Annotated in this window: 105 protein-coding genes (1 of these 105 running past the window's edge); 72 read left to right on the top strand and 33 right to left on the bottom strand. The window is 49.9% G+C overall.

The genetic code is table 11. The annotated features are described in order from the left end of the window. Positions 1-401 carry the 3' portion of an SOS response-associated peptidase gene (locus LI015_RS10665; RefSeq protein ID WP_021892834.1) on the top strand. It extends 250 nt beyond the left edge of the window, so only the last 401 of its 651 coding nucleotides appear in the window; its start codon lies off the left edge, out of view; the stop codon is at positions 399-401. 177 nt (positions 402-578) lie between these two features. On the opposite strand, the gene LI015_RS10660 is transcribed toward LI015_RS10665, so the two are convergent. After that, positions 579-1,412 carry a polysaccharide deacetylase family protein gene (locus LI015_RS10660; RefSeq protein ID WP_227124942.1) on the bottom strand — a complete coding sequence of 278 codons (834 nt, stop codon included), beginning with the start codon at positions 1,410-1,412 and terminating at the stop codon, positions 579-581. Next, positions 1,409-2,308: a polysaccharide deacetylase family protein gene (locus LI015_RS10655; RefSeq protein WP_002569102.1), complete on the bottom strand. Its 900-nt coding sequence runs from the start codon at positions 2,306-2,308 to the stop codon at positions 1,409-1,411. The genes LI015_RS10660 and LI015_RS10655 overlap by 4 nt, the downstream gene beginning before the upstream one ends. Before the next feature lie 317 nt (positions 2,309-2,625). Here LI015_RS10655 and LI015_RS10650 point away from each other — a divergent pair, with 317 nt between their 5' ends. The 3 genes from LI015_RS10650 to LI015_RS10640 are packed head-to-tail and all read left to right on the top strand — an operon-like array spanning position 2,626 to position 4,943. Further along, a complete protein-coding gene (locus LI015_RS10650; RefSeq protein ID WP_002573032.1) occupies positions 2,626-3,543 on the top strand; it encodes a substrate-binding periplasmic protein in 918 nt (305 codons plus the stop codon). Positions 3,544-3,568: 25 nt separating this feature from the next. Next, positions 3,569-4,237: an amino acid ABC transporter permease gene (locus LI015_RS10645; protein WP_002573031.1), complete on the top strand. Its 669-nt coding sequence runs from the start codon at positions 3,569-3,571 to the stop codon at positions 4,235-4,237. Beyond that, positions 4,221-4,943, top strand: a complete 723-nt coding sequence (locus LI015_RS10640; RefSeq protein WP_002573030.1) for an amino acid ABC transporter ATP-binding protein — start codon at positions 4,221-4,223, stop codon at positions 4,941-4,943. Before LI015_RS10645 ends, LI015_RS10640 begins: the two co-directional genes overlap by 17 nt. Before the next feature lie 195 nt (positions 4,944-5,138). Here LI015_RS10640 and LI015_RS10635 read toward each other — a convergent pair whose 3' ends face one another. The 4 genes from LI015_RS10635 to LI015_RS10620 all read right to left on the bottom strand — a co-directional run bounded on the left by LI015_RS10635 (position 5,139) and on the right by LI015_RS10620 (position 10,549). Beyond that, entirely contained in the window at positions 5,139-6,440 is a 1,302-nt protein-coding gene (locus LI015_RS10635; RefSeq protein WP_002576891.1) for a TRAP transporter large permease, read from the bottom strand. Beyond that, a complete protein-coding gene (locus LI015_RS10630; protein WP_002569097.1) occupies positions 6,440-6,940 on the bottom strand; it encodes a TRAP transporter small permease in 501 nt (166 codons plus the stop codon). Before LI015_RS10630 ends, LI015_RS10635 begins: the two co-directional genes overlap by 1 nt. 14 nt (positions 6,941-6,954) lie before the next feature. After that, on the bottom strand, positions 6,955-7,980 hold the full coding sequence (locus tag LI015_RS10625; RefSeq protein ID WP_002569096.1) for a TRAP transporter substrate-binding protein: 1,026 nt from the start codon (positions 7,978-7,980) through the stop codon (positions 6,955-6,957). 67 nt (positions 7,981-8,047) lie between these two features. Beyond that, positions 8,048-10,549 (bottom strand): glycoside hydrolase family 31 protein, encoded by a 2,502-nt coding sequence (locus LI015_RS10620; RefSeq protein WP_118019000.1) that lies wholly within the window; start codon positions 10,547-10,549, stop codon positions 8,048-8,050. Positions 10,550-10,760: 211 nt separating this feature from the next. Between LI015_RS10620 and LI015_RS10615 the strand changes: the two genes are divergently transcribed. Then, positions 10,761-11,600, top strand: a complete 840-nt coding sequence (locus tag LI015_RS10615; protein WP_227124940.1) for a helix-turn-helix transcriptional regulator — start codon at positions 10,761-10,763, stop codon at positions 11,598-11,600. Continuing rightward, the gene (locus tag LI015_RS10610) at positions 11,581-12,768 is read left to right on the top strand and encodes an acyltransferase family protein (protein WP_227124938.1); all 1,188 of its coding nucleotides are present in this window, start codon (positions 11,581-11,583) and stop codon (positions 12,766-12,768) included. Before LI015_RS10615 ends, LI015_RS10610 begins: the two co-directional genes overlap by 20 nt. Here the strand turns inward: LI015_RS10610 and LI015_RS10605 are convergent. Then, the gene (locus tag LI015_RS10605) at positions 12,717-13,754 is read right to left on the bottom strand and encodes a GGDEF domain-containing protein (protein ID WP_002573024.1); all 1,038 of its coding nucleotides are present in this window, start codon (positions 13,752-13,754) and stop codon (positions 12,717-12,719) included. The two genes, LI015_RS10610 and LI015_RS10605, sit on opposite strands and share 52 nt — an antisense overlap. 18 nt (positions 13,755-13,772) lie before the next feature. After that, positions 13,773-14,138 carry a hypothetical protein gene (locus LI015_RS10600; protein WP_002569091.1) on the bottom strand — a complete coding sequence of 122 codons (366 nt, stop codon included), beginning with the start codon at positions 14,136-14,138 and terminating at the stop codon, positions 13,773-13,775. Positions 14,139-14,323: 185 nt separating this feature from the next. Here LI015_RS10600 and LI015_RS10595 point away from each other — a divergent pair, with 185 nt between their 5' ends. Both LI015_RS10595 and LI015_RS10590 read left to right on the top strand, forming a co-directional pair. Next, positions 14,324-15,049, top strand: coding sequence for a LytR/AlgR family response regulator transcription factor (locus tag LI015_RS10595; protein WP_227124923.1), 726 nt, complete (start codon positions 14,324-14,326; stop codon positions 15,047-15,049). Next, positions 15,046-16,392, top strand: a complete 1,347-nt coding sequence (locus tag LI015_RS10590; RefSeq protein WP_002569089.1) for a sensor histidine kinase — start codon at positions 15,046-15,048, stop codon at positions 16,390-16,392. The genes LI015_RS10595 and LI015_RS10590 overlap by 4 nt, the downstream gene beginning before the upstream one ends. Before the next feature lie 6 nt (positions 16,393-16,398). On the opposite strand, the gene LI015_RS10585 is transcribed toward LI015_RS10590, so the two are convergent. Genes LI015_RS10585 through LI015_RS10570 form a run of 4 tightly spaced genes read right to left on the bottom strand, consistent with a single transcriptional unit; the run spans position 16,399 to position 18,629 of the window. Beyond that, complete coding sequence (locus LI015_RS10585) at positions 16,399-16,584, bottom strand: PspC domain-containing protein (protein ID WP_002569088.1); 186 nt, start codon at positions 16,582-16,584, stop codon at positions 16,399-16,401. Positions 16,585-16,610: 26 nt separating this feature from the next. After that, the gene (locus LI015_RS10580; protein ID WP_195334300.1) at positions 16,611-17,477 is read right to left on the bottom strand and encodes a hypothetical protein; all 867 of its coding nucleotides are present in this window, start codon (positions 17,475-17,477) and stop codon (positions 16,611-16,613) included. 4 nt (positions 17,478-17,481) lie between these two features. Next, entirely contained in the window at positions 17,482-18,312 is an 831-nt protein-coding gene (locus tag LI015_RS10575) for a DUF1700 domain-containing protein (protein ID WP_227124921.1), read from the bottom strand. Continuing rightward, positions 18,309-18,629 (bottom strand): PadR family transcriptional regulator, encoded by a 321-nt coding sequence (locus LI015_RS10570; RefSeq protein ID WP_002569085.1) that lies wholly within the window; start codon positions 18,627-18,629, stop codon positions 18,309-18,311. The genes LI015_RS10575 and LI015_RS10570 overlap by 4 nt, the downstream gene beginning before the upstream one ends. A 366-nt stretch (positions 18,630-18,995) precedes the next feature. On the opposite strand from LI015_RS10570, the gene LI015_RS10565 reads away from it, so the two are divergent. Continuing rightward, entirely contained in the window at positions 18,996-19,949 is a 954-nt protein-coding gene (locus LI015_RS10565) for an AEC family transporter (RefSeq protein ID WP_002573020.1), read from the top strand. 10 nt (positions 19,950-19,959) lie between these two features. Here the strand turns inward: LI015_RS10565 and LI015_RS10560 are convergent, their stop codons facing one another. The 5 genes from LI015_RS10560 to LI015_RS10540 all read right to left on the bottom strand — a co-directional run bounded on the left by LI015_RS10560 (position 19,960) and on the right by LI015_RS10540 (position 26,255). Continuing rightward, complete coding sequence (locus LI015_RS10560) at positions 19,960-20,667, bottom strand: formate dehydrogenase accessory sulfurtransferase FdhD (RefSeq protein ID WP_002569083.1); 708 nt, start codon at positions 20,665-20,667, stop codon at positions 19,960-19,962. An 18-nt stretch (positions 20,668-20,685) separates the two neighbouring features. Continuing rightward, a complete protein-coding gene (fdhF, locus tag LI015_RS10555; protein ID WP_002569082.1) occupies positions 20,686-23,403 on the bottom strand; it encodes a formate dehydrogenase subunit alpha in 2,718 nt (905 codons plus the stop codon). Continuing rightward, entirely contained in the window at positions 23,388-24,713 is a 1,326-nt protein-coding gene (locus LI015_RS10550) for a complex I 51 kDa subunit family protein (RefSeq protein ID WP_002569081.1), read from the bottom strand. The genes fdhF and LI015_RS10550 overlap by 16 nt, the downstream gene beginning before the upstream one ends. 18 nt (positions 24,714-24,731) lie before the next feature. Next, positions 24,732-25,226 (bottom strand): NADH-quinone oxidoreductase subunit NuoE family protein, encoded by a 495-nt coding sequence (locus LI015_RS10545; RefSeq protein WP_002569080.1) that lies wholly within the window; start codon positions 25,224-25,226, stop codon positions 24,732-24,734. Between the two features lie 159 nt (positions 25,227-25,385). Continuing rightward, the gene (locus LI015_RS10540; protein WP_002569079.1) at positions 25,386-26,255 is read right to left on the bottom strand and encodes a LysR family transcriptional regulator; all 870 of its coding nucleotides are present in this window, start codon (positions 26,253-26,255) and stop codon (positions 25,386-25,388) included. A 230-nt stretch (positions 26,256-26,485) separates the two neighbouring features. Between LI015_RS10540 and LI015_RS10535 the strand changes: the two genes are divergently transcribed. The 7 genes from LI015_RS10535 to LI015_RS10505 all read left to right on the top strand — a co-directional run bounded on the left by LI015_RS10535 (position 26,486) and on the right by LI015_RS10505 (position 32,660). Beyond that, the gene (locus LI015_RS10535) at positions 26,486-27,136 is read left to right on the top strand and encodes a bifunctional 4-hydroxy-2-oxoglutarate aldolase/2-dehydro-3-deoxy-phosphogluconate aldolase (protein ID WP_002569078.1); all 651 of its coding nucleotides are present in this window, start codon (positions 26,486-26,488) and stop codon (positions 27,134-27,136) included. A gap of 26 nt (positions 27,137-27,162) precedes the next feature. After that, positions 27,163-28,278 (top strand): TRAP transporter substrate-binding protein DctP, encoded by a 1,116-nt coding sequence (dctP, locus tag LI015_RS10530; RefSeq protein ID WP_002573017.1) that lies wholly within the window; start codon positions 27,163-27,165, stop codon positions 28,276-28,278. A 26-nt stretch (positions 28,279-28,304) separates the two neighbouring features. After that, positions 28,305-28,808 (top strand): TRAP transporter small permease, encoded by a 504-nt coding sequence (locus LI015_RS10525; protein WP_002573016.1) that lies wholly within the window; start codon positions 28,305-28,307, stop codon positions 28,806-28,808. Between the two features lie 17 nt (positions 28,809-28,825). Further along, the gene (locus LI015_RS10520) at positions 28,826-30,115 is read left to right on the top strand and encodes a TRAP transporter large permease (protein ID WP_002569075.1); all 1,290 of its coding nucleotides are present in this window, start codon (positions 28,826-28,828) and stop codon (positions 30,113-30,115) included. A 45-nt stretch (positions 30,116-30,160) separates the two neighbouring features. After that, positions 30,161-30,976, top strand: a complete 816-nt coding sequence (locus tag LI015_RS10515) for an HpcH/HpaI aldolase family protein (protein ID WP_002569074.1) — start codon at positions 30,161-30,163, stop codon at positions 30,974-30,976. Between the two features lie 13 nt (positions 30,977-30,989). Then, positions 30,990-31,454 carry a YhcH/YjgK/YiaL family protein gene (locus tag LI015_RS10510; protein WP_002569073.1) on the top strand — a complete coding sequence of 155 codons (465 nt, stop codon included), beginning with the start codon at positions 30,990-30,992 and terminating at the stop codon, positions 31,452-31,454. Between the two features lie 315 nt (positions 31,455-31,769). Then, entirely contained in the window at positions 31,770-32,660 is an 891-nt protein-coding gene (locus LI015_RS10505; RefSeq protein ID WP_002569072.1) for a hypothetical protein, read from the top strand. A 17-nt stretch (positions 32,661-32,677) separates the two neighbouring features. Here LI015_RS10505 and LI015_RS10500 read toward each other — a convergent pair whose 3' ends face one another. Further along, positions 32,678-34,066 carry a sodium-dependent transporter gene (locus tag LI015_RS10500; protein ID WP_227124919.1) on the bottom strand — a complete coding sequence of 463 codons (1,389 nt, stop codon included), beginning with the start codon at positions 34,064-34,066 and terminating at the stop codon, positions 32,678-32,680. Positions 34,067-34,405: 339 nt separating this feature from the next. Here LI015_RS10500 and LI015_RS10495 point away from each other — a divergent pair, with 339 nt between their 5' ends. From LI015_RS10495 to LI015_RS10435, 13 genes are all read left to right on the top strand, one after another. Next, positions 34,406-35,563, top strand: a complete 1,158-nt coding sequence (locus LI015_RS10495) for an ABC transporter substrate-binding protein (RefSeq protein ID WP_054354342.1) — start codon at positions 34,406-34,408, stop codon at positions 35,561-35,563. Further along, a complete protein-coding gene (locus tag LI015_RS10490) occupies positions 35,556-37,289 on the top strand; it encodes an ABC transporter permease (RefSeq protein WP_227124917.1) in 1,734 nt (577 codons plus the stop codon). Before LI015_RS10495 ends, LI015_RS10490 begins: the two co-directional genes overlap by 8 nt. Beyond that, positions 37,279-38,037: an ABC transporter ATP-binding protein gene (locus tag LI015_RS10485; RefSeq protein WP_002569068.1), complete on the top strand. Its 759-nt coding sequence runs from the start codon at positions 37,279-37,281 to the stop codon at positions 38,035-38,037. The genes LI015_RS10490 and LI015_RS10485 overlap by 11 nt, the downstream gene beginning before the upstream one ends. Positions 38,038-38,048: 11 nt before the next feature. Continuing rightward, positions 38,049-38,675: a PHP-associated domain-containing protein gene (locus LI015_RS10480; RefSeq protein ID WP_227124915.1), complete on the top strand. Its 627-nt coding sequence runs from the start codon at positions 38,049-38,051 to the stop codon at positions 38,673-38,675. Positions 38,676-38,854: 179 nt separating this feature from the next. Continuing rightward, positions 38,855-40,207, top strand: a complete 1,353-nt coding sequence (locus tag LI015_RS10475) for a sodium-dependent transporter (RefSeq protein WP_002569066.1) — start codon at positions 38,855-38,857, stop codon at positions 40,205-40,207. Positions 40,208-40,285: 78 nt separating this feature from the next. Continuing rightward, positions 40,286-41,023: a FadR/GntR family transcriptional regulator gene (locus tag LI015_RS10470; protein ID WP_002569065.1), complete on the top strand. Its 738-nt coding sequence runs from the start codon at positions 40,286-40,288 to the stop codon at positions 41,021-41,023. A gap of 148 nt (positions 41,024-41,171) precedes the next feature. Continuing rightward, complete coding sequence (locus tag LI015_RS10465) at positions 41,172-42,233, top strand: TRAP transporter substrate-binding protein (RefSeq protein ID WP_227124913.1); 1,062 nt, start codon at positions 41,172-41,174, stop codon at positions 42,231-42,233. Positions 42,234-42,253: 20 nt separating this feature from the next. Then, positions 42,254-42,757 carry a TRAP transporter small permease gene (locus tag LI015_RS10460; RefSeq protein WP_227124911.1) on the top strand — a complete coding sequence of 168 codons (504 nt, stop codon included), beginning with the start codon at positions 42,254-42,256 and terminating at the stop codon, positions 42,755-42,757. Beyond that, positions 42,754-44,028 carry a TRAP transporter large permease gene (locus tag LI015_RS10455; RefSeq protein ID WP_002569062.1) on the top strand — a complete coding sequence of 425 codons (1,275 nt, stop codon included), beginning with the start codon at positions 42,754-42,756 and terminating at the stop codon, positions 44,026-44,028. Before LI015_RS10460 ends, LI015_RS10455 begins: the two co-directional genes overlap by 4 nt. Positions 44,029-44,040: 12 nt before the next feature. Then, entirely contained in the window at positions 44,041-44,844 is an 804-nt protein-coding gene (locus LI015_RS10450; protein ID WP_002569061.1) for a 5-deoxy-glucuronate isomerase, read from the top strand. Positions 44,845-44,865: 21 nt separating this feature from the next. Further along, a complete protein-coding gene (locus tag LI015_RS10445) occupies positions 44,866-45,945 on the top strand; it encodes an iron-containing alcohol dehydrogenase family protein (RefSeq protein ID WP_002573010.1) in 1,080 nt (359 codons plus the stop codon). A gap of 12 nt (positions 45,946-45,957) precedes the next feature. Further along, positions 45,958-47,205, top strand: a complete 1,248-nt coding sequence (locus LI015_RS10440) for an enolase C-terminal domain-like protein (RefSeq protein WP_002573009.1) — start codon at positions 45,958-45,960, stop codon at positions 47,203-47,205. 36 nt (positions 47,206-47,241) lie between these two features. Further along, the gene (locus LI015_RS10435; protein WP_002569058.1) at positions 47,242-48,018 is read left to right on the top strand and encodes an SDR family oxidoreductase; all 777 of its coding nucleotides are present in this window, start codon (positions 47,242-47,244) and stop codon (positions 48,016-48,018) included. Between the two features lie 160 nt (positions 48,019-48,178). On the opposite strand, the gene LI015_RS10430 is transcribed toward LI015_RS10435, so the two are convergent. Next, positions 48,179-51,118: a peptidase M16 gene (locus LI015_RS10430; protein ID WP_227124908.1), complete on the bottom strand. Its 2,940-nt coding sequence runs from the start codon at positions 51,116-51,118 to the stop codon at positions 48,179-48,181. Positions 51,119-51,173: 55 nt separating this feature from the next. Beyond that, positions 51,174-51,857, bottom strand: coding sequence for a YoaK family protein (locus LI015_RS10425; protein ID WP_002569056.1), 684 nt, complete (start codon positions 51,855-51,857; stop codon positions 51,174-51,176). 106 nt (positions 51,858-51,963) lie between these two features. Between LI015_RS10425 and LI015_RS10420 the strand changes: the two genes are divergently transcribed. Then, positions 51,964-52,854 (top strand): LysR family transcriptional regulator, encoded by an 891-nt coding sequence (locus LI015_RS10420; protein ID WP_002592420.1) that lies wholly within the window; start codon positions 51,964-51,966, stop codon positions 52,852-52,854. On the opposite strand, the gene LI015_RS10415 is transcribed toward LI015_RS10420, so the two are convergent. From LI015_RS10415 to abc-f, 5 genes are all read right to left on the bottom strand, one after another. Further along, positions 52,839-53,612, bottom strand: coding sequence for a Rossmann-like domain-containing protein (locus tag LI015_RS10415; RefSeq protein WP_117626922.1), 774 nt, complete (start codon positions 53,610-53,612; stop codon positions 52,839-52,841). The two genes, LI015_RS10420 and LI015_RS10415, sit on opposite strands and share 16 nt — an antisense overlap. After that, a complete protein-coding gene (locus LI015_RS10410; protein ID WP_117626923.1) occupies positions 53,609-54,367 on the bottom strand; it encodes an ATP-binding cassette domain-containing protein in 759 nt (252 codons plus the stop codon). The genes LI015_RS10415 and LI015_RS10410 overlap by 4 nt, the downstream gene beginning before the upstream one ends. After that, positions 54,364-55,203, bottom strand: a complete 840-nt coding sequence (locus LI015_RS10405) for an ABC transporter permease (RefSeq protein WP_002569052.1) — start codon at positions 55,201-55,203, stop codon at positions 54,364-54,366. Before LI015_RS10405 ends, LI015_RS10410 begins: the two co-directional genes overlap by 4 nt. Continuing rightward, positions 55,181-56,026: a molybdate ABC transporter substrate-binding protein gene (modA, locus tag LI015_RS10400; protein WP_227124906.1), complete on the bottom strand. Its 846-nt coding sequence runs from the start codon at positions 56,024-56,026 to the stop codon at positions 55,181-55,183. The genes LI015_RS10405 and modA overlap by 23 nt, the downstream gene beginning before the upstream one ends. A gap of 109 nt (positions 56,027-56,135) precedes the next feature. Continuing rightward, positions 56,136-57,569 carry a ribosomal protection-like ABC-F family protein gene (gene abc-f, locus LI015_RS10395; RefSeq protein ID WP_118019016.1) on the bottom strand — a complete coding sequence of 478 codons (1,434 nt, stop codon included), beginning with the start codon at positions 57,567-57,569 and terminating at the stop codon, positions 56,136-56,138. A gap of 661 nt (positions 57,570-58,230) precedes the next feature. Here abc-f and LI015_RS10390 point away from each other — a divergent pair. Beyond that, the gene (locus LI015_RS10390; protein ID WP_002569049.1) at positions 58,231-58,647 is read left to right on the top strand and encodes a hypothetical protein; all 417 of its coding nucleotides are present in this window, start codon (positions 58,231-58,233) and stop codon (positions 58,645-58,647) included. Between the two features lie 101 nt (positions 58,648-58,748). Here the strand turns inward: LI015_RS10390 and LI015_RS10385 are convergent, their stop codons facing one another. The 3 genes from LI015_RS10385 to LI015_RS10375 are packed head-to-tail and all read right to left on the bottom strand — an operon-like array spanning position 58,749 to position 61,158. Next, positions 58,749-59,372: a bifunctional 4-hydroxy-2-oxoglutarate aldolase/2-dehydro-3-deoxy-phosphogluconate aldolase gene (locus LI015_RS10385; protein ID WP_227124904.1), complete on the bottom strand. Its 624-nt coding sequence runs from the start codon at positions 59,370-59,372 to the stop codon at positions 58,749-58,751. A gap of 18 nt (positions 59,373-59,390) precedes the next feature. Beyond that, a complete protein-coding gene (locus LI015_RS10380; protein WP_002573002.1) occupies positions 59,391-60,341 on the bottom strand; it encodes a sugar kinase in 951 nt (316 codons plus the stop codon). 4 nt (positions 60,342-60,345) lie between these two features. Further along, positions 60,346-61,158 (bottom strand): IclR family transcriptional regulator, encoded by an 813-nt coding sequence (locus LI015_RS10375; RefSeq protein WP_002573001.1) that lies wholly within the window; start codon positions 61,156-61,158, stop codon positions 60,346-60,348. A 293-nt stretch (positions 61,159-61,451) separates the two neighbouring features. Between LI015_RS10375 and dgoD (LI015_RS10370) the strand changes: the two genes are divergently transcribed. The 9 genes from dgoD (LI015_RS10370) to LI015_RS10330 are packed head-to-tail and all read left to right on the top strand — an operon-like array spanning position 61,452 to position 70,897. Beyond that, positions 61,452-62,600 carry a galactonate dehydratase gene (gene dgoD / locus LI015_RS10370; protein ID WP_002573000.1) on the top strand — a complete coding sequence of 383 codons (1,149 nt, stop codon included), beginning with the start codon at positions 61,452-61,454 and terminating at the stop codon, positions 62,598-62,600. An 11-nt stretch (positions 62,601-62,611) separates the two neighbouring features. Beyond that, positions 62,612-63,757, top strand: coding sequence for a galactonate dehydratase (dgoD, locus tag LI015_RS10365; RefSeq protein WP_002572999.1), 1,146 nt, complete (start codon positions 62,612-62,614; stop codon positions 63,755-63,757). Between the two features lie 44 nt (positions 63,758-63,801). Then, positions 63,802-64,659, top strand: a complete 858-nt coding sequence (locus tag LI015_RS10360; RefSeq protein WP_227124903.1) for a carbohydrate ABC transporter permease — start codon at positions 63,802-63,804, stop codon at positions 64,657-64,659. Beyond that, complete coding sequence (locus LI015_RS10355; RefSeq protein ID WP_195636718.1) at positions 64,649-65,509, top strand: carbohydrate ABC transporter permease; 861 nt, start codon at positions 64,649-64,651, stop codon at positions 65,507-65,509. Before LI015_RS10360 ends, LI015_RS10355 begins: the two co-directional genes overlap by 11 nt. 16 nt (positions 65,510-65,525) lie before the next feature. After that, entirely contained in the window at positions 65,526-66,860 is a 1,335-nt protein-coding gene (locus LI015_RS10350) for an ABC transporter substrate-binding protein (RefSeq protein ID WP_227124902.1), read from the top strand. 54 nt (positions 66,861-66,914) lie between these two features. Next, positions 66,915-68,222, top strand: coding sequence for an FGGY-family carbohydrate kinase (locus LI015_RS10345; RefSeq protein ID WP_227124901.1), 1,308 nt, complete (start codon positions 66,915-66,917; stop codon positions 68,220-68,222). A 12-nt stretch (positions 68,223-68,234) separates the two neighbouring features. Continuing rightward, complete coding sequence (locus LI015_RS10340) at positions 68,235-69,134, top strand: dihydrodipicolinate synthase family protein (protein ID WP_002572994.1); 900 nt, start codon at positions 68,235-68,237, stop codon at positions 69,132-69,134. Further along, positions 69,125-69,946: a class II fructose-bisphosphate aldolase gene (locus tag LI015_RS10335; RefSeq protein ID WP_002572993.1), complete on the top strand. Its 822-nt coding sequence runs from the start codon at positions 69,125-69,127 to the stop codon at positions 69,944-69,946. The genes LI015_RS10340 and LI015_RS10335 overlap by 10 nt, the downstream gene beginning before the upstream one ends. A 6-nt stretch (positions 69,947-69,952) precedes the next feature. Next, entirely contained in the window at positions 69,953-70,897 is a 945-nt protein-coding gene (locus LI015_RS10330) for a PHP domain-containing protein (protein ID WP_002572992.1), read from the top strand. Positions 70,898-70,928: 31 nt separating this feature from the next. Here LI015_RS10330 and LI015_RS10325 read toward each other — a convergent pair whose 3' ends face one another. Beyond that, positions 70,929-71,828: an AraC family transcriptional regulator gene (locus LI015_RS10325; RefSeq protein ID WP_002569048.1), complete on the bottom strand. Its 900-nt coding sequence runs from the start codon at positions 71,826-71,828 to the stop codon at positions 70,929-70,931. Between the two features lie 236 nt (positions 71,829-72,064). Here LI015_RS10325 and gnpA point away from each other — a divergent pair, with 236 nt between their 5' ends. The 17 genes from gnpA to LI015_RS10240 all read left to right on the top strand — a co-directional run bounded on the left by gnpA (position 72,065) and on the right by LI015_RS10240 (position 91,358). Beyond that, complete coding sequence (gene gnpA / locus LI015_RS10320; RefSeq protein WP_227124900.1) at positions 72,065-74,380, top strand: 1,3-beta-galactosyl-N-acetylhexosamine phosphorylase; 2,316 nt, start codon at positions 72,065-72,067, stop codon at positions 74,378-74,380. A gap of 233 nt (positions 74,381-74,613) precedes the next feature. Next, on the top strand, positions 74,614-75,954 hold the full coding sequence (locus LI015_RS10315; RefSeq protein ID WP_002572990.1) for an ABC transporter substrate-binding protein: 1,341 nt from the start codon (positions 74,614-74,616) through the stop codon (positions 75,952-75,954). Between the two features lie 126 nt (positions 75,955-76,080). Continuing rightward, positions 76,081-76,986, top strand: a complete 906-nt coding sequence (locus tag LI015_RS10310) for a carbohydrate ABC transporter permease (protein WP_002569045.1) — start codon at positions 76,081-76,083, stop codon at positions 76,984-76,986. A gap of 16 nt (positions 76,987-77,002) precedes the next feature. Then, the gene (locus LI015_RS10305) at positions 77,003-77,893 is read left to right on the top strand and encodes a carbohydrate ABC transporter permease (protein ID WP_002569044.1); all 891 of its coding nucleotides are present in this window, start codon (positions 77,003-77,005) and stop codon (positions 77,891-77,893) included. A gap of 56 nt (positions 77,894-77,949) precedes the next feature. Next, positions 77,950-78,885 carry a nucleotidyltransferase family protein gene (locus LI015_RS10300; protein ID WP_118019022.1) on the top strand — a complete coding sequence of 312 codons (936 nt, stop codon included), beginning with the start codon at positions 77,950-77,952 and terminating at the stop codon, positions 78,883-78,885. After that, on the top strand, positions 78,882-79,988 hold the full coding sequence (locus tag LI015_RS10295; protein ID WP_227124899.1) for a phosphotransferase enzyme family protein: 1,107 nt from the start codon (positions 78,882-78,884) through the stop codon (positions 79,986-79,988). The genes LI015_RS10300 and LI015_RS10295 overlap by 4 nt, the downstream gene beginning before the upstream one ends. 231 nt (positions 79,989-80,219) lie before the next feature. Further along, entirely contained in the window at positions 80,220-81,176 is a 957-nt protein-coding gene (locus LI015_RS10290; RefSeq protein WP_002569041.1) for a phosphate ABC transporter substrate-binding protein, read from the top strand. Positions 81,177-81,203: 27 nt separating this feature from the next. Then, positions 81,204-82,142, top strand: a complete 939-nt coding sequence (pstC, locus tag LI015_RS10285) for a phosphate ABC transporter permease subunit PstC (protein ID WP_002569040.1) — start codon at positions 81,204-81,206, stop codon at positions 82,140-82,142. Then, positions 82,132-83,037 carry a phosphate ABC transporter permease PstA gene (gene pstA / locus LI015_RS10280; protein ID WP_002569039.1) on the top strand — a complete coding sequence of 302 codons (906 nt, stop codon included), beginning with the start codon at positions 82,132-82,134 and terminating at the stop codon, positions 83,035-83,037. Before pstC ends, pstA begins: the two co-directional genes overlap by 11 nt. A gap of 40 nt (positions 83,038-83,077) precedes the next feature. Next, complete coding sequence (gene pstB, locus LI015_RS10275) at positions 83,078-83,839, top strand: phosphate ABC transporter ATP-binding protein PstB (RefSeq protein ID WP_002572986.1); 762 nt, start codon at positions 83,078-83,080, stop codon at positions 83,837-83,839. 21 nt (positions 83,840-83,860) lie between these two features. Beyond that, positions 83,861-84,523 carry a phosphate signaling complex protein PhoU gene (phoU, locus tag LI015_RS10270; RefSeq protein WP_007036257.1) on the top strand — a complete coding sequence of 221 codons (663 nt, stop codon included), beginning with the start codon at positions 83,861-83,863 and terminating at the stop codon, positions 84,521-84,523. A 478-nt stretch (positions 84,524-85,001) separates the two neighbouring features. Further along, on the top strand, positions 85,002-85,922 hold the full coding sequence (locus LI015_RS10265) for a sugar phosphate isomerase/epimerase family protein (RefSeq protein WP_117626928.1): 921 nt from the start codon (positions 85,002-85,004) through the stop codon (positions 85,920-85,922). 35 nt (positions 85,923-85,957) lie between these two features. Then, entirely contained in the window at positions 85,958-87,049 is a 1,092-nt protein-coding gene (locus tag LI015_RS10260; RefSeq protein WP_002569035.1) for a sugar ABC transporter substrate-binding protein, read from the top strand. 75 nt (positions 87,050-87,124) lie between these two features. Continuing rightward, positions 87,125-88,612: a sugar ABC transporter ATP-binding protein gene (locus LI015_RS10255; protein ID WP_227124898.1), complete on the top strand. Its 1,488-nt coding sequence runs from the start codon at positions 87,125-87,127 to the stop codon at positions 88,610-88,612. Between the two features lie 2 nt (positions 88,613-88,614). Further along, positions 88,615-89,589: an ABC transporter permease gene (locus LI015_RS10250; RefSeq protein WP_002569033.1), complete on the top strand. Its 975-nt coding sequence runs from the start codon at positions 88,615-88,617 to the stop codon at positions 89,587-89,589. 21 nt (positions 89,590-89,610) lie between these two features. Then, positions 89,611-90,525: a ribokinase gene (locus LI015_RS10245; RefSeq protein WP_227124897.1), complete on the top strand. Its 915-nt coding sequence runs from the start codon at positions 89,611-89,613 to the stop codon at positions 90,523-90,525. Between the two features lie 128 nt (positions 90,526-90,653). Then, complete coding sequence (locus LI015_RS10240; RefSeq protein ID WP_002569031.1) at positions 90,654-91,358, top strand: DeoR/GlpR family DNA-binding transcription regulator; 705 nt, start codon at positions 90,654-90,656, stop codon at positions 91,356-91,358. Between the two features lie 252 nt (positions 91,359-91,610). Here LI015_RS10240 and fsa read toward each other — a convergent pair whose 3' ends face one another. From fsa to LI015_RS10220, 4 genes are all read right to left on the bottom strand, one after another. Beyond that, positions 91,611-92,264 carry a fructose-6-phosphate aldolase gene (gene fsa, locus LI015_RS10235; protein ID WP_002569030.1) on the bottom strand — a complete coding sequence of 218 codons (654 nt, stop codon included), beginning with the start codon at positions 92,262-92,264 and terminating at the stop codon, positions 91,611-91,613. Between the two features lie 226 nt (positions 92,265-92,490). Further along, positions 92,491-93,240: a DeoR/GlpR family DNA-binding transcription regulator gene (locus LI015_RS10230; RefSeq protein ID WP_227124896.1), complete on the bottom strand. Its 750-nt coding sequence runs from the start codon at positions 93,238-93,240 to the stop codon at positions 92,491-92,493. A gap of 1 nt (position 93,241) precedes the next feature. Further along, positions 93,242-94,090, bottom strand: a complete 849-nt coding sequence (locus LI015_RS10225) for an alpha/beta hydrolase (RefSeq protein WP_227124895.1) — start codon at positions 94,088-94,090, stop codon at positions 93,242-93,244. Between the two features lie 170 nt (positions 94,091-94,260). Then, complete coding sequence (locus LI015_RS10220) at positions 94,261-95,391, bottom strand: glycoside hydrolase family 88/105 protein (RefSeq protein ID WP_227124894.1); 1,131 nt, start codon at positions 95,389-95,391, stop codon at positions 94,261-94,263. A 441-nt stretch (positions 95,392-95,832) separates the two neighbouring features. On the opposite strand from LI015_RS10220, the gene LI015_RS10215 reads away from it, so the two are divergent. The 15 genes from LI015_RS10215 to aspS all read left to right on the top strand — a co-directional run bounded on the left by LI015_RS10215 (position 95,833) and on the right by aspS (position 115,236). Continuing rightward, positions 95,833-97,188 (top strand): ABC transporter substrate-binding protein, encoded by a 1,356-nt coding sequence (locus LI015_RS10215; RefSeq protein ID WP_227124893.1) that lies wholly within the window; start codon positions 95,833-95,835, stop codon positions 97,186-97,188. A 52-nt stretch (positions 97,189-97,240) separates the two neighbouring features. Next, entirely contained in the window at positions 97,241-97,537 is a 297-nt protein-coding gene (locus tag LI015_RS10210; RefSeq protein WP_002572981.1) for a hypothetical protein, read from the top strand. A gap of 19 nt (positions 97,538-97,556) precedes the next feature. Then, a complete protein-coding gene (locus tag LI015_RS10205; protein WP_002569024.1) occupies positions 97,557-98,450 on the top strand; it encodes a carbohydrate ABC transporter permease in 894 nt (297 codons plus the stop codon). Between the two features lie 6 nt (positions 98,451-98,456). Continuing rightward, complete coding sequence (locus tag LI015_RS10200; RefSeq protein WP_002569023.1) at positions 98,457-99,308, top strand: carbohydrate ABC transporter permease; 852 nt, start codon at positions 98,457-98,459, stop codon at positions 99,306-99,308. Between the two features lie 114 nt (positions 99,309-99,422). Further along, positions 99,423-100,991, top strand: a complete 1,569-nt coding sequence (locus tag LI015_RS10195) for a glycoside hydrolase family 28 protein (RefSeq protein WP_002569022.1) — start codon at positions 99,423-99,425, stop codon at positions 100,989-100,991. 89 nt (positions 100,992-101,080) lie between these two features. Continuing rightward, positions 101,081-102,091: a LacI family DNA-binding transcriptional regulator gene (locus LI015_RS10190; protein ID WP_024725967.1), complete on the top strand. Its 1,011-nt coding sequence runs from the start codon at positions 101,081-101,083 to the stop codon at positions 102,089-102,091. Next, positions 102,088-102,612, top strand: a complete 525-nt coding sequence (locus LI015_RS10185; RefSeq protein ID WP_002569020.1) for an adenine phosphoribosyltransferase — start codon at positions 102,088-102,090, stop codon at positions 102,610-102,612. Before LI015_RS10190 ends, LI015_RS10185 begins: the two co-directional genes overlap by 4 nt. A gap of 190 nt (positions 102,613-102,802) precedes the next feature. Beyond that, positions 102,803-104,275, top strand: a complete 1,473-nt coding sequence (locus LI015_RS10180) for an extracellular solute-binding protein (RefSeq protein WP_002569019.1) — start codon at positions 102,803-102,805, stop codon at positions 104,273-104,275. Between the two features lie 40 nt (positions 104,276-104,315). After that, a complete protein-coding gene (locus LI015_RS10175; RefSeq protein WP_118019031.1) occupies positions 104,316-106,274 on the top strand; it encodes a sensor domain-containing diguanylate cyclase in 1,959 nt (652 codons plus the stop codon). A 119-nt stretch (positions 106,275-106,393) separates the two neighbouring features. Continuing rightward, entirely contained in the window at positions 106,394-108,679 is a 2,286-nt protein-coding gene (locus tag LI015_RS10170; RefSeq protein WP_002569017.1) for a RelA/SpoT family protein, read from the top strand. A 21-nt stretch (positions 108,680-108,700) separates the two neighbouring features. After that, positions 108,701-109,387 carry an MBL fold metallo-hydrolase gene (locus tag LI015_RS10165; protein ID WP_227124892.1) on the top strand — a complete coding sequence of 229 codons (687 nt, stop codon included), beginning with the start codon at positions 108,701-108,703 and terminating at the stop codon, positions 109,385-109,387. 31 nt (positions 109,388-109,418) lie between these two features. Then, positions 109,419-110,969 carry a coproporphyrinogen dehydrogenase HemZ gene (hemZ, locus tag LI015_RS10160; RefSeq protein WP_227124890.1) on the top strand — a complete coding sequence of 517 codons (1,551 nt, stop codon included), beginning with the start codon at positions 109,419-109,421 and terminating at the stop codon, positions 110,967-110,969. 138 nt (positions 110,970-111,107) lie between these two features. Beyond that, positions 111,108-112,061, top strand: coding sequence for a uroporphyrinogen decarboxylase family protein (locus tag LI015_RS10155; RefSeq protein ID WP_227124889.1), 954 nt, complete (start codon positions 111,108-111,110; stop codon positions 112,059-112,061). 96 nt (positions 112,062-112,157) lie between these two features. Next, positions 112,158-113,423, top strand: coding sequence for a histidine--tRNA ligase (gene hisS / locus LI015_RS10150; protein ID WP_227124887.1), 1,266 nt, complete (start codon positions 112,158-112,160; stop codon positions 113,421-113,423). A 22-nt stretch (positions 113,424-113,445) separates the two neighbouring features. Beyond that, the gene (gene aspS / locus LI015_RS10145; RefSeq protein WP_002569012.1) at positions 113,446-115,236 is read left to right on the top strand and encodes an aspartate--tRNA ligase; all 1,791 of its coding nucleotides are present in this window, start codon (positions 113,446-113,448) and stop codon (positions 115,234-115,236) included. The last annotated feature ends 107 nt before the right edge of the window (positions 115,237-115,343 follow it).

Raw genomic sequence — 115,343 nt, 5'->3', positions numbered from 1 at the left:
GGCCGGGCGGAAAGGGGCTGGTTTTTAATGCCAGGTCAGAGTCGGTGTTTGAAAAGCGGATGTTCCGGGACAGTGTGAGCATGCGCCGGGCAGTGATCCCGGTTTCTTGGTTTTATGAGTGGAATAAGAATAAAGAGAAATTTACATTCACTAAGGAAGGGAGCCGGATTCTGTTCCTGGCGGGATTTTATGGCAGGTATGAGGACGGGGAACACTTCGTTATACTGACCACCCAGGCCAATGCGTCCATGGCCCCTGTCCACAGCCGTATGCCTCTGGTTCTTGAGAGGGAACAGGTCAGGGAATGGATTCTGGACAGCGCAAAGACAAAGGAACTGCTGGGCCAGGAACCGCCCCAGCTGGAAAGGGATTGTGAGTATGAGCAGCAGACCTTGTTCTGAGATGTATATGATATGAGCATATGGATGGGCTTATCTGAACTTCATTATCTGAAATTGGTTATTTGAATATGGTTATCTGAACATGAGGGCGCCTCCTTTTGACGTGAGTCTGAAAGGAGGCGCCTGCTGTTATGTTTTATGAAAGTTGGCCCAGAGCAGATAAAGCGGGGATAAGGTTTATCTGTCAGGTCTTAATAAATACCGGTTTTCCAGCACATACTCCGCCACTGCCCGGTTGGTATCAATCCAGGCCCCATGGGACAGCATATAGCCTATAAGCTCACTGAGCATGTTTACCCTGCTGGCGCGTCCTATGAACTGTGGATGGAGGACAAAGTTAATCATCCTGCCTTCCGCTGCCAGGGAATCAAATTCATCCTTCCAGATTTCTAACATTTCCCGGGGGGATTTCAGTTCATACCGTTCCGGAGCAGAATCCGTGTAAAAATCGTATGCGGTATCGTCAAAAATAGAATCCTTGGGAAGCTCTACCAGAGGAACCTGCCGGCCGTCTATGGTATGGATAAAGGGACCGTCGGAGTCCCTCCAATTGGAGCTGTATAGGTAGCCGTGCTCCAGAAACAGTCTCAGGCTGTAATCGTGTATCACGCCCCCCGGTCCGCGATGTCCTGCCATGGACTGTCCGGTCAGATCCTTTATAATGGTCTCGCAGCGGGTCATGGTGGCATCTTCCTCCTCATAGGAAGTGGCGGTGGATTCCTCATGGAGGTATCCGTGAAATCCGATTTCATGGCCCCTGCGGCTGATTTCCTTTACCACCAGGGGATAATGTTCCGCTATAACGCCGGGAATGAAAAAGGTTGCCTTTACCCCATACACATCCAGCATGTCCAGGATTCTGGGTACGCCCTGCTTGGGGCCGTATGCGCCCCGGGATAAGTTGGTTATATGGTCATGGTTGCCGTCGCCTCTGGTGGTCCACATGGTCTCTGCGTCCAGATCAAATGCCATCATGACAGCGATACGCTTGTTGTCAGGCCAGGTCATCATAGGGCTGCACCTCCTTTTTCAGGATTCTCCTGATTGGCTTCTGCCTGTGCCAGTACATACCGCGCCGCTTCCTCGCAGGTGGTAATCCAGGCGCCGTGGCGCTTCATATAGGCAATGAAGTTTCCCAGGGCGGCAATCCGGCTGGCGCGTCCTATCATCTGGGGATGAAGCTTCAGGATAAAGATTTTATTTCCCTCTTCCACAAGGCCGTCGAACTCATCCTTCCAGTTTCCGAATACTTCCCGGTTGGTATACATGGAGCGCACAGCAGGGTCGCTGAAGGTGAAATAAAAATAGGTAAAGTCATCCATGGTAATATCACACGGCAGCTCCACCAGCGGAAGGACCTGCCCGTCCTTTTCCCATAGATATGCCCAGTCGCAGTCTTTCATGGAGGAACTGTACAGGTAACCGCGCTGTGCCAGCAGCTCAGGGGTAAATGGATGGATGATGCTCTCTGGCCCCCTGTGTCCCACGGGACGCCGTCCCGTGATGCGTTTTAGTATAGCCTCGCTTTTTTCCAGTATTTCAGTTTCTTCTTCCGCGGATATGCCGCGGACGGATTCATGCATATACCCGTGACAGGCGATTTCATGGCCTCTGGCATGAATGGATTCCACCTGGGCAGTGTATTTTTCCGCAACGATTCCCGGCACAAAGAAGGTGGATTTAATATCATGGGTGTCCAGCATATCCAGACACCGTTTCAGACCTTCGCGGGGACCGTACTGGCCCCGGGAATAATCCGTGAATCCGATGGTGGTACCTTTGGAGGCAGCTCTGGACATGCGCAGGTATTCTGCGTCAAAATCAAATGTGACCATGACAGCAATCCTGGCGCGTCCGGGCCAGGTTATGGCAGGTCCGTTTGTCCTGCCGTCTATTTCATATGACATGGTAAATTGCTCCTTTTATTCATTTCTGGTTTTCATTATAACATGGACAGGTGGTAAGTCAACCAAAGGCATGGGCCGGGTTGGATAAATCTGGTATTACAGAGTAAGAGGCAGAGTGAGAATCTGGGAAAAAAGGGTGGAAAAGTCCGCAGACAGGGGCAGAAAAAAGCCCGGAATCTATTGAATCTGATGTATATTTATGCTATGATTATGCAAGTTCTTCCTTTATTAATGCCGGTCAGGCAGAGGGAAGGGGTAAGGTTTGCAGAAAGCAGACTTTTTATTTTTATATACATATAACAGAGAGGAGAATTATTATGAAAAAAATTGCACTATTGCTGTGCGCTGTTCTGACAGCAGGCGCACTCACCGCATGTTCCGGCGGGGCAGATGCCACCACGGCCGTTTCTCAGGCCGCCGCACAGGAGGCTGCGGACAAGGACGGGGCAGGTAAGGACGCGGCGGATACCCCGGCGGCAGGCGCTGAGGAGAAGTCAGATGAAGCAGGAGAGAATTCCGCGGACACTGCCACAGAGAATCCATTTTCCGGCAAAACCGTGAAGGTGGGCTGTTCCGCTACCTTTGTTCCTTTTGAATCCATCGAGATGGCGGCAGACGGAAGCAAGACCTATGTAGGTATGAATATTGATATTGTAAAGGCTGTTGTGGAAAAAAACGGCGGCCAGGTGGAATTTGTGGACATGCCCTTTAAGAGCCTGATGGCTGCTATCCAGGCTGGTCAGATTGATTTCTGCAGCGGCGGTATGGCGCCTACGGCAGAGAGGGAGAAAACACTGGATTTCAGCGAAATCTTCTTCTATCCCAGAAATGCCATTGTGTACAGGGCAGAGGATAATTACCCGGATTTGGATTCTCTGAAGGGTAAGAAGATTGCCTATGTGTTCGGCACCAACTACCAGCAGGTAGCGGAGAGCGTGGAAGGGGCGGAGACCGTTGGCATCCAGGGCAGCCCTGCCTGTATCGAGGAAGTAAAGAGTAAGAGGGCCGACGCGTGTATCGTTGACGGCGCAGGCGCAACAGAGTTCTTAAAGAACAACGAGGGGCTTAAGCTGAGCCTTATGGATAAGGTGGATGATGACTGTTTTGCCATCGGTTTCCCCAAGGAATCCCCTTACTATGAGACATTTAACAACACACTGAAGGAAATGATGGAAAACGGAGAACTGGATGATATCATCGCAAGCCATTTAAGCGAACAGTTCATCCTGGACTAAGGCAATGTAAAAAGGGGCTGCACATATGAAATTAGATTTTACCAGCGTTTGGCAATACTGGCCATTCCTATACCATGGAGCACTGCTCACCCTGAAGATTACGGCAATCTGCGCCGTGCTGGGTTTTTTGCTGGGCATCGTACTGGCTCTTGTTAAAATCAGCAAATATAAACCTCTCATATGGTTCGGAAGGTTTTATACATCCATTTTCAGGGGAACGCCTCTCCTGGTACAGCTGTGTATTGTCCATTTTGGACTGCCGCAGCTGCTGGGTTTCACACTGACCACCACCCAGTCCGGAATCCTTACATTTACACTGAACTCCGCAGCCTATGTCTCGGAAATATTCCGTGGAGGAATCATGGGTGTGGACAAGGGACAGTATGAGGCGTCCATGTCACTGGGGATTGGCTATGGGGATATGATGAAGGACATCATCATTCCGCAGGCTGTGAAGCACATACTTCCCAGCCTGGTAAATGAGGCCATTGCCCTGTTAAAGGAGTCTTCCATCCTGTCCTACATTGGTGCGGTGGAGCTTTTAAGGGCTGCGGACCAGATTACGGTCCTGACCTTCCGGTTCTTTGAACCCTACCTGGTCATTGCGGTTATTTATTACGTATTTGTCATGATATTGTCGGCAGTTGCCAGCCGTCTGGAAAGGTGGGTGAACAGAAGTGATAGAGTTTCGTGATGTGCATAAAAGCTTCGGTAACCTGGAAGTATTAAAGGGGATTAACCTGAATATTGAGAAGGGCCAGGTGGTTACGCTGATTGGTCCCTCAGGATCCGGTAAGTCCACCATCTTAAGATGCATCAACCTGTTAGAAAAGCCCACCAAGGGTCAGGTGTTCATAGACGGTACGGATATTACGGTTCCAAAGGCTGATATCCAGGCTGTCAGAAAGAATATCGGCATGGTGTTCCAGCATTTTAACCTGTTTCCCCATATGACGGTCATGGAAAATATGACCTATGCCCCGGTGAAGGTGAACAAGATACCAAAGGACAAGGCAGCGGAAAACGCCCTGGAGCTTCTGAAACTGGTGGGTCTGGTGGAGAAGGCGGACGCCTATCCTGGAAAGCTGTCCGGCGGCCAGAAGCAGAGAATTGCCATAGCCAGGGCCCTGGCCATGGAGCCGCAGATTATGCTGTTTGATGAACCCACCAGCGCCCTGGACCCGGAGATGGTAAAGGAGGTTCTGGAGGTCATTAAGAACCTGGCTCATACAGGCATTACCATGGCCCTGGTAACCCATGAGATGGGATTTGCCAGGGAGGTATCGGACCGCATCTGTTTTATAGATGACGGGCAGATAGTGGAGGACGCCAACCCGGATGAGTTCTTTAAGAATCCCAAGAGCGACAGAGCCAGAGGATTTTTGGAGAAGGTGCTGTAGAGAAAGCACGGATAAGGAAGGAGTAAGTCCTGAACGGATTGAATTTCTTCATTATGTTGAGAACACATGTGATTGTTAGGCGGACAGGATCCAAAGCCAACAGGTCAGGGAAATACACAGACAGCAGGCCGCCCGGGCATATTGCCCGGGCGGCCTGCTGTTATGTTGCATACTAAAACGCATTTTATGATTTCCCTAAATTAATCCCATCAGGCCCGGAATACCCAGCGACAGCGCCGGTATATAGGTAACGGCCATAAGCAGGAGGAACAGTACCGCAAAGTAGGGAAGCAGCGTTCTGGTCACCTGTTCAATGCTGATTTTGCTGATGCCGCAGCCCACGAACAGTACGGAACCAACAGGAGGCGTGATGTTGCCCAGGCACATATTAAAGATTAACATGACGCCGAACTGAATGTCAGTCATTCCTAAACTTTGGGCGATAGGAAGGAAAATAGGAGTAAAAATCAGGATAGCCGGCGTGATATCCATAAACATTCCCACAACCATCAGGATTATGTTCATCAGCAGCAGGATCACGTATTTGTTGGTGGAGATGGACATGATGCCTTCGCTGATGGCTGCCGGGATTCCTGAGTATGCCATGACAAAGGACATGGCGGAGGAAGCGGATATCAGGAACAGGATGATGCCGCTGGTGCATGCGCTGCTTACAAGAATCTTCATGAAGGACTTCACGGTAAGGCTCTTGTAACAGATGGAAAGAATCAGGCAGTAAAGCACGCAGATACCTGCTCCCTCAGTGGCAGTGAAGATGCCTCCCACGATACCGCCGATTACAATGATGATGAGCAGCAGGCTGGGAATGGCTTCCAATGTCACTTTTACGGCTTCCTTCATGGGGGTGCGGCCTGATACCGGATATTTATGCTTTTTGGCGTAAATGAAAGCCACCACCATGGAGCCAACGCCCATCAGTATGCCGGGAATGTATCCGGCCATGAACAGAGTGGATATGGACACGCCGCCTGCTACCGTGGAGTACACGATGAATGCGCTGGTAGGGGGGATCAGGAGTCCGGTGGGAGCCGAGGCAATGTTGACGGCCGTGGCAAAGGCAGGGTCGTAGCCCTCGTCCTTCTGGATGGGATAGATACAGCCGCCCATGGCGGATGCAGCTGCCACGGATGAACCGGACAGCGCGCCAAAGAGCATGTTGCCCACAATGTTGGCCTGGGCCAGGGAACCTGGAATCCAGCCCACAAACAGCTTGGCAAAGTTGACAAGGCGTCTGGCGATACCGCCGTTATTCATGATGTTGCCGGCCAGGATGAAGAGAGGGATGGCAAGCAGGGAGAAGCTCTCCACGCCGCTGTTCATCTTCTGCATGGTGATGAAGGTAATCTGGTCCCAGGACAGGCTGGAGACGGCAGTTACGATGGATGCGATTACGATGCTGACGGAGATTGGGCAGCTGAGGAACAGCAGGATGCCAAATACCGCAAACAGAATGACTGTTGTAAGTCCGATACTCATTACTCATTCCCTCCTTCTATGGTGATTCCGGTTACATCCTCATAGATGTTGATAATCTGTGCCAGGATGATGAACAGTCCGGAGATGGGCGCCATGGCATATACCAGGCTTCTGGGAATCCCCAGCAGCGCGGAGAACACCTTCTGGGCGCTTAACGCCAGCTTGAATCCGCCTATGGTGATGACAAAGACGGCAAAGAGCAGAATCAGCACATCAATAACTGTCATCAGAATCCGGCGGCCTGCCGGGCTTAAGCTGTCACGCACCAGCACCAGGCACATGTGTTCCCTGGTGATGAAGGCATAGGCAGCTCCGATGAAACCGGTCCAAATCAGGAAGTAACGCACCAGCTCCTCGGTAAAGGCAGCCGGGCTGTTGAGCACGTAGCGTGTAAATACCTGGTACAGGACCAGAAGGGTCATAACGGACAGCAGCACAGTGGCTATGCCGGCTAAAAGACGGGTCATCCACTTTTTGATGACAGATAATATTTCATTCATGTGATTACCTCCCCTTATTCTACCGAATCAATGGTGTCAAGCAGTTCCTTCACACCCGGATACTGTGCACAGTAATCGTCAATCATACCGCTTGTGGCCTGGCGGAACGCATCCTTGTCAACATCGTTTACGAATTCCACTCCCATCTGGGACTCTGCCTCCTGGATGGCCTCATCAATGGCGGCATCCCATGCAATCTTGTGGCTTTCCGTGGATTCGCGGGCTGCTTCCAGGATGATGTTCTGGTCCTGGGGGCTGATGGTCTTCCATACCTTGGCGCTCATGACCATTACATCGGGAATCATGGCGTGCTGGTCTGTGGAATATACCTTGCAGATTTCGCCATGCTTGCCGGTGGTAAGTGCTGTTTCATTGTTCTCAGTGCCGTCGATAATGCCGGTCTGGAGAGAGGTATATACATCGCCGTAGGACATGGCTACCGGGATTCCGCCTAAGGCCTTCATCATATCAGTCTGGGATTTCATGTCCTGTACACGGATTTTCAGCCCTTTTAAGTCAGCCGGCGTGCGGATTGCCTTGTTCTTGGTGTAAAAGGAACGGGCGCCTGAGGTGTAGTAGGTCAGGGTGACGAATCCGTCGTCAGAGGAGGAAAGGAAGAAGTCCTGCATCGGATCAGAATCCATTACATGGTAAAAGTCTTCCGTATCGTCAAAGATATAGGGAAGGCCGAAGGCGTGATAGGATTCGTTGTAGGTGGCAAGGCCGGGAGCAGATACCTTGGTCATGGAAATGACACCGGCCATCAGCTGCTCCATGTTCTCATTTTCGGAACCCAGCTGGCCGTTTGGAAGGATGCGGACCTGGATTCGTCCGTTTGTCCGTTCCTCCACCTTGTCTGCAAATTCTGTCATCGCAATATGTACCGTATGGGTCTCGCTGAGGCCGTGAGCCAGAGTAAGCACCATGGGATTCTCCGCTGAGGCCTCCGCGCTGGTCTTGGCGCCGCTCTGGGCGCACCCGGAAAGCCCCAGTACCGCCAGGCTCAAAGCCGCTGCCATTGCTGCTGCAAATTTTTTCATTTTCAATATCCCCTTTCTATGTAGCGGCTTCCCCTCTGTAAGCGGGAGGGGAAGCGAATGCCTGTCTTTACATACCAATCAGGTCGAACTGCTCAAAAGATACGATCACCTGATAATCCTTCTTAGGATTAGGGTATTTAATCTGAACGGACTTAAGCCTCTGGCTGTAATACCATCCGCAGTCCGCATCCTCAAATTTTCTCCTGTGGAGGAAATGAGGAATGGTCTCGCCGTCTGCCTTAACCCAGTAAGGTGCTTTCTCACGGTGTATCATATCCAGATACAGCGTCTTTACGGCTGTCTCATAATGGCCTTCCTGATGGAAATCCAAAACAGTGCGTTCTCCGGCTGTCATGGTTATGGAGGTCTTCAGGCAGCCTCCCTTTTCATAGTCCATGGAAATGCCGTCGTCCTCATAGAGTTCAAACCGGCCGTCCCTGTCGGCCGCGCACAGGATTCGTATGTGTTCTGCCTGCTGGGTCTTTAGGTTATCAAGCCTGTCTTCCGCCATGGGAATAATGGCTCCGCTTCTCACAAACAGAGGTATGGATCCCAGGTCCACAGGGAGCTCCACGGTGCGTCCACCCTCATAGGCGGCCCTTGTATAGAAATCGTAGAAGGTTTCGCCTTCAGGCAGGTATACCTTTCTGGAGACGGCGCCCTTTTCCACCACATTGGCCACCAGCAGGGAATCACCCAGCATAAAGTCCACGCCCTCCTCGTAGCACTTCACATCTTCCTGGAATGCACTGCACATGGGCTCCATGATGGGAAGTCCTGTTTCATGGGCCCGCTCCATCAGTGAGTAGAGGTAGGGACTTAACTGGTAGCGCAGTCCGATAGCCTCCCGGATGTAATCCGTACAGTCGCCGTACATCCAGGGTTCTGTCACCGTGTTGTCGGTGTTGGTGGAGTGGATGGAGAAACGGGGCTGGAATATACCGTTTTGAATCCAGCGCACCATAAGCTCTGCTTCCGGCGACGGTCCGTAGAAGCCGCCAATGTCGCAGCCCTGGTTGGCTACGCCGGAAAGGCTCATGCCCAGGATGGTTGCAATGTTGTATTTTAAGGAGTCCCAGCAGGTCAGGTTGTCTCCTGCCCAGGTCTGGGCATAGCGCTGGATGCCGCAGTGGCCGGAACGGCACACGATATAAGGGCGGGTGTTGGTGAAGGTTTCGTGAATAGCCTCATCCGTGATATGGCACATGATATTGGACATGACGGACTTCAGCTGGCCGATGGTACCGCCCTTGCCCTCAAAATCACACCGGCAGTCCTTATCCACCAGGCTGTCATATTCACAGTTGTCGTTCCACACAGAGCTGGTGCCGTATTCCAGGACATTTTCCTTAAGCATTTCCTTCCAGTAAGTCCGGGTGCAGGGGTTGGTAAAGTCTGCGAACACACCCTTGCCGCCCCACCATGTTCCGATACCGGGTTCATCGCTGCCGCTGGCCTTTATAAACATGCCTTTGGCTTTCATCTCATCCAGCTTAGGATGAATCAGGAGGATGCCCGGCTTGACGTTAGGGGACACGGTTACTCCTCTCTTTTCCATCTGAGCAAAGAATTCCCTGGGGTCCTTGAAGCGCTTTTTATTCCAGGTAAAGACGCAGCGCTTGATGCCTTTGTCCGTTTCCACGGTGCAGTAGCCGGAGGAAAGCTGGAAACCGTCAACCGGTATCTTCTCTTCCCTGGTGGTGTCGATGAAATCCAGGATAGCGTCATCGCAGTCATTATCCAGCTCCGGATAGTACATGGAGGATCCCAGGTATCCAAGCGCATACCGGGGAAGCATGGCTGATTTGCCGGTGAGATCCGTATAGCGCTCCACGACCTGACGCACGGAGGGGCCTGCAATGAGGAAGAGGTCAATGTCGCCGCCGTCTGTCCGGTAACGGCTGTGGGGCTTCCAGTAGTTGCTCTTTTCGCGGCCCATATCAAAATCGCACTCACAGGTGTTGTGGTAGAAATATCCCACAGCCTTCCTGGTTCCGCGGTTTAATTTTATGTAAAAGGGGATATGTTTGTAAAGTGAATCGGTTTCCCTGGGGTTGTATCCCATGGCGTCTTTGGGGCTCATGCTCATGAATTTCTGGGCTTTGTTGAAGCTGCCGCTCTTCTCTCCAAAACCGTAGAAACAGTCTTCCGGTGAAATCTCACTGGTGTGAATCCGGCGGTGGTTGCTGTCCTCCATATAGGCCAAATCCACGATGTCGGCGTGAAGCAGGGTTCCCTCTTTGTCATACACGCAGATGCGAAACGGATCCTTCTCCACCACTACCTTCAGAATACGTCCCTCAATTACTGCCTCCCTGTCCCCGTCCGACAGGACTGCGTCTGCCGCTTCCACCCGTGTTCTGCGGCCCTTCAGGAAATCATCCATCCGGTCTTCCCATGCTGTCATCACAAGGCTGTAGGATTCCTCCGCGAAATCGCCGTCAAATCCGGCCCTGATACGCAGGATGGAATCTGTCAGAAAAAGAATGCGGATTTCCACACTGTTGGTCATCACTGAAAAGTAACTGTCCTTTTTGGCGACCGTGTAAGCATTCGTACAAACCTTCATAAATTGTTGCCTCCTTGTTTTATTTCAACCGGTTTTATGTTATTATCATATAGAATTAAGGCCGCCTAAACTAGACAATATTTGCAGTATTATGGTGGAAATTAAACATATCTTGCTGTATTAATTTGGAAGCGCTATGGTGTTTCCGTGTGTTTTACGTATATAAAAACATGGGAATTGGATATATGTACCAAAGAAGGGAGAAAACGGATTGATAGACCAGGCTGGAATTATGATGGCTCAGGGAAGGAGCATTGCCGGCGAACGCATACAGGGAGTCAATGACAATATGTCAAAGTCCCATTATCATGATTATTTTGAATTATATTATCTGGAGGAAGGAGAACGGTTTCACATTATCCAGGACCGTCTTTACTGCATCCATCCGGGAGAATTCCTTATATTTTCCCCCTATGTGATGCACCATTCCTACGGCCAGGAGAATGTGCCGTTTAAGCGGCTTCTGGTGTATTTTTCTAAGGAGGAAGTGGACTCCGTGCAGCTGTTAAAGGTGCTGGAAAAGGGAACCGGGGTATATAAGCCGGACCAGCGGGAAAAGCAGGTGGTGCACCGCATGCTGGATGACCTGCTTAAGGAACAGGACGACCCTCAGGCTTATCATGAGGACTATATCCATACCCTGTTAAACATGGCCTTACTGACCATTGCCAGAAACATTCAGACACCGGTGAAGCCGGAAAAGCGCAACCGGATAACAGATATAATCAGCTATATCCACCAGAATTACCAGGAGGACATATCCATAGACCAGCTGGCCCAGATGTCCTATGTGAGTCCCTACTACCTGTGCAGGGAGTTCAAGCGGTATACCAACAGCACCATTATCCAGTATGTGAATGTTACACGGGTCATGAATGCCCAGAGGATGTTTATGGAAACCAATAAAAATATCACGGAAATCAGCCGGGACACAGGATTCTCCAACATCACTCATTTTAACAGGGTGTTTAAGTCGGTCATGGGAATGACGCCATCGAATTTCAGGAAAATGTATAAGACGGAGGCCGGACATGGCAGAAGGACGATTTGATACGGCCCGTCCCGGCGGGAACCGGGCTGCAAAGATGCCGAAGGGGCAGCCCTATGCGGGGTTCAATATGCAGTTCTGCATCCTGTCGGCCCTGGGTATGTTTTTTGTGGTGGACGGGCATCTCAATAACAGTTATCTGGACATCGGGGGACTGGTGCCCTACTACTCCTTTCACATGCCCCTGTTTGCCTTTATCTCCGGGTATTTTTACAAAAAGGGAAGCGAGCACCGGCTGGGTGCCTATACGAAGAAAAAAATAATCCGTCTGCTGGGGCCGTATATGGTGTACAATCTGATTTATGGCATGATTGTCCAGGGGCTTCACAGAGCCGGCTTTGCCTTCGGGGGAGATTTGAGCTTATGGAATCTGTTTGTGGAACCATTTATCACAGGACATCAGTTTGAATATAATCTGGCTGCCTGGTTTGTGCCGGCCCTGTTTCTGGTGGAAATGGCCAATGTACTTTTACGCCGCCTTTTAAAGCGGGTGGATTCTGAATATGCAGTGTTTTTTTTGTACCTGTCCATAGGGGTATGGGGCATCCTTCTGGCATTTTCCGGCCGGTATCAGGGCGGATGGCTTACGCTGGTGCGTATGATGTTCCTGCTGCCCTGCTACGGCGCAGGCACCCTGTATAAGGAAAAACTGGAGGCAGGGGACAGGGCAGACCATGGGCTGTACTTTGGCATTATCCTGGCTGCCTGGCTGCTTCTGGCCATGTCCGGCCGCCCCCTCATCTACTCCGTGGCCTTCTGCAACGGTTTTACAGGAATCCTGATGCCCTATGTCACGGCTGCACTGGGAATCGCGTTCTGGCTCAGGGTATCCCGCATCCTGGCCGGAGCATTTGGGGAGGGCAGGTATATCAGGTATTTTGGCAGCCATACATATGCGGTGATGATGCATCATATCATGGCTCTCATGGTTCTTAAAACCCTGTTCGCTGCACTGGCAAAGTACACTGCTCTCTTTCCTGGATTCAGTTTTGAACAGTATAAGGCAGACCTCTGGTATTGCTATTTTCCCAAAGCTCTGCCTCAGTTCAGGGTGGTTTATCTTATATGGGCCATTGTGCTGCCGCTGCTGTTCCAGTGGGTATTTGACAGGTTAAGGCTTCACTGGGGACGGGAGGCCCTGGGCCGTCCCCGTGCCGGCTTTAAAGGGTAACTGTGGTGCAGAATCAGGTTGTCAGCTGTTTCCTGATGCATCTGGTAGTAGGCGCTGCAGATGCGGTCCGCGATGACTCCCACATTTTCTATGGACACATCCAGCACCATTACCAGGTACTGGCAGCTGCTGTATCTGGTGTACACATCTCCCATACGCAGGCTCTGTTTTATTTTCTCCCCCAGAATATCCATCTCAGCATCCCTTTTGTCCAGGGGGAGAAAACCGTTATTTCTATCTGTCAGTGTAAACAATATGATGAAAGCTCTTTTCTTATCCCTTCTGAGGCGCCGTTCTTCCAGGCGGTAGATTTGTTTAAAGGTTTCATAATCCTGGCAGTAGGCTCCTGGCTGGGTTTCCTTTTCCTCCATTTCCATGGCGATCAGACTCATATCGGGCTGTATGCCGGCCGGTTCCCTGGACGGGGATATGAGGCCGGTGTCATCCTTTAGATTGCGAAGGCGCTTTTTTGCCATGATTTTCTGATCCGCACAGTCAAACATATCCCGGTATTTGGTGCAGGTCCGGCTGTCTGCACTATCTATGGTGATGGACAGCTTAATTAGGATGGAATCACCCAGCCGCACTTCGCGGAACCGCTCCTGAATCCGCAGGCATTCTCCGGCTGTCATTGGGTCGTCCAGAACAGAGGGAATGAAAATTACGAACTCATCTCCTCCCACACGCCCCACCAGATTGCGGCCGCTGAACATTTTTTTCAGCACATTGGCAATGGTGCACAGCAGCATATCCCCGGCAATATGGCCGTAACGGTCATTTACCTGTTTGAAATGGTCCAGGTCCAGAACAATCATGGTTCCCGGCTGCTTCCGGCACAGATGGTCGTCCACCCTGCGTTCCATGGTGATGCGGTTATACAGTCCGGTCAGTCCATCCAGTTCCGCCAGGGTCTGCAGGGCACAATTTTCCTGCTCCAGCTGTTTGCGCGTCTTTTTGTAAATGTCTGTATGCTGTCTCTGTTTCATTTTACATCCCTCCAGATATCACGTTGTGCCCTGCCCTTTCAGAGCACACTCCAGAGCCCGCTGCATTTTCTGACAGCTGACCGGCTTCATGAAGAAGTAGCTCACACACATTCTGTAGGCCTGTACTCCGAAATCCAGGTCGGAAATCCAGATAAGCCTTCTGGAGAGCGGCTGCGCACTGGATGCGGTATCCAGGCCTCTCACGCCGTCCAGGGAAACGATGACTATGTCCCATTCCCTTCCTTCCAGGGCAGCGGCCAGTTCCATCCAGTCTTTACAGGTATTAATCTGTATTTCAAGGTGTTTTTCCGAGGCCCATTTAAGAATGTAATCTATCATTAAGGATCGTTCTGACAGGTTGTCGTCACATATGATGATTTCCATGCCGTGCTCCCCCTTTCGTATATGGGTTCTTAGATTTAATTCAAACATAACGTTTTTCTGCCATATTTTCAATGGGGTGGCTTCATTTTGCAGGTTTTGGCCCGATTTTGCATTTGCCATACGGATTTGTTTTTTGTAAAATGAAATCAGGAAAGCATTTCTTGCCGGTACGGGGGGAGGATTTTATGCAAGTTGCCATTATAGACGATTTAGCGGTGTGCAGACAGGAGATAAAGGAATATCTTCTGCGCTATATGCGTGAAAATTACCAGGGGGAGGAGCCGGAACTGGATGAGTTTGAAAGCGGGACCAGGTTCCTTGACGCCTTCCGGCCTCAGGTATATGATGTAATTTTTATTGATCAGTATATGGAGGGGATGTCTGGCATGGACACTGCCAGGGAGATACGGAGGGTGGATGAGGAGGCTGCCCTTATTTTTGTTACCACCAGCTGCGACCATGCAGTGGACAGCTATGGGGTCAGGGCCTGTGGTTATCTCATAAAACCCTTTACATATGAGGCGTTCGGGGAAACCATGAGACTGGCCCGTTTGGAGAAGATAATGAACGCCCGTTTCATTGCCCTGGGTGATGACAGGATATTGTTAAAGGAAATCCTCTGGTGTGACCGGGACGGCCATTATGTGCAGATCCATACGGATATGCGGGGAGTCCTGAGATACCGTGTGACCGTTGCGTTTCTGGAGGCGGTATTATCCGCCTATCCCCAATTCCTGCCCTGTTACAGGGGACTCATCATTAACATGGACCGCGTGAGGCGCATGGAGGAGCTGGAATTCCTTATGGATACCGGTGAACGTGTTCCGTTTCGCAAGCGGGACCATAAGGAAATCAAGAGCCGGTTTTCACAGTACATGTTCCGGCGGGCAAGGGGGGAGGATTTGTTATGATAGATACTGCCATGATATTACTGTTTCCATTTCTGGATTTTATACCCTTCGGCCTTCCCAGGTATTGGATTCACAGGGATAAATTAAAAATCCGGTACAGGTATGTGGTGGTGCTGCTGACAGCGGTATCGTGCGTGAACAGCGCAGCCTTCTATCTTATCAATCAGGAAGGCTATGAGGCAGCTGCCCGCTGGACTACCCTGATGCGGTATGGTTTTATGCTGTTTAATCTGATGTGTTCATTTTTATTAATCAGAGAGCAGTTCCAGAAGCTTATGTTCACATACCTGCTTTTAATGTCCTGGTCCTTTTTTGTGTTTGGCAATGCCAATTTCATTGAAAGCCGGTTTTTCTGGGACTTTTCAGACAGACATCCGTATCTCATCTATAATACGGCAAGGGTGGCGATTCTGCTTATCACCTATCCCTTTATACTCCATTTTCTGGGACATACCGTGAGGGAAGCCCTGAAGATGGAGGACAGGAAGATGTGGCAGTACATGTGGAAGATTCCGCTGTTTTCCACTTTGTTCGGCATGCTGTACTGCACGGTGCAGGATGTGTATGCCTATGCTTCCTGGCAGTTCCTGATTTCCAGGTATCTGATGCTGCTTGGAACCTGTTATGTGTCCTATGTTTTTTTGAAGGTGTTAGAAATATCCCGCAGAAAGACACAGCTGGAGGAGGAATTAAAGTATGCGGACCGGAGCCTTCTGGCCCAGAAAAAGCAGTATGAAACCGTATCAGCCCATATGGAGGAAATGAAAAAGGCGCGCCATGACCTGCGCCAGCATCTGGCCGTGGTTCAGTCCTACATAGAGAGGAATGACAGGGCGGGTCTGTCCGAGTATATTGAGATTTATAAGACAGAGCTGCCTCCTGATATCATAGAAATATACTGCCGCAACCAGGTAATCAATGCGTTAATCTGCTACTATGCCTCCCAGGCCCGCAGGCATAAAATCCGTTTTGAAGCCCAGGCGGACTACCCGGAGCAATGTCCTGTCCCGGATACGGAGGTGACGGTGATACTGGGCAACCTGCTGGAAAATGCGGTGGAGGCCTGTCTGCGTGAGAAGAATGGTAAATGCTCCATCCGGCTGCGGATATTCAGGAAAAACAGCAGCCTGGTATTTCTGACAGATAACACCTGTTCCGGGACAGTGCCGTTTGACGCTGACGGAAAAACACCCCTTTCCTCCAAGCGGAAAGGGGTGGGAATCGGCGTATCCTCCATCCGGGAAATTGCGGACAGGTATGGAGGAGATACATTATTTGAACAAAAAGCCGGTATGTTTTATGCCTCCGTATGGCTGCAGATCCCGGAAAAGGCGGATAATTAGCCAGCCTTAGTTTGGAGCCAGGGGAATGATGATGGCGGCCACAAAATAAGCTATGATTCCGGGGCCGGAGCAGGCAAAGATGGCCCAAATAAGGCGGATGATGGTGGGGTCAATGTTAAAGTACTCTCCAATGCCTCCGCATACGCCACAGAGCATTTTATTTATGTTTGAACGGTATAATTTCTTATCCATAGTTCTATCTCCTTTTCTGTAGGAATCTATAAGATTTGGTCAAAGTTTACAGCAATGTTTCCCACGCCGCATTCCAGTTCCATGGTGTAGGGAGCCTTGTTGTTGATGTGAGTTTCGTGTGAGAGCATGCTGTAGTGTTCAGCGCCCACATCAATGCTTCCCACGCCGCACTCCACCTGGTAATTGTACCCGTCTTGGGAACCGGTCAGGTTAAGGGTCACATCTCCCACCCCTGTCTCGATTTCCACATCCCCGTTGACAGTGCCTGAAAATGTAATGGCGCCAACTCCTGTGTCAATCTCCAGTTTGGAGACAGTGACACCAAGGACCGTGCACTCCGCGGCGCCCAGATCCAGGGACAATTTGTCAAGCCCGTATCCGGCCGGAATCAGAATCTCGATTCGAGGAGCCTCATTGCTCCGGCTGCGTCCTGATTCCCTCTTAACCTTCAGTGTGAATTCATCCATGTAGCATTGTGTGCGGTTATAGGTATCCTGTACATTGACCTGGATTTGGGAAATACCCTCTTTTTCTAAAACGCGGATTACCCCTTTGTCTATATCCACATCCAGTTTTCTGGCCTGTGCATAGGAGGGATCGGATACCGTCTTTATCTGTGAGGAGCCGCGGGAGCGGTCTGTATCATCCGGGTCATCCGGGTTATTCCAGTCATCCCAGTTATCCCAGGCATCCCGGTCATCCCAGTCATCCGCCCGGTCATCGCCCCAGCGGACCAGCCATGGCATGTGGTTGTGCCATACCCTGGAGGCCAGGCGGGACGGCAGGCTGTTTGTATACCGTCCTCCCATGGCGGCTGAAACGGCAGTGATGCCCAGGCCAAGAAGAAGGAGTATCAGTCCGGTGATGGCGCATATTTTTACGAATCTCTTCATTTTATTACCTCCCTCGGTGAAGCAGGCGGCTAAGCCCATTTACGATACTTCGTATAATGAAAGGGATGAACCTCCCGTAAAACAGTACGGATAGAGCCAGGCACAGGGCACCGGCGCCCAGCAGTATCAATCCTGTGCCGGAGGCCATGAGTCCATCCAGTGGATGGGAAGACATGTGGAACACACCGTAGGGAAGCATAACGATACCGCCCAGGAGCACTGCAAAGGTGGTGGCCCCAAGTGTCACCAGGACAGCTGTCAGAATGCCCAGGACTCCCGCGGCCAGACCCAGCAGACCGCCGCCAACACCAAGGAACACGGGAAAGGCCACAATGATGAGCACAGCCCATAATATGAGCTTTATCACCTTGCTGGTCCTGGGCGGAGGGGGATTGGAAGTTCCATTGTTCTCCTCTGTATAAGTCTGCTCCGGGCCATGGTTAAAACCGCGTTTCTGGTCAAAGCTCTGTTCCCGGTCAAAGTTCTGTTCCCGGTTATAGCCCTGTCCCCGGCTGCCGCTTCCCTGGCCGCCGCTCTCCTGCTCTTCCGGCAGGTCCAGACGCTTTGCCATGGCATAGCCGGGATCACGGAACCGCTCATCCTGATATCCCTGTTCTGTGAATTCTCCGCCGCTCTCCAGATGTCCGGCTATGTCAGCACGGATGATGGCGGCAATCCGTTCAGGGCTTCCTAATTCCTGGATGACCTCTGCTTCCTTATCAGGACCGGCCTCTTCAAAGTAATCTGTATAGTATTGGACCGCATCGTCCTTGTCTTCATCCTGGATGTCCTGCAGAAGATATGCAAGCTCCTTCATAAACTCATCCCTGGTCATAGCTTCGCCTCCTTAAATATCTGGGATATCTTCTGTGAATAAGTTACCCATTCCCCCCGGTACAAATTCAGCTGTACCCTGCCTTTTTCCGTCAGCCTGTAATATCTGCGGTTCCTGCCGTCAATGGCCATATCATACACTTCCAGGCAGTCCTCCTTCTGGAGGCGTCTCAGCACCGGATATAAGGTGGACTCCGAAATATCAATGGCCTGCCGGACATCCTGGGTGATTTTATATCCATAAGTCCCTTCCGCATCCTTAGAGACAACTGCCAGCACAATAGCGTCTAAAAGCGCGGAGCCAGTGTTAAATATCATAAGCACCCCTCTGTTCTAAAAACAATATTATTAGTTGCATCATATTATACAATATATAATATAGTTATACTATACAGCATATAGTATTATATGTCAACACAAGAAATTCAAAAGATTCTGTTATATTTTCTTAAGCCTCTTTAGAAACAATTTACCAATCAGTCAAACTTAAGACACAAATAGCCGGTATACTATAAGACATAAACAAGCAGTCAGAGCTTTTAATATAGATACCATACATAATAAGCCGGTGGGATTGGCAGAGGGCCTTTCTTACCGGCTCAACCTAATTTATGGAGTAATGATTGAAAATAAGAATGGAATCAGCTACAATGGAACAATCAAGATAAAAAGCAGGTAATAGAAATGAACGCAGGAATCATTGCCGGGCAGATGCTGGTTTTGTTTTTTATGATGTTGGCAGGTTTTATTGCCTTTAAGGCGCATATAGTCTCACAGGCCGGCTCTAAGAGCCTGTCCTCGGTTATCATTAATATCTTTAACCCATGTCTCATCATATCCGGAGTACTGAATAAGAAAATCACATACAGTCCCCGCATGGTAGCAGAGAACCTGGTTCTGGTGGCCGTGTTTTTTCTGGTGCTCATTGTCCTGAGCCGTCTGTTCACAAAGATGATGAGGCTTCTGCCGGGGGAGGTAAACAGCTACCGTCTCATGATGATATTTCCCAACCTGGGGTTTATGGGAATCCCGCTGGTGCGCAGCCTGTACGGTGAGGAGGCTGTAATATTCGTGGCATTTTATATTGTTGGTTATAATCTTCTGGTTTATTCTTACGGCATACTTTTGGCTATGGGGACAAGGGATGATTGCGAAGACGCTGGAAAAGAAGCGGCAAAACGGGCCGGGCTTCCCTGGAAGAAGATGCTCAATATCGGAATGGGCGCCTGTATCACGGCAATTTTTATATTTGCCTTTCACATAAGGGTGCCGGAGCCGGCAGCTGATTTTGTGGACAGCATGGGAAACGCGGCAGTGCCCTTATCCATGATGACTGTGGGCATCATGGTGGCCCAGTCGGACTTAAAGTCCCTGGTAACAGACAAAAAGCAGCTTCTCTTTGCCTTTATCAGCCTTTTGGTCATACCGGCAGTCTGCATACCGTTTATGAGAATGCTGCCTGTTGACAAGGTTTCTTATGGAATTTTTATTCTTTTGATTGCAATGCCGGTGGGCAGCGTGGTTATGCTGGTTGAGAAGGAATATGGCGCCACGGATGGAAGGATATCGGCCAAAAGCATTGCTTTGACCTCCATCCTGTCCGTGCTCACCATTCCTGTGATTACATATCTGGCATGACAGGGGACGGTTAAGAAGGGGTGGCTGAACCATCCCGGGATGTACGGTAGATATTCATTCTGTTTCTGCGGGCAAATCCGATGACAGTCAGATTGTATTCAGCAGCCAGCTCCAGGGTAAGGTCTGTGGGTGCGGAGCGGGATACAATGACAGGTATGCCTGCCCATATGGCCTTTTCTGCAATGGGGCGCGGAATCCGGCCTGTGGTATATACACTGGTGCCTGCAAAATCCACACGGTCCTTTAAGGCGCGGCCCACTGTTTTTTCAAAGGCCCGGCTTCGGTCCAGGTCCTCTGTCATGTAAAGGACCGCACAGTCACGGCACAGCATTACGCTGTGGACATTGCCGGTTTTGCGAAACAGCTCCGAGGCATCCAGAAGGTGCTGTGACAGAGAGAGTATGTGATCAGGACAGATGTGTAAATCCGGGAGGCGGACCATGGTGCGGTCTGTTTCCCGGATTTTCAGATCCGCCCGGTTAAGAGACGGACGGATGCTTAAATCCATTATATCCTCAGGGGAGGAGATGACGCCTGAGGTATAAAGCCTGCCTAAGAGCATCTCCTCCAGATATTCCGGAATACAGTGAAGGACTTCGGTGCAGCGGCCGTTGATATGGACGTTTAGGGAACATTCCGCCAGCACTTCGTCCATGGAAGGCGTTTCCCTGCCGTCTTCATACCGTATGACAGGATACTGTTTCGTGAATTCCATCATGTTTTATATTCCTTTCCATCACGCTTTTTGGATTCGGATTGCGCAGGCTTTATATTCTGGGATTCTCGCCAGGTCGTCCAGCGCAGCGTTGGTAATCCGGTTCACATTGCCGTCCGCGAAGTGGAAGGTCATGAAGGCCTCCTGCGGGCTGACTTTCTGTCCCACCCGCGCGGTGCTGGTAATCCGGCCGCGTCTGGAGGACACAAGTACTTTGTCTCCATGGCTGATGCCAAGGACCTTAGCATCCTCCTCGTTGACCTCGATATAGGATTCGCTGCAGATTTCATTCAGGCCCTCGGTCCGTTTTGTCATGGCACGGGTGTTATAGTGGTAGAGCATGCGCCCTGTGGTCAGCAGGATTGGGTACTCCTCATCCGGAAGCTCCCTGGATTCCTTGTAAACAGCGGGATAGAAATATCCAAGCCCTCTGGAGAATCTGCCCGCATGGAGAATGGGCGTACCCGGATGATCTTTGGAGGGACAGGGCCACTGCAGGCTCTCACCCGCATCCAGCCTGGCGTGGCTGATTCCGCCGTAGGACGGGGTTACGCAGGCTATCTCATCCATGACCTGGGCTGCGCTGTCATAATGGCAGGGATATCCCATCCTGCCCATAACGTCGCAGAATATCTGTATGTCATCCCTTGCCAGCCCCGCTGGTTCAACAGCCTTGCGGACCCGCTGGAGACGGCGCTCCGTGTTGGTGAAGGTGCCTTCCTTTTCAGCATAGCTGACGCCCGGAAGAACCACGTCAGCGTAGGCAGCTGTCTCTGTCATGAAAAGTTCCTGCACCACCAGGAAATCCAGGCTCTTTAATGCTTTTTCAATATGTCCCGTGTCCGGGTCAGTCACGATTGGGTCCTCGCCAAAGATATACAGTCCCTTTATGCTGCCCTTTATGGCTGCCGGGAAAACCTCGGTGGAGGTAAGGCCGGGCCTGGTATTTAATTCCACGCTCCACGCTGTCTGGAATTTGTGGATGACGTCCGGGTTGGCCACCTTCTGGTAGCCGGGGAAATCTGTTGGCAGGCATCCCATATCGCAGGCGCCCTGTACATTGTTCTGGCCCCGCAGCGGGTTGATGCCGCAGCCTGGCCTGCCCAGTTTACCGGTCATCATGGCCAGGTTGGAAAGGCTCATGACGCCTTCTGTGCCGGTGGAATGCTCTGTTACGCCCAGACAGTATATGATGGGCGCCTTGCGGGCGCCTGCGTACATCCGGGCAGCCTGTATCAGGTCCTCCTGACGGATGTGGCAGATTTGGGCCACCTTCTCAGGGGGATAATCCTCTAAAATCTGTTCCAGGATTTCAAAGCCTTCTGTCCGGGAGGATATGAAATCCATATCAGCCAGGCCTTCCTTTAATATAATGTGCATCATACCGTTGGCAAAGGCCACATTAGTGCCCGGCTTTATCTGCAGGTGCAGGGCCGCGTCATTTGTCAGGTCAATTTTCCTGGGATCCACCACAATCAGTTTGGTGCCCCGCCTGACTGCGCGGCGTATCTGAGTGCCTGCTACGGGATGGGCTTCGGTTGGATTGGAGCCTACAAGGAGAATCACATCCACATCCCCTGTAATATCCGCAATGGGATTGGTCATGGCGCCGGAACCAAGGGTCATGGCAAGACCGGTCACAGAGGCAGAGTGGCAGATACGGGCGCAGTTATCCACGTTGTTGGTGCGAAAGGCAGCGCGCATCATTTTCTGGAACACGAAATTGTCCTCGTTGGGTGCTCTTGAACAGGAGAAACCGGCGATAGCGTCATTGCCGTACTTTTTCTGGATTTCCCTGAACTGTTCTGCCATGTAATCCAGGGCTTCATCCCAGGATGCCTGTTCAAGCTGCCCGTTCCTTCGTATGAGGGGATGGGTCAGACGGTCGCCGGAACCCACGAATTTGTAGGAACCGAATTTGCCCTTTACACACAGCAGATTGTGGTTGGACGGCCCGTCAGCCGGTTCTGCGCCCACGATGCGGTTGTCCCTGACCAGCAGATCCATCTGGCAGCCGGTGGCGCAGTGGGGGCATGTGGTCCTGACCTTCCTGACCTCCCAGCTGCGGTACTTTTTGTGGTCCTTGGCTGACAGGGCTCCTGTGGGACAGTGGGAAACGCAGTTTCCGCAGGATTCACAGGTGGTCTCAGACCAGGGCCTGCCGTAGGCAGTGGTGATGATGGTATCAAAGCTGCGGTCCTTCAGGCTGATTACGTTTCTGCACTGCAGCTCTTCGCATATCCGTACGCAGCGCCGGCACATGATGCAGAGCTCCGGATTGTATTCAAAGAATGGATTGGACGTATCCTTTGGGGCGTTTACCCGCTTTCCACTGTCATAGCTGGTATACTCCACGCCGTACTCCATACAGTAATCCTGAAGCTTGCAGGAGCCGTTCTGAGGGCAGGAGAAGCAGTGCTCCCGGTGGTTGCTCATAAGGAGGTCCAGGACAAAGCGCCTGGCTTCCATCACCTTTTCTGAGCGGGTGGAAATGACCATGCCTTCGGTGCAGTGCTCGGAACAGGCAGTGACAAGCCCTTTTTTCCGCCCGCCGTCTACTTCCACCACGCACATGCGGCAGGAGCCGTCAGGAGCCAGTTCTTTCATATAGCACAAGGTGGGTATCTGGATTCCCAGCCCGGCGGCAGCTGAAAGTATGGTGGTCTCCGGCGCCACCTCGCATGGTATATGGTCAATTTCAATATGTATCCTGGTATCCGGATCTATATGGTGAGACATGCTTTATTCCTCCCGTTTTCATGACATGCGCAGGCTCCCGCAGGACAGGCGCCTCCGTTTATATGTGCTTCAAAGTCGCCTCTGCGGTGGCGGAGGGCAGACATCAGGGCAACATTCACAGACTGGCCCAGGCCGCAGGCCGAAAGCTGGGACACCTGCCGGGCCATGTATTCCAGGCGCTCCACATCCCCGTCCTTAGCCCTGCCTTCCACGAAATCCGTGAGGAGTTCCAGAATACGGGTCGTGCCCAGACGGCAGGGAGTGCATTTTCCGCAGGACTCATGGACAAAGAATTCAAAGACCTTCTGTATATATTCCACGATACAGACACTGTCGTCCAGGACCACAATGGCGCCGGAACCCACTGCCAGCCCCTTAGGAGCCAGGGTCTCATATGTATAGGGTGTATCCAGCTGTTCGGGAAAGCCGATGGGGCCGGACTGGCCGCCCATGTGGAAAAATCCGGGTTTTCTGCCTGTAGACGTGCCCCCGCCGTATTTCTCATCCATTATCAGCTGGCGCAGGGAAATGCCAAGGCCCACCTCAAACACGCCTCTGTTTTTGACATGACCGCTTATGGATACCAGTTTGGTGCCGCCGCTTTCAGTTGTGCCGTAAGAAAGGAACTTCTGGCTGCCCTCCTCAAGGATGATGGGCACGCAGCACAGCGTTTCCACATTGTTGACCAGGGTGGGTTTGCCGTACAGACCTACTTCGGCCAGATGAGGCGGTTTGATTCTGGGACGCCCTGTTTTCCCTTCAATGGAGTTGAGCATGGCGGAATTCTCGCCGCATACATAGGCTCCTCCTCCGGAAACCACGGTGATGCTGTAATCAAAGCCCGGAACTCCCAGGATATCTTTTCCCAGGTATCCCGCATCCTCTGCATTTTCAAGGGCTGTCTCAAAAATTTTCTGTATCCTGCGGTACTCTCCGCGTATGTAGATATAACCCTGTTTAGAGCCGAATACATATCCCGCAATGAGCATGCCTTCTATGACGCTCAGGGGCGTTTCTTCCAGCAGCACCCGGTCCTTAAAGGTGCCGGGCTCTCCTTCGTCCGCATTGCATACAATATACTTTGTATCCCCTTCGATCCTGTATAAGCTTTTCCATTTCCGCCCGGCAGGATAACCGGCGCCGCCCCTGCCCTTTAGGTTGGAGCGGCTGATTTCTTCCAGGATTTCTTCTTTTTCCATGGACAGAGCCTTGCGTATGCCTGAAAATCCTCCCAGAGCTTCAAACTCAGGGACAGATACAGGGTCCATTCTGCCCACGCGTCTTAATAAAACAGATTCTTGTATTTCCATGTAAGTGTTCTCCCCCAATTATTGATTGCGTTTACCGGACCTTAAGTCAGCCAGAAGCTGACGTATTTTCCGGCGGTCCAGATTCCCGTATACCGTGTCCTTAACCTTGATGACAGGCCCTATGTCGCAGGCTCCCACACAGGGGATATAGTGGTAGGCAAAGACGCCGTCCTCTGTGGTTTCGCCTATGCCCACACCCAGCTCCTCCTTCAGAATCTGTGCGATTTCCTCAGAACGGGAGAAATGGCATGGAGTGCTGTTGCATACCTTCAGCACGTACCTGGCCTTTGGTTCTGTCTTTAACATGGCATAAAATGTTATGATGTCATATACCCGTGTGGGATTCATTCCCACTTCCTCTGCCACCAATGCAGCAGTTTCCTCATCAATGTAGTTGTAGCCTGAGGCGTTTTGCAGCTCATAGAGGATAGCCAGAAGGTGTTCCTTGTCCCCTCCGTTGTCCCGGATGATAGCCCTCTTTTCCTCGGCGGTCAGTTGGCTGGTGATTTCCATGCTTTATTCTCCTTATGTCCGTTTTCTGAAATAATGTGTATCCATAAAGACTAACCTAACAAATATGGGCAAAATAGTCAATAAAAGTTAAATTAATAACGCGGAATTTGTTGAAAATGCGAGAGCGTGTTTTAGAAAAAAGTGACGAAACAGATCAATTCAGAGCAGATCAATAAAATCAGTCATCTTGGGGTTCTGGGACATTTCCTCCTGGTAGATAACTACCTGATACCGATAGACTTTAGGTGTCAGGGATACATAACGGATCTGTTCATTCTCAACTTTAAGACCACTGGGCAAAAAGGCAAGACCGGTACCCTCAGCTACCATATGTATGGTGGCTGAGGTATTGTCCAGTTCACATACAATATCAGGGTTAACCCCCAGCTGTTTGAATATATGGTCCGTAATACTGCGCATGGTTGAGTTTTGCTTGGATAGAATAAAATGTTCGTTTTTAAGCAGCTCCCACTTAAGACGGCGGTTTTCGCCCCATATTTTGTATGGAAGAGTCCTGGGAACCAATAGAAGGATTTCTTCACGGTTGAGTACTTTATAAGGAAGGGTGATTTTTTGCAGGGAATCCAGGGAGGTAATAATTAAAGCAAGCTGCCCCATGTTTAATTTTTTCAGAAGATTTTTGGTACTTTCATCTGTGGCATATAGTTCCACACCAGGGTATTTTTTCTGAAAAAGACCGGAGGCAGTCAAAAAACGTTCCATTCCTTCCTGGGAAGATATCCCCACGCGGTAACGTTCTTTACCCGTAACAGAGATACTGCGTATCCTATCATATGCCTGTTCTTTTATATGCATAATATCTCTGGCCGCCTCAATGTAATACTGGCCTGCCTCGGTTATGGCAAGCTCTCTCTGATTACGAATAAAGAGCGGCGTGCCCAGCTCTTTTTCTAAATTAATCAGTGTCTGGCTCAGTGTAGATTGGGATATAAAAAGTTTCTCCGAAGCCCGGAGAATATTTTTTTCTTCCGCGATGGCAAGAATATATTCTAATTGCCGTGTATTCATTTACAACACCTCTCTGAAAATTATCGTTTTTCTCGATAATAGAATCCGGAAAAAAGAATTAGTAATTATGCTTATGTTAAAGTATACTATAAATATCAAAAATATACAATATGTCAAAATAAAAGAAAACCCCCTCTCCGTATAGGAGGGGAGAATAAAAAAAGTGCATAATAAATCATGCCGTTATTGTACGTTTTTGACAATAAAAAATATAACAGGAGGAATTTGACATGGGTGGAAATGAAGTACTTGCAGGAATTGAAAAGGAAAAGTTAATCGTAATTTTCCGGGGGGTTCCCACGGAAGATGCCGCAGATGTGGCCAGAGCCCTGGCTGATGGGGGAGTTAAGTTTATCGAAATTACCTACAATCACTGCAAGGATGATCCTGAGGCATATTTTGAGGAACAGATGATGGCCGTAAAGGCTGCTGTAGGTGACCGGGTGTGTATGGGCGCGGGAACTGTCCTGACTGTGGACCAGGTGGAACTGGCCTGCCGTCTGGGAGCTGGTTACATCGTATCGCCAAACTCAAACGATGCGGTTATCAAGCGCACAAAGGAATTAGATATGGTATCCATACCTGGTGCCATGACTCCCACAGAGATTGTTCACGCCAGGGACTGCGGAGCAGATATAGTGAAGCTGTATATAGTAGACGATATAAACCATGTGAAGTACCTTATGGGACCATTGGGGCATATCCCCATGCAGGCTACCTGCAATGTAAGTCTTGATACGATTCCGCAATTCCTTAAGGCAGGGATAAAGGCATTTGGGACAAGGGCCTTTCTGACCAATGACCTGATTGAGAAGAAAGATTATAAAGAGATCGAGAAACGGGCAAGAGAACATATTGAGATAATAAAAGCTAATTCTTAAAAAATTAAGAGGGGAAGGGTTACTATATGATAAATAAAAATAGGTTATCTGTTCTGGCAATAGCAGCACTCATAACAGTCTCTCTGGCGGCATGCAGTTCCGGGAAAAAGGAGTCGGCAGCGGGGAGCCAGACATCTGCAGCCCAGGTGGACGAAAACCAGACATCCGGGACACAGACAACAGACACTTCTGCCGGGGATACGGCTGGCAAAGATGCGGTCAAGCTGATTACATCCACTTCCCAGCTGCCCGGAGCATCGACCCAGCTTCTGCAGTCCAGGATATCCGAGGTATCAGAACAAAAGGGCGGGGGAAACTTTCAGTTTGAACATTATGACAGCGCCACCCTTTTTAAGTCCAGTGCAGAGTTGGGGGCTCTCCTGGATGGAAATATTGATATAGGATTCATCCAGCTGGGATATTTCTATGACAATGGAGCGCTGTGGGCAAATATGTTTGATATTGCGTTCCTATATGATGACGTGGACGATATGATGCAGGTATTGGACACGCAGGGGGAGGTTGGAAAATGGGTGCAGGATCAGATTTGGGATGAATTTCACGTTAAAGTAATCGCCCCGTTTTACCTGGGAAGACGTGATGTATGGCTTTCAGACGGCTCACTTACAGTACAGACCCCTGAGGATTTAAAAGGAGTAAAAATCCGTATGCCAAACTCAGCGTCATTCCTTGACATGGGGACGGCAATCGGCGCGGAGCCCACGCCCCTTGACAGCAGCGAGACATATCTTGCCATGCAGACAGGTACTGTGGATGCCCAGGAGAATATCATTCTGTCTTCGTATGCAAATGCTATGCAGGAGGTGTCAAAGAGCATTGTCATGACAGACCATATGATAACAGCCAATCTGGTGTGTGTTAATGGTGATAAATGGGAGAATATGACTCCAGAGCAGCAGGAACTGTTGACGCAGGTTATAAGGGAGGCTGTTGAACAGAATAACCAGGATGTGATGGCTGAGGAAGCGAAAATATTGGATGAATGTGTAGAAAAGTATGGGATTAATCTGCAGGAACCAGATAAGGATGCATTTAAGGAGTACGCATTCAAATACTATCTTTCCAATCCGGACAACGAGAAAAACTGGAACATGGATATTTTTAACGAGATAATCAAATAGGCCGCCAGGATGAGAGGAGGCATGCAATGAGAGCGAAGATTAAATGGTTATTTCTAAGAATAAGGGATTTTGTGGAAGTTTTTATTCCGGTTATTACATTTTCAGCTCTTTTCCTGGCATTTGTGTATTCTGTTTTCTCCAGGTATATACTGAACCGTCCCCCGGCGTGGGGGACGGAGGTACAGGTAGCGACTTACATATGGACTGTTCTGTTAGGAGCATGTTATGTGCGCAGGCTGAATAAACATGTAAATTTCACTATGATATATGATTTACTGCCGCAAGACGGTCAGAGGTGGTTAAGGATTTTTCGCAATTTGCTCATGGGCGTCACATATGGAATTTTGATGAAGCCCACAGTTCAATATATTGTAAAATACAGAACCGTTAGTCCATCCTTAAAAATTCCGGTTAAATTTTACTTCTTTCCAATCATAATCCTTGTTTTTGGTGTGATGTGTTATTCCTTCGCGGATGTGTACAGGGATATAAGAGGGTGGTTCCGGCAGAAGCGGGGGCAATCAGGGTAGAGAGGGGGAAAGATAGTATGAATATAGGAATTGTTGTGTTTTTAGCGGCTTTTGCCATGATATTCCTTACAGGTATGCCCATTGCGTTAGGTATGCTTTCTGTAGGCGTCATATATATGCTGGCTACAGGAGGGAATATGGGGGTGATACCTAACTGCATATGTGAGGCATATTGGAATAATTATGTCATCATAGCCATTCCGTTGTTTGTATTTACGGCAAATGTAATGAATACAGGTAAGATATCTGATATGATTTTCCGCTTTTCAGATGGTATCGTGGGAAGGATGCGGGGCGGCATGGCTCAGGTTAATGTTCTGGTATCTCTTATCTTTTCAGGAATGACAGGCTCAGCCATGGCGGATGCTTCCGGCGTTGGTATCATGGAAATAGCAGAGATGAAGCGCCAGGGGTACGACGATGGTTTCAGCTGTGCCATAACAGCAGCATCCGCTACAATTGGACCCATCTTTCCTCCCAGTATGACCATGCTGCTGTACTCGTCCCTTACAGGCGCTTCCGTAGGAGCACTGTTTATGGGAGGTATGCTGCCGGGGGTTATGCTTGCGTTATTTTTGGGAGCGTACTGTCTGGTGGTATCCTATAGGAGAAAGTATCCTTATGGTACTAAGTATACAATACCTCTTTTTTTGACATACACATTTAAGGCAATACCTGCACTGCTGACGCCGGTCATCCTTTTAGGAGGAATCTATGGAGGCGCGGTGACACCCACTGAGGCAGGTGCGGTGGCAGGGGCTTATGCGCTGATAGTGTCTGTACTGGTGTACAGGATGTTAAACTGGGAGTCTTTAAAAAAAATACTGCTGGAAACAGCGAGGACTGTAGGCACGGTTTCCATAACCGTGGGCTGTGCGTCCGTGATTGTTTATATATCCACACTGGAGCGCATACCTACACTGTTAGGCGGTTTTATTATGGGAATCACAGATAACAGATATGTATTCCTGCTGATATGCAATATTATGTTCCTGATACTGGGTATGATATTCGACAATAACACCATTACACTGGTATTTATTCCCATGATATACCCGCTGGTTCAGGGATTTGGTATCGATCCGGTCCACTTCGGGGTCATGTTCGTAATTAATATGATGATAGGAATGGTGACGCCTCCTTATGGTCCTCTGTTGTTTGTAACATCAGCCATTTCTGAAACGCCATTAAAGGATATCATAAAGGAGATACTTCCTATGATTGCAGTCATGATAGCTTTTCTGCTTGTCATTACATACATACCGGATGTTGTTTTGGTTCTTCCTAAGATATTTCTGAACTATTAAAAACGGTTAAATCGAATTTAAGTAAAAATAAAAAGGAGAAACATTATGAGAGAAAATAAGATGAAACAAATATTGGATGAAGGTAAGCTGGCAGTGGGAATGGGGATATTTACAGGAAGCCCTATCGTGGTCCAGATGATAGGATACTCAGGATTTGATTTTGTCTTTATTGATATGGAGCATACACCTGTGACCATTGACAGGGAACTGCAGGCATTGATCATTGCTGCCAATGAGAGCGGAATGGGGACATGCGTCCGTGTCAAGTATAATGACGAGGTACTGATTCGCACAACTGCTGAGTTCGGGGCAGACGCAGTAGTGGTTCCGCATTGCCGTACAGCTGAAGATGCCAGAAAAATGGTACAGGCTGTCAGGTTCCCTCCTTATGGTGTGAGAGGCTCAGCCACGGATTGCAGAAGCGCAGGCTATGGTTGCTATCCTGACTTTAATTTTGGAGAGTATGTTGAAAAATGCAACCGGGAGACATTGATAATACCACTGGCAGAGGACCCTGAATTCTTTGATAATATGGATGAGATACTGGATGTGGAGGGACTGGGGGGAGTGCAGCTAGGGCCATCGGATCTGGCGCTTGGCTTGGGTATTAAAGAGACATATAACTTTGACAACCCACAGGTGAAGAGTCGGTTTGAACGTTTGTTTAAAAAGGCCAAAGAAAAAGGCATTCCGCTGATGGGTCCCATCGCGCCTCCCAATCTGGAGCGGGCAATTGAGATGGCGGAAAATGGAGTCAGGGTAATGACGCTGAGAAACGATGTAACGAATTTCAAGATGCTCTTAGCCGGCCTGAGGAAGGATGTCTATATTCCGTTAAAAAAGCATTTTGAGACTGTATAGGGAGGGTGACTATATGATATCTTCATCTATTTATACCAATGAGGACCTGGGAAAATATCCGGAGGGAATCCAGAAAGCCCTGGAATATCTTATGAGCAGGGATTTTACACAGATGGAACCAGGCACATATGCCATTGACGGAAAGGATATATATGCGATGGTAATGGATATAACAACCTGTGCTTCCGCAGATAAAAGACCAGAAATACATAAGAAGTATGCAGATGTACAGTTTGTTGCAAAGGGAAGAGAAATGTTGGGATTTGCTCCGGATATAGGAGATTTGACCATTACAGATGGGAAGGAAGAAGGAGATATTTACTTCTATGACGATGTGGGAGACGAGAGCTTTCTCATAGCAACCAAAGGCTGCTATAACATTTTTTTTCCAAATGATATCCACCGTCCGGGATGTATGGTGGAACACCCTGGAAAGGTGAGGAAAGTGGTTGTGAAGGTGAGCATGGACAGGGTATAGGATGCTAAGCAGTAGTAGAAGGGAGTTCGTCAGCACAGTGCTGGTTGACGGATTCCCTTTTTGCATGCAACTTAAAATCCGGTAATTTTTCCAAATATATAAAAGTCATAAATGTTTAGGATATGCTGCATTTATGAAAAGTTTATGATACATGGAAAGCGGTAATGGATTCCAACGAATGTTATCAGTATTTCATGATCTGATGAGTGGCGGAAGATATTAACGTCTGACTATAAACTTTAACCGCAGCCGTACGATAACATAAATAGAAATAAGAAACCCCAAAAACCCTATAACACCAGTGGGAGGTAAACAATGAGGATAAATTTTAACGCAATCCAGCCTAAAAACACCATTATCAATGCGGCAAGGGTAAACGCCTCCTTTGCAAAGAATAATAGCAGAACCGGAAAATCTGCCGGAACCGGGCGCAGTGACCGGGCCGATTTCTCGCCCCAGGGAAAGCTGATGAGCATGATAGAGAATCTGACAAAGCAGAAGCAGACCATCATTGACAGAAAGAATGAACTGGTGGAGAACACCTTAAAAAACGGCGGTAAGGTGGATGACATCAAGGACCAGCTTAAAAACTACGGAAAGCAGCTGGCCGACCTGGATAAACAGATAGCAGGACTGTATGCCCAGCAGGCCAAGGCATGTGCGGAACCGGATGACAAGAAAAAGACGGACAGGACTGACCCTCATAAGACGGAGGAACAGCGCGAGGTGGAGCGTTTAAGCAGTCTGGCCAATGTATCGGATGGTATCAGGAATGCTGAGAAGATATCCGCCGTAAAGGACCGGGTTGAGGGTGAGATGCATGTGAAGGAAGCTGAGGTCAGCCAGGGCGGTGTGCATGTGGATGCCCTGGTCAGCAAAGGCATGGGCGGCGCTGCCAATGTGGCGGACATGGTTGACAATGAGACGAGCGCATTAAAGCGGAAGGAAATGGAAATTGCGGCGCTGGGAGACCGGGCTTCGGCCCTTGGGGACAGTCAGGCAAAGAGCCTTGGAGACAGCATGGATGCGCTGGAGGAGAACCGGGAAGCGGATGATCCGGTAAGGGAAGATAAGGCAGAAAAGAGTCGTGAAGAAAACAAGACGGAAATCCGGGCAGAAAACAACACAGGAATTTGGACAGAGGAAAGCGGGAATGCAAAAAATACAGGTTCCGGAAAGACGGATACCGGAACCTTAGTTTCATGATTTATAGAATGGATTTATCAGGACAGACCCTGTCCGCGGCCAACTGTAAAATATAATATGACAATAATAACCGCCGGAGCCAGGAACTTTACCAGAAAGGCCCACAGGCGTTTCCAGGCCATGCTGTGGCCTGAGGCTTCAATTTCCTTTGAGGCGTTGTCGGTTCCCCAAACCCATCCCACGAACAGACAGAAGCACAGGGCTCCCAGGGGAATCATCAGATTGTCAGTGAAATTTTCCATGACAGCGTTCATGGGGAGATATTGGACGCCGTTGGTAAAATCAAACCACGGCAGCTTTATGTCCATGGCTCCCTGGGACAGCGAATAACCTGCGCTTAAGAATGACATGGGAATCACAAGGAGCAGGGTTGCTTTTAACCTGGCAAAACCGAATTCTTCCGTAAGCCATGCGATGCAGCTCTCAAGGATGCTGATGGCGCTGGTCAGGGCTGCCACGAACAGCAGGAGGAAGAAGGCAAAACCAAAGAACACGCCGCCAGGCAGCCGGCTGAACACCTCAGGAAGAGCCATGAAAGCAAACCCGCCTCCCATGCCCATGGCTTCGGGACCAGCCGTAATATAAACCACAGGCACGATGGCAAGTCCGGACAGGAGGGCCACAAGGCTGTCCAAGATACAGATACAGCCGGCGCTTTTGGCCAGATTCTCTGTCCTTGGCACGTAGGAGCCGTAGGTCACCATGATGCCCATTCCCACACTGAGGGAGAAAAAGGCCTGGCCCAGGGCGGCTACCACGGTTCCTCCGTTGAATTTCGCGGGGTCCACTGCCAGCATATATTTAAGGCCTTCGGCGGCTCCGTCCAGGGTTATGGCATAGACCACAATTCCGGTTAAGAGCACGAACAGGCCGGGCATTAAAAATTTACTGACCCGTTCAATTCCTTCTGATACACCCCGCACAACCACATAGATACACAGAAGGAGGAAGGCGGCGCCCCAGAGAAGCGGTTCTGCAGGCCGTGATATAAAATCTGCAAAATAAGCGGAAAATCTGCTGCTGTCGTTTCCAAAGGCACTGAAATCCGCCCCGGTAAGGTACACCGCAATGTATTTCATCACCCATCCTCCCACTACACTGTAGTAGGACATGATTACAAACAAGGTCAGGACCCCGATGCCCCCGGCAAAGCTCCAGCGCGGGTTCAGCCGGCGGAAGGCGCCCACCACATTTTTCTGGGTGCTGCGCCCGATGGAAAGCTCTGCCAGCATGACCGGGAATCCTACGAACAGGACAATCAGCGCATAGCAGATTAAAAACGCCCCGCCGCCTCCGGCAGCCACCTTTCCCGGAAATTTCCATATATTTCCCAGTCCTACAGCACTTCCCGCAGCGGCCAGTATAAAACCTATGTTGCTGGCCCATTGGCTTCTTTTATGTTCCATTTTCAAAACCCCTCCATTATATCCATCATATATCTGGCATATATCTACACATATTCATCAAAAATCCCGGCCGTATGCCGGGAAAATAACCTTGTTTATTCTATCACAATGCCCTGGCACCGTCTATTCCTTTTTACAAATTAATACAGTCCAGCGGGCCTCGGCAGCGAATAGATTTTTTCTATCTGATTTTCTGCCTGTTTGTTTTTTTCTATACAGACAGTCTGTATATTGACTTAAGGGCCGGTGCTCATTATAATTCAACAATGGTTATTGCTGTCCTTCAGAAGAGGACAGGATAGTGATATAAAATACGATTAAGAAAGGATACGACCACAGATGAGAAAGAAAATAGTTGCCCTGTTAATGGCGCTTACCATGGTACCGGCCCTGGCAGCCTGCGGCAGCAGCAATGGCACAGGCAATAATACTGCAGGGGCTCCTGCCGAATCCCAGACCGGGGAAACCACCGCAGCCCAGGAAACTGAAGTCCGGAGCCAGGGGGAGACTAAGGCAGAAACCAATGCAGAATCTAAGGCAGAAGCACCGGCTCTGTCCGGCACCATGAAGGTAGTGGCCACCAGCGAGAATTATGTAACATTGTTTGACAAATTCACAGAGGATACCGGTGTTAAGGTTGAGCTACTGTCCATGTCCTCAGGAGAGGTGCTCTCCAAGCTCCGTGCGGAGGGCGGCACACCATCTGCCGATTTATGGTTTGGAGGCGGCATTGACGCATTCATGAGCGCGAAGGATGACGGACTGTTAGAACAGGTTACCTTTGACGCTTCTGGGGACCTGGCAGAGGACTTTAAGGACCCGGAGGGCTACTGGTATTCCAAGGGAATCACCATCGTAGGCTTTCTGCTCAACGACGGCCTCATGGAGGAGCTTAATATAGAGGCACCTGCCAGCTGGGATGATTTGTTAAAGGCAGAATATGAAGGCGAAATCATCATGTCCAACCCGGCTGTATCAGGAACCAACTATGCTGTGGTCAATGCCCTGCTTCAGGCTAAGGGCGAAGAGGATGGCTGGTCCTATTTTGAAGGTCTGAATAAGAATATAGCTTACTATGCAAAACGCGGATCCGATCCTAAGAATAAGGTGACCACCGATGAATATGCCATCGGAATCACATACATCGACGGCACCATCGAGTCCCTGTTAGACGAGTATGATGTGTCCATCGTTTACCCGGCGGATGGTATTCCATGGGTTCCCGAGGGAGTGGCGGCATTTAAGAATGCAGAGAATACAGACGCGGCCAAGTACTTTATAGAGTGGCTGTTCAGCAGTGACGAGAATCTCCAGATGCTGGCAGAGATTGACCAGAAGAACAGCGTAAAGACCATCAAGCCGTCCCTGGAAGGACTGGACCTGGGATATGACACCGGCATGCTGATGAAGGAGGACCTGTCCCTGTTCGGTGAAAAGCGTACGGAAATCCTGGAGCATTTTGAGGCGCTGATGGGAGATAAGGCAGCAGATGAATAGGTTTGACAGCATCCATAGAGATATGAATACAAATAAACACGGAAACATGCATGGAGACATGTATGGCAAAAGGGCATCGAAAGATGTCCTTTTTGGCATTGCAGGATATGGGGCGGATAAAGTGCTGCTGGCAGTTCTGCTGGCCAGCGTTTTCCTGTTTGTGTTCTGGCCCATGCTCTGCATCCTGATACGGAGTCTGTGGGACGGAAAGGGCATAAGCTATGACGCATATGCTGCTGTCTGGAACCAGTACAGGGGAAATCTCTGGAACAGTGTGTTCGTGGGTGTCTGCGCATCCCTGCTGTGCACTGCCTTTTCCACGGCGGCAGCCCTGTTCCTTGCCACAAGACGGGGAGCTGCCAGGATGCTCTGCATGGCGCTTCTGCTGATTACCATGGTCTCCCCTCCCTTTGTATCCTCCCTGGCCTATATACAGCTCTATGGACGCCGGGGATGGATTACGTACCGGCTGCTGGGGCTGAGCTGGGATCCCTATAACTGCTGGGGAGTTATCCTGATGCAGAGCCTTTCCTTTGTGCCTTTAAATGCCTTGTTCCTGGGGGGAATCCTGACCAAACTGGATGGAGACAGCATACGGGCAGCCAGGGATCTGGGAGCCAGCCCCAAGGCCATTTTGGGGGACATTGTACTGCCTCTTATACGGCCGGGGATCTGGGTGGCCCTGCTCCTTTCCTTTGTCCGTTCCCTGGCAGATTTTGGGACTCCGGTCATCATCGGCGGAAGGTTCAGCACTATTGCGTCAGAGATATATCTCCAGCTGGTGGGATACTCTAATCTGGAGAAGGCCTCCGCCATGAATATGGTTCTGATGCTTCCCTCCATAGCTGCGTTTTTCCTCTACCGGAAACTGATGAAACGTTCGGATATGCTGACAGAGGGAAGCAGGGGGAGACAGGAGCCCCTGGCCCTTTCACTGGGAAAATGCGGGGCGGCCGGGATTCTGGCAAACCTGGGAAGCATACTGTTCTTTTTTATGATGGCTCTGCAGTACGGATGTATATTCATATCCGGTTTCCTCAAAAGCACCAGAGGTGTGTATTCCTTTACCACCCGGTATCTGGAACAGATGGTCCGTTTTGACCTGGACACCATGGGGCGCAGCGTGGCATATGCGCTCATTGTATCCCTGGCCGGAACCCTCTTTGCCATGCTGTTCGCCTATTACATGGAGCGGAGACAGATTCCGGGCCGGAATTTCTTTGACTGTCTGGTTACGCTGCCCTATATGCTGCCGGGAACCTGCTTTGGAATCGGCTATATCCTGGCCTTTAATTCTCCGCCCTTAAAGCTGACAGGCACTGCCCTGATTGTTATTTCCAACATGCTTTTCAAGCAGCTTCCCACGGCCACAAAGATATGTTCGGCCACCCTGACCCAGGTGCCCAGAGCACAGGAAAAAGCAGTGCGGGACCTGGGCGGGGGGCAGATGTCGGTGCTGAAGACCGTAATACTGCCCGGTCTCAGACCGGCCTTTCTCAGCTGTTTTGTGTATAACTTTTCCAGCAGCATGACTACGGCCGGAGCCATCCTGTTCCTCATAGATCCGGGCCGCAAGCTGGCAGTGTTCAAGCTTTTTGATGCGGTTTATACCGGAGACTACGCCTTGGCCTCCCTGATAGCCACCAGCATCATCCTGGTGGTGCTGGCAGTGGAAGGCATGGCTTATTTAATAACATGGAAGGCAGGTAAGCGACGTGTATCTTGAACTTGACCATTTGAAAAAACACTTTGACGGCAGGGAAGTGGTGCGGGATTTATCCCTTACCCTGGAACAGGGCCAGCTTCTGTGCATCCTTGGGGCGTCAGGGTGCGGGAAGACAACGACCCTCAATATGATAGGAGGCTTCCTGGAGCCGGACAGCGGCAGCGTGCGGCTGGATGGCCAGGACATCACCCGTATCCCTCCGGAACAGAGGCCTGTGACAACCGTCTTCCAGTCCTACGGCCTGTTTCCCCACATGACAGTGCTCCAGAATGTGGTTTACGGCTTGAAATTCCGGGGAGTGAAGCGGGAACAGGCCCGGCAGAAGGGGATGCGTTATCTTGAGATGGTGGGGCTTGGAGATTATGCCTCGGCCTATATCCAGGAAATCAGCGGAGGACAGCAGCAGAGGGTGGCCCTTGCCAGGGCGCTGATTGTGGAGCCTAAGCTGTGCCTTCTGGATGAACCCTTCTGCAACCTGGACGCTGCCCTGCGCACCAGGATGCGCTATGAATTGAAACGGCTCCAGAAAGACCTGGGGCTGACCATGGTGTTCGTCACCCACGACCAGGAGGAGGCCATTATCCTGGCTGACCGTATCGCTATCATGGACCAGGGCGAGCTGGTCCAGAATGACGCGCCCCTGGACCTTTGCCGGAAGCCGGCCAGCCCGTTTGTGGCTGAATTCATGGATCTGGAGAGCCTGGTATGGACAGAGGACGGCAGGCTGCTTAAAATTATCAAGAGATAGGAGGAACCTAAATGCTGGTTGACATGCATCTTCATGAGTGTACTTATTCATCGGACAGCAAAATAAGCCTGGAGGAAATTGTGACCACAGCGCGGGGCAGGGGGCTGGACGCTGTCTGCATCACGGACCATGACAGCATGGGACTCAGGGAATATGCGGCAGAGTATTCAGACAGGACCGGTTTTCCCATTTTTGTGGGTATTGAGTTCTTTTCCCTTCAAGGGGATATCACGGCGTGGGGGATTGAAGATTATCCCGGCTGCCGGGTGGATGCCCAGGATTTTATAAACCATGTAAATGAGGCCGGCGGTTTCTGTGTCTCCTGCCACCCTTTCCGGAACAATAACCGCGGTCTGGAGGAAAATCTCCGCGCGGTCAAAGGGCTCCACGGGGTGGAGGTGTTAAACGGCAGTACGGCCCTGGAGGCCAACCGCAGGGCATTTACTTACTGCCGGGAATTAGGGCTTAAGACCATAGGGGCCAGCGATGCCCACACCATGGGCCAGATTGGAAAGTATGCCACATGGCTGCCGGAGAAGGTAGACTGTCTGAAGGATTTTGTGGAACAGCTTAAGACCAGGCAGGTGCGTCCGGCAGTGTGGAACGGAAGCAGCTATGATGTGGTCGATATGTTATAACAGATGCCGGTTCTTTGTGGATTGCTTTTCGGATTTTTCTAATTGCCGCTTTTTTGCTTTAAAACTTTGACTAAATGGTGTAAATGGGGTAGTATATTAAAGATGGCGTTACAGGCAGTCCTGTTTCATTTTCATGCAGGACCGCAGGCCGTCTAAATGTATGTCATAAAGGAGAAGTTATGAACAAGCAGAAAAAAACGGATTCCTCACCGGCAGCCGTGCACCAGAACGGCGGCTTTGGAAGCAGCCTGGGATTTGTGCTGGCCTGTGTGGGTTCCGCAGTGGGAATGGGCAATATCTGGATGTTTCCGTACCGCGTAGGGCAATACGGCGGCGGCGCGTTTCTGGTGCCCTATATTCTATTCATTGTATTATTCGGCCTGGTAGGGCTGTCGGCTGAGTTTGCCATTGGACGCCGGGCCAGGACCGGAACCCTGGGCGCCTATGAATATTGCTGGAAAAAAATAGAAAAGGGCAGGCTGGGGTATTTCCTGGGCTGGATTCCTCTTCTGGGTTCTTTAGGTATCGCCATTGGGTATGCCATTATCGTGGGCTGGGTGGTAAGAGCCCTGGCAGGATCTGTAACAGGGGCTATCCTTACAGCGGATGCAGCGGCCTATTTCAGCCAGGCCACAGGTGAGTTCGGAAGTGTTCCCTGGCATGTCCTGGTGGTGGTGACTGCGGCCGGCATCCTTATGTTTGGGGCAACCAAGGGTATTGAGAAGATTAATAAGGTCCTGATGCCTTCCTTTTTTGTATTGTTTGCAATACTGGCCATCCGTGTGGCCTTCCTGCCGGGGGCGGCAGAAGGATATAAATTCCTCTTTGCCCCGGACTGGAGTGATTTATTAAAGGTGGATACCTGGGTCATGGCAATGGGACAGGCATTTTTCTCACTGTCCATCACGGGCTCGGGAATGATTGTGTACGGCACCTATCTGGCCAAGACAGAGGATATACCCAAGGCATCCATCCGCACTGCTTTTTTTGATACGGTGGCTGCCATGATGGCTGCCCTTGCCATTATGCCTGCTGTATTTGCATTCGGCATTGAGCCAAACGCAGGCCCGCCCCTTATGTTTATCACCCTGCCTGAGATTTTCCGGCAGATGCCTATGGGAAGGCTGTTCGCAGTGATATTCTTCCTGTCCGTGGCTTTTGCGGGCATCACCAGCTTAATTAATATGTTTGAGGCAGTAAGCGAGTCATGGCAGAACCGGTTTAAGCTTCCCAGGAAAGCGGCCGTGGCCCTGTGCAGCGGCATTGCCCTGTTAGTGGGTATTTTTCTGGAGTCAGAGCCTAAGGTGGGTTCGTGGATGGATTTCATCACCATTATTGTGGTGCCCTTCGGCGCAGTGCTGGGGGCTGTATCCATTTATTATATTCTGGGATATAAGGAGATACGGGAGGAACTGGAGGAAGGCAGGAAAAAGCCTTTGGGAGAGTTCTTCGGACCTTTAGCCAGGTATGTCTATGTGCCGCTGGCCGTGATAGTGTTCATACTGGGAATTGTGTATGGCGGGATTGGATGATTGAATGTGCCTGCACCTGCAGAACCCCGGCGGTATTGTATACTGACAGAAAACATGATGGAAAAAGGCGGTGTCTGGGTGAGACAAAAGACAGAGACGCTCTCGGAGCGGGTGGCCGTGAAGATACGGCAGTATATTATTGAGAATGAAATGAAGGCGGGCGATAGGCTTCCAAATGAGCTGCAGATGGCCGAATACTGCGAGGTTGGCAGAGGGACTGTCCGGGACGCGGTAAAACTGCTGCGGTTTGAAGGGTTGGTGGAGGTTGTTCAGGGCAGCGGCACCTATCTTTTGAGGCAGAAGCAAAAGCCCATTGAGATCAGCGGGGGAGAGACGCCAAACCTTTTGGGAGCATTTTTGCCGGAAGAGCTGCCAAATAAAGCGCTGGAATTTTCAGAAGTAAGGCTGATGCTGGAACCGGATATCGCTGCCCTGGCAGCTACCAACGCGACTTATGAGGACTGCCGGAAACTGATGGAGCTGGAGGCAGAGGTGCGCTGGCAGATCCAGATGCAGGAATCCCATTATGAGAAGGATATAGAGTTCCATCTTCAGATTGCCAGGTGTTCTAAGAATGAGATTGCCTGCAAGCTGATGGAGATTGTAGTCAAGGGAATCCCTCTGTTCTGCAAGGTCACAAATGACGAGCTGGCAAATCAGACGGTGAAATTCCATCATATGATTTCGGAGTCTATCGAACGGGGAGATGCCAGTGGAGCCCGTTACAGTATGATCGATCACTTAAACAGTACCCGAAGAAAGATTATTGAGGAGATTGAACAGCAGAAGGCGGGAAAGTCATCGAATGACTTTTAAAAATATTGTACAATATACACAATAAATATCTGCAAATATAGAAACAAAATCCAACATATCGACAAAATATATCCGATGTGCTACACTGCATTCGTCGGATATATTTTTTTTGTTTACAGAACAATTTAGAAAACGGAGGGAAATCAGTGTGTTGAAAAGAACGTATTTATTATCAGGAATTGCGGTACTGACAGCTCTTGGGCTTATGGCCTGCGGCTCGTCCGGCAGCGGACAAACAGAGGCAAAGGGAAGCGTTTCGGGAAACAGCGAGACGGAAGCTGCTGCCAATGAAGAATCTCTGAATTTCACAATGGCATTGGTGGATAATTCCCAGTCGAATTATTACAAGGGAGCAGAAAAGATTGCCGAGCTGGTGAATGAGGCCACGGAAGGAAAAATCCAGCTTACCATCCAGGCAGGCGGCGTTCTGGGTGGAGAGGCAGATACCCTGGATATGGCGATCCAGGGCGATCTGGACATCGCTACCTGCGCTAATTCGGTTTTGGCCAACTATATTCCAGAAATGTCTATTTTAGACCAGGCCTTTCTCTGGGACAGCGCAGACCAGGCTAATTACGCGGTGCAGAATGAGCTGGGAGATCTGATTTCTGCCGAGGCGGAAAAGCATGGCCTTCACGTCATTGGCTATTTAGAGTCAGGATTTCGGGATGTGTTCTCTAAGAAACCAATTCAGACCCCGGCAGATTTTAAGGGTGTAAAAATCCGGGTGATGCAGAACGAGGGCCAGCTGGCGGCATTTACTGCCTTTGGGGCTAATCCGGTGGCCATCTCTGCCTCCGAGCAGTTCACAGCGCTTCAGCAGGGAACCATTGATGCCTGTGAGAATGCAGTATCTAACTGCTGGATTAATAAGTATTATGAGGCAGGAGTGAATTCAATCACGAATACAAAGCACTGCTTTGTCTACATTCCGATCTGTATGAGCGACAATGCCTGGAACAAGATTCCTGAAGATATGAGAGAGCCCTTTGTCAATGCGGTGCAGGAGGGGTGCAAGGCCCAGTGGACCTACCTGAATGAGGCTAATGCAGAGGCAGTGGAAAATTTAGAGGGTGCAGGTGTGACCTTCTATGATATTGATACCGAGGCATTAAAGGCAGAGTATCAGGCGGCCCAGGAAAAGAATGGTGCTTCCTACGACGAGAAATGGGCAGCAGCTGTCGACGCAGCCAAGAGTGCGGTACAGTAGAAACAGAGGAGAGGATTCGTATGAAATTTATGAAAAAGCTTCTGTCATGCGTTACATCGGCAGAGTATGCAGTCATGGTCGCTGCTTTTGTGGCCATGGTCGCTTCCTATTTCATTTCTGTGCTGAATCGGAATTTTATCCAGGCCTCCATGCCCTGGACAGAAGAGATAGCCATATACAGTATGACCTATATGGCGCTGCTGGGAACAGAGGTGGGTCTAAGAGATGGCACCCAGGTAGCGGTGACTGCCGTGGTGGACAAACTACACGGTGTGCCCCGCAAGATTGTGGATCTTATCCGGCAGGTGATTCTGGTGGGATTTGCTTTTATCATGATTAAAGCGGGAGGGGCCCTGGTCTTAAAGCAGCTTCAAGCCGGCCAAACTACGCCTGTGATGAAGCTTCCCATGTCTCTGATGTATTTCTCGCTGGTACTGGCCTTCGGACTTATCTTCGTCATTCAGACCATTACGCTGGTACAGCAGATTGCAGAATTCGGAAAGAAAGAGGGAAACAGGACATGAATGCAGGATTGATTTTATTTTTGATTTTTATTCTTTGCCTGGTAATCGGGGTACCGGTGTCCATCTCCTTGAGTGTGGCCTCACTGGCGGCCGTGGTGTTCGGGGGCCTTCCGGCCTCCTCCACGGCTATCGCCCAAAGGATCTTTGGCGGGCTGCAGTCCAGCTCTATCATGGCCATTGCATTTTTTGTACTGGCTGGCAATCTTATGACGAAGGGGGGGATTTCCAGGCGGATTGTAGATTTTGCGGACTGCCTGGTGGGCAACGTGAGAGGCGGTATGAGCCTGGCGCTGGTACTGGCCTGTGCATTCTTTGCTGCCTTATCTGGATCAGCCCCTGCAACGGTCATTGCCATCGGAACCATGCTCTACGGGGATATGATCAAAAAGGGTTATCCAGGGCCGCGGACCGCAGGACTTCTGGTAGTGTCCGGTGGGCTTGGGCCCATCATCCCGCCATCTATTATAATGGTGATTTACTGTACGCTGACCGGTGCCTCTGTTGGAAATATGTTCAAGCAGGGGATGATGATTGGTATTGTGATTATGCTGGTACTGATGGTGGAGGTACTGTGGTTTGCCCATAAGGAAAAGTGGCCGAAACAGAATGTGAAGCGCACGCCCGCCGAGGTGGTGAAGGTTTTTCTGGACGCCATTCCAGCGCTGCTTACACCCATTATTATTCTGGGAGGAATCTATTCCGGTATGTTGACTGCCACGGAAAGCGCTGCGGTGGCTGTTGTATGGGCAGCTATTGCCGGAGCTTTTATCTACCGTGAGCTGAATCTGCCGGATACAATCCAAATCATCAAGGACTCTGCCAAGAGTTCTGCTATGATCCTGTTCATCATCGCTGCGTCCACAGCCTTCTCGTGGGTGTTCACAATCTCTGGCGCTTCCAAGGCCCTGGTGGATACGGTGATTGGCATGAATTTAAATGCAACAATGTTCTGCCTGGTGGTAGCAGTGATTCTTCTGATTTTCGGAACCTTTATGGAGGGGACAGCCATAGCTGTTTTGTTAGTTCCGGTATTGTGGCCTATCGCTCAGAGCATGGGCATCAATGTAGTGCATTTTGGAATGATTGTGTGTATTTCCAATGTAGTGGGAACTATGACGCCTCCGGTAGCGGTGAACATCTACTCGGCGGCCACAGTGTCAAAGCTGAAGATGGGAGAGATCGCAAAGGCGGAGATTCCATTTTTGGTTGGCTATGTAGGAGTATTTTTTCTGTGTGTCTTTTCAGAATGGTTTTGTACGTTTCTCACCTAAGGAGGTTTGATTATGGTACAGGGAGTTGTGACAAGGGAACGGATGGAAAAGTGGAAAATCGTTTCCCCTGAGGAATATGGATTTCATAAAGTGATCGTACCTGGCAGGGAGGACTGTCAAGTGGCGGTAATGTACCGGCTGAACCTGGCGGCAGGCCAGCGTTATGAACTGAAGCCTGGCGGCGAGGAGATGAACGGTGTATGCATTAAGGGAGCGGCTGGACTGGAGCTGGCTGGCCATCAATATCACTGCGGCCGGCTTGACTCCTTCTACACGGCGGGAGGAAACAGTGTGGCCATCGAGGCAGAGGCAGACTGTGTTTTTTACATCGGGGCCTCCGTGGATGAGGGCTATGGAACACCGTTTTTCCGTGCTTTTAATCTGCATCTGCCTTTGGGTGAGATTCATCAGATTCACGGAAAGGGCGTGGGGCAGAGAGAGGTTTTTATGACGCTCAACCAGGAGATTCAGGCTTCCCGCCTGATTGCCGGGCTGACCTGGGGAGGCAACGGTGCCTGGACCAGTTGGCCGCCCCACCAGCATGAGGCAGACTTAGAGGAGATTTACTGCTATTTTGACATGGATGAGCCTCATTTTGGGCTGCACCTAAGCTACACCGCCCCGGGGGATGTAGATAATATCGTTGCACATCCGGTGAAGAGCGGAAGCATGGTGCTGGCACCCAGGGGCTATCATCCTACGGTGGCTTCCCCGGGGACACGGAATGCTTATTTTTGGGTACTGGCAGCCCACTCACATGAGAGCCGCGGTTACGATCTGGCGGTATTGGATCCCAGTCGGGAACAGATGAACTGAAACAAGAAAGGTGAAAAGACCATGAATCAATATCATTCCATTTATCTCCCCCAGTTTACGATGGGCGAGGATGCCTTTGGGACTTTTCCGGAGCGTATAGGCAGGGGGAGGAAAGCGGCCGTTATATGCGGCAAACAGGCATGGGAGGCTTCAAAAGATTATGTGCTCCCGTCCTTGGAGCAGGCAGAGATTATTGTGACAGGGGCGGTGGTTTACGGAAAGGACGCAACTTGGGAAAATGTGAAGCGGCTGGAGAGGGAACCAGCAGTCCAGGAGGCGGATGTAATCCTGGCTGTGGGAGGAGGCAAGTGTATTGACACGGTAAAAGTGGTGGGTGACAGGCTGAGTAAGCCGGTCTACACAATACCCTCCATTGCCTCCAACTGTGCGCCTATCACGCAGATCAGCATCCTCTACCATGAGGACGGATCCTTCCGGGAGATTCTCAAGCTGAAAAATGTTCCTGTACACTGCTTTATCAACCCCAAGCTGACCCTGGCGGCGCCGGTGCGTTACCTCTGGGCAGGCATCGGAGACGCTATGGCAAAGCACGTGGAGTCCGCCTGGTCTGCCAAGGCTGGGGAAGCCCTGGATTATGGCAGTGCTCTGGGAATTACAGCAGGCAGTATGTGCTTTTATCCTATGCTGGAGAAGGCGGAGAAGGCCATGGAGGATGCCGCAAAAGGAGTGATCAGCCGGGAGCTGGAGGAGACGATTTTAAATATCATTATATCCCCGGGTATTGTTTCTGTATCTGCCCATCCGGATTACAACGGCGGTATCGCCCACGCCCTGTTTTATGGCATGACCAGCCGTAAGTGTATCGAGGAGCGGCATCTCCATGGAGAGGTGGTCGCCTATGGAATGCTGGTCAACCTCATGGCAGACCATGACTGGGAAAAGCTTAGCAGGGCCTGGCGGCTTAGCAAAGCTATTAAGCTGCCTGTCTGCTTGGGAGATCTGGAGCTGGATCCCACCGATCCGCTGGAGGATGTGTTGAAGGTGACGATGGAGAATCAGGAGTTAAAGCATACGCCGTATCCGGTAACAAAGGAGATGATCCGGGAGGCTATCACGGCGTTAGAGACTTATCAGGCATAAGGAGAAAGCACAGTGGCAGTGACAATTGAGAATATCAGAGTTATCTGTACGGCACCAGAGGGGATTAACCTTCTGGCCGTGCGGGTGGACACCAATGTGCCGGGCCTTTACGGCCTGGGCTGCGGAACCTTTTCCTATCGGCATCTGGCGGTGAAGCTGGTGGTGGAAGAGTATCTGACGCCGCTTTTAAAGGGAAGAAATGCGGAAGATATAGAGGAACTATGGCAGCTGATGTATCAGAATGGATACTGGCGGGGAGGTCCCATTGAAAACAACGCGATCTCGGGAATTGATATGGCCCTTTGGGATATTAAGGGAAAATTGGCTGGTATGCCTCTGTATCAGCTGTTTGGCGGCAGGGTGCGCGAGGGAGTGCCTGTCTACCGCCACGCGGATGGAAGGGATTTGGAGGAGCTGTGCGAAAATATTGAGAGGTACCGGGAACTGGGTATCCAGAATATCCGCTGCCAGTGCAGGGGATACGGAGGAGAACGTTACGGTGTGATTCCTGAAGCCGCCCCCCAAGGTGCTCTGCCAGGAGTTTACCTGGATGGGGCCCGCTATGTGCGGGACACGGTAAAGCTGTTTGCGGGAATCCGGGACAAAATCGGGTATGACGTCAAGCTGATTCACGATGTCCATGAGCGGGTGGCACCGCCGGAAGCAGTGAAACTGGCCAGGGAGCTGGAACCCTTTGACCTGCTGTTTTTAGAGGATCCGGTGTGTGCGGAGCAAACCAAGTGGCTGCGGGAAATCCGGTGCCATAGTGGGGTACCCATTGCACAAGGGGAGCTGTTCAACCGCTCTATTGACTGGCGGGATTTGATTAGCGGGCATTTGATCGATTACATCCGGGTGCATATAAGCCAGATCGGAGGCATCACGCCTGCGCGCAAGCTCCAGATGTTTGCGGAGCAGTACGGAGTCCGGACTGCCTGGCATGGTCCTGGAGATATGTCCCCTATCGCACATGCGGCCAATGTCCATATCGATCTGGCGGCTAGGAATTTCGGGGTTCAGGAGTGGTCTGGCATTGAGCCGCCCAACTTTGTGATCCAGGATTTAAAGGGTCCGAAAGGTGCGCTTTTGGAGGTGTTTCCCGGGCTTCCGGAATTTAGGGACGGCTACGTGTATCCTAACGAAAGGCCTGGTCTGGGGGTGGACATCAATGAACGGGAGGCAGCTAAGTACCCTTGCGAGAACACGGTGACCAGGTGGACCCAAACCAGAAACCGGGACGGAAGCCTCCAGACGCCGTGAGAATATAGATTATAATTGATGAGGAGTGTAAAGAAAATGGTATACGACTATAAGGAAAAATTCAGTGTCCAGGGAAAGAAGTGCATTGTCACCGGCGGGGCACAGGGCCTGTCCAGAGGTATGGCAGAAGGGCTTTTGGAAAACGGAGCCGAGGTGGTTTTGATGGATCTCCAGAAGGAGAAGCTGGAACAGGCGGTGGAAGAATACTGTAAGAAAGGATATAAGGCCCACGGCGTAGCCGGCGACCTGTCCAAAAAAGCAGAACTGGACCGGATGTTCGATGAGGCTATGGAACTGCTGGGAGGTAAGCTGGATGTTATGATTCCGGCCGCAGGCATCCAGAGACGATATGAGCCATGGGAGTTTCCGGAGGAGATGTGGAACCTGGTGATTAATGTGGACTTAAATCATGTGTGGTTTATGTGCCAGCGGGCCATTCAGGTCATGCGGGACAAGGACACCGTAGGCAAGATCATCAACATCGGTTCGATGAATTCCTTCTTTGGCGGAACTACCGTGCCGGCATATTCTGCGGCAAAAGGAGCTGTGACTCAGCTTTCCAAGAGTATTGCCTCCGACTGCGCGGATCACAGCATTTGCTGCAATGTGATCGCCCCAGGCTATATGGATACGGAGATGTGTGCTAATATGAGCCAGGAGCGCAAGGACGAATGTACAAAGCGGATTGCCGCAGGCCGGTGGGGCAGACCCGAGGACTTAAAGGGTCCCATACTGTTTTTGGCTTCCTCTGCCAGCGACTATTTAAACGGCGCAGTTATCCCTGTAGACGGAGGATTTCTGGTGAAGTCATAGAAAGCGGATTAGGCGAATTTAAAAGTATTGGAAACATGAAATGAGATAACCGAAAGCAAGAAAGGGCTAACGCTTTAGTGCATTAGCCCGTTTTTGTCTGCAAAAGAGAAAAACACAATGAAAGACACGTTTTCATGGCCGCTTATCCCGTCCCGGCCATTTACACATAATCTGTATGATAAATCAAAACCTGGTCAAACACATCCTTATCCCTCATGATACACTTCTCATTTCCCACTGTGACAATGGCGCTGCGCCCCAATATCCTATCAATGACCAGGGCGGCTTCTTTCTGGTGGCAGAGGGCCGCGTTCCTGATGTCTGAAATCATTTCGTTTATTTTGCGGGTATCCATGTTCACCATGTCCCTGCGCATGTGCCGCATGCGGGTGCTTAAGGTTCCGGAGGGCGGAAGGGCCTGGGCATAGGCGTTCAGGATGTAGCCGTCCAGTTCTTCATGGGTCAGCGGCAGTTCCATGAGCTGTGCGCCGGTTGCCAGGAACAGCTTTATCGTACTCCTGACTTCCGGGTCAGCGGTACTCCAGAGGGAGAAATAGCCCGCAGGAATATAAAAATCAATACCGCTGTCATAGGCGCCGCCCTGGTAGCGGATGGCAGGTTTTAAGTATTTATCTGCCGCCGCCATGAGAAAGGGAAGATAACGCCCCTTAAAGCCGGGATTTCCATGGAAATCTCCCATGAGCCGTGTCTCCTGGCAGGAGGCTTCCACGCACACGGCCAGTTTTTGTCTCTGGTCCGGGAGCCAGACGGCCGGAGCAGGAGAGCTGTGCCCTTCCTTAAAACCGGGAAGTCTCCCAAGTATATCCACGGCAGTCTGTTCCAGAGTACCTAATACATCCGGTGAGGCGGCTGCCAGGAATACCAGACCCCGGCGGTTTAATATGGTATGGGAAATGGTTTCAAGTCTGGCAGCTGCCGCAGCCCCGAAATCAGGATCTTCCTTTAACCGATTCAGGACATCCTTCAGAAAATAGTAATTTTCCTGGCTGTTTAACATATTGCGGAACCTGCATTCCTGCCTCATATAGCCTTCGGACAGGCTGAAGGCCAGGGCAGAGGCATTGTCCACCTTGGACTGGTCGTAGTCAGGCAGATACTTTTCCAGGACCTGTATGATGGTATCCGTGTCGCTGTAGTCCCCGCCGCCCATTACATCCAGAAGAAAATCCAGTCCCACCTCAAAGTCCCCGGTCAGTCCGTACCAGAATACACTCATCATGGGATGGTTCAGAGCCCCTGCCTCCTTTGGGGGGTACAGCTCGTCAAAGGTACAGTCATGAAGGTATTCCTGCTCCAGGTTCTTCTGCTGTTCCACCGTAAACCGCTTTGTGTCCAGTTCTGTGAGAAGCATCTGATAGAGGGTGAGGTAATTAAGGTCGTCCTTTTCTATGCCGCTAATGTCAAAGTAGAGCTGGTAGCTGCCCACGTCCCGTGAGGGGGCGGGAGATGTGTAGCATGTGATGGTTCCCCACTGTCTCTTGGTAAACGGACATGATTCAGACGGCTCAGGAAGCTCCCCGGGCCCTATGAGAAAGTCCATATTGCTACGCTCCCTGGAATTCCAGTCATGGAAAGCAGCTGTTTGTTCTATCAGCTGTTTTTGCTCAGCCGCAGTCATGGAAGCCAGTTTTTCCTTAAGGTATTGCTCCTTTTCCTCCTCCATCTGCTCTGCCAGACCCGGAACTGGTTCGGTTACGACAAGGGCGCTGGCTGCCGGTTGAAGGGCAGAGGCAGCCAGCTTCTTTATGATGGACTGGCCGGAATCTTCCTCAAAGCGCCGGAAGGCTTCCTCATAAAGCTGAAAATAGTCGGTCCGGCCTGTAATGCTCCAGTAACGCCCGATTTCCTCAGACAGGTTAAAGCCCAGATGGGGGGCTTCCCGGGTAAGGGAGTCGGAGAGGCGGTTTTCCTTCATGGAAGCCCGGTACAGCTTTGGGGACAGCCCATTGCGGCTTATATCCTCCAGGGCTTTTTTGATAGAGCCTAAAAAGGCCTCCTTCAGACAGGAATCCCCGTTGCGCAGGCGGAATTTTAGGGAGGGATGGGGCAGCAGAGTATCCAGATAGACTTCCATCACATGGTTGATTCCCATTTCCCTGGCATACCTGTGCCAGGGAGAGGTATCGTTATCCAGGATATCCGCAAACAAGTCCCAGTATATGAGTTCCTCTTTTGTACAGTCCGACAGGTCGATACCGTAGTCCATGACAGAGGCGTGTTCCGAGGGACTGCCCTGGTAAGCGGGACTCTGTGCTGTGCAGGTGCGAAAACCTGGTTTTACCGGTTCTTCAAACTCACCGAGGAGGCTGCGGCCTTTTGACGCCGCTCTGGAGAGATGCTCTCTGTCCAGAAAATGCAGTACGGACCTGTAATCCATATTTCCATATAGGGTAATCAGACAGTTGGAGTAGCTGTAGCACCGCTCAAAGGTTTCCCTGGCCTGCTCATAGGACAGTTCCCTGTAATGCAGGTGGGCCCGCCCCAGCAGGTTGGCGGTGCGCGTGTCCTGGTAAAGGGTATGGGACATGGCGCTGTCTGCATTTTCCAGGATGTCGGTCAGATGGCCCCAGTCCTCGCTGAGCACCGTGCCCTGCATGGTAAGGGGGCCCCTGGGGGATGAGAGCTCATACCGTATGGCTTCCCTCAGATAAAAATGTTTGTCCTTCAGGGCATCCGGTTCCTCCATGCAGCACAGGAATACATCCATCAGTTTTACCAGCTGTTCCTGGCTCTGGCTGCACACCGGGTAGCAGGTGAAGGTATTGTCCGTAAGACCGTTCATAAAGGTAGTATAACTTTTGCTGTCCATGTCAAAGAAGATATCCCTGCTGGGATACTTTTGGCAGGAGGACAGAATGAGATGTTCCAGTATATGGGAATTATCCCGTTCATCCAGCTGCGGCGTCCGGTAAATCAGGTTAAAACCCAGTTCCCGGTCATCGTTCTGGATATATAAAAGCTGGGCGCCGCTTGATTCATGATTAAACAGAACGGTCCTGGCGCCCAGCATGTGTATGGTTCCAAGTTCGGTGACGGTAAAACCGCTTATGGTTTCGCCAATCCTTGGCAGTGATGCCATGGTAATCCTCCTTCAATTGATAATCGTCCTGATAAAACCTTTCTATACTATAGCATCAGGCAGATGTATTTTGCAAGAAGGAGCGTAAATTTATGAAAATGTGTTCCCGTTCCACAAGCACCAGGGCCAGCAAAAGAGGAAGGAAATTGAGCCATACCGAGAAAATTCCAAAGATTTTAGTAAAATACCAGCACAGGGCCACACCTATGTGGTAGAAAAACAGGGTAAAGCCGTAGACCCATGCCTTTTCCAGATGCTTTTTATTCCTGTCCGCAAAATAATTTGACAGGGAAGAAATAAACTGTCTCAGGTTATTGGTGGAAAATATGGTGGAGCTGGCATAGCCCTTTACGCCGGTAAAGGAACACCATTGAAAGGCCATGATGAAAAATACGGGATAGAGAGCCATGAGCGGGTCCATGTTCGCCGGAAAAAAGCCCAGGACAGCAATCACGGGAATCTCAGCCAGAATACATATAAGCCGGATGTCTATGGATATGAGACGGGGAATGAGAGTGGCGGCAATGATGGCTGTGATAAAGATAAGAAGAGAACCCAGCCTCAGAAGCAGGCTGGTCCAACTGCCTGATGACAGGTCCAGAATAGAGTGGATCATATTGGCGGTTTGGGCGGATCCGAAAATCTCGCACCGGTTAAGAAGGGCGTAGGCGCCCATGAAACCTCCTGACAGTGACATGATATAATGAATGTATGCTTCTGTTCGTTCCTTTTCTTTCACAATGAAATCCTCCTGTTTGCTCAGCCTTTTTATTGTATCATATTGATTTACCATATTAAAATACATATAATATATGTAGTATAATATCAAAAAGGTATGGTAAAAGATGATGGATCTGAAGGATTTACAGTATTTCCTTGCTGTGGCCCAGGCAGGCACGATAACAGGGGCAGCGGCAAAGCTGTGCATGGCCCAGCCGCCGCTGAGCAGGCAGATGAAGGAGCTGGAGGAAGAATTAGGGACAACCCTGTTTATCAGGGGAAAGAGGCATATCCGTCTTACGGAGGAAGGGATATTCTTAAGGCAGCAGGCAGAAGAGATTCTGTCTCTGATGGAAAAGACAAGGGGACAGCTCTCCAGAATGGGGACCGGGGCAGGCGGACTTATTTCCATCGGGGTAACGGAATCCTGCGGGGCAGGGGTGCTGTCGGATATAATAGAGAGATTTCACAGCGATTTTCCCGGAATCCGGTATAATATCTGGTGCGGGAACGGGGATGAAATCAATGATAAACTGGACAAGGGACTGGTGGACTTAGGAATTGTGAGGGAGCCTTTCAGGACTGAGAAATACGAAAGCGCCCTGATAAAAACCGAATCCTGGACAGCCCTTCTCAGCAGGGAACATCCCATGGCAGAACAGCCGGGAGACACCATACTGCTGTCCGACATAGCCGGCAGTCCCCTTATTATTCCCTCCAGACCGCCTCTGCAGGAGGAGATACGGGGGTGGTTTCACCGGATTGAGCGGGAGCATACTATTTTGTGTACCTATAATACCCTCTCCTGTATCGTGCCTTTGGTGGAGCGTAATGTGGCGGTGGCGATCTGCCCGGAGGCAGTACGGTACTTTACAGACCGGCAGAGGCTGGTATGCAGGCGCCTGACAGAGCCGGAGCATGTGTCCAGACTTTTGCTGGTGCGCCGCAGGAATCAGCTGATGCCTGCGGCGGCAGGATGCTTCTGGGATTTTGCCAGGGATTACTGCGGCTCCTGATACCGGTCCGCAAAGCACAGTCTCGGCAGGCCCATAAGAGGGGCGGCTCCGGCCAGGGTAGTGCCGTAGAACAGGATTTTTTCCTTAAATGGAAGAAAGTCCACGATGGATCCGTTACAGACAGTGCTTCCCGTGCACAGAACCAGGTCTGCCTTACGGCACAGGGACTGGCTGGTCTCAGGGATGCGTCCGTCCTCAATAAGGACCCCGAACCGCTTCCGGCCGATATTGGCCGGGCTTAAATCCGCTGCCCTGACATCATATTCCTTTGCAAGCTGTTCCAGCATGGCGGGCTGGTATCCTATCAGCGCAATGGCAGGGCGGCCGTAGTGTTCAGAGATATAACGGACCACGTCCATGGCGCAGGACTCCGGTCCCTCATTGCGGCAGTGGACCGTGCAGTCCGTCCTGCCTGAGTGTTTCATGACAGCGTTTAGGGCAGCTATGAACAATCCGCGGCTGTAGGGGTCATCTGCCAGGTCCAGGGAGCATATTTCTTCCAACGTGCCGCGATAAGCAGAGGGGGCGTCGGTAAACGCCTGTCCCAGGGAGCCCATGCATTCTGCCTGAACCATCACATCCTTTCCCGTTATGATGGGAAAATCTTTTCGTTTTGTAATGCCGATGGCTTCCTCCGGCGTGAGGGACTTTGTGTTGATTACCACCTGCTCGCCCAGAATTCCTTCCTCTGTCAGAAGCTTCATGAAACGCAACCTTAATTCGCTGTAAAATGACAGCGCATCATTCATATATGTCATTGGACAATCCTCTTTTCCTGTTTGCGCTCAGGCGCAGTTATGATTTGATTTCTTCCCAGAAACCGCTCTACCTCTGCGGAAAAATGCCCGTCCATCAGCCGGGAGGTGTCGGTGACTGTCTGCAGCTCCCCATCCAGAAGGATGGCTGCCCGGCCTGCAAGAGTCCGGGCTTCCAGAAAATCGTGGGTGACGAAGATGATGGTGCAGCCAAAATGCCGGTGAATCCGGCGCAGCTCCTGATACAGGGACTGCCGGGTGGCCGGGTCCAGGGCTGAAAACGGCTCATCTAACAAAAGAACCTGGGGAGCCAGGGCCAGGGCTCTTGCCAGGGCTGTGCGCTGGCTCTCGCCTCCGCTGAGGGTTCCGGGGTACTGGTCCCCTATGTGGGAAATGGACAGCATTTCCATAAGCTCCTGTGCGCGGCTGTCCTGTTCTTTTTTTGAATATCCGTGCATTTTCAGTCCGTAGGAAATATTTTCCTTTACCTTCATATGAGGGAACAGGCCATAGTCCTGATACACAAGGCCCAGCTTTCTCTGAGCGGGAGGTATGTCCCGTATGTCGGTTCCGTCAAGGAGGATGCTGCCGGTGTCACCGGGAAACATGCCGCTGATGGCCTCCAAGAGTACGGTCTTGCCGGAACCCGTGCGGCCCAGGATAGCAAAGATTTCCCCCATTTGGATGGTAAGGGAGATGGGAGACAGTGTAAAACTGCCTCTTTTTACGGAAAAATTGTTGATAACCAGTTGGTTCATCGTATGAACACCTGCCTTTTGTTTCTGTCCGCGGGACTGGCAAGCAGACGGGAGAGAAAGAGAGTCAGCCCGGAAATTATCAGCATCAGCATAGCAGTTGCCATGGCGGCCTGGTTGTCGCCGGTGGATATGCTCAGATAGATGCTGCCGGGCAGTGTTTCCGTCTTAAAACGGGTAATTCCCACCAGCATAAGGGTGGCTCCGAACTCCCCCAGGGCCCTGGACCAGGTCAGGATAAAGGTGCTTACAAGGCTTCTGCGGCAAAGGGGAAGAAGAATGGTCAGAAAACATCTCCAGGGGGAAGCCCCCAGGGTCAGGGCAATGAATTCCATCCGCTGGTCGGATGCCTCAAAGGCAGTGCGGATGAGCCGGATGGCATAGGGGAGGTTGACCAGGATGTGGGCCATGACAATGCCCGCGGGAGAAAACACCACCTTAAAGCCCTGTTCCTTCAGCCATTTGCCGGCCGGTGATGAAAACATGATAAGAAGGCTGAGCCCGAGAAGCAGGTAGGGCAGGGACAAAGTCAGTTCGATGATGATGCCCGACAGCTCCTTAAAGGGCATGGAGGTCCGGGTCAGGGCATATGCGGTGGGAAGTGCCAGGGCCATCACAATAAGGGTGGAGAGACTGGCGGTGGCTGCGCTGAGACGCAGGGCAAAGAGCACTTCCTTCTGGCGGATGGTTCCGGCAAAGGCGGGAATCCCTCCGGCTGCAATCGCGCAGACCGCGCTGCCGATGAAAAAAATCACCAGCAGCGCCACAGCGACCGTCATGGCTGAGAACAGGTCTGTTCCCCTATGCCCCCTATGCCTATTCTGCAATCTCATATCCATACTTCAACCAGATTTCCTGTACGTCCCCTGAATTTAAATAGTCCAGAAATGCCTGTCTGGCGTCGTGATCCGCGGAACAGCTTAAGGAAGCCGCGGGGATGGTTTTTATGTAATCTTCCAAACCGCTGTTATCTACGATTTCCACGCCCTGAGCATCGCAGTTTTCTTTCCAGATAATGGCTGCGTCAGCCTCTCCCGCGGCAATGGCGGTAGCCATCTGGGGAGCCGTGGCAGTGGATGCCTCTATCTGTACCTTGTCAAAGATACCTGCATCAGTCAGGGCCTTTTTGGCAATCTTACCAATGGGAGTTGAGTCTATATCGCCGATGATAAGGGACACGCCCTCTTCTGCCAGACCGGCCAGGGAAGTAATGTTTTTCGGGTTGCCGCTCTGAACTGCCAGCACAGGTATATGTTTTACCAGTGCCTTGCTTTCGGATACATAGGACTCAACTGGTTTCAGCTCCTCGGCTGAACCGGCTATGAACATGTCGCCTTCTTCCGAGGTGGTAATCTGGGACTGGATTTGGCCGGCATTGGCGTATGTCACGTTCATTTCGCAGCCGGTAGCAGCTTTAAAGCTGTCGGCAATTTCCTGGAACGGCTTTGTCATGCCAGCCCCGCAGTAGATCATCAGGGTATGGCCTGTCAGGTCTGGGGTGTCCGGGGCTGATTTGCCGGCATCGCCATCCTCCGGGGCTGATTCCTGTGTCTGCTGCGGGGCAGAGGAACGGGCGGTGCCGGAGGATGCGGCGCCGCAGCCTGTGATAAGGGCAGCGCCTATGGCGCCTGCCAGTAAAATCCCCAATACATTTCTTTTCATAATACGTCTCCTCCATCTGGATAATTATAGTAAACCTATCATATAATGGAAAAGCGTTATTGTCAAGAAAATATAACGGTTAATATTTCCCGCTGACCGGGATTTCTGTTTATTGTTCAGCGCTTTTTTGTATGTCTCCATGTTCAAGCCGGCAGACCACGTCCCCTGTATGGCTTATAAAGGTACGGTCGTGGCTGATGGCCAGCAGTGTCCCGTCGTAGCTCTCCAGCAGATGTTCCAGGCCCTCCATGGTATACACATCCATGTGGTTGGTGGGTTCGTCCAGTATCATGAAGTTGCAGCCCGATACCAGAACCTTGGCCAGGGCGGTCTTGACCTTTTCTCCTCCTGATAGTACACTGACCGGTTTAAACATATCGTCCTTTGTCATATAGAGGTTGGACAGGACGGCCCGGCAGATATGCTGGGGATAGGCCGCATCCTCCGACACATTTTCCAGCACGGTTTTCTTCGGGTCCAGGGTGTCCAGGTCCTGGGAAAAATAGGCGACTCTTGCTTCGGAGGTAATAAAGGTTTCGGGTGCCCTGTCTATCAGGGCTTTGATTAGCGTGGACTTTCCGGCCCCGTTATTGCCGGTGATAAAGGTCCGCCTGCCAGCCTCTATTTCCAGGCTCACGTTATCCAGGACAATGCGCTCCCCGTAACTCACGGTGAGATGCCGGATGGCGGCCGCATTTTTTGCCCTTATTTTTCCTGCATCCGGCAGTTTCATGGACACCTGGGGCAGCTCATCCGGGCGTTCCTTTTTCTCCAGGTGCTCCAGACGGCTCATGACAGCGGTTTTGTTGCTTTGGACATGACCCTGCTGAACCGCGGCCACGCCTTTGTAGAGCATCCACTCGCTGCTGCCCATGCGTTTGGGCGGCTTTGTCATTGTCTGGCTCTTTCTCTGCAATGCATCGGTAGTTCTCTCCAGCCGCTTTTTCTCCTTCTGGTACTGCTGGTATTCAAACTCCTGGAAGCCCCGTTCCCGTTCCTTTTGGGCGGCCCAGTCGGAGTAATTTCCGTCAAAAACGCGGATGTTTCCCTTGTCCAGTTCCCATATCTGATTGCAGACCCGGTCTAAAAGGGTCCTGTCATGGGATATCATCAGGATGGCGCCTCTGTATCCCTTCATCATCTTCTCTAAAAGCTCCACGCCTTCCATATCCAGATTGGTGGTGGGCTCATCGGCAAAGAGAAGGGGCGCCTGGCTGGAAAATGCTGCCCCAATGGCGCGCCTGGTCTTCTCACCCCCGCTTTTTACCGCGCTGTCGCGCAGCTTTAATTGGCTTAAAAGCCTGGCCTCGGGTTCATCCTCTGTTTCCCCGGTCTGGAGGATCTCAGCAATGGGACAATACCGTTTTACCACGCCCTCGTCGCAGGCGATTCTCCCGGATAGGACGCCTAAAAGGGTGGATTTTCCGGCCCCGTTGCGTCCGATGAGTCCAATCCTGTCCCCGTCCCGGATTTCCAGTTTTTCAATATCCAGCACGGTCTGGATTCCATATTCTTTTTTAACATTCAGTGCATTTAACAACATAAAAAAATCCCTCCTAAACGCACTTCGTTCAGAAGGGATATAAACCTGGCCAGTTGTAGGCAGAAGGAGCGGGAACGTACAGGTCAGGAGCAGCTTACGCGCGCCTGCCGGGACATGCCTGTCCGCTGCAGCGGATGCATATGGATAGACAGATGCACCCCGTTATATAAAAATATGGCCTTATGGAATATGATTCCCTGTATGACTGAACGAAATGACAAAGACACACAAATTCTGCCCGGCTTCCTATTGCCAGGAAAGAGAGTGTGTAAATCATCTGCTGCTGTTCAATCATCTAATAATCATATTTCAGTTAGCCACCTTTCTCTTTACTATATTGTACTTATATCGTGTATTACAGTCCTCAGACCAATTCTGATTATAGGGGATGGGAAATATAATGTCAAGGTGGAAAAAATTATTTTATCTGCATATTTTGTCCGCAGCCGAGTACGGGCTGAGGTTTGGTCTGAGGTCTGGGCGCTCAGGGCCTGTGGCCTCCATTTTGATGCCTGCATTTATAAAATAATCATTAAAACCCTGTCTGTACATTGCTTTCCCATGAGAATTAGGTTATAGTTACTCTCGGATGAATGATCCGCGGCTGCCTGAGAAATATACCTGGCAGCAGGCAGGACAATGGGGAAAGGATTGTTTGCAGATGAATAAAATCAGAGAAAAATTACAGCGTTTCATGATAGGAAGATATGGTATGGACCAGCTTGGCCAGTTTATAATGTATACCGTGCTTGTGTTGATTTTCCTGAACGTTGTTGTCAGGGTGAGGATATTGTCCTCATTCCTGTATATCCTGGAGCTGGCAGGTTTTTTCTTGCTGTACTTCCGGATGTTTTCAAAAAATGTGGGTAAACGCTACCAGGAGAATCAGGTTTATCTGCGCCTGCGGTTTTATGTGACGGAATATTTCAGGAAAATCAAATTCCGTTTCACGGAGGGCCGGAAATACCGCATCTTTAAGTGCCCTGACTGCGGACAGAAGGTGCGCATACCCAGGGGGCACGGGAAGGTCAGCGTTCACTGTCCGAAGTGCGGGACGGATTTTATAAAGAAGAGCTGACGGTTGCAGCACGAAACCGTTATATACCATTGAATTACATAAAAGCGCGTCTGAATGTGGCAGCAATGCATGTTCAGGCGCGCCTTATTTATTTTATCTGATCAGGAAGGCAGGAATGCTCCGTAATGGCCGGAGATATAGCGGGAAGCCCCCTGCCAGTCCCTTTCATCAAGGAAATGATGGGGAATCAGACTGCTTCCAAGGCCGGCTCCGATAAAGCCATGCTCAAAGAAGGTGTGGAGATTATCTCCGCGGACTCCACCTACCGCCACGTAATCCGTATCCTCAAAGGGGCCCTTCAGGCTCTTGATATAGCTAAGGGGAAGATCACCGGCAGGAAACAATTTCATTATACGATAGTTATATTTAAGACATAGTGCCACATCAGATGGTGTCATGACTCCGGGAAGCAAATCCAAATCCTTTTTTCTGAAATACCGCAGTATAGATTCGTCAACAGATGGCGTCAGAAAAAACTGCGCCCCTGCATGCAAGGCTGAATCAATACGCTCTATGGTAGTGGCAGTACCGGCTCCAACTGTAACGGACTCTTTGAAATGTTCTTTTAATGCTGAAATCTGTCCCGCTCCGTCTGGGGTATTCATTGCCACTTCAAAAACGCTGATTCCGCCCTGGAGAATACTTTCAGCATAAGGAATCAGTAAATCTTCCGGGAGATTTCTGAGTATGGCGATAACAGGACATTGATTAAGAATATGCTTCATAGACTGGCCTCCTTTGTGTTATCTTGTAATGGGTGATATATGATTTTGAATATCAATCAGTTCTTTTTTTGTCGGAAGCCCCTCTATATCACCTTGGACCTGTGTGCAAAGCGCACCGGTAATCCCGCCTCTCTGGCCGCAGTCCTTCAATGGCCTTCCATCCAGAATGCCGGACAAAAATCCTGCATTAAATGCATCGCCTGCCCCCACCGGGTCAATACAGACACAGGGATGGGGAGGGATATAACAGTCTTCATTTATTGAATATACATAGGCTCCGGCGCTGCCGTTTTTTAGGGCCAGATAGTCTGTGCAGCCTGATGTGAAAATAATATCTCTTAATGTTTGGGGAGTCCGCTCTCCGTATAACAGCTGTCCTTCATCCAAGCCCATGAATACAATATTTGACTGGGAAATGAATTCTTTTATCAAATCCCGGTAATCCTCCTGTTTCCAGAGTTTCATACGTATGTTAGGGTCAAAGCTAATTCGTACATTCAATGACCGGGCCAGCTCGAATACCCTGCGGGTCAGGCGCAGGCAGGACTGGCTCAGAACAGGAGTAATTCCTGTCATATGAACAATTCCCACATCCTCAAATGATTTTTCTGATATAAGAGTTTCATTCATTTGCGAAGCCGCTGAACCGGAACGGTAATAGAATACCTCTGTCTCCGATGAGGGGTTAAAGCGTTTGGCCATCAGACCGGTTGGGGCATGGGCATCCAGCCTGACATGAGAAACAGATACACCTTCTGCACGTATTCGTGATAAAAGAAATCGTCCAAATTCATCGTCTCCCACACAGCTAAGCCATTCTGTCTGATGCCCAAGCTTGCTAAGACCGATGGCTGTATTGCTTTCGGCGCCGGCAAAGCAAAGACGGAAGTGATTGATATACTGATAGGGACCTGTTTCAGAGGGAACCATGACAGCCATGGTTTCACCGATTGTCAGAATTTTTGGCATATATTTACCTCCCGATGTTTATTCCATAGGACGGGGTCGGATAAAGGCAGACCCCGCTATAGCCGAATTTATGAGAAAGCCCGAGTGCGGAACTGGTAATGAGCTGGCTGAAAAAGCTCAGGCGCTCGTCAGTTATGGAAGTATAAATAGCTGAAATACTGATGGCTCCCATGCAATCCCCGGATTGGTTAAGAATCGGAGCACCAACGCAGAATACCGCTTCATTATCTTCTCTGTTATCAATGGAATAACCCCTCTGTCTGATTTGTTCCAAATCTTCCATTAGTTCATCAAAAGTGGTTTTTGTATTACTGGTTTTCGCGGTCAGCCTTCCTCCGCCTGTAATCTGGCGTATTTTTTCTATTGGAAGGGTTGCCAGAATGGCTTTCCCCAAACCGGTACTGTACATATCATTTCTATCTCCAATCACACATGTGGTTCTGGTAGGGGAACTGCCTTCCTCTTTGTCGAGGTATACAATCATCCCGTTGTTTTCCACTGCAAGAAAAGTGGTCTCCCCGGTCTGAAGGCTCAGCTGTTTCAGGACAGGCCGTGCCTGGGTATGTATATCGGTTCTGCTCAGGTAGGTGCTCCCTATTTCAAAACAGTGTACATCTAAAGAAAAACATTTGGTATCTTCATCCATCTGAACCATTTCTTTATGCACCAGCGTATGGATGATATCAAATACACTGCTTTTAGGAATACCTAAATCTTTGCTTATTGCAGACAGAGTGACCGGTTTTTTACTATGTGACAGATAATCCAATATATCGATCGATCTTAAAACAGCTTTATTTAATTTTTCTTTTTCCATAAAAAACTCCTCTTGCGTCCGGTATTTTAAATGCGCGTCCGATATTACGAACAGCTTACTGCTGTAATTGTAACATATTCACGAATAAAACGTCAATATTAAAAGTGCCAAATATTTAATATTACTGTGTCAATATTTAGAATACCAGGGAGGGGTTGTAATAAACGTGAAAAATAATGGAATAATTCATGAAAATTTGTTTAATATGATTGACATGGGAAATCAATGTTGCTATAATAAAAATGCGAACACCGTCCGTAATACTGAACAAGGAGATTACAGGAGGAGAGAAAATGAAAATTACAAAGCTGGAGACCTTTCACGTTAAGCCCAGGTGGCTGTTTGTGAAGATCTCCACAGATGAAGGAATCTGCGGCTGGGGAGAACCTGTTTTGGAAGGAAAGAGTACAGTAGTGGAGGAAGCGGTACATATTCTGGGAGATGCGATTCTTGGTAAGAATCCGCTTAATATTGAACACTTGTGGCAGGTTATGTACCGGGGATCTTTTTACAGAGGCGGGGCGATTCTCTGCAGCGCCATCAGCGGAATTGAGCAGGCACTCTGGGATATAAAAGGAAAATATCTCAATATTCCGGTATGGCAGATGCTGGGAGGTAAATGCAGGGACAGAATACGTATGTATGCCCACATTACTCCTAACGTGGAAAATCCTACAATCCAGGAAGTGTGCTCCTGGGCCGAAAAGAGAGTAAGGGATGGTTTCCGCTCTTTAAAGACACCTATGTTTGCCCCGGTTCGTCATATTGATACGATGAAAAAGGTAGAGACCTATGTTGAGAAATTTGCAGCGATTCGAAGTAAGGTGGGGATGGATATAGATATTGCCATAGATTTTCATGGCAGGATATCACCTGCCATGGCACCCTTGCTTTGCAGAGAACTGGAACCATTTTTTCCAATGTTTATTGAGGAACCGGTTCTTCCTGAGAATGTAGATGCCATGGTTAAGGTAGCTGAATCCACAGCCATACCGATTGCCACCGGCGAGCGATTGTTTACTACATGGGGATTTAGAGAAGTAATTGAAAAGCAGGCAGCCCAGGTGCTTCAGCCGGATTTAAGTCACTGTGGAGGCATACTGCAGGCATTTAAAATCGCTGCGATGGGCGCCAATTACTATTGCTCTGTGGCACCCCATAATCCACTGGGACCCATAGCACTGGCGTCCTGCCTTCAGATTGATACATGCATTCCTAACTTTACCGCGCAGGAACATCCCACCATGCCGGATGGCCATGATCTTGGCAAGGAGCTGTTTGTTGAGGAATTTGTTATAAAGGATGGGTATATTGATATACCGAAAAAGCCCGGACTTGGCTTTGAAATAGATGAAAATGCAGTGAAAGAATACTCTTATGACGGTCATTACGCATGTCCTGTAGAATTTGATCCGGATGACCATTCATTAGGTGACTGGTAAGGAGGAAAGAGATGAAGATTACAAAATTAGAAACATTTCATATAAGACCCAGGTGGTTGTTTCTGAAAATTACTACAGATGAGGGGATGTGCGGATGGGGGGAACCGGTTATTGAGGGAAGGAGCCGCATTGTTGAAGAGGCGGTTCATGTTTTAGGAGAGCAGATTATTGGACAAGACCCATTCCAGATAGAACATCTGTGGCAGTTAATGTACCGAGGTTCTTTTTATCGGGGAGGTGCCATCCTCTGCAGTGCCATAAGCGGCATTGAACAGGCCCTTTGGGATATTAAAGGAAAAGCTTTGGGAGTACCGGTATGGCAGCTTCTGGGTGGAAAGTGCAGGGACAGGATACGCATGTACGCACATATCACTCCAATTGAAAACCCATCGCCAGCTATTATCTGTCAGGCGGCAAAGGAAAAGGTAGCTCAGGGCTATGATGCGCTGAAAACACCTATGCGAGTACCCGTAAGACACATTGATACCATGAAAACAGTGATAGAGTATGTGGATAAGTTTGCCGCTCTGAGGGATGCTGTGGGAACGGATGTTGATGTTGCCATTGATTTCCACGGAAGAGTATCGCCAGCCATGGCTCCTATATTCTGCCGGGAGCTGGAAAAATACTATCCGATGTTTGTGGAGGAGCCAGTTCTTCCTGAAAATGTGGATTCTATGGTGCGGGTTGCCAGATCAACAACAATTCCGATTGCCACAGGAGAGCGTCTGTTTACACCGTGGGCATTTAGGGAGGTACTTGAAAAGCAGGCAGCCCAGGTACTCCAGCCTGATTTGAGTCACTGCGGAGGCATTCTTTCTACTTATAAAATTGCATCCATGGCAGCAAATTATTATGCCTCTATAGCCCCACATAATCCGTTGGGTCCCATAGCACTGGCTTCATGTCTGCAGATTGATACCTGTATACCTAATTTTACCGCACAGGAAAATATACGGCTGGAAGATGGTTCGGATTTGGGAGCTGGGTTATTTAAGGAGCCGTTTGAGATTGTGAAAGGCTATATTCAGGTATCAGAAAAGCCTGGCTTAGGATTTGAGGTGGACGAAGATACCATGAAGGAATTTATCTATGATGGTAAATTCACATGTCCGGTTGTCTATTATGAGGATGATAACTCATTGGCTGACTGGTAAAGGAGGAAGACGTGGAGAGACATTTTCGACAGGACTCAATATCAATGAAAAGACTTATGCCATATTTCTTTATAGGACCAGCCCTGTTAGCGTTGGTCGCTCTGGTGGTGTACCCTCTTTTATACGGCGTTTATATCAGCTTTTTTAAAACAAACCTGGCAAACAAATGGGATTTTGTAGGGCTCAAAAATTATATAAGTGTTTTTTCAGACGGTGTATTTGTAAAACAGCTGGGAGTTACATTGAAGTTTACTGCAATTGTCGTACTGGCCCATTTTATTATAGGTATATTTCTGGCAATGTTGTTAAACCAGAGCAGACCTGGAATCACATTTTTTCGTACAATTCTGGTTCTGCCATGGCTTATGCCAGAAGTAGTCATCGCCTTGATTTTTAAATGGATTATGAATCCGTTGTATGGTCTGTTAAACTACGGGATGCAGCTTCTGGGATTATCAGAGGGAGGAGTATCCTGGTTGGGAGATACCAAATATGCGTTTATAAGTGTGGTATTGGTATGCATATGGAAGGGGTATCCTCTGGTGATGGTAAATGCGCTGGCAGCATTACAGAGTGTTTCCACCGATATATATGAAGCTGCAAAGGTAGACGGAGCAAACAATATACAGACATTTTTTAGAATTATTCTTCCGTCTATTAAGCCGGTTCTGGCCACAACGCTGATTTTGGATACGGTATGGTGGTTTAAACATTATACCATTGTTTATCTGATGACAAAGGGGGGACCGGGAAGCGATACATCAATTGTAAGTATTGAGATATATAAACAGGCGTTTGATTATTTTAATTTTGGCAAGGCTGCCTCAATGTCTGTGGTCGTATTTTTTGTCTGCCTGATTATCAGCAAACTTTACAGGAGGTTTTTGGATAATGAAGACTAAAACAGCCCATGGGGGAATGAGGCGTTCGAAATTGTTAAGTGGAACCGCCACGTATCTGATACTGGGATTCTGCGTGGTCATTGTGCTGATACCTATCCTGTGGATGGTGTCAACTTCCATTAAAATTGAATCAGAGACAATTACAATACCGCCAAGATGGATTCCCGAACATCCAACAGCGATGTCGTATATGAGACTTTGGAAGGAGTATCCGTTTCTTACTTATTTTAAAAACAGTATCATCATATCTGTAGGAGCGGTAGTGGTTTCTGTCATGTTCTCATGTCTGGCAGGATATGGGGTCACCAGATTCCGTTTTAAGGGAAAGGAGAGCTTTTTGGGATTTATTCTCATGACGCAGATGTTTCCCTCTATCATGCTCCTGATTCCATATTATAAGGTATTGGATATGTATGGGCTGAAGGACAGTCTGGTAGGTATGATGTGCGTGTACATCTCATTTACAATTCCATTCTGTTCCTGGATGATGGTTGGTTTCTTCAGGACAATTCCGCTGGAATTGGATGAAGCGGCTATTATTGATGGATGTTCCCGATGGAAAGCTTTTTATAAAATCACGCTACCTATGACATTGCCCGGAATATCATCCTCTGCAATTTATGCATTCATCACGGCATGGAATGAGTATATGTTTGCCCAGGTTCTGATTATCTCACCTGAGTTAAAGACGCTGCCCCTTGGTATTGCAGAGCTAAATGGTTTCTATAAGATTTTGTGGAATGATTTAATGGCAGCATCTGTGATTGCGAGCCTGCCATTGATAATTCTGTTCATATTTTTACAAAAATATTTTATCAGCGGTTTAACAGCAGGAGCTGTAAAACAATAAAAGGAGGACGTTTCATATGAAGAAAAGATTTATGAGTATCATTTTGTGTGCAGCTATGTCGGTGACCATACTGTCAGGCTGTTCAGGCGGCAGTAAGGAGGCATCGGAGGCAAAGGACTCGGGTGCGGCACAGTCGCAGGTGGATGAAAGTACAGAGGCCGGCTCGCCGGAAGAGACAATTACGCTGCGTATTTTATCAACATTGGCCACGGAGACAGAAGCTCCGCTGGAACAGGCTATGGCGGATGCATACATGAAGGAACATCCAAATGTAAAGATTGAACTGATTGGACAGCCGGTGAATGATATGGCGAAAAAAATCATAGCACTAAATACCAGCGGTGATCTGCCGGATGCGTTTTTTATGCCCACAGAGTTCATGTCTCAGGCATACGATATGGGAATCATTGTGGATCATGAAGCCCTTCTGGGAGAGGATTTTATGTCCGCCCTAAATGAGAAAGTAGTGGAATATGGTAAGATAAATAACCAGCTTATGATGGTTCCCTGGCATGTAATACCAGTTGCGCTGATTTACAGGGCAGATTGGCTGGCAGAAGCAGGGATTGATAAAATTGAGACAGTAGATGACTTTAGAAATACTGCTAAGACATTTACCAAAGATGGGCATTGGGGATTTAGTATGGTAGGTACCCAAAATGGTTCAGGGGAGGCCCGGTTCTGCCAATATGTCAGGACCTTTGGTGTAAATGAAGTCTATCAGGATGAGAGCGGAAAATGGGTGTCTGATTTAACTTCAGACAATTATAAAAAGGCATTGCAGTCCTTTGTTGACCTGGCGCTTGTGGATGGTGTGGTGCCTCCGGGACCTACTGAAACCGGCTATCCGGAAGCAGCGGCATACTTTGCAGAACAAAAGACAGGTCTTATGATTTCTGGTTCTAATGCGATCGGTGCAATCATCAGTGCAAACCCTGAATTAGACGGAAAACTGGCCAGCGTACCGTTGCCGGCAGCAGAGAGACATGCGACCAATCTTCAGACATCCGGTTATGCCATAACGACTGCATGTGAACATCCCGACGTAATGGCAGATTATCTCAAATTCATGACCTCGAAAGATCTGGCAGTTGATTTTGGCATCAAGACAGGACGCCTTCCGGTGACCAAAGAGGCTGCCGAAGATCCGGCTTTCCAGACTGATACGTTTAAAGGATTTATTGACTGTATGGAATATGCACTTCCACAGCCAGCATTTCCTGCTTACACGGAAATCCTGGATGTCATGGGAGAATCCTATAATACTATGATGGGCAATAATGTTTCCATTGACGATGCAATGGCTCAGGTTGCCAACAGAGTGGAAGGGATTCTGTCTGAGAATCAATAACGTGAATATCTGGGCCGGGGGTTTGCTCCGGCCCCTTTTCATAGGGGGAATGTCATGTATACTCTTTCAGCAGACTTTGGTACCTCATCTGTCAAAACTGCGGTGATAGATGAACACAGAACTATATTAAAGGCCAGCAGACGCAGCTATCAGTATCGTATTTTAGAAGAAAATCAGGTTGAACTCAGTATGGAAACCGTGGAGGCTGCCTTCTATGAGACGGTCAGGGAACTGAAAGAATTCCTTCCATATGTAAGTTTAATTAGTTTTGATACCTTCGCCCCATCTCTGGTGATGATGGAGAAAGACGGGAAACCGTTGTATCCAATTGTAACTCATCTGGACAGAAGAAGCAGGGAGTATACAAAGAAGATTATAGATATCTTTGGAAAAGACAAATATAGGAATATTACCGGGACTTTGCCTTACGCAGGGGGAGTGACCTTGACCTCTCTTTTATGGTTCTTTCATTATCGCCCGGAACTGACAAAAAAGATTTATAAAATAGGTCATTTGTCAACCTATCTGTTTAAAAGACTGACAGGACAATGGGCCATGGACGAAGTAAATGCATCTATTACCGGTATGTATGACACAGTACATAATTCCGGCTGGTCTAAGGAAATTTGTGAGAAATCAGGAGTGCCTATGAGTATACTGCCGCCGGTTAAGGAGGCAGGAAACACCTTCGAACTTGTTTTGCCGGAAATGGCAGAGAAGCTGGGGGTTGGCAGGAATACCATGGTGAATCTGGGGACACAGGATGTAGCCAGCGCCTTAGCCGGAGCCGGAGCCGATAAAAAAGGGCAAATATTATGTATATCAGGCAGCAGTGAGATGATTGCTATACTGACTGATAAGCCGGTAACAAATGATAAATATTATCTGAGAAATTCAGGTATAAAGGGATTGTGGCAGGTGTTTTCCATTACCACAGGCGGATTTGCCATAGACTGGTTTCGGGAACAGTTTTATACGGACATGTCTAAGGAAGAATTCTACAGCAGTTTTTTGCCGGATTTGCTGGAGAAACGGTTTGACACTGGAGGCGTGACGTTTCATCCATACCTTACAGGCGACAGACAGAGCCTGAAACGGAAACGAGGAAGCTTTGGGGGATTATCTTTGGATACAAAACGGGATCATATGCTCTGTGCCCTGGTGGTGGGAATACAATCCCAGGCCATGCAGACTCTTAGGCTCTGCGGGGACATAATTCCCAACAAACAAAAGATGACGGCGACAGGAAATCTGGCAGAAAATGAGGCGTATATAAATATTAAGTCCAGACTGTTTGGCGGGGCGGCTATTGAGGTAATTGATAACTGTCCGCTGATAGGAAATGTCAGAAGGATGCTTTAGGGAGAAAATGGAATGGTAAAGAGAGTAGACGGAATTTTTGTACCGGTGGTAACTCCCTTTGATAGTGAGAACCAATCAGTCGGTACGGAAATGCTTGAGTATAATATTGAACGTTTGAATCATACAGACATAAGCGGATACATGCCTTTGGGAAGTAATGGAGAATCTTTCATGATGACGGACGACGAATGCTGCCGGGTCATAGCTGCTGTAAAAAAGGTGGCAGCAAAAGAAAAACTTATATTTGCAGGGACTGGAAGAGAGTCGGAATATTATACAATTGAATTCACTAAAAGGATTGCCCAGTATGGAGTTGATGCTGTATTTGTGCTGACACCTCATTATTTTCCTAAACAGATGGGTCAGGACTGTCTGAGAAGTTATTATGAACAAGTGGCAGAACGCTCTCCTGTACCGATTCTGCTGTATCAGGCACCGGCATATGCGGCAGGCGTTTCTTTGGAAACAGCTACTGTGGCACAGCTTGCAAAGCATCCGAATATCATTGGTATGAAGGGAACGGCATCAAATACCGCAGGCTGCTATATGGAGGCCATGGACAATGAAACCTCTTTTTCTATTTTAGCCGGAACATTTGGAGCATTCTGCGAAAATGTTAGAGACGGCGCGGCTGGGGGCGTATTGTCCTGCGCAAACTATATTCCCCATAGAGCATGTGAATTGTATAATTTGGTAAAGGCAGAGAACTGTCAGGCGGATATATTATATCAGAAAATAACCGGCCTGATTAACCAGACAACCGGACCGCTTGGTGTAGGAGGCGTCAAAATGGCTATGAATATTTTAGGATATCAGGGCGGAGTTACCAGACGTCCCTTGCCATATCCGAAAGAGAGCCAGGTAAGGGATGCCAGATCAATATTTATGAGAGGAGATTTAGAATGCAGATAAAAGAAATGCTTATAAACGCAGGAAAGAATGGTGCGGCAGCCGGGGCTTTTAATATTCTTAATTATACCACAGCCAGAGCAGTAATCGAGGCGGCCGATTCGTGCGGGTGCCCTGTGATTTTGCAGACTTCTGTATCTACGGTAAAAAGCCTTGGATTAGAAGCGCTGGGCGGTATGCTTAATCAGCTTAAGGGATTATCGGCGCAGCCAGTGGTTGTGCACCTGGACCATTGCAGGGATCAGGAACTGGCCAGAAGATGTCTGGACGGATTCTGGGATTCTGTAATGATTGACGGCTCCCATCTCCCGATGGAGGAGAATATTGAATTTACCAAAGAGATCGCTGACTATGCCCATAAACTGGGAAAAGAAGTAGAGGGAGAGCTTGGAGTTATTGCCGGAGTTGAAGATGATATACATAATGAGAAGGGGACAGGGGTTGCGGTTAAAGATTGCCTTTTCTATATAGAGCAGACAGGCATTGATATATTTGCTCCTGCCATTGGAACCGCGCATGGCATTTACCACGGAGCACCAGTAATACGGTATGATCTTGTGGAACAATTGCGCGGTGCTACAGATGTTCCCATTGTAGTTCATGGTGGGAGCGGTCTTTCTGAGGAGGTTTTTAGAAAACTTATTGAGTGCGGGGCTAGCAAAATCAATATATCAACTGCTGTGAAACAGAGTTATCTTAAAGGGATGAGGGAATTCTGCGGGATTAATAATCCTTTGGAGGTTGATACGGCTATAAAGCAGGAAGTAAAACAGGCAGTGCAGGAGCACATCAATATATTTTCAATGGGGAGGTGAGTGTAAATGGCATATAAGAGGGCAGCATATTCCTGTGATTTGCACACGCATACCAATCATTCTGATGGCCGGAAGACGCCTAAAGAGGTAATAGATGAGGCAGCAGAAGTGGGACTTAAGGTATTGGCTATTACGGACCACGACGTGATACCGCCAGAGTTTATAGACACAGAAGACGGTCCGGTGTCTGTGACGGAATACGCCAGGAAAAAGGGGATAATCTGTATTCCGGGAATTGAAATTTCCTGTGATACAGAAAATGAGGATGTACATTTGGTATGTTTGGGATGTGACTGGAAGCATCCATTTTTCAGGCAGATGGAAAAAGAAATTCAGGGCAGCAAACTGGAATCCTATCGTACTATGTTGGAAAATTTTAAAAGAGCAGGTTATCATGCAGAGTGGAACGACATGCTTTGCCAGACTGGAAACATAAGGCATCCGGAACGTATACAGAAAAAGCAGATTTTTCAATACCTTGCCGATTCAGGCGCTGCATCCGAATGGAGCCAGGTTAAAAAAATGGTTCAGACGAATTCTGAATTGTCGGTAAAGAGAAGAAAGCCAGATACTGTGGATATCATTAAAAAAATTCATGAAACAGGAGGCGTTGTGATACTGGCCCATCCATATCTGATTGCCGAACCAGTTAATTGGCAGGGAAAGCCCATAACAAGGAAGGCTTATATTGATGAGTTAATAGATGCCGGACTGGATGGAATTGAGGTTCGTTATACATACGATAAAACAAGTTATAGGGGATGCCAGTCTAAGGATGAGATTGCTGAGGAGGTGAGACTCCTTTATGGAGACCGTGTTGCAATTTTGTCAGGCGGTTCAGACTGCCATGGAGAGACAAAAGAGCAGGTGGCTAATCCACGGTCACTGGGGGAAGAGGGGATTACATTTTCCTATATGCAGTCCAACCAATTGCTGAGAAATTTCTTATAAAGTACAGAAAAACCGGAGCTGTTTTTATATCCTAAGGCTTCTCCGACAACAACCGTATGGAGGTGGCGTATTCAGACGGAGTCATAGTGGTAATCTGCTTGAACTGCCTTGAAAAATAGTGGATGGAGTTGTATCCCAGGCGGTCTGCAATCTGGGTGAAATTTAGCTGGTTGTCACGTATCATTTGTTTGGCAGTGTCAATTTTCATCATGGAAAAGAATTCTATGACCCCGCAGCCTTTTGTGTCCCGGAACAGCTTTTGCAGCTGGGAGCGCCCTACCAGGTTGTCCCGGCAGATTCTGTCTATGGTCATGCGTTCGCCCAGATGCTCCTCCATGTAGCGGACGATTCGGTTGTAGGTATCATTCCCGCTGCTGGCCTCGGCCAGGAAGCGGGAAGAACGTACTGGCAGGGAGTAGGAAAAATATCTTCTGTATAGATGAATCATCAGCTGTTCCAGATAATGGCTGATGAGCTGGGCCGAACCAAAGGTCAGGGGTTCGCTGTTAAAGATAAGCTCCTCCTGGTAAGGGTCATCCAGTCTTCCGCTGAATGTGTTTCTGGCTTCCACGATGATTTGGGCCATGAGCTCTTTTTCCGTATCCTGGACCGACATGAGCTGATCCTCAAATGACTTTATGGCAGGGGAATGGCACTCGAACCCAATGACCACCAGGCTTGGAGAGACTTTTCCGTTGGTCAGTACGTTGTGGAACTCATTGGGCTTGTGAAACAGAATATTCCCTTTCTTCAGGGTCAGACGCCGGTCTCCTGCCAACGCATCAATTTCGCCTCGGTCCACGCATACCAGTTCCCAGAAGTCATGGCTTTCCCCGGGAAAGGAGAAGTCGCTCATATACTGGAAATAGTGGACGGAGATAATCCGGTTGATGGTAACACTGTCCTCCAGAACTACACTTTTATAGGCCATGTAATCTTTCCTCCCGCACTGTCTTTTTCTGAAACTGTCTTATCTTCTTGAATTATATCACAGGAATTAATTCTGCAGAATACAATCATGCAAATAAAATGATAGAATGTGCAAATAAAATCCCCTCCGCTGTCTTGTTACAAAAAAAGCGATCCGCTATACTTTATTTAAACGAAATCAAGAGTTATAGGCTCATGGAATAGAGCCAATATGAAGATAAGAGGGAGGATACAGACATGTCTAAGACGAAAGGAAGGGTTACACTTCCCAGTGAATCCGGTTTTTTGAAGGAGACAAAGGAGTTAATGGAGCGCTGGGGCGCTGATGCCATCCGCGACAGTGACGGGACAAAGCTGGATAAGGATGTCAAGTCTCTGGATGCGGAAATTTATACCACCTATTTTGTGGCAAGAGGACACAATGAATTTGCTGCTAAGCATATGGAGGAATGCCAGCAGCTCTACCTTATGTCCCGGCGTTTTACAGCAGTGGGAAACCATCTGGAGATGGACTTTATGGAAGGATATTTTGGCCAGCAGGTGGTACCGGACTGTTACCATGACCCTAAGAAATGGTGGGAGGTCATGGACCGCACCACAGGCCAGGCAGTCCCCGTCTCCCAGTGGGAGCTGACAGGGGCGTCCATGCCGGAAGGTTTTTGCAGCGGCAGTGAGTTTAAGGGTGTGTTTGAAGGCGCCGGAGATACCGCAGACGCCGGAAACGCCGCAGACGCCGGGAATACCGCAGAAACCAAAAAAGCAGAAGCTGTTTCCGCCCCCATGCGCGTGGTGCTGGAGCACGCGTCGCCTTTTCACGAATACACGGTATCCTTCCTGGCATACGCGGTGTGGGACCCTACCCAGATGTACAATCACATAACGAATAACTGGGGGGACAAACCCCATGAGATTCCCTTTGATGTGCGCCAGGAGGCTTCAGGACTGTTTGCAAGGGAGTACCTGGTACAGTGGTTAAAGGATAACCCGGATACGGATGTTGTGCGTTTCACCACATTTTTTTACCATTTCACGCTGGTGTTCGGAAGTGACGCAAAGGAAAAATTCGTGGACTGGTTCGGATACGGAGCAACCGTCAGTGTGAAGGCGCTGGAGGAATTCCAGGCCGAATACGGCTACGCCCTCAGACCTGAGGACATTGTGGATAATGGGTACTATAATTCTTCCTTCCGGGTTCCGACCAGACAGTACAGGGATTATATGGATTTTATCCAGCGCTTTGTGGCGGAAAAAGCCAGGGAGCTGGTGGAGCTGGTCCATCAGGCAGGGCGTAAGGCCATGATGTTTTTAGGCGACAACTGGATTGGTACCGAGCCTTACGGCGCTTATTTCCCGGAAATCGGCCTGGACGCCGTGGTGGGAAGCGTGGGAGGCGGGGCAACGCTGCGCCTTATCTCCGATATTCCGGGGGTGAGCTATACAGAGGGCCGTTTCCTTCCCTATTTTTTCCCTGACACATTTTATGAGGGAAATGACCCTGTTCCTGAGGCGGTGGAAAACTGGATTTGCGCCCGAAGAGCTCTGATGCGCAAACCGGTTGATCGTATCGGGTATGGCGGATATCTGAGCCTGGCCTATAAATTTCCGGGCTTTGTGGATTACATTGAGAAGGTTGCGGAAGAATTCAGGGAAATTTATGGAAATATCGGAGGAAGCAGGCCTTTTTGCGGGCTGAAGGCAGCTGTGTTGAACTGTTGGGGAAAGCTGCGCTCCTGGCAGCCCTACATGGTGGCCCATGCCCTGTGGTATAAGCAGACCTACACCTATTTCGGCATTCTGGAGGCACTGAGCGGGGCAGGTGTGGATGTGGTATTTATGAGCTTTGACGATATACGCAGTTCAGGTATACCTGAGGATGTGGATGTGATCATCAATGCAGGGGATGCGGGCACGGCCTGGTCCGGCGGGGATGAGTGGCTGGATGAGCAGATTGTCACGGCAGTGAGGCGGTTTGTCTGGGAAGGCGGCGGCTTTGTGGGAGTGGGCGAGCCCAGCGCCGTGCAGCGGGGCGGACGGTATTTCCAGCTGGCAGATGTGCTGGGGGTGGATAAAGAGCAGGGCTTCACCCTGTCAACGGACAAGTATCATGTAACACAGGCAGACAGCCACTTTATCACACAGGACGTTCCAAGGGATGAATCAGGAAGGCTGGTTCTGGATTTTGGCGAAGGGATGAAAAATGTGTATGCCTTGGGAACGGATACAGAGATTGGGGAATATTCAGACCATGAAGTCCACCTCAGCGCCCATCCATATGGAAGGGGACGGGGCGTGTACCTTGCGGGTCTTCCTTACAGCCATGAGAATACCAGGCTTCTTATAAGAAGTATGTATTATGCGGCCTGCAAAGAGGGGGAAATGAAGAAGTGGTTCTCGGATAATCTGTTCTGCGAGGTACACGGATATCCGGAGGCGGGGAAATATGCGGTGGTCAACAACACCAGCCGCGGGCAGTCCACGGTGGTTTATGACGGGGATGGACATGGGACATCCATGGAGCTGCTGCCCTGTGAAATAAAATGGTTTGACTTATAAGCCGGCCAACCTGGAATGAACTAAATATGGCAGTCTTTAACAAGTATACAAAATGACTTACAAGCGTTCGGAGACAGAATCATATTTGTGTATTATACATAGAAAAAGTCTTTTTGTACAAATAAATAAATTTATAGTGCAAAGAACTTTATGTGCATATTTACTATAATTGGATTATCGGTAGTGAATGTGAATCGGCAAAAACACAATAAGATTCAAGGAGGACGTATTTTATGAAAAACAGAAAATGGATGGCATTGGCATTGGCGGCAGCCATGGTTGGCTCCCTGACAGCATGCGGCGGCGGGTCCGGCACCGCGGATACCACGGCAGCGGCAGCGGCGGCTGACACCACAGCGGCTCCGGCAGCAGACACCACGGCGGCAGCGGACGCCCAGGCCCCGGCCGGAGACGGCACAGGTCTGGTATACTGGTCCATGTGGGAGTCCACAGAGCCTCAGGGCCAGGTAATCAAGGAAGCAGTTGACAAGTTTTCCGCAGACACAGGAGTGGCTGTAGATGTACAGTTCAAGGGACGTACCGGTATCCGCGAGGGATTACAGCCAGCCCTGGACGCAGGAACCAACATTGACCTGTTCGACGAGGATATTGACCGTGTAAATACTACATGGGGCGCTTATCTGATGGATCTGGAGGAACTGGCTAAGGCATCTGATTATGACGCCACTGCCAATGCAAGCCTGATGGAGGCCTGCCGCGAGGTGGGAGGGGGAACCCTTAAGTCCATTCCTTATCAGCCTAATGTATTTGCGTTTTTCTACAACAAGGCAATCTTTGAGGAAGCCGGCGTGGCCGCTGTTCCCACCACCTGGGCGGAATTGGACGCAGCATGCCAGAAGATCAAGGACGCAGGCTACACGCCTATTACATGTGACGACGCATACATACTTTGTCTCTTCGGATACCATATGTCCAGACTCAACGGCTATGACAAGACATCGGATATTGTAAAGAACAATAAGTGGGATGACCCGTCTGTGATGGAGACAGCCAAGGCTTACGCAGATTTTGCGCAGAAGGGATATTTCTCAGAAAACATAGCATCCAACGTATTCCCGGCCGGACAGAACCAGGAGCTGGCACTGGGAACAGCAGCCATGTACCTCAATGGTTCCTGGCTTCCAAACGAAGTAAAGAACATGGCAGGCGATGACTTCCAGTGGGGATGCTTCAGCTACCCGGCAGTGGAAGGCGGTACAGACGGTACGGAAGCAGCAAACTACGGCGGCCAGGTTCTGGCTATCAACAAGAACTCACAGCACGCAGAGGATGCATTTAAGCTGATTACCTATATTACCAAGGGTGAGTTTGACAAGAAGCTCTCTGAGGAATCCCTGGGAATCCCGTCCGATACCACCAATTCAGAGTGGCCTGTACAGCTTACAGACGTGAAGCCTGTAATGGAGAGCTTAAAGACACGTTATCCATGGGCTGCCGGCGCAGAGGACAATGTGGATATGACGCCAATCATCAAAGAGAACATGACCAAGCTTTGCAGCGGAGCCATTACAGCGGATGAATTTGTATCCAATCTCCAGGCGGCAGGAAAGTAATCATATAAACACATTCAAAACATTTTCCACGGAATATGCAACAATGAGGTGGCATCGTATAACGCTGCCGCCTCTTTTTGGGCTCCGGAGCGTATCCGGACCAGGTTTATGTTAGGAGGAACCGGCGTGAAAAAAAATAAGGGAATGTTAATTGTGTTCATGACACCGGCGGTGGTGATGTTCGTCCTGGTATTCCTTTATCCCATTATCAGGACTATCCTTATGAGCTTTTTCAAGATTGAGGGAATCACGGACCCCATGTCAAAATGGACCTTCAGCGGTATTGATAACTATGTGAAGCTGGCAAATACCACCTTGTTCCGCATCTCCATGTGGAACCTGGCCCGGATATGGTTTATCGGCGGTATCATCGTCATGTCCCTGGCGCTGCTGTTTGCCGTTATCATTACCAGCGGCATCCGCTTCAAGAGCTTTTTCAGGGCAATGATTTATCTGCCGAATATTGTCAGCGCAGTGGCCCTGGCGACCATGTGGCTACAGTATGTCTACAGCCCCAAGTACGGACTGATTAAAAATTTCTTCCAGGCTTTGGGCCTGGATTCCCTGGCAAAGATACAGTGGCTGGATAATGACCACAAGTTCATGGCTCTGCTCCTGGCCTACTGTTTCGGCATGGTGGGTTATCACATGCTGATATTTGCCAGCGGCATTGAGCGCATCAGCGACGATTATTTTGAGGCGGCCACTCTGGACGGGGCCAATAAGTTCAACCAGTTCCGCTATATTACATTACCACTGCTAAAGGGAGTGTTCAGAACCAATGTCACCATGTGGAGCGTTACCAGTGTGGGATTTTTCGTATGGTCCCAGCTGTTCTCCACGGTAACGGCCGATACCCAGACCATTACCCCCATGGTTTATCTGTACATGCAGATATTTGGGGCAGGCAACAGCGTCACGGAGCGCAATTCCGGGGTTGGAGCAGCTGTCGGCGTGATGCTGAGCGTATGTGTGGTTATTGTGTTCTGGCTCTGCAACCATCTGCTTCAGGATAAAGACCTGGAATTCTAGGAAAGGGGGAAAACATATGTCGGGATTATTTCAGAAAAAAGAGAAACTGCACAGGGAACCGGTGCGCTGGAAGAAGGAACTAAAGCTTGCCCCCGGATACCTGATTCTTACCCTGTGGATTCTGTTTACCCTGGCCCTGCTGGGCTGGGTCCTGCTGGCCAGCTTTTCCACCACCAAGGAGATATTCAGCAATAAGCTGCTGGATAGCGGATTCCATATAGAAAATTATGTGAAGGCATGGGTCAATTCCAATGTCTCCACCATTTTCTTCAATTCCTTATTTTACGCGGCGGTATCCTGTACCCTGCTGATACTGATTTGTGCGCCTGCGGCCTATGCGCTGTCACGTTTTGACTTTGTGTGCAATAAACTAATACAGTCATCTCTTGTGGCGTCCATGGGTGTTCCGGTAGTCATGATTGTGCTTCCGCTGTTTGCCGTGGTGGCAGGTCTCAATATCCTTAATAATGTTTCGGCCAACCGGGCCACTCTGATATTCCTGTATATCGGAATCAATGTGCCCTACACCACCATTTTCCTGACCACCTTTTTTGCCAATCTGTCCAGGGCGTTTGAGGAAGCAGCTGCCATTGACGGCTGCCCCCCTGTTAAGACCTTCTGGCTGATTATGCTTCCCATGGCCCAGCCGGGAATCGTGACCGTAACCATATTCAACTTCATCAATATATGGAACGAGTATTTCATCTCCCTGATATTCGGAAATTCCGACAAGGTACGTCCGGTGGCAGTGGGGCTGTATTCCATGATAAACTCCATGAAATATACAGGTGACTGGGCCGGTATGTTCTCTGCTGTTGTCATTGTATTCCTGCCCACCTTTATCCTGTATATCTTCCTGTCAGAGAAGATTATAGCAGGCGTAACCGGAGGCGGCGTGAAGGGATAGGATAGAACAGGAAACGTGAAGGAATAAGGATATATCTTGTGAGGAGGAAGGACAGCATGTCTCAGAAACCAGTATTAGTAATCATGGCGGCAGGTATGGGAAGCCGTTACGGCGGATTAAAGCAGATTGACCCTGTGGACCCTTATGGGAATATCATCATTGATTTTTCCATATTTGATGCCAGGGAAGCGGGATTTGAAAAGGTCATATTCATTATCAAGAAGGCCATTGAGGAAGATTTTAAGATTCACATTGGAAACCGAATCAGTAAATATATGGATGTGGCCTATGTTTACCAGGAGCTGGATAAGATTCCGGATGGATACCAGGTGCCTGAGGGCAGGGTAAAGCCGTGGGGCACAGGCCATGCAGTGCTTTGCTGCAGTGCCTTGATTGACGGGCCTTTTGCGGTAATCAATGCGGATGATTATTATGGAAAAGAAGCCTTTCACATGATATATGACCAGCTGTCCTCTGTGGAGGACACGGACCGATACCAGTATACCATGGTGGGCTACAGGCTGTACAATACCCTGACAGAGAATGGGTATGTGGCAAGGGGCGTATGCCGGACAGATGCAAAAAGCCGACTGGTGGATATACATGAGCGGACCAGGATTGAAAAGCATGGGAGCCAGGCGGAATATACAGAGGATGACGGAGCTACCTGGACAGAACTTCCGGAGTCCACCATTGTTTCCATGAATATGTGGGGATTTACAAAGAGTATTCTGGGCGAGCTGGAGAACCGGTTCGGGGCTTTCCTGGATAAAAACCTTCCTGTAAATCCTATGAAGTGCGAATATTTCCTGCCCTTTGTGGTGGATGAACTTCTGAAGGCAGACCTGGCCCAGGTGACTGTGCTAAAGAGCGTGGACCGCTGGTATGGAGTTACCTATAAGGAAGATAAGGAGACAGTGGTAAAGGCCATTAAGGACCTTAAGGATAAGGGCCTGTACCCGGAGAAACTTTGGGAGGAACTGGTAAAATGAGCGGAGAAATGGATAAACATATACTAAAGGAGGCGGCCGCAGCGTTTGCCACGGATGGGGAAGCAGTCAGCTGCCAGCGCTACGGCAGCGGCCACATCAATGATACCTTCCGTCTCATATGTGAGAAACATCCTTATATTCTTCAGAGGATGAATACGGATATCTTTCAGGATCCGGTATCTCTTATGCGGAATATTGAGGGGGTCACCACCTTCCTGAGGCAGGAGGTCATTAAAAATAACGGAGACCCGGACCGGGAGACCCTGAATCTTATCAGGACCAGGGAGGGAGCCCCTTACTATGTGGACAGCCGGGGAAATTACTGGAGGATGTACCTGTTCATTGAGGGAGCCACCTGCTATAACCTGGTGGAGAAGCCGGAGGACTTTTATCAGAGCGGGAAGGCCTTTGGGCATTTTCAGAGACTGTTAGCCCACTATCCGGCCAGAGAGCTGGCAGAGACCATCCCTGGTTTTCATGACACTCCGGGACGCTTCCGGGCTTTCAGGAAGGCAGTGGAGGAGGATATCTGCGGCCGGGCGTCAGAGGTTCAGAACGAGATTCAGTTTGTCATGGACAGGGAGCAGGATATGGGCCTGGCCATGGATATGCTGGCCAAGGGGGAGCTTCCCCTGAGAGTGACACATAATGATACCAAATTAAATAACATTATGATTGATGACAAGACCGGCCAGGCCATCTGCATCATTGACCTGGATACGGTAATGCCGGGTCTTTCCATCTTTGATTTCGGAGATTCCATCCGTTTTGGCGCCAATACCGCAGAGGAGGATGAAACGGATTTAACCAAAGTATCCCTGTCCGTTCCTCTCTTTGAAATCTATACCAGAGGATTTCTGGAGGGATGCGCGGGAAGCCTTACCGAAGCAGAGGTTAAGATGCTTCCTCAGGGAGCCAGGCTCATGACCCTGGAATGCGGAATCCGGTTCCTTACGGACTATCTGTCCGGCGACACTTATTTTAAGATTTCCAGGGAGAAGCATAATCTGGATCGCTGCCGTACCCAGTTCGGGCTGGTGGAAGATATGGAAAAGAAATGGGGAGAGATGGAACGTATAGTGGAGGCTGTCTGTAAGGGCTGAAACAGGAATAAAACAGAGACAAAAAAGGTGTCTGCCATGGGGGCGGACACCTTTTTCATATGTTCTGGCGGCTCTGGGGGCGCCGGGCATGGGCTGCGGTTTTACACACATTTTACATAAACTATACCATATTATGATTTCTCCGGATGTAAATTTTATGTATACTCCAAACTGTAGAAAAGATAACAAAAAACATGATAATAAACGATATGATTCAGGAGGAAACGTATTATGAGAATGAATGGAAAGAAATTAACGGTACTGTTAGGCACAGCGGTTCTGGCCATGGGTATCCTGGCGGGCTGCGGCAGCAGCGCCCCGGAGACAACCGCAGCAGGGACAGCCGCCCCGGCGACCGAGGCAGGGACAGATGCAGGGTCTTCTGCTGCGTCAGGAGACACAAAAGACACAGAAGCAGCAAAGGCAGAGAATGCCCCGTCCGCTGACTTGAGCGGCACCATCAGTATGGTGGGATCCACTTCCATGGAGAAGTTTGCCAATGCGCTCAGCGAGTCCTTTATGGAGAAGCACCCAGGTGTGACGGTGACCGCTGAATTCGTTGGATCCGGCGCAGGAGTGGAGGCTGTCAGCAACGGGACAGCTGATATCGGCAATTCTTCCAGGAATTTAAAGGATGAGGAGAAGGCTGACGGCGTGGCGGAAAACATTGTTGCCATTGACGGAATCGCAGTGGTGGTTGATGCCGCCAATACGGTGGAGGACCTGACCAAACAGCAGCTGTCCGATATCTATGAAGGAAAAATCACCAACTGGAAGGATGCAGGCGGAAATGACGCTCCCATCGTAGTGGTTGGACGTGAATCCGGTTCCGGTACCAGAAGCGCCTTCGAGGAGCTGTTAGAGCTGGAGGACGTGTGCAAATACAGCAATGAGCTGGACAGCACCGGCGCAGTGATGGCAAAGGTGGCCTCCACACCAGGCGCCATTGGCTATGTTTCACTGGATGTACTGGACGACACAGTAAAGGCCGTGAAGCTGGAAGGTGCTGAGCCTACAGAGGAAAACATCAAGGCAGGCTCCTACTTCTTAAGCCGTCCGTTTGTAATGGCTACCAAGGGAGAAATAAGCGAGCAGAATGACCTTGTAAAAGCCCTCTTCGATTATATCTACTCAGAAGAAGGCGCAGAGATAGTGAAGTCCGTGGGACTGATTGCAGTTGACAAATAATCGGAATAGAGAAAGGAGACTTCCTGCATGAGAGCGGAGACATTTTCCATACGATCCTGTCATGGCAGCAAGTCCACCGTCGAAAAAGCTGCACAGGGCATCTTTACTGCCTGCGGCTTTTTCGCCGTATTGGCTGTTGCCTCCATCACACTGTATATGCTTATCAGCGGTACGCCTGCGCTGTTTAAAGTGGGGCTGCTGGAAATTTTGTTTGGGACCGTGTGGCAGCCCGCAGCCGCATCCCCCAGCTTCGGTATACTGTTTGTCATACTGACCTCCATCGTGGGAACCTTTCTGGCAATTCTGATTGGAGTTCCTATCGGCGTCATGACAGCCATATTCCTGGCGGAGGTAGCCCCCAAACGGCTGAGCGACATGGTCCGTCCGGCGGTAGAGCTTCTGGCTGGAATCCCCTCTGTCATATACGGCCTGCTGGGAATCCTGATTCTTAACCCCCTGATGTACAAAATGGAACTGATACTGTTTAAAGGGTCTGAAACACATCAGTTTACCGGCGGAGCCAATCTGATATCAGCTGTGCTGGTATTGGCCCTGATGATTCTCCCCACGGTCATAAACATCAGCGAATCTGCCCTCAGGTCTGTGCCGGCCCATCTAAAGAGCGCGTCCCTGGCTCTGGGCGCCACAAAGATACAGACCATATTCCAGGTAATTGTGCCTGCGGCCAAATCTGGTATCATAACAGCCGTTGTGCTGGGTACAGGCAGGGCAATCGGTGAAGCCATGGCCATCAGCCTTGTGTCGGGAAGCTCCGTAAACCTGCCCCTTCCCTTTAGCTCTGTACGTTTCCTCACAACAGCCATTGTATCGGAGATGGGGTATGCCTCGGGACTTCACAGACAGGTGCTTTTCACCATCGGCCTGGTACTGTTTGCATTCATTATGATTATCAACATAAGCCTGACCAGGATTTTAAAGAGAGGGGGAAACAGGAATGACAAATGATATTGCGGTCCGGGTTCATAAGGACTCCGTTGTGCAGGACAGTATATACGGCAGGCGCGTGCGCGGCCTGGATGTGTTTCTTACGGTCATCATATATACCTGCGCGGGTTTCTCCATCCTTCTTCTGGCAGGCATCATGGGGTATGTGTTCGTGCGTGGAATCCCGCATGTGACGTGGGCATTTTTGAGTACTGCCTCCAGCGCCACAAAGGGAACCTTTGGAATCCTGGGAAATATTATAAACACACTGTACATTGTAATCATTACCCTGCTCATCGCCACGCCCCTGGGCATTGGCTCCGCCGTATACCTGAACGAATACGCAAAGCCGGGAAAAGTGGTGCGGCTGATTGAGTTTACCACAGAAACCCTGTCCGGTATTCCGTCCATTATATTCGGCTTGTTTGGAATGGTGTTTTTTGGAAATGCTTTGGGACTGGGATATTCTATCCTTACAGGAGCCCTGACCCTGACCATTATGATTCTGCCCCTTATAACCAGGACCACCCAGGAGGCGCTTAAGACTGTGCCGGACAGCTACCGCCATGGAGCCCTTGGAATCGGAGCTACAAAGTGGTACATGATACGGACTATCCTGCTTCCAAGCGCCATGCCGGGAATTCTCACAGGCATAATCCTGGCTATCGGAAGAATTGTGGGAGAGTCGGCAGCCCTGCTGTTTACGGCGGGAAGCGGTTATTACCTTCCAAAGAATCTGTTTTCCAAAATATTTGAATCAGGAGGAACCCTCACCATACAGCTCTATCTGTTTATGCAGAAAGCAAAATATAATGAGGCCTTTGGTGTGGCCGTGGTCCTTCTGGTGATTGTGCTGGGAATCAACGGTCTGGCAAAATACATGTCCCACCGGTTCAATGTGGAAGCCGGGGCATAGGGATGGGGCGGACCATTTCAATTAGCAAAGGAGAGAAAGCGTGGAAAGCAAAACAAAGATTTCAACCCGGAACCTGAACCTGTACTACGGGGAGAATCATGCCCTTAAAAATATAAACCTTGATTTGTATGAACATAAGATTACTGCCTTCATAGGGCCGTCAGGCTGCGGCAAGTCCACTTACCTGAAGACACTGAACCGCATGAATGACCTGGTGCCGGGCGTTAAGATAGATGGGACCGTTCTCCTGGATGATGAGGATATTTATGATTCCCAGGTGGATACCACCCTGCTGAGAAAGAAAATAGGCATGGTATTCCAGCAGCCCAACCCCTTTCCCATGAGTATCTATGACAACATTGCCTATGGGCCGAGAATCCATGGCATTAAGAATAAGGCCCAGCTGGATGAGATTGTGGAGAACAGCCTTAAGGGAGCGGCTCTGTGGGATGAGGTCTCTGACCGGCTGAAGAAATCAGCCCTGGGACTGTCCGGCGGACAGCAGCAGCGCCTTTGTATCGCCAGGGCCCTGGCCGTGGAGCCGGAAGTCCTTCTCATGGATGAACCCACGTCTGCCCTGGACCCCATATCCACTCTGAAGATTGAGGATCTGATGGATGATCTAAAGAGTAAATATACAGTGGCCATTGTGACCCATAACATGCAGCAGGCCACGCGTATAGCGGACCACACTGCATTTTTCCTGGTGGGAGAGGTAGTGGAGTATGCGACTACGGACGAACTTTTCACCATGCCGAAGGATAAGAGGACAGAAGACTATATAACAGGCCGTTTCGGATGATGGCAGAAGGAAGGTATCAGATTGAGCGTTAGGGTTACGTACGAACATGAGTTAGAAGTATTAAAACAGGATTTAAAAGAAATGGCCCATATGGTGGAGAGCGCTATTGAGCAGACCTTCATGGCATTTGAGGACCAGGATTATACGATGGCTGAGGATGTGATTAAGGGCGACAGGACCGTCAATGATATGGAGCGGGCCATCGAGTCCAGATGCCTGTCCCTGATACTGCGCCAGCAGCCGGTTGCCAGCGACCTGCGCCAGGTATCCACTGCCCTCAAGGTGGTGACGGATTTGGAGCGCATAGGGGACCATGCCTCGGATATCGCTGAGCTGATTCTGAGGATAAAAAGCGAGCACGCATACCACATTGTTAAGCATCTTCCGGTTATGGCGGCTTCCGCCAACGCAATGGTCCATGACGCCATAGAAGCATTCATCAACCAGGATTTAGATTCTGCCATGGAAATCATTGAACGGGATGACGAGGTGGATACACTATTCAATCAGGTGAAGGACGACGTGATTCATCTGCTTAAATCCTCGCCGGACCAGGCGGACCAGGGGATTGACCTGCTGATGGTGGCCAAGTATCTGGAACGGATAGGAGACCATGCGGTAAACGTGTGTGAGTGGACCCAGTTTTCCAAGACCGGGGCGCTTAAGAATGTGAGAATTATGTAGATAAACCAAAATGGTTTTATTGGGGATAAATGGAACGGTGCCTGTTATGAGGATATCAGGCTTATTAACAATGAAGGACATTTTCAAACTAAGTTAAAAACTTAAAATAGGATAAATGCCGCAGAGCAATGCTGTAAGTCCAGCATTGCTCTGCGGCATTTGTATTATTATCAGAGAAAACCCCCTTAAATAGTCAGCTGCTCAATTGCTCAATGCCTCAAAATGAAAACATATGAAAAAAAGTGAAATAACAAAAAAGCAGAGTTACATTGGTTTTCGTGTTTCAGTCATTGAATTAGTTAAAACCTCCTTGAATGATGTATAAATCTATGTATCAAACTAAAAAATGTAGAATACGGCTGAATATAAATGAAAAAATATAGAAACTTATGCCAAAAAATAAAATAAAATATTTTGAAAAGTATTGACATAATTTGAAACAAATGCTATTATGATGCTACAAGGAGGTAGCAATCATATGAAGTATGCCACACGGATTAACTCGTTTTTGAGATTTGACAGCAACCTGCTGAATGCATTCCGTTCCATAGGCTCCATTGAAGGAGTGGATTATGTGGATTTGAATTATCCGGAACATTTTGCTGATTATGATATAGAGGTGATAAAGGCAAAGATGGAGGAATGCGGACTGAGATGTAATGCCATTAATCTCAGGTTCAGGGACAAGTACATAGGAGGAGAGTTCGGAAACCATGAGCCGGCCATATCGCAGGACGCCATAAATTTATGCAGGGAGGCGGCAGATGCGTGCAGAAAGCTGGGAGGAAACCAGATGATTATATGGCTGGGATTTGACGGTTTTGATTATTCCTTCCAGATTGATTATGTAAGCTACTGGAACCGGATTGTGAAGGCGTTCCGGGATGTGTGCGACTATTCCAAGGTGCCTGTGAGCATTGAGTACAAGCCCTATGAGGAGAGGGTCCACGCTTTTATTGACAGCTTTGGAACTGCGGTTTCCATTCTCCACGATGTGGACAGGGAAAACCTGGGGGTGACCCTGGACTTCTGCCACATGCTGATGAAGAAGGAGAATCCCGCGTTTGCAGCGGCCTGGCTGCTGGAGCGGGGGAAACTCTACAATATACATCTCAATGACGGAGAGGGTTCCACGGATGACGGCCTGATGGTGGGAACCGTGAATTTCTGGAAGACAGTGGAGGTCATGTACTACCTTAAAAAATATGACTTCCAGGGTGTGATATATTTTGACACATTTCCAAAGCGGGAGAAGGCGGTGGAAGAATGTGAGGCAAATATAAAGATGTGCCGGCGGATTGAACAGCTTATTGACGCCTATGGACTCTGCCGGATGGAGAAGGTGGTGGAACAGAACGATGCGGTAGCTGTAAGCAGCATGATGGTTGCTTTATTATAAACAAAAACTATTTTAATGTAAAAGGAGAAGAGAAGATGAAAAAGAGAGGTTTGGTTTTATCTGTGACAGCAATTGCCATGGCAGCGGGACTCATGGCAGGATGTACTAATAAGCAGGCGGCCGCCACGGCGCAGACAGAGGCTGCTGCCGATACCTTTAATCCGGATAAGGAGGCAGGGGTCAGCATTGAAGAATTGAGAGAGAAGCTGGGGGATGTTCCGAAGCAGGACGGTGAGGTTAAATTGGGAGCAGTGGCAAAATCCTTTGATAATGAGTACTGGAGAACCCTGAGAGAGGGGTACGGCGAGTATCAGACAAAGGCAGCCGCCGCCGGCTGCAATATCACCATAGACGTGACCTCGGCCCAGGGTGAAAACGACGAACAGGGACAGCTTTCTATTGTAAAGGATATGATTAATAAGAAGTATACAGGACTTCTCCTTTCGCCTATTTCCGACGGAAACCTGACACCCGGTGTGGAGGATGCCAAGAAGGCGGGAATACCGGTCATCAATGTGAATGACGGCCTGATTGCCAATGCGGATTCCTTCGTAGGTCCTAAGGCGGACCAGAACGGAGAGCTGGCAGCGGAGTGGATTGCTGATAAGCTGGGAGGCAAGGGCAAGGTGGCAATCGTCATCGGTATGCCTAAGGCGTTTGCGGCCAGGCAGAGGACGGAAGGCTTTGAAAACTGGATGGCGGCCAACGCAAAGGACATTGAGATTGTGGCAAAGCAGAATGCTGACTGGGACCGTCAGAAATCCAAAGATTTGGCTGACACATGGATTAAACAGTATCCGGACCTGAATGCCATTTTCTGCAACAATGATACCATGGCCCTGGGCGTGGTGGAGGCTGTTAAGTCATCCGGCAAGGATATATTGGTGGTTGGCGTTGACGGTATAGGAGAGGCGTATGATTCCATCCGCAGGGGCGAGCTGGATGCCACTATTGATTCATTCCCGTTCTATAAAGCTCAGATTGCAGGTGAAGTAATGCTCAGAAGACTGGGCGGACAGGAGATTCCCAGGGTGCTGTGGACGCCTCAGGCTCTCATTGATTCCGAGAACGTAGATAAGCCGGCAGAGGAAATCATCGGCTGGACAGATCCTGTATATGCAAAATAGACAAAAGGCAGCAAGGAAACTATCATCAGCCAGAGGGTCAGACCCCTGGCTGATATTTCAAAGAGGGGATAGAATATGGCGACAATGATACATTTTTCTAATATAACAAAGCAGTTCCCCGGCAACAAGGCGCTGGACAGTGTGGATTTTACGGTGGATAAAGGGGAGATACACGCCCTCCTTGGGGAAAACGGCGCGGGTAAATCTACCCTTCTCAATATCCTTCACGGCATCTATCCTGATTACGATGGAAATGTGGAGATTGACGGGAGAAAAGTGGGCTTTAAAAATGCCAATGATGCCATCGAATTCGGCATTGCCAAGGTGCATCAGGAAGTAAACCTTGTGACTGAGCTGACGGTAGGGCAGAATATAGCCCTTGGCTACGAGGTGACCAGGGGATTTTTTGTGGACTACGATGCCATGTACAAAAAGACGGATGTTATCCTGGAAAGGCTGGGCTGCAAATTCAGAAGCAGGGACCGTGTGACCTCTCTCAGCACTGGCGAGATGCAGATGATTCTGATTGCCAAGGCATTGTTTCACAATGCAAAAATCATTTCCTTTGACGAACCCACGTCAGCTCTGACAGACCGCGAGGTAGACCGTTTGCTTAAGATGATTATGGAACTCAAGGACCAGGGAATTACGATACTGTATATCACACACCGTTTGGACGAGGTATTTGCCATAGCGGACAGGGCCAGTATTCTGCGCGACGGAACGTATATCACTACCCTGAACATGAAGGAGACATCCAAGGAAGAGCTGATACGCCACATGGTAGGCCGGGATGTGTCCGCTTATGCAGTTAGAAATAATCCCCTGTGCGCCGCCGGTGAGGTGGTGCTGGAAGCCAGGGACCTGTGCAAGAACGGGGTATTTGAACACATAAGCTTTGAGCTCCACAGAGGCGAGATTTTGTCCTTTGCCGGACTGGTGGGATCCAAGAGAACGGATGTGATGCGGGCTATATTCGGGGCAGACCCCTATACCAGCGGGGAGGTTTACATAAAAGGAAAAAGGGCGGAAATTAAGAGTCCTAAGGATGCCCTGCAATACAGTCTGGGGCTGATACCTGAGAATAGAAAAACGCAGGGGTTTGTTAAGAACTTTACGAATGCCAGCAACATGGCCCTGGCCGCCATGAACCGGTTTTGCAGCAGAGGCTTTGTGAATGCTGGGAAGATATATGACAACTGCATGTATTACACAGGGGAAATGAATCTGCATCCTGCGGATCCGGACTATCTGACAGAGAGTTTGAGCGGCGGAAATGCCCAGAAAGTCATCATCGCGAAGTGGATGACCACGGACGCCGATATCATTATATTTGATGAACCTACAAAGGGAATCGACGTGGGTGCCAAGGCGGAGATATACCGCCTGATGGAGGAACTGGTAGCCGGAGGAAAGTCCATTATTATGGTGTCCTCGGAACTTCCGGAGGTCATAGGAATGAGCGACAGGGTTGTGGTTATGAGGGAAGGCAAAATTATGGGCGTTCTGAACCACGATGAACTGAATGAAGAAGTCATAATGAGTTTTGCGATGGGAGGCTGACTATGAAGAATGTGATAAAGAAATTTTCAAGGGAATTAGAGGTAGTTGCTGCACTGGCTGTAATCATGGTGGTATTTGGCGTCATACAGCCCATTTATTTTTCGCCGTCCAACCTGCTTGATATCCTGGACCAGTCCGTTATCAATGGTCTTCTGGCTATCGGCATGACTCTGGTCATCATCACGGCCGGAATTGACTTGACAGTTGGCTCCACGCTGGCTATTGTAATCGTAAGCGTGGGTAATTTCCTGGTCATGGGACTGAACCCTTTTGCAGCCGTCCTTGCAGGCGCGGCCATTGGTTTTGGTCTGGGGCTTGTGAACGGAATCCTTGTGGCTAAGATGAAACTGCAGCCCTTTGTGGCAACCCTGGGCATGATGTCCGTATACAGGGGTGTTGCCTATCTTATAACAGGGGGCTGGCCTGTACTTAATATTCCCCAGAATTTCAGGGATATCATGGATGGTGATGTAATCGGCACCCTGTCCTCGTCCATGATTCTGTTCCTGGTTGTGACAGTGGCTGCCTATATCCTGCTGAAGCACACAAAGTTTGGCACCTACCTGTATTCCATTGGCAGCAACGAGGAGGCCACCCGCCTGTCCGGCGTCAATGTGGATTTCAACAAAATCATGTCCTATGCAATCTGCGGTGTCTGTGTTGCGTTTGCCGGGATGGTCATGCTGGCAAAACTGGGAACCGGCGAACCGGCGGCTGGAGCCAGCTATGAGACCAATGCCATTGCCGCTGCGGCCATTGGGGGCACCAGCCTGGCAGGCGGTAAAGGAAGCATTATAGGCACATTCCTGGGAGCAATTCTTCTACAGGCCCTGAAGGTAGGGCTGGTGGTCTGCGGTGTGGATACATTCTGGCAGTATATTGCTACGGGCCTTATCATAGTGTTTGCGGTATATGTGGATGTAATACAGGGTAAACTGGCAGCCATGAGACTGAATAAGAAGGCAAAGGCAGAATAACCGAATAAGGGGGTCTGGACAGTGAGAGATTGCGAGAGAGAGTACATTTGCGTCATCGGCAGCCTTAACTACGATATCATTATGAAGCAGAAGCGGATGCCTCTTCAGGGGGAAACATACACCGCCGACAGTATAACCTACTCCGGCGGAGGAAAAGGCGCCAACCAGGCCGTGCAGTGCGCCAAGCTGGGAATCGACACCATTATGGTGGGAAAGGTGGGAAGGGATACCTTTGGCGACAGCCTGGTGGAAAAACTGAAGGACTATGGTGTGGACTGTTCCTGCATAGGCAGGAGCAGCAGCCCCACGGGTGTGGGCGTGGTTCATGCCCTGGAGGATGGGACTGTATATGCTTCCATCATTACAGGTGCCAATTTTGATATTACATCCCGTGAAATCGACGGATTGGACGAGCTTATCAGGAACAGCAGGATTGTTATTCTCCAACTGGAGATACCTACGGAAGTGGTGGAACATATCATCCGGAAGGCCAAACAGTATCATGTATACACTATACTTAACGCTGCACCGGCCAAGGAAATGGACCTGGAGGTGCTTAAGATGGCAGACTGCCTGATTGTCAATGAGACAGAGGCATCCTTTTACGCCGGAGTTGAAGTGACGGACGGAGACATGGTAAGGACTCACGCAGACAGGCTGAGGCGGCTGACGGAGGGAACGGTTATTGTCACTCTGGGCTCTAAGGGCAGTATGCTTCTGGGGCAAGAAGGTGCGATTGCCATTGAACCTGTAAAGGTGGAGCACGTAACAGAGAGCACAGGGGCGGGGGATTCCTATATAGGGGCATTTGCATATGGCAAATATAAGGGCATGACGGACCTTCAGGCCTGCCGATTTGCGGCCCGGGCAGCCTCAGTGACTGTGACAAAAATAGGAGCGCAGGAGGCCATGCCCTGCTTGAACGAGATTAACTAAAGTCTCCGCTTCGCGTTTGGTCTGTTGAAAAAAATGAAAAAAAGTGACAGAAAATGCAAGAATCATGGTTGAACTAAGGATGGGCTCTTTGATATAATAAAGCTATTATAGTTCAAAGGGGTAAGCATATGGTTCCTGAGTTGAGAAAAGAAGAGATACTGAAAAGTATCAAAAAGAGGGATATCTCTTATATAAAAGACCTGGCAGCGGAATTGAACATTTCCCTGTCCACTGTGCGCAGGGATGTTGCTGCTCTGGAACAGGAAGGCAGCGTCATCGTCATGCGCGGAGGCGCGGTTAAGTATAAGGCAGAGGACTTCGACGAGCCTGTGGTAAAGAAAAAGCTGATTCACAGCGAGGAAAAGGAGATCATTGCCAGGAAGGCGGCTGCGCTGGTGGAGGACGGAGACTGCGTTTATGTGGATTCAGGCACTACCACGGTGGGGATGCTCAAATATCTCCAGGGAAAACGTATCACCATTGTCTCCAGCAGCACGGAACTGCTGGACAATCTGCCAATTAAGAACGCGAAGTGTATCCTGCTGGGAGGAGAAGTGCGGGATGATTTGGAATCCGTACTGGGCGCCCTGACGGAAAAGATGATATCCGACATGTATTTTGACAAGGCGTTCATTGGCGCCAACGGGTATATCCCGGACGGGGGCATCTACACCTATGATGACAGAGAGGCCAGGAAAAAGGTGATTGTAAAAGACCATTCCAAGGTGGTCTATGTGCTCATGGATACATCTAAGAAGAATAAGTATGCGTTTTCCAAGGTGTTTGATTTGGGGGAGGCGATTCTGATTACAGAGGAGGAAGATAACAGGTAAAGAACATATGTACGCGGACGCGGGCAGGCAGATGTGTCCGTAAGAACCGGAAACACAGCGCGGGAGGTGACTGCTTCTGCGATATAGAACAGTTGATAACATAGATTAACATAGACGCACATAATAATGAAGGGCCGCATCCAAGACAACAATGCGGCCCTTCATTACTATGGGTATGCCGTCAATCCCGGCATGCCATTTTTTAGATATACGATATTAACAATGCTGATATGGTAACATCACATCGGTTCCTTATTCCCCAAACACAGCTTTATAATCAGCCTGGAATTTGGCAATGCCCTGGTCGGTGAGCGGATGCTTTGTCATCTGCTCCAGTACCTTGTAAGGAACGGTTGCAATATCGGCGCCGGCCTTGGCGCAGTCGATTACGTGAATCGGGTTGCGTACGCTGGCAGCAATGATTTCAGTCTCAATGTTGTGCATCTGGAAAATCTCGGTGATGTCGTAAATCAGGTCAATACCCGGCATGGAGATGTCATCCAGGCGTCCAAGGAATGGGGATACGTAGGATGCGCCTGCCCGTGCGGCTAAGAGAGCCTGTGCGGATGTGAATACCAGGGTAACGTTGGTCTTGATACCTTCTGCGTGAAGCACCTTAACTGCCTTTAATCCTTCTACTGTCATAGGAATTTTAACTACCATGTTGGGATGGATGGCTGCAATCTCACGGCCTTCCTTAATCATGCCCTCTGCGTCAACGGTGGTAGCCTTAACCTCGCCGCTGATAGGTCCGTCCACGATGTCGGTGATTTCCTTGATGACTTCGGCAAAGTTCCTTCCCTCTTTTGCAATCAGGGACGGATTGGTGGTAACGCCGCAGATAACACCCATATCATTCGCTTTTTTGATATCCTCAACATTCGCTGTGTCCACAAAAAATTTCATAGTAAATACCCTCCTAAAATGTGTGGGACAGGCTCGCCTGCCCGCTTCCTTTTTATCTCTAAGTGTATTATAGCGCATATACATGCTGTGTCAAGCAAATTATTGCAAAAAAGTGCGTTAATATGCGATTTTTATTAGAATGCACACGAAAAGCTGCCGGAGTATAAATGAAATACCGCAAAAGTACCGCAAAAAATCGCAATGGGTGATATGAAATGCCTGCTGGCTATAAAAAGTCCAGTCCTTTGTTCCGGTAGTCCACAGCCATCTCGCCGGATACGCCGTTGTCCGTGATTAATGTGGTAAACGCCTCTATGCCGCACACATGATATCTGGATACAGTATTCAGCTTTATGGGATTTACCAGGGCAATGACCCTTCGGGAGGACTGAATCAGCTGTCTCTTTATGCTGACCTCATCCGGGTAGGGGATGGTCATGCCGTATTCAGGATGGATGGCATATACGCCCATAAAGCAAAGATCCGGGTGGTAGAGCGCTGCCTGGCTGGCCGCGGTTTCGCCCACATTGGTCATGGATTCCTTTAACAGCCGTCCTCCCAGGACGATTACATCCACCTGGTCCTTCATGGAACAGGCGTGGGCAATGGAATAGCTGTTGGTCAGCACGGTCAGCTTATGACCGTTTGGAATGTTCTTGGCAAACTGAAGGTTCGTGCTGCTGCCGTCAATGGCCACCAGCTGGTCCTTCTCCAGAAAGTCCAGTGCCTTCAGCGCCAGGCGCTGCTTTAATTCCACATCCGTTGTCTCGCGGTCAAAAAAATTGATGACCGGGCGCTCCATGGGAATGGCTCCGCCGAACACACGCTTGACCTGCCCCTTCTGGTCCAGATCCAGCAGATCGCGGCGGATGGTATCCTCGGATACATTCAGCTCCACTGCCAGTCTGCTGACCACTACCTTGCCGGAGGAGTGAAGCTTATTTAAGATTAATGCCTGCCGTTCTTCTTTTAACATATCATTCCCTGTCCTTTTCTTTTATCCATTCTTTTACCAGTTCCATCCAGCCCTGACAGTGAGGCACAAGGCAGTCTCCGGTGCTGTCGGAAACCTCCTCCGTAGCCAGGGACAGTCCGTGGCGTCCGCTGGGATAAATATGCATTTCCAGGCTTACGCCGGCCTTTTTCAGGGCCTGGGCCAGCAGCAGAGAGTTTTCTGCAGGCACGGACTGGTCGGTCCAGGTGTGCCACAGGAAGGTTCTGGGTGTGTGCGGTCCTGCCTGAAGTTCCAGGGAAACCAGTTCCCTGAGTCTGGGATCGCCGGCCTTGCCTCCCAAAAGCTGTTCAAAGGAGCGTTTATGCCCAAATTCGCCGGAGGTGATAACCGGATAGCATAGAATCATTCCCTTTGGCTGTATGTCCTCGGGGGCCATATTCAGGGGACCGTAGAGGAAGTCCCGGTTCCACATCATGCCCAGGCAGGCGGCTAAATGGCCTCCTGCAGAAAAACCGCATACCATAATCCGTTCTGTATCAATATTCCATTCACAGGCATGGCTTTTCACAAGCGCCACGGCTTTGGCCAGTTCCATAAGGGCCACGGGAAAGGTTTCCGGGGCAACGCTGTAGTGCAGGGAAAAGACCTGGCATCCAGCTGCCAGAAATTCCATGGCCACAGGCTGGTCTTCCCTGGGGGACACAAAGCCGTATCCGCCTCCCGGGCAAAGGACCACGGCCGGGCGGAGAAGCTCCGGCTTATGGGGCAGGCGATCCAACAGATAAGCAGTCAGGTCCGCCGGATTTCCGGATTCCCTTGCATGTCCGCATTCCTGGTCCGTAACCATAATATTAAAGTGTTTTATATTCATGTTCTCGCCTTTCCGGAAACAAGAGGGGGAAATGTGCAAAAAAGCTGTTTCCAGTATTATTATACTGAAAACAGCGTATGGGTTCAATCATTTTTGCCGCCTGTTTTGTGCAGCTGCTTTGCACCGCTGCTTTTTGCTGCGGTACTATGCCTCTGCTCTATACTGCTGCTTTATGACTGGCAGCGGAACATGGTTTCGATGTAAGCCAGGATAAGGGGGGCGATTCCCTTTGCTTCGTTTTCAACCACCGGCTCTCTCATATAATATTCAAAAGTGCCCTCCCGCATGTCCGTGTTGCCCAGCCCGGCAACCAGGCAGATGCCGCCCAGCTGGAGACTGCCGTCTTTTTCGGAGAGGTATGTGCTGCATATGCCGTCAAATGCCTTTTGGCCGTATTTAAAATATTCCTCGGGAAGGTAATGGAGCCGTACGCTTTTCATGATGGCATAGGCAAATATGGCGGAACCGGATTCCTCCAGGTAGTTGGGAGCAATTCCGCCCCGGTTCACCACCTGGTACCACATGCCGGTGGCCTGGTCCTGGTAGGGAAGCATGGCATCAATCAGTTCCTTATAGATGGCGTTCAGCCGCGCCTTCTGGCAGGCCATGGATTCGGGCATGACTTCCATGGTGTCAATCAGCGCCATGGCATACCAGCCCATAGCCCTGAGCCAGAAGTTCTCCGACAGTCCGGTCACCTTGTCGCACCAGAACATCTGGCGTGAGTCATCGTAAGCATGGTAGTAGAGCCCGTTGAGGGGATCTCTCATCCGCCCGTATACCTGAAGGAACTGCTGGTACGAATCTTCGCAGTTTTTACATCCGTTATACTCTGCCTCGTACTGCATATAGAAAGGCTGGGCCATGTACAGCCCATCCAGCCATATCTGGTGGGGATAAATTTTCTTATGCCAGAAGTTTCCTGTGGATGTGCGGGGCTGTTCCTTCAACTGGCTGTATACAGTATCCATAGCTCTTCTGTATTTTTCTTTTCCGGTCAGCTTGTAAAGATCGAACAGGGTTTTGCCGGCATTTACATGATCCAGGTTATACTCCTTTGGGTCATAGGACTCAATGGAGCCGTCCTCTCTCACAAAGCGGCCGGTGAAGGCGTCCGCAAAGTCCAGGTACCGGTGGTTTCTGGTTATAAGGAAGAGTTCGATGATGGCCTTAATCATGCAGCCGTCAATATAGTTCCAGGTGGATTTTGAACCCTCCCGGATTTTTTCGATGTTCCATACGGGGGATTCAGGGGTGCTCTGTTCAATCAGCTGGTCGATGTAACGGTCCAGTATTTTCATAATCTTAACTCTCCTTTATACATATATGTACACGAAGCCTGATGTAAGGCGTCCTTGTAAAAAATGGAAATGTAAACGTTTGCAGACAAAACAGCAGTAATTTAGCTCAATTAAATCCGGGATATAACTATAAATTGAGTGTATTATGTCTTTGAAATCCTTAAAATCCATTTTTTAAATCTTGAATTCATCTTAACATAAAAAAAGCAGAAAAAGAATTGGGTATATTAAACAAAAAAATATTAAAAAACTATACGAATCAGACAATTGACATACGATATAAATAGTGCTACTATGGAAACACAAAGAAAAACGATGCATGTTTGCTTAAAATGAACTAAATGTAATTACTTACAAATGGCAGATATGCATAATTTTTAAAATAATGATGCAAACCTTTGCAAACATACATGCGAAGGCGATGAAAAGAGAGGGAGAGAAATGATGAAGAAAAACCTGAAAAAAGCAGTGTCCCTGGCCCTGGCATCTGTAATGGCATTTTCACTGACAGCCTGCTCAGGCGGCAGCGGCAGCGGGACCACCACGGCAGCGCAGGCAGGCGGCAAGGAAGCCGGGAGCAGCACCGGGGACGTGACCATCAAGTTCTGCTGGTGGGGCGGTGACTCCAGACATGAGGCAACTGAGAAGGCGGTGGACGCATTTATGGCAAAGTACCCTGATATTAAGGTGGAATGCGAGTACGGCGCCTGGACCGGATGGGAAGAGAAGCAGTCTCTTGCCATTCAGGGAGGCAATGCGGCCGACGTCATGCAGATTAACTGGAACTGGATTACATCCTACAGCGGCAACGGGACTAACTTTGCAAATCTGGAGGATTACAGCGATGTCCTGGACCTGACCCAGTTTTCCCAGGACAGCCTGGACCAGTGCAAGGCAGACGGCAAGCTGATGGCGGTTCCGGTTGCCCTGACAGGACGTCTGTTCTACTGGAATAAGACTACCTTTGATGAGGTTGGATGTGAGATTCCTACGGATGAAGCTTCCCTTCTGGAGGCGGGGGCCAAGTTTAAGGCTTACAATGAAGATTATTACCCTCTGGCTATGATGGAATACGACAGGGCCATCTTCCTGGTATACTATCTGGAGAGTGTATACGGCAAACCGTGGGTTGAGAACGGTGAACTTCAGTACACAGCCCAGGAGATTCAGGCAGGCATGGACTTCATGACAAAGCTGGAGGAGGCCCATGTGATTCCTACCATTGCCACGCTTCAGGGTGATATGGCCGATTCCTTAGATAAGAACGCAAAAGTAATCGACGGCAAATACGCTGGCGTATTTGAGTGGGACTCCGCAGTTTCCAAGGTCCAGAAGGCAATCGCGGAGAGTACCACAAAGCCGGGCCAGGAGCTGGTTATCGGGGACTTCCTTAAATTTGGTGATTACGACGGCGGCTTTACCAAGATTTCCATGGCGCTGGCAGTATCCGCAAATTCAGCGCATCCAAAGGAAGCAGCCATGCTGGTTAATTACTTATTAAATGATGATGAGGCAATTGAAATCTGCGGCACTGAGCGCGGCATTCCATGCTCCGCAGAGGGCGTAAAGATTCTGGAGGAAAAGGGAATCGGTGATAAGCTGGTTATGGAGGCCAATGCAAAGGTTCTGGCCTACTCCAAATTCCCTCTGGACCCCATGTTTGAGCATAATGACCTGAAGGCCAATCCGGACGGTGTATATTATAAGGTATTTGGAAAGCTGAGCGCAGGCGACATCACCTCCGCCGAAGCAGCAGAGGATTTGATGAAGGGTATTGACGACTGCTATAATTTCTGATTTTCAGATGGGATTCAGGACAGTTATTAGTTTTTAGATGGCAGGAAATAGAATGGATGTTAGGAAAGCAGTAAAGCACAGGGAAAATTACGACAGCATTGTTACATATTTTAAGACTTTGAAAACGCCTGGCATGGACCAGATGGTCCTGCTGATAGATACCATAGACCAAATGTCCCCGGAAATATACGAGCATTACAGGGCGCTTCAGGACATATTCCGCATGAGATTAAAGGAAATGCTGGCAGGAGGGAATCCGGGCCCGCAGGAGCAGCTTGCATACATGATCCAAAAGGGGTGCAGCACAGGTACGCTGCTCAGGGAGAAGTATGAGCGCTATTTAGATTAACAGGTTTGGAGGTAACCGTATGAAAAAAAAGAAAGGATTCTGGGCGTTGAATATCGGCCTGCTTTACATTCTGCCATGGCTGGTTGGATTTCTTCTGTTCAAGGTATATCCATTTGCATCTTCGCTGTACTACAGCTTTACCAACTATGATTTGTTCAACGGAATAACAAAGACCGGACTTCTGAACTACGAGAAGATATTTACGGATGAGGATATCATCAGGGCATTTGTGGTGACATTCAAATACGCAATATTTGACGTGCCCTTAAAGCTGGCGTTTGCCCTCTTTATCGCATATATTCTCAACTTCAAGCTGAAGGGCGTGAACTTTTTCAGGACAGCATATTATATCCCGTCCATCCTGGGCGGTTCCATCGCCATTGCCATTCTCTGGAGGGCTGTGTTCAATACGGACGGACTGATTAACACGGTAATCACGTTCTTTGGAGGACCGAAGATTAACTGGATGGCCGGCGCTAACAGCGCATTGTTTGTGATTGTGCTTTTACGCGTCTGGCAGTTTGGTTCCGCCATGGTCATTTTCCTGGCAGCCTTAAAGGGCGTGTCAGAAGATTTGTATGAGGCTGCCTCCATTGACGGCGCAGGCAAGTGGACCCAGTTTTTTAAGATTACAGTACCCCTTATCACACCGGTTATTTTCTATAACCTGATTACACAGCTCTGCCAGGCATTCCAGGAGTTCAATGCCCCGTTCCTGGTGACAAAGGGCGGGCCAAACGGCGCAACCACCCTGATTTCCATGCTGATTTACAACAATGCGTTCCTGCGCCATAAGATGGGAATGGCCAGCGCGCAAGCCTGGATCCTGTTCCTGATTGTCATGACGCTGACCGCGGTGGCGTTCATCAGCCAGAAAAAATGGGTATATTATTCAGACGAGGAAGGGAGGTAGGAACATATGACAAGAGAGACAAAACGGAAAGTCAGCACGGCAATCCGCTACACCCTGCTGATTCTGGTGGGATTTATCATGGTATACCCTCTTATCTGGATGGTTGGGGCCACATTTAAGACCAATTCCGAGATATTTACCAGTGCATGGTTCCTGCCTAAAAACCCTGTGTTCGACGGGTACAGCAATGCCTTTAAAAGCTATGGAGGCAAGATATCCCTGATTACCTCCCTGATTAATACGTATAAAATTGTGATTCCCAAGGTGATTTTCACCGTGGTGTCCGCCACTATCGCTGCCTATGGGTTCGGGCGGTTTGACTTTAAGGGAAAGAAGATTTTCTTTGCGCTGCTGATGTCCACCCTGTTTCTTCCCCAGGTGGTTCTCAATGCGCCCCAGTACATTATGTTTAACAAGTGGAAATGGGTGAACACATACCTTCCTCTGATCGTACCCTCCCTGTTTGCAGCAGATACCTACTTTGTATTCATGCTGATCCAGTTCCTCAGGGGAGTGCCCAAGGAGCTGGAGGAAGCTGCCAAGATTGACGGCTGCAATACATTAAAAACGCTGTGGTACGTAATTGTCCCCATGCTGAAGCCGTCTCTGGTGTCCTGCGCCCTGTTTCAGTTCATGTGGACCAACAACGATTTTCAGGGCCCGTTGATTTATATTGCTGATATGCAGAAATATACGAACTCCGTATACCTGCGCATGTCCATGGACGGAGATGTTGGCTTCCAGTGGAACCGTATCCTGGCCATGTCCCTGATTTCCATTGTACCGTCGCTGATTGTGTTCTTCTGTGCACAGGATTCTTTCATTGATGGTATTGCGGCAGGCGGCGTTAAGGGTTAAAATAGAAAACGGCCAGGGTTGGCCTGGATGGAAATGGGGGCTCTCCTGGGAGGGGCCCCATTCCTGGTTTGACAGCAGCTACAGAGAGACAGAACAGAAAAGAGGTATAAGGCAATGGATTTAAAGGTGATTTATAAAAACGCGCGCTGCGCCGTACTGGAGATAGAGGACGGCGGTACATATGAGACCAGCCGGATGTACCGCCTCTATCTGAACGGGAAGTTTATCCGGGAAACGGGAAATGCTGTCACAAGCATTTATGATCTGAAACCTGATACCAGCTATCAGGTGGAGGCCAGAAGCGGGGAGGGACTTGTGCTTAAGTCCTCCTTTACCACGGACAGCGAATTCGTCACATTGGATGTGCGCGATTTCGGGGCAAAGGGGGACGGGATTCAGGATGACACTCTGTTTATCCAGGCTGCCATTATGGCCTGCCCTGAAAAGAGCCGGGTCCTGATTCCGGCCGGGACCTACCGCATTGTCTCCCTGTTTTTAAAGGATGATGTGAACATTGAGCTGGCTGAGGGGGCGGTGCTGTCCGCGTATACGGACCGGACCCGTTTTCCTGTGTTCCAGGGAATGATCCAGAGCTATGACGAGCAGGGCGAATACAATCTGGGCACATGGGAGGGCAATCCTCTTCCCATGTTTACCGGCATCATAAACGGCGTGAACGTGAAAGGCGCTGTTATCTATGGGCAGGGAACCATAGACGGGAACGCGGGAGACAGTGAGGGAAACTGGTGGCATGAGCCCAAGGTAATACACACGGCCTGCCGCCCCAGGATGATTTTCCTGGAGCGGTGCCGGCAGGTGACGGTTCAGGGAATCACGGTGAGGAACAGCCCCAGCTGGAATATCCATCCCTATTTCTCCGACCACCTAAGGTTCTTTGACCTTAAGGTGCTGAATCCCAAGGATTCGCCAAATACCGACGGACTGGACCCGGAATCCTGTCAGGATGTGGAGATTGCCGGTGTCTATTTCTCACTGGGAGATGACTGTATTGCCGTAAAGTCGGGAAAAATCTATATGGGCTCCACCTATAAACGGCCGTCAAAAGACATATCCATCCGCAGATGCTGTATGAGGGACGGCCATGGCTCTGTTACCATCGGAAGTGAGATGGCGGGCGGGGTAAAAAACCTGACCGTTAAGGACTGCATGTTCCTGCACACGGACAGGGGACTGCGCATCAAGACGCGCAGGGGCCGGGGAAAGGATGCCGTGGTGGACGGGATTGTCTTTGAACACATCCGCATGGACCATGTGATGACTCCTTTTGTTATCAACTGTTTCTATTTCTGTGATCCGGACGGCCACAGCGAATATGTGCGTACAAAGGAGGCGCTTCTGGTGGATGAAAGAACACCTTTGATTAAGAGCCTGTGCTTTAAGGATATAGAGGCAGAAAACTGCCATGTGGCGGCTGCCTACATGTATGGTCTTCCGGAACAGCGGATTGAACGGGTGGAGATGGATCATGTCCGTGTCACCTATGCGGCGTCTGCCAGGGAAGGACAGCCCGCCATGATGGATGGCTGCAGCTCCCATATATGCCGCATGGGAATCTACGCCAACCAGATTGAGGAGCTGATTCTTACGGATGTAAAGGTGGAGGGACAGGATGGTCCGGCCATCATCACGGAAAATATCGGCCGTGTCTGCGGAAGCATTTGACAGAAGCCGGAAAACGAGTTAGATTGTATTCGTACGCCCGAACGGGAATGATGCAAATGCTTATAGGGGACAGCAAAGAGGGGGATATTATGGCAGTGACGATAAAGGATATCGCGAAAAGGGCGGGGGTTTCCTATTCCACGGTATCCAGGGCCTTAAACGGCATAGGGGCTGAGAATACGGAGAGCAGGAAGAACATACTGCGCCTGGCTCAGGAGATGGGGTATGTGCCCAACCAGGCAGCCATCAACCTGAAAAAATCCAGATCCTATGTAATTGGGCTGTACTTCTCTACCATCAGTAAGATGACATCGCCGTTTGTGCTCCACGACGTGCTGACAGGGGTTTACAGTGTTGCGGGAAGCAAGTATAATGTAGTGGTTAAAGGTATTGATATGCATGAGCCCGGGACACTGAATCCCAGCTATTTTGACGGAATCATCGTATTGTCCCAGCGAAGCGAGGACATGGAGTTTATGAACGAAGTCCTGGACAAAAAGATTCCCATGTCAGTCATCTGCCGTGCCGTGGACGTGGACGCGCCCAATGTGACCACGGATGAGGCCCTTGCCATGGAACGGGCCATGGACTATCTGCTGGAGAACGGACACCGGAACATCGGCATCATAGAAGGAAATCCGGGGCTGGATTCCAGCCGGCTGCGCCGCAGGGGATGGAGGACGTCCATGACCAGCCACGGACTGGATCCGGATGCCCTTCCTGTTATCAGCGGCAATTACCGGTATGCCAGCGGATACACCGCGGCAAAACAGCTTCTCACCTTCCGGCCCACGGCCCTGCTGTGTTTTAACGATGAGATGGCTTTTGGCGCCAGGACAGCCATTGTGGAGGCCGGCCTTAAGGTGCCGGATGATGTTTCCCTTGTGGGTTTTGACAACTGGGATATGTCAGGCTATTCGGACATGCATTTGACCACAGTGGAGCGCAACATGGGGGAGATTGCCAGGGAGGGAGCCAGGGTGCTGCTTCGGCGCCTGGACGAGGGAATCGTGGACAACCGGAGGATTTACCTGAACAATAAGCTGATAATCAGGGATACGGTTAAGAATCTGAATGTGGAAGAGAGGAAACCATCATGAAAAAGTTAGAAGAGTATGTAAGAAGCATACCGGATTTTCCGGAGCCTGGAATCATATTCCGGGATGTGACCAGCATCCTGCAGGACGCAGACGGGCTTCACATGGCAGTGGACAGCCTGATTGACATGGTCAAGGACCTGGATTACGACCTGGTAATAGGCCCCGAATCAAGGGGATTCATCTTTGGAGTGCCGGTGGCCTATGCGCAGCACAAGGGATTTGTGCCTGTGCGCAAAAAGGGAAAGCTTCCCTGTGAGACCATTTCCATGGAATATGACCTGGAGTACGGACAGGCAACCATTGAAATGCACAAGGACGCCATCCGTCCGGGCCAGAAGGTAATCATTGTGGACGACCTGATCGCCACAGGAGGAACCACTGAGGCAATTGTCAAGCTGATTGAGCAGCTGGGCGGACAGGTGGTAAAGATATGCTTTGTCATGGAGCTGGCAGGACTGAAGGGACGGGAGCATCTGAAGGGATATGATGTGGATTCCGCGATTATTTATGAAGGCAAGTAGGAAAATGAAATAGATTTGGTTACAGAAAGGGCCCATTAGATTGAAAAATGGGCCTTTTTGTTATATCTGTGCATCAAACGAACTCCAAAATTCATCTGATATTTCCTTGAACAAACCCCTTCCCCGTAGTACAATATTAATAATTATCTAAACAGACCAATAAATTTCAGAAAGACAGAGGATTACGGGCATGAGAAGATTACGGATGGCGTCAATAACGGCTCTTTGCATCGGAGCGGCAGTCTTGGCGGGCGGCTGTGCCGGGGAAAACAAAAAAGCTGAAATCCCCCAGGCGGAGGAATCTTCTGCCCTGACAGAGGAAAATGACAGCGACACTGCCATGACCATAGAGTTCTGGCACTATTATAATGATGCCCAGAAGCAGCATTTGGACCAGCTTGTAAAGGAGTACAATGGTACGCTGGGCCTGGAACGCGGCGTGGCCGTGGAGGCTTACAGCCAGGGCTCTATCGCCGACCTGACCAATAAGATAGACTTGGTGCTCAACGGCACCACCAATGATGTGGAGATGGCAAATATTGTGCTTGCCTACAGGGACATGGTGGTCAACACGGTAAAGCTGCATCCCGACAGACTGGTGGAGCTGGGCAGTGTGGTGCCGGAGGCAGATCTGGCACAGTATAATCAGGCATACCTTAACGAGGGTTATATCGACGGAAAGCTTTACATACTGCCGGTGGCAAAATCCACGGAGCTTCTTCTCATGAACCAGACCAGGCTGGATGAATTTTTGGACGCCAATCCCCAATACCGGGAGGAGAACATGGAGTCGTGGGAAGGGCTGGAACGGATGGCTGAGGGATATTTTGAGTGGACGGACAGCATGACTCCCGGTACGGACGGGGATGGGAGACCTTTCATTGGAGTAGATAACCTGGCCAACTATTTTGTGGCTATGAATCATGCTATGGGTTCGGACATCTACCATTACGATGAGAGCGGCACCATGGTGCCGGATTTGGATAAGGGTATTATCGAAAGGTTGTTCCTGAATTATTATGAGCCTTTTACAAAGGGGTATTACGGGGCAAAGGGCCGTTACCGTAGTGATGATGTAAAGCAGTCCTATCTGGCAGGCTGCATCGGATCCAGCAGCAGCGTCCTGTATTTTCCGGAAGAAGTGGCTGATTCCCAGGGAAATATGGTACCGGTTACAACAGGTGTCTACCAATACCCGGTGATGGAGGGGACCACCCCGACGGCAATCCAGCAGGGGGCCGGAGTGGCGGTGTTTAACCGCAGTGATGAGGAAAACAGGGCTGCCCTGGATTTCATACACTGGCTGACCATTGACAAAGGCTTTGAACTTGCCACCTCCATGTCCTATATGCCTGTGGACAATAACGGCATGACAGAGGAGCAGGAACAGCAGATTGATGACGCCAGGGTGCTAAAAGGGATTGAGACCGGACTTAAGCAGAGCAATTCATACCAGATGGTGTATGGGTTTGACTTTGAGAACTCATATGATGTCAGGACAGGGGTGGACGCGTGCTTTAGCGAGGCGCTGAGCCAGGGACGTATGGAGTTTGAGGAGTATCTGGCCAGGGGGATGTCCATGGATGAGGCGGCAGCTTCCATGGACTACGGCAGTAAGGCAGAGGCGTTTTATGAACAGGTAAAGACCATTTTTGAAGAATAGTGTCTGACAGTGCCTCTGTCTGGGGAATGGAGGATATCCCATGAAGAAACGTTTGCTGAGCAACAGGGTGAGGAACGCCATATTAATGGCCATCCTGCTGCAGAGCGTTATATTTGGCTTTGGACTGATGGTGACCGGAACCTTCTCGGGAACAGCCAACCGCCCTTATAAGGTGATGGAATCCCAGGTAGCGGAAAAGGACTCACTTATATCAGGATATATGAATAACTCCCTTCTCATCGCCAATACCATGGAGAAAGAGCTGGCAAAGATAAAGGATGACAGGAAGATACATGACAGACTGATTGACAATTTAAACCACGCATCATCGGTGGACGGCGTCTTTTATCTGGATTTGGACCAGAAGGAGGCTGTTATATACCGGGACGGGGAGCCGCAGATATTTTCGTCTGCCTATGGTGATATCTACTGTGTGGTGGGAAGCTCTAAGAGCGAATATCCCATTGCCCTCTCCAAGGATTGGAGTCCCAAGCTGACGCCGCAGGAATGGGCAAAGGCGGAACTGTTTTGGACAGAAAGGACAAAGGGGGGAAAATGGTTCTTTGATGATAACCGTCTGTATTATGTCATAAGCCAGGAGGTCTATGGAAGCCGCCGGATGATGGGGTTCCAAATCAGCGGGGAAGTGCTGGACTCGTATCTGGGCCTGGATAATCCTCCGTACAAGGGAATGCAGGTACTTCTCATGACGGATGAAAAGATTCTTTACAGCCGGGATAAGGCGTTCATAGGAACGGATTATGACTACAGGGAAGATGGCGGCAGGATTTCATTAACGTATAATGGAGCTTCCTACGACGGTGTGCGCAGCATCCTGCAGGTTTATGGACATATGGAAGGCGGTTCCGTGTATGTGGGGGCGGTGTGCTACCACTCAGAGCTGGCAGAACTGTCCAGGTCCACCATTGTTATGGTGGCGGGGGTCTATCTGCTGTCCATCGTAATTGCCATCATTTTTTCGTATATAGCCATCTGGATGGTATTAAAACCAATTAAAAAGCTGCAGGAGGACATTACCTGCCAGAACCCGGAGGAGGTTCATTTTAGGGAAAGCGGAATAGAAGAGATAGACCGCATCCACCAGGCCCTTAACGATATGGCCGCAAAGCTGGAGCAGAGCTATTCCAGGTATTCCTTTACCCTGGAATCAGCCGGGGAAAAGGTGGGCAGCTTTGAGTATCAGGAAGGCGGCTCACGGGTCAAACTGAGCTCATCCATCCTGCAGCTGCTGGATATTGGGTCGGACCGCATGGGTTCCGACGGCTGCCTGGACTACGATGTATGGGAGGATATACTTGGCGGTTTGGAGCGGGTTATGGAACTGGAGGACGGATTTTCCTACACGGACAGGGCCTGCAATACCAGGGCCGTTTCCATACGCCAGAGACATGAGGAACACGGCGTGTTCGGCATTGTTATCGACAAGACTGACGCATATATGGAGATACTGCGTCTCAGGAATATATCCCAGCATGACCAGCTTACCGGCCTGTACAATGCGTCCTACCTTAAAAAGGAGGGGCAGAAAATACTGGACGGAAACAGGAGCCGGGTCAACGCCCTTGTTTTCTGTGATTTGGACAACCTTAAGTTTGTGAATGACAATTATGGCCATGAGATGGGAGACCATTACCTGAAGGCTATGGCGGACCTTCTGACCGGCATTGCTTTTGGGGAACAGTGCATGGCGGTCCGCCTGTCGGGCGATGAGTTTGTATTGTTCTTCTATGGCTACAGTGACAGAAAGACCATAGAGGATAAGGTGAGATCCGGATATGAGGGGCGCAGCTCCATCCAGCTGCCGGACGGCACCAGCCGCAGGATCAATGCGTCTATCGGCCTGGCCTTTGCCCAGAGGGAATCCGAGCGCATGGAGGACCTGATAAACCGGGCGGACAGAGCCATGTACCGGGTGAAGCGCACAGAGAAAAACGGGATTGCCATTTATGACAAAACAGACGAGGCAGGGCCGGTATAGAGCGTGTCTAATGACCGCGTTCCGGCCCGGCCCCGCTTTTTTCCAAGCGCCCCTTGCTTTTTTACATAAAAAAAATTATAATGTATCTTGACTATCCATAGGAAAAGGTGACCGAACATATGGCAAATGAGGGAACAAAAGAAAAACTGGATATCGAATTGGAAGCGCCGGCCGACTTTACCAGCCCTGAAGTGCTGTATCAGGACTTGATTAATACAATCCGCAAATATCATCCTTCAGATGATATTACCATGATTGAAAAGGCTTACAGGATTGCAGATGAGGCCCACAAGGAGCAGAAGCGCAAGTCCGGGGAGCCCTATATCATCCATCCGCTGTGCGTGGCTATTATACTGGCCGATCTGGAGATGGATAAGGAGACCATTGCAGCAGGGCTTCTTCATGATGTGGTAGAGGATACCATTATGACCCTGGAGCAGCTGACCAAGGAGTTCGGCTCTGAGGTTTCCTTCCTGGTGGACGGTGTCACCAAGCTGACACAGTTAAACTGGGATAAGGACAAGGTGGAGATTCAGGCAGACAACCTGCGCAAGATGTTTTTGGCCATGGCAAAGGACATCCGCGTTATTATCATCAAGCTGGCGGACCGTCTTCACAACATGAGGACAGGTCAGTACTGGAAGCCGGAGAAGCAAAAGGAAAAGGCCAGGGAGACCATGGAAATTTATGCCCCCATCGCCGACAGGCTGGGCATTTCCAAGATTAAGATTGAACTGGATGATCTGTCCCTTAAGTTCCTTCAGCCGGATGTATATTACGACCTGGTGGAGAAAGTGGCCCTCCGCAAGGATACAAGGGAGGCCTTTGTCCAGGAAATCGTGGACGAGGTCAAGAGCCACATGGAGGATGCGGGTATTGAGTCCACGGTGGGCGGACGTGTGAAGCATTTCTTCAGTATCTATAAAAAGATGGTGAACCAGAACAAGACTCTGGACCAGATATATGATTTGTTCGCAGTGCGCATCATGGTGGAGACCGTGAAAGACTGCTATGCCGCCCTGGGCGTCATCCATGAGATGTATAAGCCTATTCCGGGCCGTTTCAAAGACTATATAGCCATGCCCAAACAGAATATGTACCAGTCCCTGCACACCACCCTCATAGGGAGCAACGGACAGCCCTTTGAGATACAGATCCGTACCTATGAGATGCACAGGACAGCGGAATACGGTATCGCCGCCCACTGGAAGTATAAGGAGAGCGGAAGCGGACAGGTGGCTGCGGGAAGCGCTGAGGCAAAGCTCAGCTGGCTGCGCCAGATTCTGGAGTGGCAGAGGGATACGGACGATTCCAAGGAGTTCCTGAGCATGGTCAAGGGAGATTTGGATTTGTTCTCCGACAGTGTGTACTGCTTTACACCGTCAGGGGATGTAAAGACTCTTCCAAGCGGTTCCACACCCATTGACTTTGCATATTGTATACACAGCGCCGTGGGCAATAAGATGGTGGGAGCCAGGGTCAACGGCAAGCTGGTGCCCATTGAATATGTGATTCAAAACGGCGACCAGCTGGAAATCATCACTTCCCAGAACTCCAAGGGGCCCAGCCGGGACTGGCTGGGTATTGTGAAGAGCACCCAGGCTAAGAATAAAATTAACCAGTGGTTCAAGAGCCAGATGAAGGAAGACAATATCGTCAGAGGCCGGGACCAGATAGAACGCTACTGTAAGGCCAAGGGCATTAACTGGTCTGATATCGGCAAGCCTGAATTCATGGAAAAGGTCATGAACCGGTATGCCTATAAGGATTGGGATTCCGTTCTGGCATCCATTGGACACGGGGGCCTGAAAGAGGGCCAGGTCATCAACAAGATGATGGAGGAGCGGGAGAAGAAGTTAAAACGGGAGATTACGGATGCGGATGTGCTCAGCGGCATAGCCGACACAGCGGGAAGGGCCGGTGAGGCCAGCGTCCGCAAATCAAAGAGCGGCATCATGGTCAAGGGGATCCATGATCTGGCGGTCCGTTTTTCCAAGTGCTGCAACCCGGTGCCAGGGGATGAAATCGTGGGATTTGTCACCAGGGGCCGCGGGGTTTCCATTCACCGCACGGACTGTGTGAACATCATCAACCTGCCGGAGGATGAACGGAGCAGGATGATTGACGCGGAATGGCAGATGGCGGAGGGCGCCAGCAACAATGAGCAGTATTCCACGGAAATCAAGATATTTGCCAATAACAGGATTGGCATGTTTGCCGATATATCCAAGGTCTTTACGGAGAAGCAGATTGACATTACGTCCATGAACGTAAGGACCAGCAAGCAGGGCAAGGCCACCATTATCATGACATTTGACATTCATGGGACCGATGAGCTGAACCGGCTGACCGATAAGATACGTCAGATAGAAGGCGTCCTGGATATAGAGAGAACAACAGGATAGCTGTGATGAAAGGGGAAGGATATGAGCGATATTAGGATTAAGACATGTGTACTGGGACAGGTGAGTACCAACTGTTACCTGGTTTATGATGATCAGACCAAGGAGGGTGTGGTCATTGACCCGGCTGACAACGCTCCTTATATTCTGAACAAGTGCAGCGAGCTGGGAATCACTCTCATGGCAGTCCTGCTGACCCACGGCCATTTTGATCATATCATGGCTGTGCCGGATGTAATCAGGGCATTCAGGGTAAAACTCTATGCCTATGAGGCAGAGGAGAATATGCTGGCAGATACAAAGCTTAATATGACCGGAGGATTCAGAGGACCCCAGACCAGCCTGCATGCGGATGTGCTTCTTCACGACGGACAGGAGCTGGAGCTCCTGGGAACCAGGTGGAAGGTGCTGTTCACACCGGGACATACCGCAGGCTCCTGCTGCTTCTATCTGCCGGATGAAGGAATTATCTTTGCAGGGGATACCCTGTTCCGCGGTTCCTACGGCAGGACGGACCTGGCTACAGGGAATACCATTCGTATTGTCAGCTCCATTGTGGACGTACTTTTTGCGCTGCCCGATGATACCATGGTGTATACAGGCCACGGAGACCCCACCACCATTGGATTTGAGAAGCAGGGGAATCCTGTGCTTACAGTAAGAGACAATATCCTCCGGGTAAAAGGACCGGATGCCTTCAAGCAGGAATAAAAGAAGGTTTATAATAGAAAGCAGGTTTTGTATGATTGGACTTTTAATACAGGATAACCAGTACGAACAGGACATCAGAGAACTTCTGATGTCCTTTTATCCAGGTGAGGCTTATGTTCATGAGGTAAAGGACGGGGCGGACTTTTACGTGGAGACGCGGCTGGGAGACGGCGCGGTTTCAATCTATATATGGGAAAATGCAGCCGCCACGGAGGACTGCGGCGGAGATAAGACAGGGCCGGAGGGCTGCGGCGGGGGAGCGGCCGGGCCGGAGCCGGGAAAGGAGCAGGCGCCATCATGCCCGGAGGGTTTAAAGGGCTGGATGTTAGGGGATTCCTGCACCCGTCCCTCGGACCTTTCGGATCACTCCGCCACCAAGAATGTCATAAAGAAAATGTTTTACCTCATGCTGGCAGCGCGCACGGGAAAGGAAATGCCCTGGGGTTCCCTGACCGGCATCCGCCCCACCAAGATCGCCCTCACCAGGCTGGAGGAGGGCTGGAAGGAGGAGGATATCCGGTCCTTTATGAAGGAAACCTATCTTGCCAGCGATGAAAAGATAGATTTGAGCATTGAGATTGCGGCCAGGGAGAAAAAGCTTCTGGAACCATTGGATTATGAGCGGGGTTACAGCCTGTATGTGGGGATACCATTCTGCCCCACCACCTGTCTGTATTGTTCCTTCACCTCCTATCCCATCGGGAAATGGAAGGGGCGCACAGGTCTTTACCTGGAAGCGCTGTTTAAGGAACTGGAATATACGGCCCGGAAGATGGAGGGAAGGCCTCTGGACACGGTCTATTTCGGCGGAGGCACTCCCACATCCCTTTCAGCGGAGGATTTAGAAGCTCTCTTAAGCAGGCTTGAGCAGCTCTTTGATCTGAGCCGGGTGCTGGAGTTCACAGTGGAGGCCGGGAGGCCGGACAGCATTACCATGGACAAGCTTAAGGTACTGAGGGACCACGGCATCACCCGTATTTCCATTAATCCCCAGACCATGAACCAGAAGACCCTGGACCTGATTGGCCGCCACCACACCGTGGATATGGTGAAAGATCGGTTTTACATGGCCCGGGAGCTGGGATTTGACAACATCAACATGGATCTGATTATGGGGCTTCCTGAGGAGAATATGGACGATGTGCGGCTCACCCTGGAGGAGGTAAAGGCTCTGGCGCCGGATTCCCTTACCGTCCATTCCCTGGCCATCAAGAGGGCGGCCAGGCTCAACATGTTCAGGGAAGAGTACGGCGGGCTGAAGATTCAGAACACTCCGGAGATGATTGAGCTCAGCGCTGCCTGTGCCCGCCAGATGGGTATGGAGCCCTATTATCTGTACCGCCAGAAGAACATGGCCGGCAATTTTGAGAATGTGGGGTATTCCCTGCCCGGCAAAGCCTGTATCTACAACATCCTTATTATGGAGGAGATGCAGACCATAGCGGCCTGCGGCGCGGGAACCACCACCAAGGTGGTCTTTCCTTCTGAAAACCGCAGGGAACGGTGTGAGAATGTGAAGGAAGTGGAGCAGTATATTAGCAGGATTGACGAGATGATACAGCGCAAGGAGCGCATCCTTTAACCCAGGCCGGGGCCCGCGGTTTATATGGACATATACGGCGCGGAAGCGTAAATGCCGGAGTCATGTAAAAAGAGACATGGTTCCGGCAGATTTTATTATAACGATTGAGTTAATAACCATCTGATAAGGAGAGATATCGTGAAGAAAAGAGAGCGTGTATTTGCGGCAATGAAGCATGAACCGGTGGACAGGATTCCCTGTTACTTTACCACTCATTTTGCCAGGGAGGCAGCCTTTGGGCAGGCAGCGGTGGAAGAACACCTGAAGTTTTTCCGGGAGGTAAATCCGGATATCCAGAAAATCATGAATGAACATCTGGTTCCCAACATGGGATCCATAAAGACGCCGGAGGACTGGAAATGCATCAGGCCCATTACACTTAAGGATAAATTTATGGAGGATGAGATTGAGCTGGTCAAGAGGGTCCTGGACCGGTGCGACAGGGACGCCTTTAATATCGGTACCCTTCACGGCATCGTGGCCTCCACCATCCACCCCATTGAACCGGATTACGGCTATATGCCGGTGCGGCAGCTGCTCTGCAGCCATTTAAGGCAGAATAAGGGCCCGGTGCTTGACGCCATGAAGCGGATTGCGGACGGACTGTGCCAGCTGGCGGGGAAATTTGTGGAACTGGGTCTGGACGGCATCCTCTACGCGGGACTGGGAGGCGAGCGGTTCCTGTTTACGGACCAGGAGTTTGAGGAGTATATCATGCCGTTTGATAAGCAGATTATGAAGGCCTGCCTGGAAGCGGGAGGACATAACATCCTGCACATGTGCAAGACAGATGTGAATTTTGACCGGTACGACAGTTATAAAGGACTTTACAGCATTGCCAATTGGGGCATCTATGAGACGGGAATGAGCCTGGCGGAGGGCAGGAAACGGTTTGCGGACTGCGCCATTATGGGCGGCCTCTCCAACCACAAAGGACCACTGATAGAAGGGACCCCGGATGAGATTCGCCAGGAGGTAAGGCGCGTCATGGCAGAAGCCGGTGAGACAGGCTTTATCCTGGGCACGGACTGCACCATTCCCATGGGAGTGCCTTATGAGCGCATGCGGATTGCGGCAGAGGCCATGAAATAGGGTCCAAATAGGGAAAAATCTATGAAAATGCTTGCAAAATCATAAAAGTTGCTTAAAATAAAGATATTGAACAAAAAACAGGATTGGAGAACGCGTATGGCATTAGCAAAGAAGCCGGTCACCGGCATGAGGGATATCACGCCTGCTGAGATGCAGATTCGTGAGTACGTGATGAATCAAATCAAAGAGACCTATAAAAGCTTTGGATTTACCCAGATAGAGACACCCTGCGTAGAGCATATCGGAAACCTGACCAGCAAACAGGGCGGAGATAATGAGAAACTGATTTTCAAGATACTGAAAAGAGGGGACAAGCTGAACCTGGAAGGGTCAAAGGAAGAGAATGACCTGGTGGACAGCGGCCTGCGCTATGACCTCACCCTCCCCCTTTCCCGCTACTACGCCAATAACGCAGCCAATCTGCCAAGCCCCTTCAAGGCCCTCCAGATGGGCAGCGTGTGGCGTGCGGACCGTCCCCAGAAGGGCCGTTTCCGCCAGTTTGTACAGTGTGACATTGATATCCTGGGAGATGCCACCAGCCTGGCTGAAATTGAGCTGATTCTGGCTACCACCACTGCCCTTGGAAGAATCTGCCCGGACAACGGTTTTACGGTCCGTATCAACGACAGAGGCATCCTGCGTGGCATGGCCCTGTACTGCGGTTTTGCGGAGGAGTCCATGGACCAGGTGTTCATCACCCTGGACAAGATGGATAAGATAGGATATGAGGGTGTGGAGAAGGAGCTTCTGGAATCCGGCCACAGCCCGGAGAGCGTAAGCAGATATCTGGACATGCTTAAGAACGTGACAAAGGATTCAGCCGGTGTAAGGGCCCTGGGACAGATGCTCTCAGAGGTGATGCCTGCCGATGTAAGCGAAGGACTGGCCCACATCATGGACACAGTGACGGAGGTGGCTGAGGCTGATTTCGGCCTGGAGTTCGACCCCACTTTGGTCAGAGGCATGTCATATTATACAGGAACTATTTTCGAGGTCTCCATGGAAGGCTTTGGCGGCTCCGTGGCAGGCGGCGGCCGGTATGATAAGATGATCGGCAAGTTTACGGGCATGGAGACACCGGCCTGCGGATTCTCCATAGGCTTTGAACGCATTGTAACCATTCTTATGGACAATGGATTCACTGTGCCCGGCGCTTCTGACAGGAAGGCGTTTCTCTTTGAGAAGGGCGTGGACAGCGCCAGGCTGGCAGCCGTAATCCGCGAAGCCATGGAAGAGAGAAAGAAGGGTGTGCAGGTTCTGGTTGCCCAGATGAATAAGAACAAGAAGTTCCAGAAGGAACAGCTGGGCAGGGAAGGATATACGGAGTTTAAGGAATTTTATAAGGAAAGCCTGAAGAATTAAGGAAAATAAAGGAGATAAGACAATGGCAGAATCAATGGTTGGGTTAAAGCGTACCCATAGATGTACGGAAGTGACCACTGCCCATATCGGTCAGGAAGTGACCGTCATGGGATGGGTTCAGAAGAGCAGGAACAAGGGCGGCATCATCTTTGTGGATTTGAGGGACCGCTCCGGCATCCTTCAGATTATATTTGAGGAAAATGACTGCGGCGCAGAGAACTTCGCAAAGGCGGAAAAGCTGAGGAGCGAGTTTGTAGTTGCCGTTACAGGACGGGTGGAGGCCCGCTCCGGCGCGGTAAATACCAACCTGGCCACAGGAGCCATTGAGATCAGGGCTAACTCCATGCGCATTCTTTCCGAGTCCGAGACACCTCCTTTCCCCATTGAGGAGAACAGCAAGACAAAGGAAGAGCTGCGCCTGAAGTACCGTTTCCTGGATTTGAGAAGACCGGATCTCCAGAAAAATCTTATGATTAGAAGCCAGGTGGCTACCCTTACCAGGGCATTTCTGGCATCAGAGGGATTCCTTGAAATTGAGACACCTACCCTGATTAAGAGTACGCCTGAGGGGGCCAGGGACTATCTGGTGCCCAGCCGCGTGCATCCCGGTTCCTTCTATGCCCTACCCCAGTCCCCGCAGCTGTTCAAGCAGCTCCTCATGTGTTCCGGTTATGACCGTTACTTCCAGCTGGCCCGCTGCTACCGTGATGAGGACCTGAGGGCAGACCGACAGCCTGAATTCACACAGATTGACATGGAGCTGTCCTTTGTGGATGTGGACGATGTGCTGGATGTAAATGAGCGCCTGTTAAAGAAGCTGTTTAAGGAAATCTGCGGTTTTGATGTGCAGCTGCCCATTCCTCGCATGACCTGGCAGGAGGCCATGGACCGCTTTGGATCTGATAAGCCGGACCTGCGTTTTGGTATGGAGCTTAAGAATGTTTCAGAGGTGGTTAAGGGCTGCGAGTTCGCAGTGTTTAAGGGCGCTCTGGAAAATGGCGGCAGTGTGCGCGGCATCAATGCCCAGGGACAGGGACATATGCCCCGCAAAAAGATAGACGCTCTGGTGGAATATGCCAAGGGCTTTGGCGCCAGGGGTCTTGCCTATGTGGCAATCAGCGAGGACGGCACCGTCAAGTCCTCCTTTGCAAAGTTTATGAAGGAGGAGGAAATGACTGCCCTGATAAGCGCCATGGACGGAAAGCCGGGCGACCTGCTGCTGTTTGCCGCTGACCGGAATAAGGTGGTATTTGATGTCCTGGGAAATCTGCGTCTGGAACTGGCCAGACAGCTGGATTTGCTTAAGAAGGATGACTTTAAGTTCCTGTGGGTGACAGAGTTCCCGCTTCTGGAATATTCAGAGGAGGAGGACCGCTACGTGGCCATGCACCATCCATTCACCATGCCCATGGATGAGGATTTACAGTATATTGATTCTGATCCCGGCCGGGTTCGTGCCAAGGCATATGATATTGTGCTGAACGGCGTGGAGATGGGCGGCGGATCGGTCCGTATCCATCAGGCTGATATCCAGTCCAAGATGTTTGAGGTGCTGGGCTTTACGCCTGAGAGGGCCGGAGAGCAGTTCGGCTTCCTTCTGGAAGCATTTAAGTATGGTGTTCCGCCTCACGCAGGCCTGGCATATGGCCTGGACCGCGTTGTGATGCTGATGGTGGGAGCTGACAGTATCCGCGACGTGATCGCGTTCCCCAAGGTGAAGGATGCTTCCTGTCTGATGACAGAGGCGCCCGGACAGGTGGATGAGAAACAGCTGGAGGAGCTGCATATCGCGGTTGCCGCTGAGGAAGAGTAGTATTATATATAAGATTATCACATGGAGCTGGTCCTATGGGCCGGCTCTGTTTTTTTGGCTCTTTGTCAATAGTTGGGGTGGGATTTGTTAAAATCCCGCCCCAATTC

The organism is Enterocloster sp. 210928-DFI.2.20 (assembly GCF_020554465.1).
GTDB lineage: Bacteria > Bacillota > Clostridia > Lachnospirales > Lachnospiraceae > Enterocloster > Enterocloster bolteae.
This window is presented reverse-complemented; position numbering and strand designations above follow the sequence as displayed.

What these genes read in the sequence shown, in the direction of transcription:
- LI015_RS10660 (WP_227124942.1), bottom strand. Translation starts at nt 1,412, where the DNA reads ATGATGACCTGGCCTGACAACAAGCGTATCGCTGTCATGATGGCATTT.
- LI015_RS10655 (WP_002569102.1), bottom strand. Translation starts at nt 2,308, where the DNA reads ATGTCATATGAAATAGACGGCAGGACAAACGGACCTGCCATAACCTGG.
- LI015_RS10650 (WP_002573032.1), top strand. Translation starts at nt 2,626, where the DNA reads ATGAAAAAAATTGCACTATTGCTGTGCGCTGTTCTGACAGCAGGCGCA.
- LI015_RS10645 (WP_002573031.1), top strand. Translation starts at nt 3,569, where the DNA reads ATGAAATTAGATTTTACCAGCGTTTGGCAATACTGGCCATTCCTATAC.
- LI015_RS10635 (WP_002576891.1), bottom strand. Translation starts at nt 6,440, where the DNA reads ATGAGTATCGGACTTACAACAGTCATTCTGTTTGCGGTATTTGGCATC.
- LI015_RS10630 (WP_002569097.1), bottom strand. Translation starts at nt 6,940, where the DNA reads ATGAATGAAATATTATCTGTCATCAAAAAGTGGATGACCCGTCTTTTA.
- LI015_RS10625 (WP_002569096.1), bottom strand. Translation starts at nt 7,980, where the DNA reads ATGAAAAAATTTGCAGCAGCAATGGCAGCGGCTTTGAGCCTGGCGGTA.
- LI015_RS10620 (WP_118019000.1), bottom strand. Translation starts at nt 10,549, where the DNA reads ATGAAGGTTTGTACGAATGCTTACACGGTCGCCAAAAAGGACAGTTAC.
- LI015_RS10610 (WP_227124938.1), top strand. Translation starts at nt 11,581, where the DNA reads ATGGCAGAAGGACGATTTGATACGGCCCGTCCCGGCGGGAACCGGGCT.
- LI015_RS10605 (WP_002573024.1), bottom strand. Translation starts at nt 13,754, where the DNA reads ATGAAACAGAGACAGCATACAGACATTTACAAAAAGACGCGCAAACAG.
- LI015_RS10600 (WP_002569091.1), bottom strand. Translation starts at nt 14,138, where the DNA reads ATGGAAATCATCATATGTGACGACAACCTGTCAGAACGATCCTTAATG.
- LI015_RS10595 (WP_227124923.1), top strand. Translation starts at nt 14,324, where the DNA reads ATGCAAGTTGCCATTATAGACGATTTAGCGGTGTGCAGACAGGAGATA.
- LI015_RS10590 (WP_002569089.1), top strand. Translation starts at nt 15,046, where the DNA reads ATGATAGATACTGCCATGATATTACTGTTTCCATTTCTGGATTTTATA.
- LI015_RS10585 (WP_002569088.1), bottom strand. Translation starts at nt 16,584, where the DNA reads ATGGATAAGAAATTATACCGTTCAAACATAAATAAAATGCTCTGTGGC.
- LI015_RS10580 (WP_195334300.1), bottom strand. Translation starts at nt 17,477, where the DNA reads ATGAAGAGATTCGTAAAAATATGCGCCATCACCGGACTGATACTCCTT.
- LI015_RS10575 (WP_227124921.1), bottom strand. Translation starts at nt 18,312, where the DNA reads ATGACCAGGGATGAGTTTATGAAGGAGCTTGCATATCTTCTGCAGGAC.
- LI015_RS10570 (WP_002569085.1), bottom strand. Translation starts at nt 18,629, where the DNA reads ATGATATTTAACACTGGCTCCGCGCTTTTAGACGCTATTGTGCTGGCA.
- LI015_RS10565 (WP_002573020.1), top strand. Translation starts at nt 18,996, where the DNA reads ATGAACGCAGGAATCATTGCCGGGCAGATGCTGGTTTTGTTTTTTATG.
- LI015_RS10560 (WP_002569083.1), bottom strand. Translation starts at nt 20,667, where the DNA reads ATGATGGAATTCACGAAACAGTATCCTGTCATACGGTATGAAGACGGC.
- fdhF (WP_002569082.1), bottom strand. Translation starts at nt 23,403, where the DNA reads ATGTCTCACCATATAGATCCGGATACCAGGATACATATTGAAATTGAC.
- LI015_RS10550 (WP_002569081.1), bottom strand. Translation starts at nt 24,713, where the DNA reads ATGGAAATACAAGAATCTGTTTTATTAAGACGCGTGGGCAGAATGGAC.
- LI015_RS10545 (WP_002569080.1), bottom strand. Translation starts at nt 25,226, where the DNA reads ATGGAAATCACCAGCCAACTGACCGCCGAGGAAAAGAGGGCTATCATC.
- LI015_RS10540 (WP_002569079.1), bottom strand. Translation starts at nt 26,255, where the DNA reads ATGAATACACGGCAATTAGAATATATTCTTGCCATCGCGGAAGAAAAA.
- LI015_RS10535 (WP_002569078.1), top strand. Translation starts at nt 26,486, where the DNA reads ATGGGTGGAAATGAAGTACTTGCAGGAATTGAAAAGGAAAAGTTAATC.
- dctP (WP_002573017.1), top strand. Translation starts at nt 27,163, where the DNA reads ATGATAAATAAAAATAGGTTATCTGTTCTGGCAATAGCAGCACTCATA.
- LI015_RS10525 (WP_002573016.1), top strand. Translation starts at nt 28,305, where the DNA reads ATGAGAGCGAAGATTAAATGGTTATTTCTAAGAATAAGGGATTTTGTG.
- LI015_RS10520 (WP_002569075.1), top strand. Translation starts at nt 28,826, where the DNA reads ATGAATATAGGAATTGTTGTGTTTTTAGCGGCTTTTGCCATGATATTC.
- LI015_RS10515 (WP_002569074.1), top strand. Translation starts at nt 30,161, where the DNA reads ATGAGAGAAAATAAGATGAAACAAATATTGGATGAAGGTAAGCTGGCA.
- LI015_RS10510 (WP_002569073.1), top strand. Translation starts at nt 30,990, where the DNA reads ATGATATCTTCATCTATTTATACCAATGAGGACCTGGGAAAATATCCG.
- LI015_RS10505 (WP_002569072.1), top strand. Translation starts at nt 31,770, where the DNA reads ATGAGGATAAATTTTAACGCAATCCAGCCTAAAAACACCATTATCAAT.
- LI015_RS10500 (WP_227124919.1), bottom strand. Translation starts at nt 34,066, where the DNA reads ATGGAACATAAAAGAAGCCAATGGGCCAGCAACATAGGTTTTATACTG.
- LI015_RS10495 (WP_054354342.1), top strand. Translation starts at nt 34,406, where the DNA reads ATGAGAAAGAAAATAGTTGCCCTGTTAATGGCGCTTACCATGGTACCG.
- LI015_RS10490 (WP_227124917.1), top strand. Translation starts at nt 35,556, where the DNA reads ATGAATAGGTTTGACAGCATCCATAGAGATATGAATACAAATAAACAC.
- LI015_RS10480 (WP_227124915.1), top strand. Translation starts at nt 38,049, where the DNA reads ATGCTGGTTGACATGCATCTTCATGAGTGTACTTATTCATCGGACAGC.
- LI015_RS10475 (WP_002569066.1), top strand. Translation starts at nt 38,855, where the DNA reads ATGAACAAGCAGAAAAAAACGGATTCCTCACCGGCAGCCGTGCACCAG.
- LI015_RS10460 (WP_227124911.1), top strand. Translation starts at nt 42,254, where the DNA reads ATGAAATTTATGAAAAAGCTTCTGTCATGCGTTACATCGGCAGAGTAT.
- LI015_RS10455 (WP_002569062.1), top strand. Translation starts at nt 42,754, where the DNA reads ATGAATGCAGGATTGATTTTATTTTTGATTTTTATTCTTTGCCTGGTA.
- LI015_RS10450 (WP_002569061.1), top strand. Translation starts at nt 44,041, where the DNA reads ATGGTACAGGGAGTTGTGACAAGGGAACGGATGGAAAAGTGGAAAATC.
- LI015_RS10445 (WP_002573010.1), top strand. Translation starts at nt 44,866, where the DNA reads ATGAATCAATATCATTCCATTTATCTCCCCCAGTTTACGATGGGCGAG.
- LI015_RS10435 (WP_002569058.1), top strand. Translation starts at nt 47,242, where the DNA reads ATGGTATACGACTATAAGGAAAAATTCAGTGTCCAGGGAAAGAAGTGC.
- LI015_RS10430 (WP_227124908.1), bottom strand. Translation starts at nt 51,118, where the DNA reads ATGGCATCACTGCCAAGGATTGGCGAAACCATAAGCGGTTTTACCGTC.
- LI015_RS10420 (WP_002592420.1), top strand. Translation starts at nt 51,964, where the DNA reads ATGATGGATCTGAAGGATTTACAGTATTTCCTTGCTGTGGCCCAGGCA.
- LI015_RS10415 (WP_117626922.1), bottom strand. Translation starts at nt 53,612, where the DNA reads ATGACATATATGAATGATGCGCTGTCATTTTACAGCGAATTAAGGTTG.
- LI015_RS10410 (WP_117626923.1), bottom strand. Translation starts at nt 54,367, where the DNA reads ATGAACCAACTGGTTATCAACAATTTTTCCGTAAAAAGAGGCAGTTTT.
- LI015_RS10405 (WP_002569052.1), bottom strand. Translation starts at nt 55,203, where the DNA reads ATGGATATGAGATTGCAGAATAGGCATAGGGGGCATAGGGGAACAGAC.
- modA (WP_227124906.1), bottom strand. Translation starts at nt 56,026, where the DNA reads ATGAAAAGAAATGTATTGGGGATTTTACTGGCAGGCGCCATAGGCGCT.
- abc-f (WP_118019016.1), bottom strand. Translation starts at nt 57,569, where the DNA reads ATGTTGTTAAATGCACTGAATGTTAAAAAAGAATATGGAATCCAGACC.
- LI015_RS10390 (WP_002569049.1), top strand. Translation starts at nt 58,231, where the DNA reads ATGAATAAAATCAGAGAAAAATTACAGCGTTTCATGATAGGAAGATAT.
- LI015_RS10385 (WP_227124904.1), bottom strand. Translation starts at nt 59,372, where the DNA reads ATGAAGCATATTCTTAATCAATGTCCTGTTATCGCCATACTCAGAAAT.
- LI015_RS10380 (WP_002573002.1), bottom strand. Translation starts at nt 60,341, where the DNA reads ATGCCAAAAATTCTGACAATCGGTGAAACCATGGCTGTCATGGTTCCC.
- LI015_RS10375 (WP_002573001.1), bottom strand. Translation starts at nt 61,158, where the DNA reads ATGGAAAAAGAAAAATTAAATAAAGCTGTTTTAAGATCGATCGATATA.
- dgoD (WP_002573000.1), top strand. Translation starts at nt 61,452, where the DNA reads ATGAAAATTACAAAGCTGGAGACCTTTCACGTTAAGCCCAGGTGGCTG.
- dgoD (WP_002572999.1), top strand. Translation starts at nt 62,612, where the DNA reads ATGAAGATTACAAAATTAGAAACATTTCATATAAGACCCAGGTGGTTG.
- LI015_RS10360 (WP_227124903.1), top strand. Translation starts at nt 63,802, where the DNA reads ATGAAAAGACTTATGCCATATTTCTTTATAGGACCAGCCCTGTTAGCG.
- LI015_RS10355 (WP_195636718.1), top strand. Translation starts at nt 64,649, where the DNA reads ATGAAGACTAAAACAGCCCATGGGGGAATGAGGCGTTCGAAATTGTTA.
- LI015_RS10350 (WP_227124902.1), top strand. Translation starts at nt 65,526, where the DNA reads ATGAAGAAAAGATTTATGAGTATCATTTTGTGTGCAGCTATGTCGGTG.
- LI015_RS10345 (WP_227124901.1), top strand. Translation starts at nt 66,915, where the DNA reads ATGTATACTCTTTCAGCAGACTTTGGTACCTCATCTGTCAAAACTGCG.
- LI015_RS10340 (WP_002572994.1), top strand. Translation starts at nt 68,235, where the DNA reads ATGGTAAAGAGAGTAGACGGAATTTTTGTACCGGTGGTAACTCCCTTT.
- LI015_RS10335 (WP_002572993.1), top strand. Translation starts at nt 69,125, where the DNA reads ATGCAGATAAAAGAAATGCTTATAAACGCAGGAAAGAATGGTGCGGCA.
- LI015_RS10330 (WP_002572992.1), top strand. Translation starts at nt 69,953, where the DNA reads ATGGCATATAAGAGGGCAGCATATTCCTGTGATTTGCACACGCATACC.
- LI015_RS10325 (WP_002569048.1), bottom strand. Translation starts at nt 71,828, where the DNA reads ATGGCCTATAAAAGTGTAGTTCTGGAGGACAGTGTTACCATCAACCGG.
- gnpA (WP_227124900.1), top strand. Translation starts at nt 72,065, where the DNA reads ATGTCTAAGACGAAAGGAAGGGTTACACTTCCCAGTGAATCCGGTTTT.
- LI015_RS10315 (WP_002572990.1), top strand. Translation starts at nt 74,614, where the DNA reads ATGAAAAACAGAAAATGGATGGCATTGGCATTGGCGGCAGCCATGGTT.
- LI015_RS10305 (WP_002569044.1), top strand. Translation starts at nt 77,003, where the DNA reads ATGTCGGGATTATTTCAGAAAAAAGAGAAACTGCACAGGGAACCGGTG.
- LI015_RS10300 (WP_118019022.1), top strand. Translation starts at nt 77,950, where the DNA reads ATGTCTCAGAAACCAGTATTAGTAATCATGGCGGCAGGTATGGGAAGC.
- LI015_RS10295 (WP_227124899.1), top strand. Translation starts at nt 78,882, where the DNA reads ATGAGCGGAGAAATGGATAAACATATACTAAAGGAGGCGGCCGCAGCG.
- LI015_RS10290 (WP_002569041.1), top strand. Translation starts at nt 80,220, where the DNA reads ATGAGAATGAATGGAAAGAAATTAACGGTACTGTTAGGCACAGCGGTT.
- pstC (WP_002569040.1), top strand. Translation starts at nt 81,204, where the DNA reads ATGAGAGCGGAGACATTTTCCATACGATCCTGTCATGGCAGCAAGTCC.
- pstA (WP_002569039.1), top strand. Translation starts at nt 82,132, where the DNA reads ATGACAAATGATATTGCGGTCCGGGTTCATAAGGACTCCGTTGTGCAG.
- LI015_RS10265 (WP_117626928.1), top strand. Translation starts at nt 85,002, where the DNA reads ATGAAGTATGCCACACGGATTAACTCGTTTTTGAGATTTGACAGCAAC.
- LI015_RS10260 (WP_002569035.1), top strand. Translation starts at nt 85,958, where the DNA reads ATGAAAAAGAGAGGTTTGGTTTTATCTGTGACAGCAATTGCCATGGCA.
- LI015_RS10255 (WP_227124898.1), top strand. Translation starts at nt 87,125, where the DNA reads ATGGCGACAATGATACATTTTTCTAATATAACAAAGCAGTTCCCCGGC.
- LI015_RS10250 (WP_002569033.1), top strand. Translation starts at nt 88,615, where the DNA reads ATGAAGAATGTGATAAAGAAATTTTCAAGGGAATTAGAGGTAGTTGCT.
- LI015_RS10240 (WP_002569031.1), top strand. Translation starts at nt 90,654, where the DNA reads ATGGTTCCTGAGTTGAGAAAAGAAGAGATACTGAAAAGTATCAAAAAG.
- fsa (WP_002569030.1), bottom strand. Translation starts at nt 92,264, where the DNA reads ATGAAATTTTTTGTGGACACAGCGAATGTTGAGGATATCAAAAAAGCG.
- LI015_RS10230 (WP_227124896.1), bottom strand. Translation starts at nt 93,240, where the DNA reads ATGTTAAAAGAAGAACGGCAGGCATTAATCTTAAATAAGCTTCACTCC.
- LI015_RS10225 (WP_227124895.1), bottom strand. Translation starts at nt 94,090, where the DNA reads ATGAATATAAAACACTTTAATATTATGGTTACGGACCAGGAATGCGGA.
- LI015_RS10220 (WP_227124894.1), bottom strand. Translation starts at nt 95,391, where the DNA reads ATGAAAATACTGGACCGTTACATCGACCAGCTGATTGAACAGAGCACC.
- LI015_RS10215 (WP_227124893.1), top strand. Translation starts at nt 95,833, where the DNA reads ATGATGAAGAAAAACCTGAAAAAAGCAGTGTCCCTGGCCCTGGCATCT.
- LI015_RS10210 (WP_002572981.1), top strand. Translation starts at nt 97,241, where the DNA reads ATGGATGTTAGGAAAGCAGTAAAGCACAGGGAAAATTACGACAGCATT.
- LI015_RS10205 (WP_002569024.1), top strand. Translation starts at nt 97,557, where the DNA reads ATGAAAAAAAAGAAAGGATTCTGGGCGTTGAATATCGGCCTGCTTTAC.
- LI015_RS10200 (WP_002569023.1), top strand. Translation starts at nt 98,457, where the DNA reads ATGACAAGAGAGACAAAACGGAAAGTCAGCACGGCAATCCGCTACACC.
- LI015_RS10195 (WP_002569022.1), top strand. Translation starts at nt 99,423, where the DNA reads ATGGATTTAAAGGTGATTTATAAAAACGCGCGCTGCGCCGTACTGGAG.
- LI015_RS10190 (WP_024725967.1), top strand. Translation starts at nt 101,081, where the DNA reads ATGGCAGTGACGATAAAGGATATCGCGAAAAGGGCGGGGGTTTCCTAT.
- LI015_RS10185 (WP_002569020.1), top strand. Translation starts at nt 102,088, where the DNA reads ATGAAAAAGTTAGAAGAGTATGTAAGAAGCATACCGGATTTTCCGGAG.
- LI015_RS10180 (WP_002569019.1), top strand. Translation starts at nt 102,803, where the DNA reads ATGAGAAGATTACGGATGGCGTCAATAACGGCTCTTTGCATCGGAGCG.
- LI015_RS10175 (WP_118019031.1), top strand. Translation starts at nt 104,316, where the DNA reads ATGAAGAAACGTTTGCTGAGCAACAGGGTGAGGAACGCCATATTAATG.
- LI015_RS10170 (WP_002569017.1), top strand. Translation starts at nt 106,394, where the DNA reads ATGGCAAATGAGGGAACAAAAGAAAAACTGGATATCGAATTGGAAGCG.
- LI015_RS10165 (WP_227124892.1), top strand. Translation starts at nt 108,701, where the DNA reads ATGAGCGATATTAGGATTAAGACATGTGTACTGGGACAGGTGAGTACC.
- hemZ (WP_227124890.1), top strand. Translation starts at nt 109,419, where the DNA reads ATGATTGGACTTTTAATACAGGATAACCAGTACGAACAGGACATCAGA.
- hisS (WP_227124887.1), top strand. Translation starts at nt 112,158, where the DNA reads ATGGCATTAGCAAAGAAGCCGGTCACCGGCATGAGGGATATCACGCCT.
- aspS (WP_002569012.1), top strand. Translation starts at nt 113,446, where the DNA reads ATGGCAGAATCAATGGTTGGGTTAAAGCGTACCCATAGATGTACGGAA.